The organism is Nocardia sp. NPDC050175, from assembly GCF_044459885.1.
Taxonomy (GTDB): Bacteria; Actinomycetota; Actinomycetes; order Mycobacteriales; family Mycobacteriaceae; genus Nocardia.
The window spans coordinates 1-115,343 of record NZ_JBITJI010000018.1 but is presented as its reverse complement, the minus strand read 5'-3'; the positions used below and the strand labels follow the sequence as shown (position 1 = coordinate 115,343).

Sequence of the window (115,343 nt, the reverse complement as noted above, 5' to 3'; positions counted from 1 at the left end):
GCCTGCCTAGTCGCGAGGCATCAGACGACAATGTCGCGTGCCGGCCGCCACACGGCAGCCTGTGCCTGGACCGGTCAGCACTCGGTGTCCATACCGAGTCGCCGGGGCAGCCGTCGCCGCGACGTCGCGGCTGTCGACATGCCAGCGCGCTCGCACGGGACGGATTTCGCGGATCCGTCCGATGCCTCAGCTCGGCCGATGCGCACCTTCCTGGCGATACCCCCGGCACCGCGAGTCGGTCGTCCGGCAGGATGGAATGGGTGACCCTCCTGCACCTACCCAAGCCGAAGATGGTGGCGACCGATGTCGACGGCACCCTCATCGATCATGACGAGCGGGTCACCGCGCGCACCAAGGCCGCGGTGGACGCGCTGATCGGCGACGGTGTGCCGTTCGTGCTCGCCACCGGACGACCGCCGCGCTGGATCGATCCGGTGGTCGACGGGCTCGGCTACGCGCCGCTGTGCGTGTGCGGCAACGGGGCGGTCATCTATGACAGCGCCACCGATCGGGTGCTGGCCAGCATGACGTTGGACGTGGCGACGCTGTCCTGGATCGCGGACCTGGCCGAGGCGGCACTGCCCGGGTGCGGGCTGGCGGCCGAGCGGGTCGGCGAGAGCGCGCACGACGCGGTCACCCCGCAGTTCGTGAGCTCACCGCTGTACGAGCACGCCTGGCTCAATCCGGACGACACCACGGTCGCCCGGCACGAGGTCATCGACGCCCCGGCGATCAAGATGCTGATCCGACTACCTGGCGCGCGCAGTTCCGACATGCGCGCCGTGCTCGCCCCACTGCTCGGCGAGCGCGCCGACATCACCTACTCCACCGAGCACGGACTGATCGAACTGTCCGCCCCCGGCGTCACCAAGGCCTCCGGCCTGTCGATCGTCGCGCAACGCCTCGGCGTCGAGCCCGCCAACATCGTCGCGTTCGGCGACATGCCCAACGACGTCCCCATGCTCACCATGGCGGGCCACGGCGTCGCGATGGCCAACGCCCACCCCGAAGCCATCGCCGCCGCCGACGAGGTCGCCGAATCCAACGCCGACGACGGCGTAGCCCGCATCCTCGAACGCTGGTGGCTCTGAACCAGCCGCCGCATCGGCCCCAGTTCCGTTCCACAAGATCAGGGGAAACTGGTGCAGGCATAGCCCGAGGAACTACATCAGTTCCCCCTGATCTTGCCGCCGACCTGAGGCAAGACCGTTCACCGTGACTCCGCACCGGCGCGGGTTGGCCTCGCGCGCGCGAATTCGCTTGCTGCGCACGAGTTTGCCAGCTGTTTTGCGCGCGGCCCGCTAGAAAGAGCGCGCCGTGCTGGTGTGAGCACGTAGCACCCTTCGCGTTTCGGCGCCCTCGCTCCGTAGCGGCGAACTGGCAGGGGGCTGGCCTTGCGCGCACGAATTCGCTTGGTGCGTGCGAATTTGCCAGCTGTTGTGTACGCGGCGGGCCATAGCGTGCGCGCCGTGCTGGTGGTGACGGATGCAGTCACCGCCCCTCAGCGGCCGTGCTCTGCGCGAATCCGTCGCGCCGTAGCGTCACCGGCTGGCCTCGCGCGCGCGAATTTGCTTGCCGCGCACGAACTTGCCAGCTGTTCTGCGCGCGGCGCGCTAGAAAGTGCGCGCCGCGTGGATGTGAGCACGAACGCAGACGCGCGCAAAAGGGCTGGCGTCGCGCACACGAATTCGCTTGCTGCGCAGGGGTTTGCCAGCTGATTTGAGCGCAGCGCGCGAGGAGGGGCGCGGCGGGGGGAACGCAATCGGAGCCCGCGGCCGTTGGCTGCGGGCTCCGAGTGGTGGCTGGGTCTGGGTCAGCCTGCTGGTTCGGGGGCGGGGGTCGGGAGGAAATCTTCGGGGGTCGGGAACTTGAGGGCGTCGGGGGCTGGGGAGGGGAGATCGGCAGGGGCCGGTGCCTGTGCCGGGGCCGGAGCCTCGGCGGGTGCGGGAGCCTCGGCGGGTGCGGGAACCTCAGCGGGAGCAGGGGATTGGGCCGGGGCGGGTGCTTGGCCGGGTGCGGGGCGGGCCGCGTCCTGCTGGTAGGTGTCGTTGTAGGTCTTCCACACCGTGGTGACGATGCCGGTCGCCTGGTTGAGGATCAGCGAGCCGTATTGGAAGTCCGAGCGTTGGCCGTTCGGCACGTTGTAGGCGTCGCTGGTCGGGAGGCCGAGGACGCCCGCGTCGCCGCCGAGTTGCAGGAAGCGGTCGAGGATCTTGCCGAGTACCTCGATGACCTTGCCGTCGGGTGCGGTGTAGACGTAGCCGTTGGCGAACTTGGCGTACTGCTGGCCCTGCGCGGCGGGCAGCGGCTCGGTCTGCGCGGCGCCGAGTGGGCCACGGGGACCGCCCTTGTCGGACCAGTGCTTGGCGATGGGGTTCTCGTTCACCATGCCGAGCAGCTTCTTGGTGAGTGCGGCGAGCGCGCTGAGATCGGGCTTGTTGCGCGGCGCCGGCTGCGGGGCCGGGCTATTCGCGGTGCCGTCGGTGCCGGTCCCGTTGTTCGCGTAGCTGTCGGTGCCGTCGCTGTTTCCGCTGTTCGCGGTGCCGGCACCACCCGCGACACTCGCGGCGATTTCGCGAATTCGATCCATTTCCGCATAGGCGGCATCGCCGGGACATGCGGTGTTGCCGACGTCGCGGTGGGCGAACACGATCGGCAGGTTCACCGCCTGGCCCATCGCATAGGAGGTGTACTCCGTGCCCTCCGAGTACATGATGGTTTTCCCTTGCGGGTTGAGATGCGCGATCTTGGCGCGCCAGCCGATGAAGTCGCCGATCGCCTGGATCGACTCTTCGGTAGGCGGTTCAGAGGAGTAGTTGCCCATCAGCGCGACACCCGCGGTGTTCTCGTTGAACCCGCCCGCGTGCGCGCCCTGCACCGCTCGGTCGAGACCGCCCGCGCGGCCCTCGAAGATCTGACCGTACTTGTCGACCAGTGCGTTGTAGCCGATGTCGCACCAGCCCAACGTTTGTGCGTGATAGGTGTAGATCGCGCGGACGATGCCCGCGGACTCTTCCGGGGTGTAGTCGTTGCGTCCGGCCGTGTGGTGCACGGTGATACCGCCGAGGCCGTCCTTGCCGGGGCCGTCGTCGTAGGTGGGTTCTTCGCAGCGGATGCTCTCGTCGGCGCCCCAGCCCTCGCGGGAGATCACCTTGGGTCCACCGCCGGGTGCGGGCGCGGCGACCTTGTGCAGCGCGCCGTCGATGGCGCCGCGGCCCGGATCGATCAGGACGGCGGTCAGGTCGACGCCCGACATTTGCGCGGGATCGTCCGAGCGCGGTGCGGGCTGGGCCGCCGGGTCCGGTGCCGTCGCCGCGGCGTTCTTGCGGGTCACCAGCATCTGCACGGCCTTGGTGGTGCCGACGTAGAGCGGCTCGGTGCCGGTCTTGCCGCCTGCCGCAGTGCGATCGGTGCGGCGAGTGTCCACCGGTTCGGTGTTGAACCACGGGCCCCAGCTGCCGTCGGGTTGGCGGGCGCGCAGCATCGCCTTGGTGTTCGTCAGATCGGCGGCGGTGAGGGCGACGACGCTGAAGGGCGTTTCGCGGGACAGTTCTTTGACCTGTGCGCCGACCTGGTCCGCCAGCTCGGGCGGGACCGCGCCCGGGGTCAGCGCGGGTGTGTCGGGTGTGGTGCCCGGTTCGAGTCGGCTGGGATCGGCGACGAAACGCGTGCCGCCCGGAACAGATTGGGCGGGTGCCGGTGCGGTCTGCCCGGAATTGGGGACCTGCCCCGGAATCGTGTTCTGGCTCGGTGCGGTGACCTGGCCGGGAATGGCGTTCTGGGCCGGTGCGGTGAGGCCGGGAATGTTGTTCTGGTTTGGTGCGCTGGCCTGGCCCGGAATGTTGTTCTGGTTTGGTGCGCTGGCCTGGCCCGGAATGTTGTTCTGGTTCGGCGCGCTGGCCTGGCCCGGAATGCGGCTTTGGCTTGGCGCACTGGCCTGGCCGGGAATGCTGTTTTGATTCGGCGCGCCTGCCTGCCCGGGAATCGTGTTCTGCGTCGGTGCGCCTGCCTGCCCGGGGAATGGTGTCTGCCCTGGTGTGAGGCCTTGCCCGGGAGTGGCGTTCGATCCAGGCGTGGTGAGCTGACCTGGCGCGCTCTGCTGGCCGGGAGTGGCCGGATGTGGACCATTCAACTTCGGTAGCGGAATTTCTTTGGGTAGTTGCACACCCGGCGGCAGCGGTAGTCCATCGGGAATGGGAATTGACGCCGGTAGCGGCAGCATCCGCAGATCCGACAGGTGCAGATCCGGCAGATCCAATCCGGTGAGTTCGCGCAGCGGCAGCACGATATCGGGCGCCGAGTTCAGCACCACCTCGGCCAGCTGCGCCGGTACGGCGGCGAGCTCGGAGCCGGTGGTGGTGCGGTAGTCGGGCGAGTCGCTCATCGTGAGCGCCGCGAGCGGGGCCGCTACCGCAAGCGTGGTGACAACCGGGAGGACGTAGGAACGTTTCGGTTTGCGGTAGGGCACGAGCGTCTCCATTCAGGTCGAACCAGTGATCGTGTGCAAAACCAGGGTTGCTTCCTGATGTATCAACGATCACAATAGTCACAACTGTCACATATCTAAACCTCTGGTTGAGGATTATGTGATTGCTCGAATGTAGCTCTCGGAATGCGGCCGGATGGAACGACATGCCGACAGGTATCCAATCCGCCCGGCCCCGGAATACCGTGGGAGTGAACGGATGCGACGCCACATAGCACCGGAACGAAAGAGCACGGGGGGAGCACAAATGCGGGTGAAATCTGCGCGCAGAGCGAAACGAGCGGCTCGCCGGGGGCAGCGGCGGCGCGGGCCGGGACAACCTGCGCTATCCGTGCGTTCGGTGCTGGTCACGGGCGGTGCGACGCTGACCGCCGGTGCCGTGCTGGTGCTGTGGGTGTGGCCGGGGGAAACGCCGTACCGGACGGTGGCGGGGCCGGGCCACGGGCGTGGGATGAGCCAGCTCGGCGCGTTCGCGAGCGCCCAGGAGGGGCAGACCGCGGAAAACATCCTGGCGCATTACTACCCCGGTGCCACGCTCGGCACAGTTCCGGCAAACACCGTCGGGATCCGGCTGACCGCGCAGGACGACTCCACCCTCGACACCTTCGCGGGCGCCGGTCTGCGCGTCGCCGGTCAGCTGGTCGAGGCCGGGCAGGCCGCGCATCTCACCCCGCTGCCCAATGGCGGCGCGAACGTGGTGGTGACGGTCGGCTGCGACGGCGACGTGCTGTGGCAAGCGGCGACCGACGATCCGTGGGTCTATCCAATCGACCCCGGACCGAACCGGCCCGCCGCGGAACACCTGACCCTCTGCGGTGGATCGGCGTATCGCGGCGCGCTCGGGGTGGCGACGGAAAACGGCGCGGCACGCACCGTCAACCGCGTCGACGTGGAGGACTACCTGCTCGGCGTGATCCCGGCCGAGGTGCAGGCCAACTGGGCGGACAAGGGCGGGGCCGAGGCACTGAAGGCCCAGGCGATCGCCGCGCGCTCGTATGTCCTTGCCGAGCACCGTTATTCGTACGCGCAGAGCTGCGACACCACCGACTGCCAGGCGTATCCCGGCACCGCGAAGGAAGATCCGCGCTCGGCTGCCGCCGTCGTCGGCACCGCGGGGACCGTGCTGCTGCGCGACGGGCGAATCCTGCGCTCGGAGTACTCCTCCGCGCCCGGCGGTGGCGAACCCGCCGACATCTACACCTTCGAGGTCGGACCCGCGCTGACCGATCTCGCGCCCAATGCGCCGACAGCTCCGGTGGATCCGCGTACGAAGGTCGCTGTCGGCGAATCGCCGATCGATGTCGAATACCGCCGAATCGGTGGCGCGGCAAGCAAAGTCGGTCAGCCGCTCGGCCCGGAGATGGCACTACCGGAACACGCCGGAACGTATCGCATGTTCACCAACGGCGTCATCATCTCGACGGCCACCCTCGGCGCACAGGTCGTCGACTTCACCACGCTGCTGCAATTGGTGCCCGATCCGCAGGCACCGAAGGGCGGCCCGTCGAAGGCGAGCGTGCCGTCCGCTTCGTCGGGTGCTGTTGTGCCCGAACAGGTTCCGCCAGCCGGAAGCGTTCCGCCGGTGCCCGCGCCATCCGGTGCCACCACACCGCCGGTGCCCGAATCAGTCCCGTCGGGTGCGAACGCTGCACCGGTCCCTGAATCAACGCCATCTGGTGTCAACGCAATGGCGGAGCCCGCGCCGCCAGCCGCGGACACGCCTCAGGTGCCCGCGCCGCCTGCCGACGTGGCGCCCATGCCGTCCGATGCCGGCAGAGCGCCTGTCTCCGCGCGGGTTCCGACTGGTGCGACCGCGGAGCCGGTTCCCTCCGATGCGGATGGGCCTTCGGGTTTCGAGTCTGAGCCGCCGAGTGCCGGCGTTGCGTCGGTGCCGGAGTCCGTGCCGTCCGGTGTCAGCACAGTGCCGGTGCCCGAGGCGGTTCCATCCGGTGTGCGGGTGCCGCCCGTGTTCGAGTCGGCACCTCCGGTCGGTTTCGTGCCGCCCGCGAATTCGGCGACACCCGGTAGCACGGTCGCACCGACGACGGCGGCTACTCCGACACCGCGGCCGACGCCGGGGATTCCGATCCCTTCGGCTGGTGCGACCAGTAGTCCGCTGTCACCGGGATCTTCGGGACCTGCGGCGCGGCGATGATGGATGGCTGAGGCGGTCTAGGCGGACATCTTTCGTTGCGCCGCAACGATTGAAGCCTTCCGGTCACCGAAAGTGTCCAGCCAGGACGGGCTTTCGGTATACGGAGGTCAGTCCGGCACACCGTCCCCGAGCGACTCCGCCAGCGTCCGCAACAGTCCCGCGAGCTGCTCGCGCGATTCCAGGTCCAACGCCGCGAGTATGCGCTGCTCGTTCGCCATATGCTTCGGCAGCACGTCGTCGATCATCTGGCGCCCCGCCGCGGTGAGCCGGACCCGGATCACCCGGCGGTCCGACGGGCACGGCATGCGTTCGACCAGGTCCTTGGCCACCAGCCGGTCGATCCGGTTGGTGATCGCGCCCGAGGTCACCATGGCCACCTTGATCAGCGCGCCCGCGGTGAGTCCCTCGTCGCCGCCGGAGCGGCGCAGCGTGGCGAGCACGTCGAACTCCCAGAACTCGATCCCGTACTCGTTGAAGAACTGCTTGAGCTCGTGCTCGAACAGGCGCGACAACCGTTGGATGCGGCCGATCACCGCCATCGGCGAGACGTCGACCTCCGGGCGTTCCCGATTCCAGTGCTGGGTGAACAGGTCCACCGCGTCTGCCATGGCCGCTCCTCTCTACTCTAAGAATCTTAACATTGATCTACTTGACGTTGAGGCACTCGAGCGAGTAGATATTTCAACGTTGAGATTATCAATGAGGAGCGAACGACATGACCACAAGCACCACCCCGCGCACCGGAAACTCGTACGCGGGCACCCTGGCGCTCACCGCCCTCACCCCCATCGTCTGGGGCTCCACCTACGCCGTCACCACCGAGTTCCTGCCGCCGGACCGCCCGCTGTTCACCGCGCTCATGCGCGCACTGCCCGCCGGTCTCGCGCTGCTCGCCATCACCAGGGTGCTGCCGCGCGGCATCTGGATCGGCCGCGCCGCCGCCCTCGGCCTGCTGAATATCGGCGCCTTCTTCCCACTGCTGTTCCTCGCCGCGTACCGGCTGCCCGGCGGTGTCGCAGGCGTGCTCGGCGCGGTCGCGCCGATGTTCGCGCTCGGCCTGGCCACCGTCGTCCTCGCCGAGAAGCCCAACGGGCGCAAGGTGATTGCCGGTCTGATCGGCGTCTTCGGCGTCGCGCTCGTGGTGCTGCGGGGCAATGCGCAACTCGATACCGTCGGCGTCATCGCCGGACTCGCCGGTGCCGCGTCCATGGCGGCGGGCACCGTGCTCACCCAGCGGTGGGGACGGCCGGAAGGGGTCGGCCCGCTCGCGCTGACCGGTTGGCAGCTCACCGCCGGCGGTCTGTTCATCCTGCCGCTCGCCCTGCTCATCGAGGGCGCGCCGCCCGCGCTGGACGGCGACGCGATCGGCGGCTACCTGTACCTCGGCGTCATCGGCACCGCGGCGGCCTACTGGCTCTGGTTCCGCGGGATCTCCAAGGTGCCCGCCACCTCGGTCGCCTTCCTCGGTCTGCTTAGCCCGGTGTCCGCGGCCGTGATCGGCTGGATCGCACTCGGTCAGGCGCTGAGCCCGCTGCAGATGATCGGCCTGGTCATCGCGCTGGCCGGCACGGTGTTCGGCCAGCTGGCGGGTAAGCCGAAGGCGGCCGAGGTTGCGGAACCGGCGGTGCCGGTCCCGGCGGCCGCGCGCTGAACCGCGGATAAACAGGGTTGACCTTGACGTAGCGTCAACTTGCATGCTGATTACACCGACGAGATGAGAAGGGAGAACAAGGTCGTGCGCACCGAATGGTCCATCCAGGATCTGGCCAAGGCGGCCGGTACCACCAGCCGCACGCTGCGCCACTACGGCCAGCTCGGGCTGCTGCCGCCGAGCCGGATCGGCACCAACGGTTATCGCTACTACGACCAGGACTCCCTGGTGCGGTTGCAACGCATCCTGCTGCTGCGAGAACTCGGCCTCGGCCTCCCGGTCATCGCCGAAGTGCTTGCCGGTGCACAGGACTCCGGTGCCGCACTGCGCACGCACCTGGAACTGCTTCGGCAGGAACAGGATCGGATCCGGCGCCAGATCGAGTCGGTGCAAACCACGCTGCAGAAGACGGAAAGAGGTGAACAACTCATGGCCGCAGAAGTTTTCGACGGCTTCGATCACACTCAATACAAGGATGAGGTGATCGAACGCTGGGGCAAGGACGCCTACGAAAGCGGCGACAAGTGGTGGCGCTCGATGAGCGAAGCGCAGCAGAAGGCGCACTTCCAGACTCATCTGGACATCGCCGCCGATTACGGCCGGGCGCATGCCGCCGGGCTGGCGCCCGATAACGACGAGGTGCAGGCCATCGTCGCCAGGCACCGCGCCTGGATCGGCGACGGCTGGCAGGGCAAGGCCGTGCTCGAGGAGGCCTTCATCGGCCTCGGCGAGATGTACGTCGCGGACCCGCGTTTCGCGGCCAACTACGACGTGCACGGCGCGGGGACCGCGGCGTTCGTCCGGGACGCCATGAAGGTCTACGCCGAGACACAGCTCTAGATCGCGCCCAACCCACGGCCGGTACGCATACTGAATGCGTGCCGGCCGTCGGCGGAGAGAGGGCATCCGAGCAATGACATACGCCAGTGAGAGTCCGCGAGCGACCCCGCCCGCGGAGCCGAGCGGAGTGATCGCGACCAGCGCGGCAGTGCTGGCCCTGCTCGCCGGGCTGTGCAACCTGTGGGGCGAGCGAACCGTGCTCAACGCCCTCGGCGCGCGCCCGCACCTCGACAAATCCTTCGCCGCCTTGTCGATCCTCGGCGCCTTGCTCGCCGCGATCGCCCTCATCTACGGCGCCATCCAACTGCTGCGCCGCGACGAAACCGCCCGCTACGTCCTCATCCTCACCTCGGGCCTGCTGACCGTCTTCGCCCTCATCGCCCTGGTCTGCTCGCTCACCGGCTACCAGCCCGACTACGGCATCGATTGGCTGCCGAAGAAGGGGCAATCGCTCGAAATCCGCAACGGCACTGTCGACGGCCTGATCGGCACCTTGACCGCCCTGCTCCATCGCGAGTGGATCGCCTCATTGACCGCCGCGGTCCTGCCGCTCGCCATCTTCCTCCTGGCGTCCTCGCGCTACACCGCCCGGTGGGTGGCATACACGCCGCCACGTTTCCGTGCCGGAATTCCGGACAGCCAAACGACTTTCGGATCTATCGACGCCTAACCGGCCTGCCACGCTGCCGACAACACCTCTCATCGGCTCGATCGACCGCGGATCGCGCGGTAAGGTTCGCCCCGAAACCTAGAGGGGGGTTCGATGAGTAATCCATATGGTGGACCAGGCAATCCGGTTCCGACGCCCGCGCAACGTGGGTTGTCCGGGGTGATCTCCATCGTGACGGCGTGGCTGGGTGCGTCGGGCGTCGGCTTCGGCTCGATCTCGGCCTTCGAGTTTTTCCGAACGGTCGACCCTATCCGTAAGCCGAGCCGCACGGACGACAAGTACGACGCCTGGAAACTCGCTTCAGAATTCCACAAAGGGCTGGAAGCCCTGCTGATCGTTTCGGTCCTGATGGCCCTCGTTCTCATCGTCGGCAGCTTCCTGTCCATGATCGGCAAGCCCGCCGGTCGCCCATTGGAAATCATCGGCGGCGCTTGGATTTTCATCGGCGGCCTGTTCAGCGTGACCTTCGGCGGCGAGCACGGCCTAGCCGCCGATTCGTTCGCCCATTGCTACATGATCGTCATCGGCGCAGCCCTGGGATTGATCTCACTCGTACTCACGGTGACCCGTCCAGCTACCCCGCAATCCCAGCCGCAATACCTCCAATACCCGCCCGCCGCAATGCTCTACCAAACTCCACGCCCTTAAGTTATGACCAGCCGTTTTCGGGGCGGTTGTGCGGGTTCATGGAGTCTGCTGCGGGTAGGTGTATGACCGGTGAGAATCAGCACCGTGACGGGTGGGGATCCGTGCGAGCCGACGACGCTGTCGGCATTCGCACTCGCGGAGGCGATTCGGGAACGGCGGCTCAGTGCGCACGATGTCGTCGAGGCGCACATCGAAGTACTCGAGCGAGCGCAGCCACGAACGAATGCGTTGGCGGCGAACCGATTCGAGCAGGCCAGGGCCGCGGCGGACGCGGCCGACAGGCTGGTCGCCGCCGGATCAGCTGTGCTTCCCGCTCTGCTCGGGGTTCCGTGCACGGTGAAGGAGATGATCGGTATCGCGGGGATGCCGCATACCGCCGGTTTCGTGGGACGTCGGGGAAAGACGGCCGCGAGAACGGCATCGGCCGCGCAGCGGCTCATAGACGCGGGCGCGATTGTGCTGGCGCAGACGAACGTTTCCGAACTCGGTATCTGGATCGAGAGCGTCAATCGGATATACGGGCGGACCAGCAATGCGCATGATCGTCGACGCACAGCCGGTGGTTCCTCGGGCGGTGAAGCGGTGACGGTGGCGGTCGGTGGTGCTTCGTTCGGACTCGGCTCGGACATGGGTGGTTCGATCCGAATTCCGGCGTATTTCAACGGCGTGTTCGGACATAAGCCGACGGCCGGGTTGGTACCCAACACCGGCATGTTCCCGGACACGGTCGGCGAGATCGGGCGGTTGCTGTCGATCGGTCCAATGGCTCGGTCTGCATCAGATCTGATGCCGCTACTGGAGATCATTTCCGGCCCCGACGGAATGGATCCGTTCACTCGCGCGGTAACTCTGGGCGACCCGGAAACGGTTGATCTGCGGGGCCTCTCGGTGATCATCAGCGAGCACGCCACCCTGATTCCGGCGCGGCGAGAAGTTCGCGATGCCCGCGAGCGGGCGGCTGCGGAGCTAGCGCGACATGGCGCTGATATTCGCCGGGTCTCGCTGCGCGGGATGCGGCGTGCGACCGAATTCTTCCTCACGGCCGCAGCGGAATTCGGTGGCAGCCTGGGCGCCATCATTGCCGCCGAGACCGGTTCGGAGTCGGTGAAAACTTTTGCGCGGCATACGATTAGCCACAATGGAATGACGATGTTGTCTCTGATCGGTGAACGGATTCCCCGACCCGAACGCGCTGTCCGTCGTTCACTCGCCGCCGCTCGTGCGCTGAGCGCGGAAGTCGACGCGATCATCGGATCAGGCGTCATGCTGCACGTTCCGTTCCGATCGACCGCCCCGCGACATCGCGCGACGTTCGCCCAACCTTGGCTGCAGACACCCTGTTCGGTCTTCAACGTGCTCGGCTTGCCTGTCACCCAGGTGCCGCTCGGGCTGAGCGGCACCTGCCTTCCACTCGGTGTCCAGGTCGCGGCAGGCCGGGATCGTGACCATGTCGCCATTGCCGTGGCGCTGGCACTCGAGCGTGCCTTCGGCGGCTGGAAACCGCCGGTCGCGCGGTGAGTCCGATCGATTCGGTTCAGTTATGACCGGCTGTCTTCGGGGTGACCTCGAAGTGATTGCATCAGTTGGTTTTCCGTGATCGGGGGGATCGGTAGTGGGTGGGCTGCGGAGGCGCGGAGGCCGTCCAGGGTGAGGGCTAGGTGGCGGCGCCAGGCTTCGGGGGCGATGGTGGCGGTGGCCTCGAGGATTCTGGTGTGGGACCAGGTGATGAAGGCGATGTCCTCGAGGACCCAGTCGGGGCGGAGGGCGCCGGATTGCTGGGCGCGGGTGATGATTCGGCGCATGATGCCGTGGCCGTGTTCCTGCGCGTTGGCGATGGCGCGGCTGGGGGCGGCGCGGACGGCGAGTTCGCTCAGCAGGCGGTCGGCAGCTTGGAGTTCGCAGACCTTTTCGACTAGGTAGACGAACGAGTCCCAGGGATCGTCGATGGCGAGTGCTTCTTCGGCGATGCGGCCGCCCGCTTCGATGCGGTCCTCGACGGCGGCGGCGATGAGGTCGTCGCGGGTGGGGAAGCGGTTGTAGAGGGTGCCGATCGCTACGCCCGCGCGGGCGGCGACCTCCTTGAGCGGGGCGTCGAGGCCGCGCTCCTCGAAGAGTTCGCGGGCGGCGGTCACCAGCGCGTCGCGGTTGCGGCGGGCATCGCTGCGTAACGGCTTGTCCACGGGCATTCGCCGATCCTACAAATCAGGGCCTCGAATTATGTTGAGCATGGGTTCAAGTTAGTGCTACCGTCGGAAATCTAACTTGAACCACTGCTCAACTTAGTGAGGTAGGCATGTCGAAGACCATCGCGATATTCGGGTTCGGACCCGGTCTCGGTGTGGGGACCGCGCGGCGCTTCGGGCGCGAGGGGTTCCGGGTGGCGGTGATCGCGCGGAAGCCGGACAAGGCGCAGCGGCACGTGGACGAACTCGTCGCCGAGGGCATCGAGGCCGCGGCTTTTCCCGCCGACGTCACCGATGCGGCGCAGGTCCATGCTGCGATCGAGAAGATCGGTGCGACCTTCGGTCAGATCGACGTCGCGATGCACGGTGCCGCGGGGGATCCCGTCGACCGCATCCCATCCACGCTCGCGGTGGACGTGCCCGCCCTGCACACCCCGCTCGCCCTGAAGCTCTATTCGCCGATCCTGATGACCCGCGCGCTGGCCCCCGCGATGATCGAACGCGGCGAGGGCACCCTGCTGTACTCCTCGGGCTCGTCCGACAGTCGCCCGATGCCCTTCCTGTCCAACTTCGGCGTCGCCCTCGCCGCCCAGCGCGGCTACCTCCGCCAGCTCGCCGTCGAACTGCACGGCACCGGCGTCTACGCGGGCCTGCTCGACATCGGCGCACTCATCGGCGGCAGCAAGGCCGAACAGCTCGTAGACGAACACCCGGAGCTGTTCCCGGCCGACCTCGAAATCACCCGCATGACCAACGACGAACTGGGCGGACACTATTGGCGGATGTACACCGACCGCGACCAGGTCGAGGTCGAGGTGGGTTTTCCGGCCTGACGGGTAGGACTCCCGCACGCCGAACCCCGACGTGCGGGAAACCGGCTACCCGGCAGCCCCTGCGCGTGTGGGGCCGAGTGCACGGCCAGGTCTCCCTCGAGGTCCACGGCCACCTGCGACCCGTGTACGCAGACCCTGCCGCGCTGTTCCACGTCGACATGCTCGACCTCGTCGCGTCCATGGCCGCCCGCAACCGGCACCCCCCGCTAGGCACTGCCGCGCATGCATTCGCCCGCTGCGCATAAAAATGCTGGCTAATTCGTCCGCGGCGCGCGAAAACAAGCGCGGCGACCGAGAACTATGTAGTCAATCGAGTCTCGATTGCCGTCAAGTCCACTAGCGGCAAACTTCGGGCGAAATCGGGATGGCTCGGACACGAAAAGGTGCGTGGAGCGGGTGCTGGGATGTGCCCCGCGCGACTCCACCCAGACCTCGCGCGGACTTCCGATACTCTGGGCTCCCGTGACCGTCGCATCGTCCCCGGGTAACTCCGCCAACTCCACCTCACAGTTCGATCTGATCGTCGTCGGCTCCGGATTCTTCGGGCTGACCGTCGCCGAACGCGCCGCTACCGAGCTCGGCAAACGCGTGCTGGTGATCGATCGTCGCTACCACCTCGGCGGCAACGCCTATTCGGAGCCGGACCCGGATACCGGGATCGAGATCCACAAGTACGGCGCGCACCTGTTCCACACCTCGAACAAGCGGGTCTGGGATTACGTCACCAAGTTCACCGAGTTCACCGGGTACCAGCACCGCGTCTTCGCGAAGCACAAGGGGCAGGCCTACCAGTTCCCGATGGGCCTCGGCCTGATCTCCCAGTTCTTCGGCCGCTATTTCACGCCGGACGAGGCGCGCACGCTCATCGCCGAGCAGTCCGCGGAGATCGATACCAAGGACGCGCAGAACCTCGAGGAGAAGGCGATCTCGCTGATCGGCCGCCCGCTGTACGAGGCGTTCATCCGCGACTACACCGCCAAGCAGTGGCAGACCGACCCGAAGGAACTGCCCGCGGGCAACATCACCCGCCTGCCGGTGCGCTACACCTTCGACAACCGCTACTTCAACGACACCTACGAGGGCCTTCCGAAGGAGGGCTACACGAAGTGGCTGGAGAACATGGCCGCCTCGGAGCTCATCGAGGTCAGGGTGAACACCGACTGGTTCGACGTGCGCGACGAACTGCGCGCCGCCAACCCGGACGCCCCGGTCGTCTATACCGGCCCGCTGGATCGCTACTTCGACTACCAAGAGGGCGAACTCGGCTGGCGCACCATCGATTTCGAGACCGAGGTGCTGGAGACCGGTGACTACCAGGGCACCTCGGTGATGAACTACAACGACGCGGACGTGCCCTTCACCCGCATCATCGAGCCGCGCCACTTCCACCCGGAGCGCGACTACCCGAACGACAAAACGGTCATCATGCGCGAGTTCTCTCGCTTCGCGCAGACCGGCGACGAGCCGTACTACCCGATCAACACGCCGGAGGATCGCGCCAAGCTGGCCGCGTACCGCGCGCTCGCCAAGAAGGAAACCGCAACGGACAAGGTCCTTTTCGGTGGCCGCCTCGGCACCTACCAGTACCTGGATATGCACATGGCCATCGGCAGTGCGCTCAGCATGTTCGACAATGTGCTGCGCCCGCACTTGGAGACCGGTGCGCCGCTCGCTGACGAAAGTGCAGAATGACCTCCCAGTCCATTTTGGAAGACATGACCACCGAGACCCGCGCGAAGTCGCTGCTCCAGCGGATCATCCTGCCCCGGCCGGGTGAGCCGCTCGACGTGCGCACCCTCTACGTCGAGGAATCCAAGACCAACGCCAAGCGCGCGCACGCGGCCACCCGCACCTCGCTGTCCATCGGCGCGGAGTCCGAGGTGTCGTTCTGCACCTACTTCAACGCGCTGCCCGCAAGTTACTGGCGGCGCTGGAGCATCCTGGGATCGGTGGTGCTTCGCCTGGAACTGGCCGGTCACGGCCGGGTGGACGTCTACCGCTCGAAGGCGGACGGTTCGCGAATCCACGTGCAGGGCAAGGAATTCGCGGTCGCGCCCGGCACCGAGTCGGTGCACGTCGAGTTCGAGGCCGATCTCGGCCCGTTCGAGGACGGCGGCTGGATCTGGTTCGACATCACCACCGATACGGCGGTCACGCTGCTGTCCGGCGGCTGGTACGCGCCGGTGGAGGCGCCCGACGAGGGCAAGGGGACGGCAGGCGGCGGAGCCGACGGGGTGGGTGGAGGCAGCATCGCGGTGGGCATGCCGACCTTCAACCGGCCCACCGATCTGGTGAAAACCCTTGCCGCGCTTGGCTCGGACCCGTTGGTGCTGGAGAAGATCGCCGCGGTGATCGTCGCGGATCAGGGCAACCGCAAGGTGGTCGACGAGCCCGGCTTCACCGAGGCCGCCGCGCCGTTCGGCGACCGGCTCGCCATCCACAACCAACCCAACCTCGGCGGCTCCGGCGGCTACAGCCGGGTGATGTACGAGGCGCTGAAGACCACCGCCGCCGAGTACATCGTCTACATGGACGACGACATCGAGATCGAGCCGGACTCGATCCTGCGCGCGCTGGCCTTCGCCCGGTTCGCCAAGTCGCCGATGCTGGTCGGCGGGCAGATGCTCAACCTGCAGGAACGCTCGCACCTGCACAGCATGGGCGAGGTCGTCGACCGCGGCATCTTCATGTGGACCTCCGCGCCGAACGTCGAGTACGACCACGACTTCTCGAAGTATCCGCTCAAGGACCGGGACAACTCCAAGCTGCTGCACCGGCGCATCGACGTCGACTTCAACGGCTGGTGGACCTGCGTGATCCCGCGCCGGGTCGCCGAGGAGATCGGTCAGCCGCTGCCGCTGTTCCTGAAGTGGGACGACGTCGAATACGGGCTGCGCGCAAGGGATCACGGATATTCCACGGTCACCCTGCCCGGTGCCGCGGTGTGGCACATGGCGTGGAGCGACAAGGACGATGCCATCGACTGGCAGGCGTACTTCCACCTGCGCAACCGGTTGGTCGTCGCCTCGCTGCACATGCCGGGCAACGGACGCGGCATGGTCGTCAACACGGTCAAGGCGACGCTGAAACACCTGCTGTGCCTGGAGTATTCGACGGTCGCCATCCAGAACTTGGCGATCAAGGACTTCCTCGCGGGCCCGGAGCGGCTGTTCCAACTGCTGCCGAGCGCGCTCGGCGCGGTGCACGCGCTGCGCAAGCAGTACCCCGACGCGGTGATCCTGCCGTCGTCCACCGAACTGCCGCTGGCCAGTCACCTCGAGGTCGGCGCGGTCGCGGAACCGGCCAACCCGATCGCCAAGGTGGTCCGGCTGGCCAAGGGCGTCGTGCACAATTTCCGCCCGGCGCACACTCAGCATCACGAGACCCCGCAGCTGAACGTCCCGACGCTGGACGCCCGGTGGTTCCTGCTGTCGCAGGTCGACGGGGTTACCGTCACCACCGCCGACGGACGCGGCGTCGTCTACCGCAAGCGCGACCCGCGCCAGGCCCTCGGCCTCTTCAAGGAAGCCCTGCGCCTGCGCAAGGAACTGGCCGCGCGCTTCCCAGAGATGCAGCAGCGCTACCGCGCCGCCCACCCGCAGCTGACCAGCACCGCGGCCTGGGAAAATGCCTTCGGCATCGGTGCCGACACGAAGGGTGATCAGCAGTGAGTCTCGCGGACAACACCGCGGTGAATAAGCCGCTGCAGAGTACGAACGGCCACGGTGGACCGGTATCCGCCGTGCCCTCGACCGAACCTACGCCGCCCGAGGTGAAGATCATCAACGCGGTGCAGGCCAGGATCGCCACCCCGGAGGTGATCAAGGCGGCCCGCGGCATGTCGCACTTCGGCGAGCACGCGCTCGGCTGGGTCGGCATCGCCGCGGCGGGCTGGCTCGTCGACAAGCCGCGGCGCAGACAGTGGGCCGGAGTCGCGGTCGGCGCGGTCGGCGCGCACGCCGCTTCGATCGTGATCAAGCGGGTGGTCCGGAGACCCCGCCCGAACGATCCGTCGGTGCAGGTCAACGTATCGACGCCGAGCAAGCTGAGCTTCCCGTCCTCGCACGCCACCTCGACGACCGCGGCGGCGGTGTTGCTCGGCAGATTGACCGGGCTACCCTTGCCTGCGGTGCTCGTCCCACCGATGTTGCTTTCCCGGGTCGTCCTCGGGGTGCACTATCCCTCCGATGTGCTCGCTGGTTCGGCGCTCGGTGCCGCGTCCGCCGCCGTTGTGCTTGCCGCCGAAAAGAGACTCGATGACCGCCACAGAAAGAGCCTTGGTTGACATGAGTGAAGAGCCGACTGGTGCCGACCTAGCTGAAGCGGTAGTCAAGGGCCCGCCGAAGACGTTGGCAGGCGGGCTGATCAAGGCCGTCCGGCCGCGGCAGTGGGTCAAGAACGTCCTGGTGCTGGCGGCCCCGCTGGCCGCGGGCACGGCCAACGAGATCGACGTGCTCGCGCACGTCGGCATCGCGTTCGTGGTGTTCTGTCTGGCGGCCTCCGGCATCTACCTGGTCAACGACGCGCTCGACGTCGAGGCCGACCGGGCGCACCCGACCAAGCGGTTCCGGCCGATCGCCGCGGGCGTCGTCCCGGTGAACCTGGCCTACATGTTGTCGATCGTGCTGCTGGTCGCCTCGATCGCAGGCTCGTTCCTCGCGTCCTGGCACCTGGCCGTGGTGATGGCGATCTACATCGGCATCCAGCTGGCCTACTGCTTCGGTCTCAAGCACCAGGCGGTGCTGGACATCTGCATCGTGTCCTCGGGCTTCCTGCTGCGCGCCGTAGCCGGTGGCGCGGCCGCGAACATCGTTCTCTCGCAGTGGTTCCTGCTGATCATGGCGTTCGGTTCGCTGTTCATGGCCGCGGGCAAGCGCTACGCCGAACTGCAGATCGCGGTGAGCACGGGCGCCAAGATCCGCAAGTCGCTGGAGTACTACACGCCGACCTACCTGCGGTTCATCTGGACCCTCGCGGCCACCGCCGTCGTGGTGTTCTACGGTCTGTGGGCGTTCCAGCAGGACAACCTAAAAGACACCAATTGGTTCGCAATCTCGATGATTCCGTTTACCATCGCAATCCTGCGTTACGCGGTCGACGTCGATGGCGGCGAGGCCGGTGAACCCGAAGAGATCGCACTGGGGGACCGAGTCCTTCAGTTCCTCGCAATCGCCTGGATCGGAGCGGTAGGTGTCGCTGTCTATCTCACCTGACGAGATGTTGGTAGCGGGAGTGGAGCAAGACGAATACGCGAACGAGGGGCCGGCTGTGCAGCCGGCCCGCTCGGCGTCGCGGTACGCCTTGCTATCCCGTGCCACGTTCGTCGGTGGGATCGCGCTCACCGTGGTCCTTTTCGCCGTCGGCGGCTGGCAGCGCCGCTGGATCGCCGACGACGGCCTGATCGTGCTGCGCACGGTGCGCAACCTGCTGGCAGGCAACGGGCCCGTCTTCAACGAGGGCGAGCGCGTCGAGACCAACACCAGCACCGCGTGGACCTACATCGTCTGGTTCTTCAGCTGGCTGACCCAGGCACGACTCGAGTACGTGGTGCTCGGCATCGCGTTCACGCTGTCGATGGTCGCGATCGTGTTCGCCATGCTCGGCGCGAGCAGGCTGTGGGGCGGCCCGAAGTCGGTGCTGCTGCTGCCCGCCGGAATGCTGGTCTACATCGCCATCCCGCCGGCCCGCGACTATGTCACCTCGGGGCTGGAGAGCTGCCTGGTGATCTGCTGGCTCGGCCTGCTGTGGTGGCAGCTGATCCGCTGGAGCCAGGCGGAGCGGGTCAAGTTGCCCGGTCTGTTCGGTCTGGTGTTTCTCGCGGGCCTGGCTCCGCTGATCCGTCCGGAGATGACGCTGGTCGGCGGGCTCGCGCTGCTGATGATCGTCATCGCGCCGATGCCGGAGTCCCGGCTGCGCCCGATCGTGTTGCGCGGCTTGATCATTGTCGCCGCGGGCCTGGTGCCGATGGGCTACCAGATCTGGCGGATGGGCTACTACGGCCTGCCCTATCCGAACACCGCGGTCGCCAAGGACGCGGGCGGCGCCAAGTGGCATCAGGGTTTCATCTACCTCTGGGATCTCGTCGGCCCGTACTACCTGTGGGTGCCGCTGCTGGTGCTGCTCGTCGCGGGAGTCGTTGCGGCGCGGAGCAAGTCCGCTGAGCTCGCGGACCCGGCCGGGCGGCATGCCGCACCGGAGGAGCAGTCCCGGTGGAACGCGCGCCGGATTCGTGAGTGGCTGCGCTCGCCCGCCGCGGTGGTCACCCTGGTGCTGCTCAGCGGATTCATCCTCACCGTCTACGCGCTGCGCGTCGGCGGCGACTTCATGCACGGCCGCATGCTGCTGGCGCAGCTGTTCCTGTTGCTGCTGCCGGTCGCCGTGGTGCCGATCCGGCTGCCGGTCGGCGGGTTCCGCGCCGCCACGGCCGCCGACTGGTCCTTCGCGGTGGTGCTGTTCGCCTTGCTCGGCACCGCGGGCTGGGCGCTGTTCGCGGCCAACACGACCGCGATCAAGTCCGGCACCAAGATCACCTCGACCGGCATCGTCGACGAGCGCGTCTACTACGTCCTCAACACGGGCCACGATCATCCGATCCTGGCCGAGGACTACCTGGACTACCCGCGCATCCGGCCGATGGTCGACAACATCACCGAGACCCCGAACGGCGGCCTGCTGCTGAACTCGCCGTCGTTCATGTTCTGGTACATCGCCCCACCGCCGCAGCCGATTCCGGCAGGCGGCGCCGGGCACACCGTCTACTTCCTCAACCTCGGCATGACCAGCATGAACGTCCCGCTGAACGTGCGCGTCATCGATCAGATGGGCCTGGCCTATCCGCTCGCCGCGCACACCGAGCGACTCACCGACGGCCGGATCGGGCACGACAAGGCGCTGTATCCGGACTGGGTCGTGGTGGACACCGGCATGGTGGACAAGAAGCCGTGGATGCCCTGGTACCTGGACGAGAAGTGGGTGGCCCAGGCGCGCACCGCGATGTCCTGCCCGGCCACCGAGGCGCTGGAGATCTCCTACCGCGACCCGCTCACCTTCGAGCGCTTCCGGCACAACCTGAAGCACGCACTGACCTTCGCCAAGTACCGGATCGATCGGGTGCCCAAATACGAGATCGAACGGTGCGGTTTGGTCGACCCGTTCCCCAAGCCCGCACCTGCACCGCGCTGAGTCGAGTTACGCAGATCGGCTGAGCCGAATTCCAATGATCAACACGCACACCGGGTTCCCTTCACAGGGTGCCCGGTGTTCGCTTTGGGCAGGTTTCACAAAATTCGAGTACCCCCCTCTGTCTCGGTTCGATAACGCCACTGTCACGATGACGCGCTAGGCTGCGAAAGTACGCCCGTCATGACGTCAACTAGTTGTGGGCATCGGCGGGTCATCGTGAGACAACGGCCGATGCTGTTGCATGAACGAGAGGTCGAAACTGATGCGAGGCGTGTTCGGGCGTCTGAATACTCGAAGAGCCGGATCGTGGCTGAAGCGTTCGGCGCTGGTGTCCATGGCGATTCTGCTGCCGCTCGGGGTGTCGGTGGCAGGCCCGGCCGGACCGGCGTCCGCGGCATTCAACCCGGACGGCTTCGATTTCTGGGTCGACTCGGAGATGGGCCCGATCAAGAACCGGGTCTTCCGCGCCGCCGACGGCAACACCAGTCGCGTGGTCTACGCGCTGGACGGCATGCGGGCCCGGCCGGACCTCAGTGGCTGGGAAGTCGACACCGAGGTCGTGCGCGAGCTGACCAAATGGAACATGAACGTCGTCATGCCGGTGGGCGGTCCGTCCAGCTTCTACGCCGACTGGACCGGGCCGAGTAACTTCTTCGGTCTCGGCAGCGCAGGTTCCTCCTCTACCGGCTCCGCCAACTCCGGCTCCGGACTGCTCTCGGGCTCCGCGGGCATGGGTAAGACGAATACCTACAAGTGGGAAACCTTCCTCACCCAGAACCTGCGCAACGCGCTGCGTGATCGGCTCGGCTTCAATCCGAACGGCAATGCGGTGTTCGGGCTGTCCATGGGCGGCAGCGCGGCGCTCACCCTGGCGGCCTACCACCCGGACCAGTTCCGTTATGCCGGTTCGTATTCCGGCTACTTGAACATCTCGGCGCCGGGTATGCGCGAGGCGCTGCGGGTGGCCATGCTCGACGCGGGCGGCTTCAATATCGACGCGATGGCGCCGCCGTGGGGTCCGCAGTGGTTGCGGATGGATCCGTTCGTCTTCGCGCCGCGGCTCAAGGCCAACAACACCAGGCTGTGGGTCTCGGCGGGCAGCGGTCTGCCCAGCGGTGCCGACGGGCTCAGCTTCAACACCGTCAACGCGATGGGACTCGAGGCGCTCGCACTGGCCAACACCCGCGCGTTCCAGGTCCGGATGGCCACGCTGGGCGCGGGCAACGCCACCTACGACTTCCCGGCCGTCGGTGTGCACAACTGGACCTACTGGGCCGATGAGGTCTACCGGATGATTCCGGACATGTCCGCCAATATCGGGTGATTTACGGGTAAGTCTGTTCGACAGACCGCCCGGTGCCGAGTGCATCGGGCGGTCTTTTCGTTTGCCAGGCGTCCAACCGGCGTTTGGTAACGAATGTGAAGGGGTAGCGGTAGGCGAGTTGTGGCATGAGTCACTTTCCAGCAACATATAAGCTTCCGATGCCGATTGATACATGAAGAACATGCACGGAGGTCGATTCGTCCGTTTTCGGTGGACGGCGGCACTCAGTGTCCGCAGCGGGGGCCGGTAGAGATCGCCAGCCGTTTGCCCCCCGGCCGCCCGAACGAAAGGTCGAGTTAGATGCGAATTGCCCGCTGGAAAGGTAGGTCCGGTACGTCCGGAGCGACTGGTTCGTGGGTGAAGCGATCCGCACTCGGGGTCGCCGTGGCACTGTTGCTGCCCTTCGGCGTCGCGGCAGCGGGAAGCGGTGCCATCGCATCGGCGGGCATGGACCCCGGGGCGTTCGACTTCTGGGTCGACTCCGGCATGGGGCCGATCAAGACCCGCGTGCTGCGCGCCAGGGACGGCAACACCAACCGGGTCGCCTACGTGCTCGACGGCATGCGGGCGCCGGAGACGCTGAACGGCTGGGAGATCGAGACCAACGTTCCCGCCGTGCTGGCCGACGCGAACATCAACGTCGTCATGCCGGTCGGCGGCATGTCCAGCTTCTACGCCGACTGGAACGCGCCGAGCGAACTGGCGGGCATCCCGGCGGGCACCGGCTCGTCCTCCGGTTCCGGTGCGCTGAACATCTTGGCCGCGGGGCCCGGCAAGAGCTACCGGTATCAGTGGGAGACCTTCCTGACCCGCGACCTGCGCAACGCGCTGCACGACCGGCTCGGCTTCAACACGACCCGCAATGGCGTGTTCGGCCTGTCCATGGGCGGTAGCGCGGCGCTCACCCTGGCCGCGTACCACCCGGACCAGTTCAGCTTCGCCGGCTCGTACTCCGGTTACCTGAACATCTCCGCGCCGGGCATGCGGGAGGCGATCCGCATCGCGATGCTGGACGCGGGCGGCTACAACGTCGACTCGATGGCACCGCCGTGGGGTCCGCAGTGGCTGCGGATGGATCCGTTCGTCTTCGCGCCCAACCTCGTCCGCAACGGCACCCGCCTGTGGATCGCGGCGGCCAGCGGCCTGCCCACGGCGAACGACGGCCCGAGCTTCAACACCCTCAACGGGATGGGCCTGGAGGCGCTGGCATTGGCGAACACCCGCGCGTTCAACGTGCGGATGGCGACGCTGGGCGGCGGCAACACGGTCTACTCCTACCCGGCCTACGGCATTCACGCGTGGAACAACTGGACCGACGAGGCGTACCGGATGATTCCGGACATGTCCGCCAATATCGGCTGACGAATTCGTAGTAGACAGACCGCCCGGCGCTATCAAGTGCCGGGCGGTCTGTTGTTTCTGCCCCGCCCGCAGATATAACGCGGCATGATTGGCTGGTAGATCGCTGGCAAACGAATTGCGATCTTGTCACCGCCGGTCATTGCGGAAAACCCGTTAGGTCGGCAAATCTTTGGTTTTCGTCACGATCCGGCAGCGCAGTGCGTTTTCCGACGGGCACCGTTCGAATAACTGCCTATAGAAGAGGGATAGGCCCGAGGACTTCGCGCGGGAAGCCATCGATGCCGAGTGTCGATCTACATGCGGTCAACGGCGAGCGCACGGGCGAAAGGTCGAATCGATGCGATCAGGCGGAGTACGCGGGACGGTTGCCAGTGCGCGTGGGCCGGCGGATCGCCGCTGGTTTCGGCGTTCGGTCGCGGGTCTGGCCGTCGCGCTCGCGCTGCCGTTCGGTGCCGCCCTCGGCGGATTCGGCGCGACCGCACAGGCCGGTTTCGACCCGCGCGGCTTCGACTTCTGGGTCGACTCCAGCATGGGCCCGATCAAGTCCAGGATCTTCCGCGCCGCCGACGGCAATACCCGGCGGGTGGTCTACGCGCTGGACGGCCTGCGCGCCCGCAACGATCTGAGCGGCTGGGAGGTCGAGACCGACATCTCCCGCGTGCTGCCGCAGTGGAACATCAATGTGGTGATGCCGGTCGGTGGCCAGTCCAGCTTCTATTCGGACTGGATTGCGCCGAGCAATACCAACGGCCAACAGCAGCCGTATGCCTGGGAGACCTTTCTCACGGACAAGCTGCGCTGGGCGTTGCGCGACCGACTCGGCTTCAATCCGCGCGGCAACGGCGTGTTCGGCCTGTCCATGGGCGGCAGTGCCGCGCTCGCGCTGGCCGCTTACCATCCCGACCAGTTCCGTTATGCCGGTTCGTATTCCGGCTACCTGAACATCTCCGCGCCCGCCATGAAGGAGGGGCTGCGGCTGGCCATGCTCGACGCGGGCGGCTTCAACATCGACGCGATGTGGGGTCCGCCATGGGATCCGCGCTGGTTACGCAACGATCCGTTCATGTTCGCGCCGCTGTTGCGTGCCAACGGAACTCGCCTGTGGATCGCGTCCGGCAACGGCCTGAACGGACCGCGCGACGTGATCAACGCGCCGATCGACGTCTATCACCTCGGCAACGCGATGGCGCTGGAAACGATCGCACTCGCTAACACCCGTGCCTTTGAAGCTCGGATTAACAGTCTCGGACCCAGCAACTCGGTGTTCGTCTACACCCCCGTGGGCGTGCACAGCTGGAACTACTGGCAGGACCAGGTGTTCCAGATGCTGCCCGACCTCAGCAGCAATTTGAGCTGAGCTGACACTTCCGGCCATCAGGGTGAAATTTTGGTGTTCCGGCACGACAATCACCAGGGGAACGCGATAGGGTCACCGCACCATCACAGATTGCGTACGGGCGGATTTCGGCCACCTGGTTGCCTCGGCCTTGCTAAGGCCACGGGTGTCGAATATCGTCCAGCGAGCGCAAGTGTGACCAGATCGTTGTTTCGCAGTCGCCTGCGCCGGAATGTCGGGGTCCGGTGTGGCGGTGTGCGTCTCGTTGGCAGCACTGGTGCGGTTGCGCCCCTCGCGGGTCGCGGACGGCACCACAACAGGCAGAAAAGCAGAAAGAGAGCAGGATTCATGCGTTTCGGCAGGGCGGCCGCGCCGATGAGAACGAAATCGGGACGGCGAGGCGCACCTCGTGGTTGGCGTAATCGAATTCTGGCTGTCGGTGCCGCTGCATTGGCGCTACCGATCGCCGTTGGTGTGGCGGCCCCGATCGCCACTGCGGCGCCGGTGCACGCACCGGTATTGCGCACCCCGGCAGGTGGATTCGAAGATCTGATGGTCCCGTCCAGCATGGGCCCGATCAAGGTCCAGGTGCAGTGGGCATCGCGCGGCGGCAACGCGGCGCTGTACCTGCTCGACGGACTCCGGGCCCGTGATGACCGCAACGCGTGGTCGTTCGAGACGAACGCACTGCAGCAGTTCGGCGGCGACAACATCACCCTGGTCATGCCGGTCGGCGGTCAGTCCAGCTTCTACACGGACTGGTACACGACCAGCAACACCAACGGTCAGAAGACCACCTACAAGTGGGAGACCTTCCTGACCAAGGAGCTCCCGGCCTTCCTGGAGGGCTACGGCGTTTCCCGCACCAACAACGCGGTCGCCGGCCTCTCCATGGGTGGCAGTGCCGCACTCGCGCTGGCCGCGTACCACCGCGACCAGTTCAAGTACGCCGCCTCCTACTCGGGCTACCTGAACATCTCCGCGCCGGGCATGCGTGAGGCGATCCGCGTCGCGATGCTGGATGCGGGCCGCTACAACGTCGACTCGATGGCTGCCCCGTGGAGCCCCGCGTGGCTGCGGATGGACCCGTTCGTGTTCGCGCCGCAGCTCAAGGGCCTGCCGATGTACATCTCGGCGGCCAGCGGCCTGCCGGGTCAGTACGACAGCCCGAACTCGGCGGTCGGCGTGTTCAACACCGGCAACGCGATGGCGCTCGAGGCGCTCTCGCTGGTCAACACCCGCGCGTTCCAGGCTCGCCTGTCCTCGCTCGGCATCCCGGCCACGTTCGACTTCCCGGCCCAGGGCACCCACTCCTGGAAGTACTGGGAGGGCGAGCTCTTCAAGTCCCGCAACGGCATCCTGGACGCCACCGGCTCCCGGTAAGCGTCGCTCGACCCACTCAGGCCGTACCCCGCGGGGTACGGCCTGAGTTGCGTTTCGGGGCAGGTGGTTTCAACGGGTACCGGGGGAGGTATCTATGTATTCACAAATCATTTGTCCCGGTAAGACCGCTCCGGCGCCGCAGCTTCCAGCACGGAAGCGGTGGCGCCGGATGCGTTGTGCGGGCCCGCAAAACGAAGATGGCGGTTTTCTTATCGTGCGTGTCCTCCCCGGAACGCGGCGCGCACCGGGGTAGAAAGCTCTTGTGGCAGGGATTCGGCGCGGCAGATGGGGGAGACGCGAGCGTCGTGGCGCTCGTCCGGCTCGCGGGCGGTTAGTGCTGCTCGCGACCGCGATGGTGATCCCGTTGGCGGCCGGCATCGCACCGGCATACGCGCAGCCCGCCCCGGCTCCGGCTCCCGGTCCCGCCCCGGAGGCGGTCGCCCCGGCGACCGTGCAGAAGGTGATCTGGCTGACCGACCGCAGGGTCGCGCTGTGGATCAACTCGCCGTCGATGGCCACGCCGATCCAGGTGCAACTGCTGCTGGCCAAGGACTGGAACACGCGCCCCGACGTGCGTTTCCCGGTGCTGTACCTGCTCGACGGCCTGCGCGCCGAAGACGACGAGAGCGGCTGGACCAAGGACGCGGGCGCCGTCGACTTCTTCGCCGACAAGAACGTCACCGTGGTGCTGCCGGTCGGCGGCCAGTCCAGCTTCTACTCCGACTGGATCCAGCCGAACAACGGCAAGACCTACAAGTGGGAAACCTTCCTGACCAAGGAGCTGCCGCCGCTGCTCGAAGCCGACTGGCGGGCCACCGATGTCCGTGGCATGGAAGGCCTTTCGATGGGCGGCACGGCGGCCATGTTCCTGGCCGCGCGCAATCCCGGCTTCGCCAAGTACGCCGCGTCCTACTCCGGCTTCCTCACCACCACCACGATCGGCATGCCGCAGGCCATCCAGTTCGCCATGCGCGACGCGGGCGGCTACGACGTCGGCGCCATGTGGGGCCCGCCGACCAGCCCGGAATGGGCCGCGCACGACCCGTACACGCAGGCGGAGAAGCTGAAGGGCGTCTCCCTCTACGTCTCCAGCGGCAGCGGCGCCACCGGCCCGTTCGATCAGGCCTCCGGCATCCCCGGCGTCAGCACCAACTACGCGGGCATGGGCCTGGAGATCCTGTCCCGGCTCACCTCGCAGAACTTCGTCACCAAGCTAGGCAGGCTGGCGATCCCCGCGCAGGTGAATTACCGCCCGTCCGGCACACATTCGTGGCCCTACTGGGACTTCGAGATGCGCCAGTCCTGGACCCAGGCCGCGACCGCGCTCGGCATCGATCCCGGCAAGACCGGCTGTACCGTCGGCGGCCAGATCGCCACGGTGGCCGCGGCGAACAACTGGCTCGGCGACTGCCTGTCCGCCGAGTACCCGGTGGCAGGCGGTGTGGCACAGGACTTCCGTTCCGGCCGCGTCTACTTCACACCGGCCAGCGGCGCGCACCCGGTCGGCGGCATGATCGGCGGCGGCTACCAAGCCGCGCAGGGCGCCGCCGGACCGCTCGGGTTGCCGACCGGTGACGAACGCGGGCTGCCGGATGGCAAGGGCCGCATGCAGACCTTCCAGAACGGCTCGCTCTATTGGACCCCGCAGACCGGCGCCCAGGTGGTGCGCGGCGCGATCCTCGACGAGTGGGGCAGGCAGGGCTACGAGGGCGGCCCGGCCGGCTACCCCGTCGCACCCGAGGTGAAGACGCCCAACCGCGACGGCGCCGTGCAGTCCTTCGAGAACGGCCCGTTCTACTACAGCGCCAAGACCGGCGTGCACCGCGTCCAGGGCATGATCCTCGGCAAGTACGCCCAAATGGGTTACGAGAACAGCTGGCTCGGTTTCCCCGCCACCGAAGAGCAGCCGACCAAGGACCTAGGCCGCTACAGCCGTTTCGAGGGCGGCAACATCTACTGGAGCCCACTATCGGGCACCTGGGCCGTGAAAAACGGCCCGATCATGGACGCCTGGCAGGTCCTCGGCTACGAGAACGGCAAGCTCGGCTACCCGATCAGCGACGAGTTCCCCGTCCCCGGCGGCACCCAGCAAAACTTCCAAACCGGCTTCATAGTCATCAAAGACGGAAAACCAGAAGTACACGGCCTGTAATAGTTTGGCCGCGCCTACTACTGGTTAACACCAACCGAGACTTGCCCACTCAACTCACGCACCACGGAGCGAGTCTTACGAGCGACCCCGTTCGCGGCCCGTCCCCCGTCCGAGCTGTCGAAGCGCATGCGCCGCAGGCGCGAGTCTCGACAGCTCGGACGCGAGACCAAGGGGGCCGCGAACACGCCGCGCCCGCGCGGCCAACAACTCCAGCTATGTTGGGGGGCGACCTCCCCCGTTTGCGAACAGATCGAGGACAGAATTCATGCAGAGGACCCGTGGCAAGGTATTCGGCGTTGTTGTGGCGATCGCCGCGACCGGCCTGCTCGCCGCCTGTGGCGGCAATGACTCGACCGCGTCGAGCACGCCGACGCTGACCCGTACCACGGCGGCGACGCAGCCGCCTGCCGCGTCCAGCACCAGCGTCGATCCCGGCCAGCAGGCCCCGGCGCCCGCGCCGGCCCCGGCTCCGGAGCAGCCGCCGGCCGAGACGGTGGCGCCCGAGCGGCCGCAGCCGATCGATACCCCGCCGCCCGCGGACACGTCGAAGCTCACCGACAAGGACAAGAAGTACCTCGACGCGCTCAAGCAGCAGGGTGTCACTCCGTCCACCCCTGATATCGCGCTGAGTGTGGCGAATTACGTCTGCCAGGGCACCGCGTCCGGCGCCTCCGATCAGGATCTGATGACCTTCGTGACCGCGATGGCCGGTTCCGATCCGTCCTTCGACCCGGCCAAGATGCCGGTGGAGAAGGCCGGGCAGGTTTACATCAGCGCCGCTAAGCAGACGTACTGCAAGCCGTGAGCGAGCGCAGCGAGTGAACCGAGAACAGAGCCGCCTCGCGGTCACAACGGAGCCGAGCGTCAGCGAGGCGCAGTTGTGAACGCCCGGAGCGGTTCGTCGTCCCGTCGGTCCAGGCCGGCGGGGTGTCTCCTGCTGATCGGGATTCCCGTCCTGATCATCATCGTGGTGCTGTTGCTGTGGTACCTGCTCGCCGGTGTGCTGCGGCAGCCGAAGCCGGGACCGAAGCCGCCGAAGGAGCCGACCTCGCAGTCGGCGGATTGTCCGGACGTGCAGATGATCTCGGTGCCGGGCACCTGGGAGTCCAACAGCAACGACGATCCGCACAATCCGTCCGCGAATCCCGTGTCGCTGATGCTCAACATCTCCAACCCGGTCGGCCAGCAGTTCCCGAAGGAGCGGCTGGACGTGTACACCGTCCCGTACGTCGCGCAGTTCTCCAATCCGATCGCGCTCCCGCCGGACGGCCAGGCGTCCTACAACGACAGCCGGACCGAGGGCACCCAGCGGATGGTCGACGCGATGGCCGCGCGCTACCGGGACTGTCCGCTGACCACCTATGTGATCGCCGGGTTCTCCCAGGGCGCGGTGATCGCAGGCGACGTGGCTTCGGACATCGGCCAGGGCAAGGGTCCGGTGCCGGCGAACAAGGTGCTCGGCGTGACGCTGATTTCCGATGGCAGGCGTACCGGTGACACCGGTCCCGGCCAGGCCGTCCAGGTCGGCGCGGTGCCTGCCGGAGTCGGCGCGGAGGTCGCGCTCAAGGGCCTCAACGTTCCCGGCATCACGATGACCGGACCGCGGCCGGGCGGCTTCGGCGAACTGGCCGAGCGCACCTTCACCATCTGCGCGCAGGGCGATCTGATCTGCGACGCACCGCGACAGGCGTTGAGCCCGTTCAACATCATGGGCAGTGTCGGCGCGCTGGTGCGGGCGGCGGGCAATCCGGTGCACTCGCTGTACAACGGTTTCGTCGTCGAGGACAGCGGGGCGACCTCCACCCAGTGGACCGTCAACTGGGCGAACGGCCTCGTCGAATCGGCGCCGCATCCGGCGCATTCGTGAAATGTCACAGCCAATGTTCCGGTCGGCACGCAGTACACCTAGAACTGCTCCGGCAAGCGCGACTCCTGTTGGGCAGGACGCTGTAAAGTGCCGCTGGTGATCGCGACGCAGGCAACACCGACTTCGTGTTCGGGGTGGGTCCGCCCTGCACCGTCGCGCCCGAATTTCCTTACAGCCAGGAGCATGAGTTCATGACAGAAGCCGCCGCACCAGCCGGTGAGTTGACCGCGCTCGGTACGCCGCTGCGCAGCTTCCGCTTCGGGGCAGCGGGCGAGGGAAACAAGCAAGAGGGTGGCGCCCGCAAGTTCGTCCAGACGGCGCAGCAGGCCGAGGAGTACGGGTTCGACACCTTCTTCGTGCCGGATCACCTCGGTGATCAGATCGGCCCGATCGCCGCGCTCGGCGCGCTGACCCAGGCGACCGAGAAGATCCGCCTCGGAACCTCGGTGCTGGCCAACGGTTTCCGGCATCCCGTGGTGCTGGCCAAGGACCTGGCCACCATCGACGTGCTGTCCAAGGGCCGCCTCGAGGTCGGCGTCGGCGCGGGCTGGAAGCAGGACGAGTTCCTCGCCGCGGGCCTGCCCTACGAGACGCCGGGCATCCGGCTGGAGAAGCTCGACGAGACGCTGACCATCCTGGACGTGCTGCTGCGCGGCCAGGAGTGCAACTTCGAGGGCAAGTACTACCAGGTGCGCGGGATCAAGGGCACGCCGCGACCGCGGCAGGGTCCGCGCCCGCCGATCTGCACCGGCGGCGGTGGCCCGAAGATGCTGCGGCTGGCCGCCAAGCACGCCGACATCATCTCGATCGTGCCGGTGACCACCAAGAACGGTAAAGGCCTCTTGTCGGGTATCACGCTCGAGAAGACGATCGAGAAGGTGAACCTGATCCGCGAAGCCGCGGGCGACCGGTTCGCCGATATCGAGCTCAACTGGGCGATCACCGCCATCGTCATCACCGACGATCGCGAGAAGACCGCTGAGATGGCGCTTTCCGCGATCGAGCGTGGTCTGCACCCGGATCTCGAAGTGGACGTGAAGCTTTCGGTCGAGGACATCCTCAACTCGCCCTATGTGGCGATCGGCAGCTTCGAGGAAATCGCCGAGCAGATCCGTCGTGTGCGCCAACTCACCTCGATGTCGTATGTCGGGGTGTTTCCCACCCAGATGGACGCATTCGCCCCCGTTATTCCCCTGCTGCGAGACGAGTGAGCCGGGCTTCTCTGTAACATGACTCTGGTTTGAGTACATCTAGCCGATAGCGGTCACCGCGCAGACCGCCCAATAACTGCAGGCTGACTCGGGCACTTGGAGCCACCCGCGGGCGAAAGCGAGTCGGGGCCTCACAGGTAACTACGGCGTTGTCGCCGTCTTGCTGCGTGTGCCTCGGAGGAGAAGAAGGAATGGAAGAGACTTTCGACGACTACCTGGACGAGACCGGGAACATCCGAATTCCCGAGGATCACACCCTGGTCGATCACGTCGAGAAGCACACCCGGAACGACGCGAACACCCTGGCGTACCGCTACATCGATTACTCGCGTGAGCGTGATGGCGAGGCGCAGGAACTGACGTGGCGTGAGTTCGGCATTCGGCTGCGCGCGGTGGCCGCTCGACTGCAGCAGGTGACCAACCCGGGCGACCGGGTCGCGATCCTCGCGCCGCAGGGCCTGGATTATGTGATCTCCTTCTTCGCCGCGATCTACGCGGGCACCATCTCGGTGCCGCTGTTCGACCCGGACGAGCCCGGTCACACCGATCGCCTGCACGCTGTGCTCGCCGACTGCGAACCCGCCGCCATCCTGACCGCCAGTTCGTCGGCGGCCGGAGTGCGTCAGTTCTTCCGGTCGCTGCCCGCCGCGCAGCGCCCGCGCATCATCGCGGTGGACGCGATCCCGGACAGCGTCGGCGAGGGCTGGGTGCGTCCCGATATCGCCATCGACGACATCGCCTACCTGCAGTACACCTCGGGCTCGACCCGTACCCCGGCCGGGGTGGAGATCACGCACCGCGCGGTCGGCACCAACCTGCTGCAGATGGTCGACGCGATCAACCTGGACTGGAACTCGCGCGGCGTCACCTGGCTGCCGCTGTTCCACGACATGGGCCTGCTGACGGTGATCCTGCCCGCGGTCGGCGGCAAGTACATCACCATCATGTCGCCGAGCGCGTTCGTGCGCCGCCCGTACCGCTGGATCAAGGAGCTCGCCGCGCAGTCCGACGGCGCCGGAACCTTCGCCGCCGCACCGAATTTCGCGTTCGAGCACGCCGCGGCGCGTGGCCTGCCGAAGAACGGCGAGGCGCTGGATCTGTCGAACGTGATCGGCCTGATCAACGGCAGCGAGCCGGTCACCACCTCCTCGATGAAGAAGTTCAACGAGGCGTTCGCGCCCTACGGCCTGCCCAAGACGGCGATCAAGCCGTGCTACGGCATGGCCGAGGCGACGCTGTTCGTATCGGCGACCAAGGCCGAGGACGAAGCCAAGGTCACCTACGTCGACCGCATCGAGCTCAACGCGGGCCGGATGGTCAAGGTCGAGCCGGGCACGGAGAACGCCATCGCGCAGGTCTCCTGCGGTTACGTCGCGCTGTCGCAGTGGGCCGTGATCGTCGATCCGGAGACCGTCGAGGTCGACGGCGGGCACGAGCAGCCCGACGGCCGGGTCGGCGAGATCTGGCTGCACGGCAACAACATGGGCATCGGGTACTGGGGCAGGCCGGACGAAACGTCGGCGACCTTCCAGAACAAGGTGCCGCACCGGTTGGCCGAGGGCAGCCACGCCGAAGGCACCGAGCGCGACGCCAACTGGATGCGCACCGGCGACTACGGCGTGTACCTGGACGGCGAGCTGTACATCACCGGGCGGGTGAAGGACCTGGTGATCGTCGACGGCCGCAACCACTACCCGCAGGATCTCGAGTTCTCCGCACAGGAGGCCTCGAAGGCCCTTCGCCCCGGCTTCATCGCCGCGTTCTCGGTGCCCGCGAACCAGCTGCCCGCGCTCGTCTTCGATCAGGGCAGCCATTCCGGCCTGAAGTTCGATGCCGACGACGCCTCCGAGCAGCTCGTGATCGTGGCCGAGCGCGGCCCGGGCGCGGGCAAGGCGGATCCACTACCCATCGCCGACGAGGTGCGGGCCGCGGTGGCGGCACGCCACGGTGTCACCGTTCGAGACGTACTGCTGGTGCCCGCGGGTTCAATCCCGCGTACCTCCAGCGGCAAGATCGCCCGGCGGGCCTGCAAGGCCGCCTACCTCGAGGGAACGCTACGGGGTGGTTACACCCAGCAGGCGTTCCCCGATGCACCGGAAGAGTAATTGCCCAGGGGTGGCCTCGGACAGCCGACATGTCGTCCAATGTCCCAAGCGCGGCACGCCCGGTTCGCAGACAGGTAGCTTGAGGAATTGATGGCTGACAACGAGGGCACGTCCACCACGACGACCGAATCCCTGCCCGCCGGCGCGGAGGCCGACCAGGCTTCCGCGCAGGTGGCCGCCGCCTCTACCCCCGGCGGCGCACAGACCGACATGACGGTCTCCGAACTGCGGGATTGGCTGCGCAACTGGGTCGCCGAGGCGATCAATCAACCGGTCGAGCAGATCACCGTCGACCGGCCGATGGAGGAGTTCGGACTCGCCTCGCGCGACGCCATCGCGCTGGTCGGTGACATCGAGGAGCTGACCGGCGTCGTGCTCACCGCGACCGCCTACTTCCAGCATCCGACGATCGCCTCGCTGGCCGAAATGGTCATCAACGGTGAGCCGGAGCCCGTCGAGGACGCGTCCGGCGACGCCTTTTACACCGAGGGCTACAAGCCGGGTGAGGCACACGACATCGCCATCGTCGGCCTGTCCACGCGGTTGCCCGGCGCGGGCGACACCCCGGAATCGACCTGGGAATTCCTCATCGGCCGTGGCGACGCGATCCGTGAACTGCCCGAGGGCCGCTGGGAAGAGTTCGCCAGCAACCCCGCGGCGGCCAAGGCGATCGCCGAGGGCAACACGCTCGGCGGCTACCTCGACCAGGACGTGGTCAAGGGCTTCGACGCGGAGTTCTTCGCGATGTCGCCCCTGGAGGTCGAGCGGGTCGATCCGCAGCAGCGCCTGATGATGGAGCTGACCTGGGAAGCGTTGGAGCACGCCCGAATTCCGGCGAGCGAGCTCAAGGGCCAGCCGGTCGGCATGTTCGTCGGCTCGTCCACCAGCGATTTCATGTTGATCTCCGCGCTCGGGCTCGGTACGGAGCAGGGCCCGAACGTACCCGCGTCCGCGCAGGCGTACGGAATCATGGGCAGTTCGAACGGCATCATCGCGAACCGGATCTCCTATTTCTTCGACTTCCGTGGCCCCTCGGTCACGGTCGACACCGCGTGCTCGTCGACCATCGTCGCGGTGCACCAGGCGGTGCGCGCGCTGCGTGAGGGCGACGCCGATGTGGCACTGGCCGGTGGCGTGAACATGATCCTGGCGCCGATGGCCACCCTCGGCTTCGACATGGGCGGCGGTGTCGCCAAGAACGGCCGGATCAAGGCGTTTTCCGCCGATGCCGACGGCATGGTCCGCTCGGAGGGCGCGGGGGTGTTCGTGCTCAAGCGCCTCGCCGACGCTGAACGTGACGGCGATCGAATCATGGCTGTGATCAAGGGTTCCGCGGTCAACAATGACGGCCGCTCCAACGGTCTGCTCGCGCCGAACCCCGAGGCTCAGGCCGACGTGCTGCGCCGGGCGTACCGGGACGCGGGCATCGTGCCGTCCACCGTCGACTACATCGAGGCGCACGGCACCGGCACCCCGCTGGGCGATCCGATCGAGGCCGACGCACTGGCCAAGGTGGTCGGCCGCGGTCGCGACGAGGACAAGCCCGCGCTGCTCGGTTCGGCGAAGACGAACTTCGGCCACCTGGAGTCCGGCGCTGGCGTGGCGAGCCTGGCCAAGGTGCTGATGGGCTTGCAGCACAACATCATTCCGCCGAACATCAACTACGCGGGCCCCAACCCGTACATCCCGTGGGATCAGTCGCACCTGAAGGTCGTCGTCGAGCCGACTGAATTCCCGCGCTACAGCGGCACCGCCACCGTCGGCATCTCCGGCTTCGGCTTCGGCGGCACCAACGCGCATGTCGTTGTGCAGGAATACGTTCCGGCCTCGGCCGAGATCGCGGGCGTTGAGCCGGTGGCAATTGACGCCGAGGCAGACTCCGCTGCCGCGGCTCTCGATGCCGATCTCGATGACGAGACCACCGACGTGATCGCGGAAGCGGACGCGGTTGTCGCGGAAGCGGACGAGGACGTCACCGAAACCGTCGCTCCCGCACTGGAGGTCGCCGCCCCTGTCGCGGAAACCGTTGCCCCCGTTGCGGAATGGACCGCAGAGCGCACCGAACCACTGCCGGTGATCCTGCCGGTCTCCGGCTACCTGCCCTCGCGTCGCCGCCGGGCCGCCGCGGAACTGGCCGACTGGCTGGAATCCGAAGCGGGCCGCGATGTTTCGCTCGAGGACGTGGCACGCTCGCTGGCCAAGCGCAGCCACTGGCGTTCGCGCGGCGTGGTGCTCGCCAGCACGCACGAGGAGGCCGTCACCGGTCTGCGCGCCATCGCGGCGAGCAAGCCGGGCGCCGGTGTGTTCACCGCCGACGCGCCCGCCGTCATGGGCCCGGTCTGGGTGCTCTCCGGTTTCGGCGCGCAGCACCGCAAGATGGCCAAGCGGCTCTACCTGGAGAATTCGATCTTCGCCAAGGCCGTCGACGAGGTCGACGTGCTGGTCGAGGACGAGGCCGGGTACTCGATCCGCGAGCTGTTCCTCGACGACAGCCAGGACTACAACGTCGGCACCTCGCAGGTCGGCATCTTCACCATCCAGATCGGCCTGGCCGCGGTGCTGCGGGCGCACGGCGCGCAGCCCGACGCGGTGGTCGGCCACTCGATGGGTGAGGTCGCCGAGGCCTACATCGCCGGTGGCCTGCCGCTCGAGGACGCGGTGCGGGTGATCTGCGCGCGCTCGCGGCTGATGTACGAGGGCGAGCAGATGATCACCGACGACGACGTGCGCAACATGGCACTCGTCGAGAAGAGCGCCGAGGACATCGAAGCGCTGCTCACCGACTACCCGGACGTCGAGGTCGGTGTGTACGCGGCGCCGACCAACACGGTGATCGGCGGCCCGCAGGCCCAGGTCGAGGCGATCGTGGCGCGGGTCGAAGCGGAGGGCAAGTTCGCGCGGATCCTGCAGACCCGCGGCGCGGGCCACACCTCGCAGATGGATCCGCTGCTCGGCGAGCTGGCCGCGGAGCTGGCCGGCATCGAGCCGACCAAGCTGAAGACCGGCCTCTACTCGACGGTGCACAAGGGCGAGTTCTACCGTCCTGGCAACGATCCGATTCATACCGAGGACTACTGGGTCAAGAACCTGCGCGGCAGCGTGTACTTCACCAACGCGGTGAAGCTCGCGGTGGACGCCGGGCACACCACCTTCCTGGAGCTCGCGCCGAATTCCGTTGCGCTGATGCAGGTGCTGGGCACCACCTTCGCGGCGGGCCTGCACGACGCGCAGCTCATCCCGACGCTGAAGCGCAAGGAAGACGAGGCGGCCGGCGTGATCGGCGCGCTGGCCCAGCTGTACGTGCACGGGCACAAGGTCGACCTGTCGTCGTTGCTGACCCCGGGCGACTACGCCGACATTCCGCGAACCAAGTTCGTGCGCAAGGAGTTCTGGCCGAAGGTCTCGCTGGCCGCGACCGGCAACACCGGGGCGCCCGGCGCACATGTGGCACTGCCGGACGGCAGGCACGCGTGGGAGGTGCAGGCCGAGTCGGCAGGCGATCTCGCCGCGCTCGTGAATGCCGCTGCGGCACAGGTACTCAGCGAGGTGACGCTCGGCGCGACGATCGCGCACGCCGCCGTTCCCGCCGTCGGCACCCTGACCACCACGCTCACCCCGCATCCGGGCGGCGCGTCGGTGCAGGTGCACGCCAAGGAGGGCGCGACCTTCCGGCTGCTGTTCGACGCGGTGGTCACCTCCGGTGCGCCGCTGCCCGAATCCGTTGCGGCCGAGATCGTTCCGGCCACCAGCCCGGCGATCGAACCGGCCGGTGGCGCCGACCTCGAGGTCGTGGAGACCTTCGGTGACCGGTGGGACCCCACCGGCAACCAGTCGCTCGACGATCGCCTCGCGCTGATCGTCGCCGAGTCCATGGGCTACGCGGTCGAGGACCTCCCGATGGAGATCCCGCTGATGGAGCTCGGCCTCGACTCGCTGATGGCCATGCGCATCAAGAACCGCGTCGAATACGAATTCGACATCCCGCAGCTGCAGATCCAGGCCGTGCGCGACGCCAACCTCAACGAGGTCGGCAAGGTGCTGCGCTACGCCGTCGAACACCGCGACGAGATGCAGGCGGTGGCCGCGCGGCAGGCAGCGGGCGAGGAGATCGTCGTCGACGCCGATTTCATCGCCGCGGCACGCGCTGCGGTGGAGGCCGGTGCTGATCCGGCCGCCGCGGTTGCGGAAGCGACTGCGGCCGAAGGTGTTTCGCTCGACGTCGAGAGCACGTCGGTGGCGGCCGAAGCCGCGGAGATCGTCGCGGAGGCCGAAACGGCAGCGGGCATCACCGGTGCCGCCGCCGGTACCGCGACACCCGCCCCGGTCTCGACCGAGCAGGCCGCTGCGGCGGAAGCGAAGGAAGCGGCCATCGAGCAGTCGCTCGACAACGTGGACACCACTGCCGTGGGTGCCGCGGAAGCGGTTATCGCGCAGGCGACTACGACGGAGTCGGTCTTCGGTGCGCCGTCCTCGGCCGACGAGGACGATGTCCCGCCGCGTGACGCCGCCGAGCGACTGACGTTCGCTACTTGGGCGATCGTCACCGGCAAGTCGGCAGGCGGCATCTTCAACACCCTGCCGATCCTCGAAGAAGAGGTCGCCGAGAAGCTGGCGGACCGACTCACCGAGCGGGTCAAGGCCGAGATCACCGTCGACGATGTGCTCGACTGCGAGACCATCGAGCAGCTCGCCGATGTCGTGCGCAAGCTGCAGGACAGCGGCGCCGACGTGGACGGCTTCATCCGGCCACTGCGGGCGCGCGAAGCGGGCTCGAATGCGGTACCGGTCTTCGTGTTCCACCCCTCGGGCGGCAACACGCTGGTCTACGAGCCGTTGCTGAAGCGGCTGCCGGCTGGCACGCCCATGTACGGCTTCGAACGCGTCGAAGGCGACATCCTGGAGCGCTCGCAGCAGTATCTGACCGAGCTGCGCAAGATGCAGGGTGACGGCCCGTACGTGCTGTACGGCTGGTCGCTCGGCGCGGTGTTCGCGTTGCAGGTCGCGCAGCTGCTACGCGCCGAGGGCGCCGATGTGCGCGTTGTCGGTCTGATCGACCTGGCGCTGCCGGTCGCGGACGAGGACAACAGCCCTGAGGAGCGGGTGCGCCGCATCGAGCGCTACCAGGTGTTCGCCAAGAAGACCTATGGCGTCGAGGGCGAGTTGGATCGCGAGCAGTTGGAAACACTGGCTGCGGCTTCCGATGAAGATCAGTTCAAGATGATCAGCGATCTGGTCAAGATGAGCGGCACCAAGATTCCCGGCGGCGTGCTCGAACATCAGCGCACCTCGTGGATCGAGAGCCGGCACCTGGCCAAGACCACGCCGACCCGTTACGACGGTGCTGCCGTGCTCTATCTCGCGGATCGCTACCAGGACGGCATGATCGAGCTGGAGCCGCGTTTCGCCGATCGGCGCCCCAATGGTGGTTGGGACGAATACATTCCAAACCTCGAGGTTGTCCACATCCCGGGTGACCACCTGCAGATCGTCGACGAACCGCGGATCGGAAAGATCGGAGCCGACCTCGCCGCGAAGCTTGCGGTGATTGCCCCTTAGGGGTGCATCTGACGAAAGGGGCCACGTGAGCACGACTGCCGAGAAGCTCGCTGACTTGCGCAAACGGATGGATCTCGCGCAGGAACCGGCGGGCGAAGCGGGAGTGGCGAAGCGGGCGAAGAAGGGTATTCCGAGCGCCCGCGAACGGATCAACATGCTGCTCGATCCGGGCACCTTCGTGGAAATCGGTGCGCTGGTGCGCAAGCCGGGTGACCCGACCGCGCTGTACGGCGACGGTGTGGTCACCGGGCACGGCCTCGTCGAGGGCCGCCCGGTGGCGGTGTTCTCGCACGACCAGACCGTCTACGGCGGTTCGGTCGGCGAGATGTTCGGCCGCAAGGTCGCCGGGATCATGGAGTACGCGGCCAAGGTCGGCTGCCCGGTGGTCGGCATCAACGATTCCGGCGGCGCGCGCGTGCAGGAGGCGGTGACCTCGCTCGCCTGGTACGCCGAGCTGGGTCGGCGCCAGGAACCGTTATCCGGTCTGGTGCCGCAGATTTCGATGATCCTCGGCAAGTGCGCGGGCGGCGCGGTGTATGCCCCGATCAACACCGACGTGGTGGTGGCGACCGAAGAGGCGTACATGTTCGTCACCGGGCCCAAGGTGATCCGCGAGGTCACCGGCGAGGATGTCAGCCTCGAGGAGCTCGGCGGCGCGCAGAGTCAGGCCGAGTACGGCAACATCCATCACGTCGCATCGGACGAGAAGTCGGCGTTCGAGTGGGTGCGCGACTACCTGAGCTTCCTGCCGACCAGCTGTCAGGAGCTGCCGCCGATCGTGAATCCCGGCCTGGAGCCGGAGCTCACCGACAGCGACCGGGAACTGAATTCCCTTGTCCCGGACTCGGATAACGCCGCCTACGACATGCACGACATCCTGCTGCGCATCTTCGACGACGGCGGCTTCCACGAGATCGGCGCCACCGCGGGACGCAACATCATCACCGGCTTCGCCCGCGTCGACGGTCGTCCCGTCGGCGTCGTGGCCAATCAGCCGATGGTCTACGCGGGCGCGCTGGACGCGCGGGCCTCGGACAAGGCGGCGCATTTCGTGCGCCTGAGCGACGCGTTCGAGATCCCGCTGGTGTTCGTCGTCGACACCCCTGGCTTCCTGCCGGGCGTGGAGCAGGAGAAGATCGGCGTGATCAAGCGCGGCGGCCGGTTCCTGTTCTCCTACGTGGAGGCGACCGTGCCGAAAGTGACTGTGGTGATTCGCAAGTCGTACGGCGGCGGCTACGCGGTGATGGGCTCCAAGCAGCTCGGCGCCGACGTGAACCTGGCCTGGCCGACCGCGCGGATCGCGGTGATGGGCGCGGAGAGCGCGGTGAGCCTGATCGGCGGCAAGCAGATCGAGGCCGCGCCGGAGGAACAGCGGGCGGCCATGCGCCAGCAGATGATCGACTTCTACAACGCCACCATGGCGACGCCGTGGGTTGCCGCCGAGCGCGGCTACATCGACGCGGTCATCGAGCCCGCCAACACCCGGTTGGAACTGCGCAAAGCCTTGCAGCTGCTGCGCGACAAGTCGCTGGCGCGCAATCCGCGCAAGCACCACCTGCTGCCGCTGTAAAACCGGAATCGGGCCGCATCCCGTTGGGGCGCGGCCCGATTCACCCGAGTCGGGCTACCTCAGCCGAGGCTGGCGGATTCGATGATGACGTCGTCGGTCGGCACGTCCTGGTGCCCGCCCGCGGAGCCGGTGGACACGGCGGCGATCTTGTCGACCACCTCGGTGCCCTCGATCACCTTGCCGAACACCGTGTAACCCCAGCCGGACGGGGTCGGCGCGGAGTGGTTCAGGAACGCGTTGTCGGAGACGTTGACGAAGAACTGCGCGGTCGCCGAGTGCGGGTCGTTGGTGCGCGCCATGGCCACCGTGTACTTGTCGTTCTTCAGGCCGTTGTTGGCCTCGTTCTGGATCGGCGCCTGCACGCCCTTCTGCCGCAGGCCGCGCTCGAAGCCGCCGCCCTGAATCATGAAGCCCGGAATGACGCGGTGGAAGATGGTGCCGTTGTAGTGACCCGCGTTCACGTAATCCACGAAGTTCTGCACCGTGTTCGGCGCCTTCTGGTCGTCAAGTTCCAGGACGATCGGTCCGTAATTCGTCGAGAGATTCACCTTGGTCATACCCACACCTTGCCAGCCCGCCATCGCGCGCCTTTTGCCGGTCTCGAGATGCGGCTCGACTATCGCTTGCGGCGCGCGTCCGGGAACAGTGACCCATGCTGGGCGTGTCCGGCGAGTCAGCTGCCTTCCCGCATGATCAACTGTGATGTTTGTCCAGGTCGGAAGGCCCAAAGTTCATTTCGCATTTCAATTGATCTAGAAACGGACAACTGATCTCGCGAGAACGCGGGCACCCCCACAACACGATTCGGCACTTATGCGCCGGACGCCCTCGAAACTTACGGTGCACCTAAGTCGGCCTAAAGACTCGGAGCCGTGGACCAGCCTGGCCTGAAGACGTGGGAGTGCGGGGGAGCTAGCATTGCCAATCGTGCCCGACGCCGCTACTGCTGTCCTGACGAAACCGCCCGCCGTGCCAGCGGCCTCTTCGGCCGATTTCCGGACGGCGCGAATAATCGCGCTGGTCGCCGGATTGCTGGGCGCGCTGTTCGCCTTGGCCACCCCGTTCCTGCCGGTCACACAGACCACCGCGCAGTTGGACTGGCCGCAGGGCGGGACGCTCGGCAATGTGCAGGCCCCCTTGATGTCTCAGGTCCCGATCGACCTGCGCGCCACCATCCCGTGCAGCGCGGTCGCGCAGCTGCCGGAGCGCGGCGGCATGCTGCTGGCCACCGCGCCGCCGCAGGGCGACCGGGCCGCGCTGGAGGCGTTGTTCATTCGGGTGTCGGACACCTCGGTGGACGTGGTCGACCGCAACGCGGTGGTGGTGTCGGCCCAGCGTTCGGACATGGACCGATGCTCGGCGCTGGAGCTCACCTCCGACAACAAGAGCACGCACGCGGAGTTCAAGGGCCTCACCCGGATGGTCGACGATCCGAAGGCGCCGGGGCAGCAAATCGAGGTGCCGGTCGAGGGCACGATGAACAGCGACTTGCGCCCGCAGGTGGTCGGCGTCTTCTCCGAGCTCAAGGGCGCGGTGCCGGCGGGGCTGTCGTTCAACATGACGATCGATACCCGCTTCTCCAGCAGCCCGACCGCGATCAAGCTGATCGCGATGATCGCGGCGGTGCTGTGCACCCTGGTCGCGCTCGCGGCGCTGGCTCGGCTCGACGGTAGTGACGGGCGCGGGCACCGCCGGTTCCTGCCGTCGAACTGGCTGAAGCCGACCTGGGCCGACGGCGCGATCATCGGCACGCTGCTGGTGTGGCATTTCGTCGGCGCCAACACTTCCGACGACGGCTACATCCTGAGCATGGTGCGGGTCGCGCCGCACGCGGGCTACATGGCCAACTACTTCCGCTGGTACGGCGTGCCGGAGGCGCCGTTCGGCTGGTACTACTACGTCATCCAGCTCTTCGCGGAGTTCTCCACCGCGAGCGCGTGGGTCCGAGTCCCCGCGCTGCTCTGCGCCATCCTCTGCTGGATGGTGATCAGCCGCGAGGTGGTGCCGCGTCTCGGCCGCGGTGTGCGCAACAGCAAGGTCGCGCTGTGGACCGGCGGTCTGGTGTTCCTCGCGTTCTGGCTGCCCTTCGACAACGGCCTGCGGTCCGAGCCGATCGTCGCGCTCGGCGCGCTGCTCACCTGGGTGTCGATCGAGCGGGCCATCGCGACCGGCAGGCTGCTGCCCGCTGGTGTCGCGGTCCTGGTCGCGGCGTTCACCCTGGCCGCCGCGCCGACCGGATTGATGTGTGTCGCCGCGTTGCTCGCCGGTGTTCGTCCGCTGGTGCGGATCGTGGTGCGCAGGCGACGGCAGTTCGGCTCCGCGGGGGCGAAGTGGTGGTCGACGCTGCCGCTGCTCGCGCCGATCGCCGCGGCCGGGCTGCTGGTGCTGATCGTCGTCTACACCGATCAGACCTTCGCGGGCATCCAGGAGGCCAACCGGGTGCGTCAGGTGACCGGGCCGAATCTCGCCTGGTACGAGGACTACCTGCGCTACTACTACCTGTTCGTGGAGACCGTCGACGGCTCGCTGGCCCGCCGGTTCGCCTTCCTGGTGATGCTGCTCTGCCTGTTCACCACCATGCTGGTGTTGTTGCGGCGCAGGCAGGTTCCCGGCATCGCGAGCGGGCCGACCTGGCGGTTGATGGGTGTCGTCTTCGGCACCATCTTCTTCATGATGTTCAACCCGACCAAGTGGACGCACCACTTCGGCGCGTACGCGGGCATCGCCGGTTCGCTGGCCGCGGTGACCGCGGTCGCGGTCTCGGCGTCGGCGCTGCGAGCGCGGAAGAATCGCGCGATCTTCCTGGCCGGGTTGTTGTTCGTGCTCGCGTTGTCGTTCTCCGGCATCAACGGCTACTGGTACGTGTCGAGCTTCGGCGTGCCGTGGTTCGACAAGCGGATCTCGTTGCACGGCTACCAGTCCAACACCCTGATGCTCGGCTTGTTCGGTCTCGCACTGGCTTTGGTCGCCTGGCACTCGTTGCGTGAGGGCTACGCGAAACCGGAGGCCTCGCCGAAGTCGGCGCGCGGCAAGCGGATTCGCAAGTTCGCCGCGATCCCGCTGACCGTCGTCGCGGCGCTGATGGTGTTGCTCGAGGTGCTCTCGCTGGTCAAGGGCGCGGTCGCGCAGTACCCGGCGTACTCCATCGCCCGGTCGAACCTCGACGCGATCGGCGGCAGCAGTTGCGGCCTCGCCAATGACGTGCTGGTGGAACCGAATCCGAACGGCGGGGCGTTGCAGCCGGTCGCCGATCCGGCCCATCCGCTCACCGATCCGAACGACCCGCTGGCGGGCACCGACCCGGTCGGCTTCGATCCGAACGGTGTACCGAACGACCTGTCCGCCGACAGCGTCGAGGTGAAGCCGGGCACCGGCAACACCTCCACCCAGTCGGTCGGCGCCGCGTTCGCCGAGGGGCAGAGCGCGGGCACCGGCGGCGGTCAGGGCGCGCGCGGCGTCAACGGCAGCACCGTGGCCCTGCCCTTCGGGCTCGACCCGGCGACCACGCCGATCCTCGGCAGCTACCAGAGCGGGGTGCAGCAGCCCGCGCACCTCACGTCCAGCTGGTACGGGCTCGCGCCGCGGTCCGAGGACAAGCCGCTCGTGGTGATCTCCGCGGCCGGCCGCATCCTGTCGGTCGACGACACCGGCGACACCAAGTACGGCCAGTCGCTCACCGTCGACTACGGCAAGCGGCTGCCGGACGGCAACATCGAGAAGCTCGGCACCTACCTGCCGCGCGACATCGGCCCGTTCCCGTCCTGGCGCAACCTGCGCGTCCCGCTCGCCGAGATCGCGCCGGACGCCGACGTGGTGCGCGTCGTCGCCAACGACCCGATCCTGATCGGCGACCAGTGGCTCGCGTTCACCCCGCCGCGAATGCCGAAGCTGGAGTCGCTCAACAGCTTCATCGGCCCCGACCAGCCGGTCCTGGAGGACTGGGCAGTCGGCCTGCAGTTCCCCTGCCAGCGCCCGCTCTACCACAAGAACGGCGTGGCCCAGGTCCCCAACTACCGCATCCTCCCGGACCGCCCGCTCGCCATCAGCTCCACCAACACCTGGCAGGCCGAGGAGTTCGGCGGCCTCCTCGGCTTCGCCCAAATGCTGGCGAAGTCCGAAACCGTCCCGACCTACCTCAAGGACAACTGGGCCCGCGACTGGGGCTCCCTCGAGCGCTACGACCAGTACGACCGCAACGCCACCCCCGCCCAACTCGAAACCGGCACAACCACCCGCTCCGGCTTCTGGTCCCCAGGCCAACTCCGGGTCTTCTAGATCCATTCCGACCGAAGGCGCCCCTCACCCCGTAAGACGGCCTGATGGTCGCCTTCGGTCACTACAGCCCGCCGGGCTCGATCCGACCGAGGGCGCCCTTCACCCTGTAGGACGGGGTGAAGGGCGCCTTCGGTCGGATCTGGGGGGCTGTGGATAGATGCCTGGGGTGTGGATAACTTGGGGTTTGGGAGGGGGGCTGGTGGGGGTGGGGTGGGAGTATTCGGGGATGAGAAGAAGGGGGAAGTGGGGCGATGAGCTGGAGGCGTTGAGCCTCGCGAGTGTGGACAGCGTGATTCGTACTCAGCATCTGAAGGAGGTGGGGGTTTCGGCGGACGCTATTGTGCGTCGATGCTCGAAAGGTGGCCCCTGGCAACGGATTTTGCCGGGGGTGGTGCTTCTCCACAATGGCGTGCCTACTACGTCGCAACGTCATCGCGCGGCGCTTGTCTACGCTGGCCGTGAAGCGTTGTTGACCAGCCATGCTGGGCTGGCGTGCCACGGCTTGGCCGCAGCGACGGTGCGTGATGTCCAGGTATTGATTCCACATCGGCGGAAGCGATCGTCAACCGGGTTTGTCGTCGTCGAGCGAACGACTCGGATGCCGGAAATGATCACGAAGTCTGGGCTCGGTCTGGCGCCGCCGACGCGGTGCGCGATGGATGCAGCCCGCAGAATGCCCGGCCGGCAAGAGTGTCGATCGTTGCTGACCTCGGTGATCCAGCGAAGGTTGACGACCCCGGCCGCGCTCGCCACCGAGCTCAGAGAAGGCACGACACGTGGTACCGCGGTAGTACGCGCAGTCGTCGAAGAGCTGATGTCCGGCGCACACTCAGTTGCCGAGGTGGACGCGCAGCGACTTTATCGACAGTCGGGACTGCCGCTGATGCAGCACAACATCGATGTACTCGATGAGTCGGGAGTATTCATCGCCAGGCCCGATGGTTGGATCGACGACATCGCGCTCGCATGGGAAATAGACTCCCTCACCCATCATTTGGCAATCGCCGACCACGAACGAACTCTGAAACGCCGAGCCCGCATGGAACGCCTCGGCATCGTTGTCGTCAGCCATCTACCCAACCAACTGAAACTCGACCCCGAAACTGTCATCGCGGACCTACGCGCCGGATTCTACCGAGCATCAACCCGCCCGCGGCCACCCGTTCTCACCTACCAACGGTCGGACTGAAGGGCACCCTGGTCCCGTTGGATCGGTTGAAGGGCGCCTTCGGTCGGGTTGCGCGGTCAGACAGGGGTGGCGGTCGCTGGACGGTTGCTCAGACCTTTGTCATACGCAGACCGAGTTCGCGGCGGAGGACCTCCTGGGAGGGGAGGCGGTCGAGTACGCGGAGCACGGCGGGGCGCAGTTCGCGTTGCTCATCTGCGGTGAGCAGACCGACGAGGTCGCGCAGATCCATGTGGTCGAAAGCCGACGTCATAGTGCACAGGTTACGGATTTCTGTGGGTTTCGTCCTGCGATCGTGCGGTGTTTTTGCCGTCCAACCGGTCTGTTTACAACATCTTTGCGGCACCGCAACACCGAACCGGCTGGTCCGGTGTCGCGGAACGGCAACGGCGGCTAGCGAACCCGGATCGGATCGTCCTTGGCCAGGCCGGTCCGGGTTTCGACCGTGACGCCGATCTCAGCCGGCTTCGCGTCCTTGTCATAGGGGGTGAACTTCTCCAGGGATCCCCAGTCGCGCGACCAGTCGTGGTCGAGGTAGCTGGGGATGGTTTCCGACTTCAGCAGCAGCCCGGTCCAGCCGAGCGGCCCGCCGCCGATGTCGTCCTGCCAGGCGTTGGACGCGTCGGAACCGACCCGGTCGGGCAGGATGCGCCAGTTCGGCACCTCGGCGACGCCGTCGTGGTGGTCGAACGGGCGCTGGCACGGGAAGGCGAGCCCGACGTGCCAGTCGAGCAGCACCGGATTCTTCGAGCCGACAACGGAATTCAGTGTGGCCAGCTTGGGCAGCCGGGGCGGGGTGACCGCGAGCCACTGCTTCTGGGTGATGTCGTTGTCCACCGCGACCAGCCGCACCGCGTCCGCCTCGACCGGCAGCCGATCCAGCGGCACCCGCAGATTGCGCCACGACGGCGCGGGCCCGATATCGATCGGGTCGACCGAGCCGAGCTTGCGCACCGAGCCGTCCGCCTCGTGCACGCCGTATTCCAGGTGCAGTTCCTGGCCGTAGGTGACGACGCCGTCGGCGTCCACGTGCCGGATCCGGCCCGCCGCGGTGATGGTGAGCACCTGGTAGGCGGGGTCGTGGCGCATGCTGTCGGCCAGGTCCAGGTGGTACCACTGGGAGGTCAGCGAGGCCTGCTGCTGCTCGTCCTCCTGGTAGCTGCCCATGATCGGCGTGGTCGCCGGGTCGAGGCCGAACGGCAGCGCGACGGTGCTGCCGTTGATGCCGGTCTGCGTCGTGGTGCCGCCGCCGGTCCCTGCCCCGGTGGTCTTGGTGGTCTTGTTCTTCGAGTCGGAGTTGACCGAGTTGGCCCCGCCGGACACGGTTTCATCCGCGTCGGCGGTGAGGTCGCTCGCGACGCCGTTGGGCGTGAATCCCTTTGATTCCGCGGCCAATCCGTCAGCGGGCGAGCCGGAGTAGGGGAGCAGCAGCGAGTTACGCGTGTCCGTCTCGACCAGCACCTCGTTCGCCAGCGCGCACGAATCGCCCTTCAGCGACTGGAGATTCGACTTGGCGACCGAGTACGCGGGGTACTGCGCGACCGCCGCCTTGGCCAGCGATGCCACCTCGAACAGCACGAGCAGCGCCGCCGCGATGGTCAGCGGCGCACTCGCGAACCGATCGAACCGCCGCGGCGTCGTGCGCGGCCGGCGGTACGGCTCCCGATAGTGCAGCCACACCGCGACCACCAGCGCGACCCCGCTGAGCCCGAGGAACAGCGTGGAGAAACCCTTGCCCGCGAACAGCGGCGCCTTGTCCCACCACGGCACGCCGTAGCTGGACACATACCACCAGCCGTTCGACCCGGTGAACGTCACCGCGAGCAGGAAGAGCACCGCCGCCGCGAACAGCGCCCGGTTGCGTGGCGAGCGAATTCCCTCGCTGCCCACCGCAACCGCCGCGAGTGCGGCCAGCGACCCGGCCAAGCCGGCGTACACGCCGAAGTGGTGCGTCCACTTGGTCGGCGTGAACATCATCAGCACCAGCGACGCGAACACGATGCCGAGAATCCGCACCGACGGCCCGCGCGAGGTGCCGGGGATACGTCCCTTGCGCAGCACCTGCAGCACGCAGACCAGCAGGCACAGCAGCATGACCAGCACGCCGAACCGGCGGGCCAGCGACCCGTCCGGCGAGAGCATCAGCAGCGAATCCCACCGCGTGCGTTCATCGAACCAGGCCACATTCGGCCCGACGATGGTGCGCACCCGGGTGGCTTCCAGCACGGTCGACAGCGTCTGATCGGCGAAAACCACCACCAGCACCAGGGTTCCGGCGGACAGGCCGGGCGCGAGCAGTGCCAAGTAGCGGAAGAGTGTTGTCGCCAAGGAGGGTCGGGTGTCGTGCGCACCGGACTTCGTTGCCGGAACGCTCTTTTCGTCCGCGTCCTCATCGAGTCCCATTGCACCCGAGGGACTTTCGGCAACCCCGCCACCGACCGCGGGAACCACCCCGCGCGCCCGCTTGATGATGATCTGCAGCACCGGCCGCGATCCCGCGATCAGCGCGCCGATGCAGATGAGCCCGGTCGGCCCGGCGGCCAGCGAGAACCCGGCGATCAACACCGCGACGGCCGCGGGCAACAACCGCCCGGTGGCAATGGCACGTTCGATCGAGCACCAGGTGAGCAGCGCACCCGCCGCGATCAGCGGCTCAGGTCGCAGCCCGTTGTCGTAAGGCAACCAGAACGCGAGGAACACCAGCCCGGCCGTCCACAGCGCCACCTTGTTCCGCCGCACCCGAGCACCCAAGCGCGGCAACACTTCCCGGCTGATCACCAACCAGCAGGTCACGCCCGCGAGCAGTGCGGGCAGCCGCATCCACGGGCTGGCGTCGGAGATCCTGGTCATCCACGCGAGCACCTCGTACGACCAGCCGAACGGCGCCTCAGGCACCCCGAACCAGCGGTAATAGTTGGCCATGTAGCCCGCGTGCCCGGAGGCGCGCGCCATGTTCAGGATGTAGCCGTCGTCAGAAGTGTTGGCGCCGATGAAGTGCCACAGCCCGAGCGTGCCGAGCACCACCGCGTCCGTCACCGTGAACCGCCACCAGTGCGCGGGCAGGAACCGCCGGGCCCGTCGCCGGTCGCTGGTATCCAGCATGTGCAATGCGAGCAGCGCGATGATCGTGAAGACGACGGCCGCGACGATCGCGATGAGCTTCAGCACCGACGGCGACGAGGAGAAGCGCGAGTCGATGTCCGCGTGCAACCGAGCACCGTCCAACCGCCCGGCTGCCAGATCGGTGAACACCCCGACCATTTGCGGCCGGATGTCCCGAGTCACGGTGTTGCGGAACGGCGTCCCGTCCTGCCGTGTCGCACCGGTGATCTCGGTGGATGTCGCGGCGGCCGTCGAATCGACGGTGAGCGCGGTACATCCGGCCGCGGTGATCTCGGCGACGGGCGCGGACAGCAGCGGCACGTCGCGCAGCACCACCGACAGCGTGCCGTCGGCGACCGACACCACCAGCCCGGTGGCGGCCGCCTGTCCCGACGAGACCGGCACGGTGGACACCACCGTGTCCGAACCCACCGCCTGGATCAGCGAGCACGGCAGCGTCGCGCTCAGCCGCAACGGCTGATACGACACCAGCGGCGCCTCGACACTGCTGAGCCCGGCCTGCGGCCAGTCCAGCGTGGCCTGGTCCTGCCGCACCGGCAACAGCGGTGTCAGCAGCGCCAGCACGAATCCGAGGAGCCCGGAGACGAGGGCGATCAGGCGGTAACGGGTGAACGCTCGAGTTGATCGGTCCGGTCGCACGGGGGTTGATGCTAGCCACCCGAGGCGCCGGAGCCGGTGATCACCACCTATCGCATCGCGCGAACATCCCAAACCCACACGTCAGCCGCTCGGGTCGGCCCGAAGCCGAGCAGCTGCGTCATGGTGGTGCGCAGCGTGTCCACATTCCTGGTCGCGGGCAGCACGAACACGTCGGCCCGCCAGAAGTTCAGGTCGGCGCGGATCTGTTCGCGGGCCTCGTCGGTCAGCGCCGGCACGGTGCCGGTGTCCTGCGCCTGCACCAGCAGCGCGGTGGTCGGCCGGAACTCGGGGCCGTAGATGCCCTTCTTCTGGGTGCTCGTCGGGCCGACGAAATAGCCACCGGCGAGCGGGAAGTCGAAGTCCGTGTCGGCCTGCCAGCGCAGCGCGCCCGCGTCCATCGGCCGCGACGGCGGCACCATCACCACCGACCCGGTGTTGACGTAAGCGCGCACCAGCCCGTCCGCGAAGAACGCGGGCGTCGGCGGGCGCTGCACCACCGGGAGCACGGTCGGGATCAGCGGCAGCAATGCGAAAAGCAGTGCGCCGAACCAGGCCAGCGGCCGCCAGTCGACCGGCGACGCCCGCCACCAGCCGATCGCCCGCTGGGTGGCCAGGGCGAGCACCGCCGCGACGGCCGGGATCGCCGCCATGGTGAGCCGGGTTTCCAGCACCGTGCTCAGCAGCGGGATGTGTTCGGCCCAGCGCCACGGTAAGGCGAACCCGGTGTCCCGCTTGCCGAACATGGCGACCGCGCCGAGCGACAGCACGCCGAACACCGCGATCACCACGGCGGCGGCCCGGACCACCCGCTCGCGCCAGAGCAGCACGAGGGTGCCGGCCAGCACCAGCAGCAGCGGCCAGCCGAAGTAGGCGTTCTGCTCGGTGTCGTTGATCGCCACGTACTGTCCCGGCGAGAAGAGCCCGCCGAGCGACTCGGACGGGAACTGCGTGATCGCCTTCAGGTCGTTGCCCATCGGGCCGTGATCGATCGAGCGGTAACTCTGCGGCCCGAAGAACTGGTACCACAGCGGTATCACGGTGCACAGCAAGGCGATTGCCCCGGCCAGCAGGATCGCCGGGGTGATCCCGCGCAGCACACGCAGCCCTTGTCGCGGCGTGTGCAAGTAGTACACAACCGTGAACAACCCGAACGACAGCGCGAAGATCAGCAGCGGTTCCTCACCGAGCGCGATCTGCAGCGCCACCAGGAATCCCAGGAGAACGGCATCACGGACGCGCCAGCGCCGGTGGTCCGAATCATGGACCCCGGCCCGTCGCGCCATCCGGATCAACAGCCCGGCCATGATCGGAAGTAGCAGCAGCACAACAAAATTCGGATGTGCGTTGGCATGCGAGATCATCGCGGGCGCGAAACCACAGAACAGCCCGCCGATACCGGCCGCGATCCTGGAGTGGACCAGCTCACGGGAGAACAGCCAGTACCAGGCCAGCGCCGTAGTGGCCAGGCCGAGGGTCAGCACCAGCACGAACGTCACGGTCGGCCCGAACAGCAGGGTGATCGGGGTCAGCGGCACCCCGACCCCGAACATGGCCGTGTTGGCCATCATGTTCACTCCGGCCGGGAAGTTCTGCAGCGTGGTGCCGAGCGGGTTCTCCAGATGCGCTACCGAATGCGCGGTGACCGCGAAGAACCATTCCCACATGGTCTGGTCCTGACCGCTCTTGATCAGGTAACCACTCTGCGTATTGCGCCACTGCCCGGACAGGACGACGATCGCCAACGCCAGGTATCCGAACGCGGCGACCAGATCGAACGGGCTGACTCGAATACGAGGAAGCCTGCGCTTGCGAACCGAAGTTGACGTCCCGGTGGTGCGCACGCCGGTCGCGGTAGATCCCCGTTCCGCGACTCCTACCGCCGACCCGTCCTGCGTGCCCAGATCGACCTGTCGTGCCCGTACCACCTGCAAACCGCTCCTGTAACTAGCTGCAACTCAGCCGCCCACGCTAACCGAACACGCTGTGTCGCGCCTGGCAACGAGAGCTGCGGGCAGCCCGAAAACAGGGCAGAGGCGCAGGTCGAGACGCGCTTCTGCCCTGTTTTATTCGAGCTGGCTATCGGCGGACGGTGACCAGAGTGAAGGGGCCGATGTTAGTGGTGGTGAAATGCGGGTCGTTGAACAGGTCCTTGGGGAACGCGACGGTGTAGCGCTGCACGTTGGGATCGTTCGGGTACACGTCCCTGGCGAGGCGAAGCGTGTAGGTATCGCCGCTGTTGCGGAAGAGGAAGGCGTCCGGCGCACGCCATGGGCTGGCCGCCAATGCGTCGAGCAGCGCGCCGGAGGACTTCAGCTTGCTCCAGCTCTCGATGGTCGCGGCGCGAGCGGGGAAGTCGGCGAGCATGTTCGCGTAGTGCGAGGTGAGCGCCTGGAAGCCGTAGTACGGATAGAAGGACAGGAAGCTGGTGTCCGCGGTGAGCAGCACCGTGTCCGAGCGCGGCCGTCCAGTCTGCACGAGCAACGCCTCGTCGATGGCCCGGTAGTGCGCCACGGCCGATGGCGGACGCTTGTCGGCGCGCACTCCGTTGCCGTCGGTGTCGGTGTAAGCGGTGGTGATCTCCGGCGCGAGGATGTGCGGGATGTTCTGGGTGAACGCGAGCGTGCCGACGATCGCGACCGCCACCGCGGCGAGCCGGAAGCCGCCCGGCTCGTTCAACGCCTGATAGACCGCCCTCGCGCCCTCGACGAAACCGAACGCGCCCGCCGCGGCGAGCAGCGCGAGCAGCACCGATTCCAGCCGGAACGACAGCAGTGTGGTCCCCGCCGCGGTCGCCGCCATGGACAGCAGCGACCACAGGTAGACGGCGAGCACGCCGATGCCGAGCGCCTGCGCGCGCCGCGACGAGGCGGCCCGCAGCACCAGCCAGATGAGTCCGACCAGGCACAGCGCGCCGCGCAGCGAGAATTCGGCCATCGGCAACGGCAGTTCGGAACCGGACTCGGGCAAGTAGTGGAACGCCGAGCCCGAGGTCGCGACCTTTCCGCTCAGCGTCTTCAACAGGTACGGCAGCCACACGATCAACGCGACCAGCGCCGCGATCGCCGCGATCACCACCAGCCGCACCAGCGGCGGGACAGCCGCCCGCCACGGCCGGACGGTGTCGTCGTTGCCCCTGGCACGTCGAGGCTGCGCGGCGGCGTACTGTTCGCGCACCGCGAGCCCGGCCGCGATGACGCCCATCAGCCCGACGGCGAAGGCCGCGAAGCCCGCGTACAGGGTGTAGAACGTGGCGGCCATCCCCAGGAACAAGCCGGTGCCGAACACCGCACCCCAACCGCCGAGGGTGTTCCCGCGTCCGGCAGGCCGATGCAGCGCACCCCAGGCGAGCACCAGCGCCGGTGGCAGCAGGATCACGATCACCGCGCTGTAGGCCTCCGGCGAGGCGTACGCGACCGCGAGCGCGGTCACCGCCGCCGTGACCGCAATGGCCCAGTCCGCGCGAATCAGCTTGGACCACAGCACGAGTGAGATGACTGCCGCCACCGCGATCGATCCGATCGCGTACGGCTTGAACACCTCCCACCCGTCCATGCCGAGCACGTTGGCGACTCGGCCGCCGATCCAGAACCACCCGGCCGGATAGAACGGCGGCAGATCCGCATAGGTCATGTCGTGCAGCGCCGCGGAATCGGTGAGCCGGGTCAGGTATTCGGTCCGGAACTCCTGATCCACCGAGACGCCGAGCAGATACAGCTTGGTCGCGCCGAGCGGCATGCCGAGCGTGAACGTGACGAACGTCGAAATGCCAACCCAGGACAGCAGTTTCGCCACCCACGGCCGGGCGAACCACTTACCCGGCCGCAGCCGCGTCAGCGCGATCGCCGCCACCACGAAGACCGCGGCGACCACCTGCCCGACCGTCGTCAACGCGCGAGTCACGTTGGAGGAGTTGAACGCAGGCCACTGCACCATCGAGAACGCGTAGAGCCCGACGGCGGTCACCACGATGGCGACGAGCGCCGCCAGCACAGCCTCACCGACACCCGACCCGATCTGCTTGGCGAGCAGCGATCCTCGTCCGCGCACCGGAGCAGGCGCTTCGCCTTGCTCCTCGAGCACCGCGGTCATCGACCGGCTCCGGCGACGTGCGAGCGGCACGCCGTGCTGCGGCATTCTCGGATTACTCGCATGGCATCTCCGGGTTCACTCGGGTGTGCGTTCGCATCGGCGCCGCGCGGTCTCGGTGCGAGAGCGTGCGGGGGATCGGCGATCATGCTGCCAGGTCCGGGTTCGGATGTGGCAACACGTGCCGGTCGTGGCGAAACGAAAACCGCACCCCGCCGACCTGCGCATCGAATGCGGGGCGGACCGAGGTGCGGCTCGGGGTGAATTAGATGGGGAGCTTGCGGAAGATCGGGCGCGGGATGTGGCGCAGGATCATCATCACGTAGCGGAAGGTGCCCGGCGCCCAGATGAGCTCCTTGCCCTTCTGCGCGGCCGAAACCGCAAGCACCGCAATGTCTTCCTTGTCGACCGTGAGCGGCGCCTCTTTGACGTGCGCGGAGAACCGGGTCCGCACCATGCCGGGCCGGATCACCAGCACCCGAGGGCCGTGCGGGCGCAGCGCCTCGCCGAGTCCGAGGAAGAACCCGTCCAGGCCCGCCTTGGTGGATCCGTAGACGAAGTTCGAGCGGCGGACCCGCTCGCCGGCGACCGAGGACATGGCGATGATCCGCCCGAAGCCCTGCGCCTTCATCTTCTCGCCGACCAGCACGCCGACCGAAACCGATGCGGTGTAGTTGATTCCGGCGACCTGCACGGCCTTGCGCTGGTTCTGCCACAGCTCTTCGGGATCGCCGTCCAGCGCGAACGCGACGATGGCGATATCGATGTCGCCGCCGTCCCAGGCCGCGTCGATCACCTTCGGGTGGCTGTCGGTGTCGAGCGCGTCGAAGTCGATGACGTCGACCTGGCTCGCGCCGGCCGCCTTCATCTGGGCGACCGCGTCTTCGCGGAGCGGATCGTTCGGCAGTGCGGCCAGCACGACGCGCGCGGGACCCTTCTTCAGGTATTCCGTGCAGATCGCGAGGCCGATCTCGGAGGTCCCGCCAAGCAGCAGGATGGCCTGCGGGTTACCTACGGCATTGATCACTGCAGCTCCAGCCTTCTCGCCATGTCGGACATGAAAACGCCTGTGGGATCGACACTTCGGCGGATCTTGATCCACTCGTCGATCCGCGGGTACATCTGGTGGAACGTCTCGGCGGTGGTCCGCGAGTCCTTCGCGGTGTAGAGCCGCCCGCCGAACTCGAGCACCCGCCGGTCCAGCTCGCTGACCAGCTCGTTGAGCCCCGGCTTGATCGGGAAGTCGACGCAGATGTTCCAGCCAGGCATCGGGAAGCTCAGCGGCGCCGGGTTGCTCGCGCCGAACAGCTTGAACACGTTGAGCGCCGAGTAGTGCCCCGAGCCCTGGATGTCGATGATGATCCGCTTGAACTCCTCGACCGCCTCGGTCGGCACCACGAACTGGTACTGCAGGAATCCGTTGGAACCGTAGCCACGGTTCCACTCCGCGATCATGTCCAGCGGGTGATAGAACTGCGTCAGGTTCTGCACCTTGCCGGTGTAGTTGCCGCCCATCGCGTAGTACGCCTCGCCGATGGACCGCAGCGTCAGCTTGTTCATCGTCCAGTTCGGGAAGATGTCCGGCACCGTCATCAGTTGCGGCGCATCGAATTTCAGCGGCTTGGCGCGCAGCCGCTTGGGCAGCTCGTCGACCTTGGCCAGCCTGCCGCGGGTGATGGTGGCCCGGCCGAGCTTCGGCGCGGGGCTGATCACGTCGAACCACGCGCTCGAGTAGGTGTAGTTCGCCTCGCTGCCGTCGCTGTGCGCCGCGATCGTCTCGTCCAGCGTCGTGGTCTTCACGCCGTCGTTGAGGAAGTAGGCCGACTCGGTCGGCGTCATCTCGATGGTCGCGCGCAGGATGATGCCGGTGAGCCCGTTGCCGCCGACGGTCGCCCAGAACAGCTTGGCGTTGCGCTTCGGCGTGAGGTGCTGCACCTGCCCATCTGCGGTCAGCAGATCGATCGAGCGCACGTGGTTGCCGAAGCTGCCCTCGCTGTGATGATTCTTACCGTGGATATCGGAGGCGATAGCGCCGCCGATCGTCACCTGACGGGTGCCGGGCAGCACCGGGACCCACAGCCCGAACGGCAGCGCCGCCTTCATGAGCTGGTCCAGGCTGACGCCGCCGTCCACGTCGACGATCCGCGTATCGCGGTCGATCCGATGGATGTTGTTCAGCGCGGTCATGTCGACGACCAGGCCGCCCGCGTTCTGCGCGTGGTCGCCGTAGGAGCGGCCGAGCCCGCGCGCGATCACGCCGCGGCGCAGATGCGGGGGCTTCGAGTCATTGTCCTCGGCGACCATGGCGACAGCCTTGGCGATCAGTTCCGGATCGCTGGTCGAGAGCACTTCGGACGAGGTTGGTGCGGTGCGACCCCACCCGGTCAACGTGCGGGTCTGCGTCGGCAATGCGAACGCGTTCCCGGCGTCGGCCCCATCGTTTGTGACGGTGGTGCCGTTCTCGTTACCGGTTGTCGTGGTGGCGGTCGGAGCTTTCGTGGACATCGGCATAGAGGCTACAGGTATGACCCGACATCGGCGTCGATGTCTCTTACTCCGGAGTAGTGATCTACATATCGGTTTAGCGACCGCTACGCTCGTCGCGTGCATGCCGAACCCCACCTGCCGCTGCCGGCCGAGCTGCCGCTGGTCGACGAGCCGGGCGGTACCGACGTCGACCTGAAGACGCAGATCGTCCGGTTCACCCTGACCGGCGGGCTGTCGGCGATCGTCGACTTCGGGCTGTACAGCCTGCTGTTCAACCTGCTCGGGCTGCCGCGTGAGGCGGCCAAGTCGCTCAGCTTCATCGTCGGCACCACGACGGCGTATCTGATCAATCGCCGCTGGACCTTCCAGGCGCCGCCGAGCCGGGCCCGGTTCGTCGCGGTGGTGATCCTCTACGCGGTCACCTTCGCCGTCCAGGTCGGTATCAACGCGGTGCTCTACGACGCGCTGCCCGACGCCGTCTGGCGTCAGCTGCTGGCGTTCGTCATCGCGCAGGGCACTGCCACGGTCATCAACTTCGTCGTGCAACGCCTGGTGATCTTCAAGATCCGCTGAAGCGTCAGCGGGTGACCAGTGCCCCGGCCCGGTCGCCGCTCTCGGCCTTGGCGCCGAAGTAGTCGCCGCCTTTGGCACGGACGTTGTCGGTGCCCCAATCGCGCCGCTCGCGGTCGGCGGGCACCAGGTGCGGAATGTGCTTGCGGCAGTGGATGTAGGCCTCTTCGATATCGACGACCACCCAGCGTTCGGCGGTGCGGCCCTTGAGGTTCTCCGGTAGTCCGGGGGTGGCGTTGCGCAGCGTGGCGTCGGGGATGATCCTGGCCGAGCCGTTGATGTGCAGGCCGATCAGATCGCGGACGAAATCGATGAGCAGGATGCCGACGTGCGGGTTCTCCAGGATGTTGCCCAGGCTGGCCAGCACGCCGTTGCCCCGGTATTCCGGGTACGCAATCGTGCGTTCGTCGATGACGTGCAGAAAGCCGGGTTCGCCCGCGCGGAAGCTGGAATCGCATTCGCCGTGCTTGTCCGAGGTGGCGATGAAGGCCATCTCCATCCGGCCGATGAATTCGATCATCGTGGGATTCAGCTCTTCGAGCACCTGGTCGTTGTAGAAGCGGGCGGCTCTGTCCTGGGTGCCGTACCGATCCTGTAGCTCGTGCTCGCCGTCGCTGCCGCACTGTGTACCGGGCATCTTCGCCACCCTCTGGTCGCCGGAGTCCGGATCCTTCGAGGGTCGTCGTTGAGCCCGCGACTAAACCGAAATCCTGTCCATTTTAGTCAGTTCGGCCTCGCAAAAACTGGGAAATCAACGTTGAGAATGCACTGAATGCGTAGTTAGCGCAAGGGATTCCGTGGTTCGGCAACAAGCCGACCGGCCGGGATGGTTGTCCCGGTCCGGATCGGCGCGAAGAGCTGTCATGCGGGGTTCAGCGTCACCGGGACGCCGTTGAAGATCGCGTTGCCCGACGGCACATCGACCACCGAATCATCGGTCAGCGCATTGGCGTTGACACCGGCGTGCGCTCTGGCGACCGTCTGCGTACTGTCGGCGTGCCCCCATCCGTGCGGCAGGCTCACCACCCCCGGCATGATCGCCTCGGTCGGCTCCAGCGGCACCGTCAGCGTGCCCGCGGCCGACTTCACCACCGCGTGCTCGCCGAGCCCGAGCCGGGCCACGTCGGCCGGATTGATGTGCAGCGTGCAGCGATTCGACCCGCTCACCAGCTGGCCGATGTTGTGCATCCAGCTGTTGTTGGACCGCAGCTGGCGCCGTCCGATCAACACCACATCCGGCGCGATATCGGCCAGCCGCGCCCGCATCCTGGCCACGTCGTCGAGCAGCGGCGGCGGGGCCAGCTCCACCTGCTTCGACGCGGTCCGCAGCACGCCGGGCAGCCTCGGCCGCAACGGGCCCAGGTCGATGCCGTGCGGATTGTCGAGCAGCACTTGCAGATTCAGCGTGCCGCCGTTCCACTCGCCGAACGGGCCGAGTCGAAGCATCAGGTCGAGTCGTTGCTCGGTGGTGTCCGCACCGACCAATTCGTCGCGCCGGTCGGCCATTCCGGCCTTCTGCAGGGTGCCCGCCATGATCAATTCGTCCACGCCGGTGATCGGGTCCACCCCGTCCACCCCCTCGTGCGGCATGCCGGAGACCGCCGCGGCGAGGCGGGCGAGTACCGCCGATTCCGAGGGCCGATCATCCAGCGGCACCAGGGGGCGGGAGTAGCGCGCGTAGTTGTGCACCGCGAACTGCAGCAGCGCGAAGTCGTAGTGTGGCGACTGCACCGGCCGTGGCGGCGGCAGGATCACGTCGGCGTGCCTGGTGGTTTCGTTCAGGTAGCGGTCGACGCTGACCATGAAGTCGAGTTGGGCGAAGGCGGCGTCCAAGCGGGGGCCGCTCGGCGCGGACAGCACCGGGTTGCCTGCGACCGTGACCAGCGCGCGGATCTGCCCGTCGCCGGGGGTGAGGATCTCGTCGGCCAGGGTCGCGACCGGCAGTTCGCCCATCGCCTCGGGCATTTCGCGGACCCGGCTGGTCCAGCGGCCGAGCCGGAACGGCCTGCTGCGGGTTATGCCGCCCGCCGCCGCGGTGGCGAACATCGCGCCGCCGGGTGCGTCCAGGTTGCCGGTGAGGGTGTTGATGGCGTCCACCAGCCACTGGGTGATGGTGCCGAATTCCGCTGTGCAGGTACCGATCCTGGCGTACACCGCCGCCGTCGGCGCTGCGGCGAGTTCGCGCGCGAGCCGAATCACCGTCTCCGCGGGCACTCCGGTGCGTACCGCCACCGAGTCCGGGCTGAATGCCGCTGCGGCCGTGCGCAGTTCATCGAGTCCGGCGACCTCGACCCGGACGTCGGTGAGGTTCTCCGCGAACAGCGTGTGCACGATTCCGAACAGCAGATACGCGTCGCTGCCCGGCCGGATGAACAGATGCTCGTCGGCCAGCTTCGCGGTACGGGTGACCCGCGGGTCGACCACCACGAACCGGCCGCCCCTGTGCTGCAAGGCCTTCAACCGACCGGGGAAGTCCGGTGCGGTGCACAGCGATCCGTTCGATTCGAGCGGATTCGCGCCGAGCATCAGCAGATAGTCGGTGCGGTCGAGGTCCGGCACCGGCACGGTCAGCGGATCGCCGAACATCAGCCCGCTGGCCACCTGCTTGGGCATCTGGTCGGCGGTGCTGGCCGAGAAGATGTTCTTGGTGCTCAGCGCGCGCAGCAGCACCGGTACATACAGCGCGCCCGCCACGGTGTGTGCGTTCGGGTTGCCCAAATATGCTGCCGCCGATTGTTTTCCATATTCGGCTATAACCGCAGGAAAACGCTCGGCGATCAGATCGAATGCCTCATTCCATGAGCTGGCCCGCCAGGTATCGGTCGCCCGATCCCGAATCATCGGCTCGGTCACCCGATCCGGATCTTCGTCCAATCGGCCAAAGCTCGCCCCCTTCGGACAGATGAAGCCCTTACTGAAGGGATCCAATTTGTCACCACGGACCGAGGTCACGTGATCGTCCGGGTCGAGGGTGATTTCGAGTCCACACACGGCCTCGCAAAGCGGGCAGGTGCGCAACAGATTGCGAGATGCTTGTCCGCCTCTCCGCGTATTCGGGCCAGACTTTTCTGCCGCGACTGTGACGTCGGCGACCGGCGGTGATGTGTCCTGCGGGGCTTGGCCCGTACCCGATGAGTTACCCATGTGCTCGCGAAATCAGTCCTCGCCTTGGGAGTGCCTTATTTCACAGCGTAATCGAGACGGGCGCCGACTCTGCGGTATCGATCGGATCTACAACGACAAACGACCGATACCGCGGCGCGCTGGCCGGATATCGGTCGGGGGGCCGGGCGATCAGCCCGGCCGTCGTGCTCTAGTTCAGCAAGCGACGCTGGTCAGGGCCGAGCCCTTGCGGGCGGTCGCAGCGCGGACGGCGGCGCTGATCGCGACGACCGGCGGTACCCAGCGGGCCTCGCCGGGTGCGACGCTCCAGCAGGCCGAACCGGCCGAGAGCTGGGTGGGCGGCAGCGGGACGCCCGCGCCGTCGGTGTAGACGACGGCACCCGCGGCGGTCAGCGCCTCGAGCGCCATGGCGGCCTTGCGGACGCCGGTGACCAAGTGGATCTCGCGACGCTCGGCGCCGGGCAGCTCGATGACCGGGCCGGACAGGTTGTTCGCCCGCAGGAAGCGGCGAACCTCGCCGGCCAGCTCGCCGCTGACCTCGATGGCGGAAAGGTCGTCATCGGTGATCAGGCAGAGACCGTTGGCCGTTTCTGCGACCGTCCATCCGCGCTGGGTGTAGTCCTGCGCAGCGGCGGTCATTGCGGCCGCCGAGACGGAAGTCGGAAACGTGGTGCGCACTGTTCTCTCCATTCCCCGGTAGATCTGGGTCCTGCATCTTCATGGGGCGTATCGGTGCCTGTGGTGCGCAGCGTTACGCGATCTTCAAAACTTCTTCAGGACTGTTGGCTACGTCTCTTTCAGCCCTACTTGAAAGCTAATTGCTATGACGTTGCTCGAACTCGTCAAGAGTTGTTGTCCCGCCGCTACTTTCGGCCGCTGACCTGTTCTTTCGCTGTGCCGTTCCTGCGAGGCCGCTGTGGATGGTGGGACTCGTGTGGTCTGTACGAGGCTACGGCTGGCCCGGATGTGGGATTACGGGGAGGATTTCGATCATGAGTGATGAGTCCAACGGCACCGGCAGGGGAAGTGAGCTGCCGGACCCGGAGGAGTACGAAGCCGAATCGCGGTGGATCACTTGGAAGGAGTCGGCGGCGCGCCGGTTCTCCCGCGGCACCCCGGTCGCGGACGAGCAGCCGCCGGAGCCGTTCGAGAGCCCGCGCGCCTTCCGGCAGTGGAGTGTCGAGGCGGCGCGCGGTCTGCTCGATGTGCAGTTCCGCCGCACGGCGACGCGCACGTTGCTGCCGCTGGTCTACATGCTCGGGTTGGTGTTCGCCTTCGCGGTGCCGATCGCGCTCACGGTGTCCATGTGGCGGGTCTCTGCGGTGCTCGGGGTGCTCGCGGCGCTGATCGGGGTTCCGCTCGGGCTGACCATCGCGGCCGCGGTGCGGCTCATCCTGGAATTCCTGGCGAACGCCTCGCGCCTGGCGACCAGGATGGAGCACATCAGCGAGCTGGCCGACGATCTGTTCCAGGCGCTGTCCGATGTCGCCGAGCCGGTCAACCAGCTCTCCGAAGACGTTCGCGCGGTGCAGTTCTGGCGCTTCCGCAAGGGCGGCTCGCGCAGGTAGTTGGCGGCAAACCGCGCTGGCCAAACATGTTTGGCGTCGTGAGGCCACCGGCCTAGCTGAGCCACCGATCGTGACCTGTGTCCGATTTGCTGTGAAACAATGCTGTTTGGATGCTCAGATACCGAAACGGGCATCAGCTAGGGATGGTCGCGAGGGCGAACCCGGATGGGTTCGGGAGTGCGACCGGCGCACGGCAACGAGGGGGGAACACCTATGGCTTTACCGCAGGGGACGACTGGATCGACCATGCCAAGGCGCCAGCTCGGGCGCCATCTGCGCGACCTGCGCAACCGGGCGCGGATGACCACCAGGACCGCCGCCCAGCAGCTGGAATGGTCGGAGGCCAAGATCTGGCGGATCGAGACCGGCCAGACCTCACTGCGCAGCCTCGACGTCGAGGCGATGTGCAAGGTCTACGGCGCGCCGTCCGACCTCATCGGGCCGCTCACCGCCTTGGCACGGGAGACCAAGGCGCGGGGGTGGTGGACCGCGTACGGCGACGTGATCGCCGAGGGGTTCGAGGTCTACATCGGCTTGGAGGAGGCGGCCGCCCGGCTGTCGACCTATGAGAACGAGTTGGTCCCCGGTCTGTTGCAGACCGAGGCTTACACGCGGGCCATGCTGCGCACCGCGCGCCCCGAGATGTCGGCGAGCGAGATCGATCGCCGGGTGCAGCTGCGCCGGGCTCGGCAGGCGTTGGTCACCCGCGCCGATTCGCCGCTGCACCTCGACGCGGTGATCAGCGAGGCGGTGCTGTGGCGGCGCATCGGCGGCGCCGAGGTGGCGGCCGGGCAGCTGGAACACCTGCGGCGCATGTGCGACTTACCCAACGTCCGAATCCGGGTGGTGCCACCGGATTCCGGCTACCACGAGGGCATGGAATCGGGCCGATTCGTCATGCTCGAGTTCCCCGAGCTGCGGGTCGGCGAGCAGCCCGAGCCGCCGGTGGTCTACGTCGAGGCGTTCACCGGGCCGGTCTACCTGGACAAGGACATCGAAATCGACCGGTACCGAAAGGCTTTCACGAGCCTGGGCGCGGCCGCGGTGGACGCGCGCGCCGGCATCGAGGAAGCGCGCGACAGCAGCCGCGTGTAGTGCTGAACCGGGCGCCGTTGCGCCTCAGCACTTTTGGCCGGGCGAGCCCCAGGTATCGGTCAGCACGGCGCGATGCGTGGGCAGCGCCCGTTCGTAGACCTCGCGGCCCTTTTCGGTGAGGCAGACGAACACCGCGCGGCGGTCGTCGGTGCACATGGTGCGCGACACCAGACCGTCGCGCTCCAGCCGCGCCACCGCACGCGAGAGCGCGCTCTGACTCAGGTAGATGTCGTTGGCCAGATCGCTCATTCGATAGTCGCCACAGTTGGCGTCGATCAGCCGGTCCAGGGTCTCGAACTCGCTGAGCCCGATCTGATGCTGTCCCTGTAGCGCTTTTTCCAGTGCGCAACTCACCGTCGCGTGCCGGTCGAGCAGCTCGCGCCACTCGCCAATCAGCCCGGTCTGCGCGACGGTGCGGCGGGCTGTCTCGATTGTCGACGGGTTCGACATGGCCCCATCCTAGTGGTCAGGGCCAGTCCATGCAACTGCATTAAATGTGTTGGCATTTAATGCGTGCGCATGTAACGTACCCGGCATGACTTCACCAGCAACCCTGGCGGCCGCTTCCGCGACCGATCCGACCAGATGGACAACCCGCCTTTGGGGCATGCTGATCACGCTGTGCATCGTGCTGTTCCTCGACGGCCTCGACGTTTCGATGATCGGTGTGGCGCTGCCGTCCATCGGCAACGAACTCGATCTCTCGACCTCGACACTGCAGTGGCTGGTGAGCGGCTACATCCTCGGTTACGGCGGCCTGCTGCTGCTCGGTGGCCGCACCGCCGACCTGTTCGGCCGCCGCAAGGTCTTCCTCATCGCACTGGCGATCTTCGCGGTCGCCTCGCTCGCCGGCGGTCTGGTGAGCTCGGGCCCGCTGCTGATCCTCACCCGTTTCGTCAAGGGCCTGGCCGCCGCGTTCACCGCGCCGACCGGTCTGTCGATCATCACCACCAACTTCGCCGAGGGCCCGGCCCGCAACAAGGCGCTGTCCATCTACACCGTGTTCGGCGCCGGTGGCTACTCGTCCGGCCTGCTGTTCGGCGGCCTGATGACCGGGGTCGGCTGGCGCTGGACCTTCCTGCTGCCCGTCCCGATCGCGCTGGCCGCGCTGGCCGCCGCGTGGGTGCTCGTGCCCAAGGACAAGCCCGCCGAGGGCGGCGGCCACGACCTGTTCGGCGCGCTGCTGTCCACCTCCGCCATGCTGCTGCTGGTCTACACCGTCGTCACCGCGCCGGAGGCCGGTTGGGTGTCGGCCCGCACGCTCGGTTCGTTCGCCGCGGTGCTCGTCCTGTTCGCCGGATTTATCGCGGTGGAGAAGCGAGTCAAGCACCCGCTGGTCCGGCTCGGCATCCTGCGCAAGGTGTCGCTGGTCCGGGCGAGCCTGGCGATCGTCGCGGTGGCCGGTTCGTACTTCAGCTGGCAGTTCATCGTGACCCTGTACATGCAGGACGCCCTCGGCTGGTCGCCGCTGAAGCTGTCGATGGCGCTGCTGCCGGTCGGTCTGATGGTCGCGTTGTCGGCGGTGTTCTCGGACAAGCTGGTCGACCGGTTCGGCACCGGCCCGATCATCGGCGTCACCATGGCCGTGATGGCCGTCGGCTACCTGCTGTTCCTGCGGCTGGACACCGCGCCGTCGTACTGGACCATGCTGCTGCCCGCGATCCTGCTGATCGGCATCGGCTGGGTCGGCTTCCCCGCCATCAACATTCAGGCGACCAACGGGATCGACGACGACGAGCAGGGTCTCGCGGCCGGCGTGCTGCAGACCTCCATGCAGGTCGGTGCGGCCATCGTGCTCGCGGTGACCACCGCGATCATCGCGTCGGGTACGCACGGTGACACCTCGCCCACCGCGATGCTCGACACCTACCGTCCGGCTCTGATGTTCGCCGCGGCCGTCTCGATTGTCGGTGCGCTGGTTGCCCTTTCGGCCTTCTTCGGGAAGAAGCGCGACAAGCGGGCCGAGGCGGCTCCGGAACCGGAGCTCGAACTCGTCGGCTGAACCTCGCGGCCGACTCGAAAAAAGCCGACCGGCGCCACTGTGGGGTGGTGCCGGTCGGCTTTCGCGTTGCTCAGGAAAAAGGCGGCGCCGCAGTGTCTTTGGCCGAGCGGATAAAGGTCAGCGGGCTGCCGTCCCGGCCGACGGTCGGCCACTCGATACCCAGCCGTGAATCGAAAGCGTCGATGTCTCTGTCGAATTCGGGCGTGTACTCCAGCGAGCACAGGTAGGTGACGGTGGAGTTGTCCTCCAGCGAGAGGATCGCATGTCCGAGGCCCTCGGACAGGAACATCGAGCGCCGGTCGACATCGTCGAGCAGCACGCTGTCCCAGCGCCCGTAGGTCGGCGAGCCGGGCCGCAGGTCGACGACCACGTCGAGGAACGCGCCGCGCACACAGGTCACGTACTTCGCCTGCCCCGGCGGATCCTCGGTGTAGTGGATGCCGCGCAAAACGCCCGCCGCCGAGACCGACAGGTTCACCTGCCGCAGATCGAACGGCCGGCCCGTCACCTTCTCGAACTCCGAGGCCTTGAAGCCCTCGAGAAACATGCCGCGGCCGTCACCGAGCTGGCGCGGGGTGATCACCCAGGCGCCGGGCACCGCGAGTTCCGTGAATTCCATGTTCACCAATCCCGGCCGCGTTCGAGGATATCGAGCAGGTAGCTCCCGTAGCCGGAACGGGCCAGCGGTTCGGCGAGCTTGCACAGCTGCTCGTCGTCGATGAAGCCCATCCGCCAGGCCACCTCCTCGGGCACGCCGATCTTGAGGCCCTGCCGTTCTTCGATGGTGCGTACGTAGTTGGCGGCGTCGAGCAGCGAGTCGAAGGTGCCGGTGTCGAGCCACGCGGTGCCGCGGGCGAGCACGTCGACGCGCAGTCGATCCTGTTGCAGGTAGGCCCGATTGATGTCGGTGATCTCGTATTCGCCCCGCGCGGACGGCCGCAGCGTGCGGGCGATCTCGATGACGTCGTTGTCGTAGAAATACAACCCGGGGATGGCGTAGTTCGACCGCGGTGTCTTCGGCTTCTCCTCGATGGACACCGCGCGGCCCTCGGTGAACTCGACCACGCCGTACGCGGTCGGATCCGACACCCAGTAGGCGAACACCGCACCGCCATCGATCCCGGCGAAGCGGTTCAGGCTGGTACCGAGCCCGGGACCGTGAAAGATGTTGTCGCCGAGCACCAGCGCCGCCTTGTCGGTCCCGATGTGATCGGCGCCGAGCACGAAGGCCCGGGCCAGGCCGTCCGGCTCGGGCTGCACCACGTAGCTGATCGAGAGGCCGAACTGCGCGCCGTCGCCGAGCAGCCTGCCGAACGCGTCCGCGTCCTCGGGCGTGGTGATCACCAGGATGTCGCGAATGCCCGCGAGCATCAGGGTGGACAGCGGGTAGTAGACCATGGGCTTGTCGTAGACCGGGACCAGCTGCTTGCTGACCCCGCGCGTGATCGGATGTAACCGGGAGCCGGTGCCACCAGCCAAGATGATTCCCCGCATGACCAGGAGTCTGCCAGCTCGGCCCGCGTTGAGCGTCGGCGAGGTTCCGGGTGCTCGTCGAATTGATTACGGAATGGGCTTTCCCGGTTTCATGAGCCGCCGATTCGGTGATTCTGTTGCTTAGGTCACACAACGCATGGTGTTCTGAAACATCATTGTGTGAGATGTCAGCGCCGACAGCTCGCCTGGGACCGCTCGGTCGTGGCTCGGCGCACCAGTTGGTGAGGTAGGTGCGCGATGGCAGCGACCAGCGTCGGCGAGCCCGGCAATGTGATGAATCCGGAAAATCTGAGTGCCCCCGCGCGCCTGGTGCTGGCGGCCTGCCTCGGCGTCGTCCGGCCCGCCCTGCGCGCCGCGCCGATCACCCGCGCGACCATCCCGATCGGCGCGCTGGCCATCGACACCCTGGCGCGGCTGCGGCCGGAGCCGTCGGGGATCGATCGGGAGCAGGTGTCGCTCAACGGTTTCCGGATGGAGATCCTGCGCCCGGCGGGCGCGGCCCGGGCACTGCGCCACGGTGCCCTGCTGTACATGCATGGCGGCGGATTCGCGGTCTGTGGGCTCCGTACCCATCGGCCGGTCGCGGCGAGCCTGGCGCGGCGTACGGGTCTTCCGGTGGTCAACGTCGACTATCGCCAGCTGCCGAGCAAGCGCATCACCAATTCGGTCGACGACTGCCTCACCGCGTATCGCTGGTTGCTCCGGCACGGCGCGGACCCGAGCCGGATCGTGTTCGCCGGTGATTCGGCGGGCGGCTACCTGACTTTCGCCACCGCGTTACGGGCGATCGAGGTCGGCCTGCCCGCGCCCGCCGGGCTGGTCGGGCTGAGCCCGCTGCTCGATCTGGACTACGCGGCCAAGCGAACGCACGTCAATGTCCGGCGCGACCCGTACATTCCGCTGCTCGCGCTGGAGGCGGTGGTCCGCATCGGCGCGGAGATCGACGGCAAGCTCGACCCGCTGCTCTCGCCGGTCAACGGGATCCTGGCCGGGCTGCCGCCGGTGTTGCTGATCGCGGCGGAGGACGAGGTGCTCCGCTACGACTGCGAGCTGATGGCACAGCGGCTCACCGCGGCGGGGGTGCCGAACGCGGTGGAGCTCTGGCGCGGTCAGGTGCACGCGTTCATGAGCATCGCGCCGAACCTGCCGGAGAGCAGGGCGGCGCTGGCTCGGGTGTCGCGCTTCGTCCGTGCTCGGATCGAGGAGGGCCAACAGGCGCGGACCGCGTAAGCCGTCCGGCCTGTCCAGGCGAGCCCCGTTCCGCTTGTGGCCGGGACGGGGCTCGCGCCTGCCGGGAACAGGCGAAACCCCGCCCGGCGCAAGGCCGAGCGGGGTTTCGACGGTGTATTCGGTTGTGCGCGTTGCTTACTTGGCGGGCGCGGGCGCCGGGATGGACGGCTGCGCCAGGGTGGCGAAGTACTGGATCGCCGCACCGATCGCGACCGGGGCGGTCACGAAGATCTGGCCTGCCACGGTGCCGAGGGCGCCGACGGCGATGATGCCGCCGAGGCAGCCGATGGCGGCGGCCGGGATGAAGGGGCCGAACAGGCCGATGATGGTGGCCGAGGCAGCGGTGGCGCCGAGGATGCCGCCGAGGACACAACCGACGGCCGCGCCGCCGAGGCCACCGACCAGGGTGCCGATGGTGGCACCCATGGAGATGGTGCTGGTCATCCGGCTCCAGGCCGCCTGCTCACGGTCGTAGTCGCTCTTCCACGGCGCCTTGTCCTCGAAGGGCAGGGCGACGGGCTTGTAGGTCGCCTTGTCCATTTCGAACTGCGGGGTCAGCGTCGCGGTGTGATCGGCGATGTCCGCGGCGATCGGGAACTCGAACTCGTCGACCCGGAACTTCAGCGGGGTGCCCGCGACCGTGCTGCCGTTGGCGGCCTTGATCTTGAAGACACCGTCCTCGACGACCATGGAGCCGGCATCGGTCTTGATGATGGACGTCGAGTCGACGGCCTGGGCGGTGAAGTTGATGGCGTCGCCGGCCTCGGGGGCCGGAGCCGCGTTAACGGTGCCGGCGGTGACACCGAGCGCGGCGATAACTAGGGCCGAGGTGGCGGCAAACTTCTTGATGATCATGCGTTTTGGTCCTCATCCAGGTGCTTTTGGCAGGGGGGTGGGGGCCGGAAACTGAGGTCGCAAACTTTCAGTAACACGGCCGGGCTTGGGGAAACCCGCTCGACGGACAGTCGAGCGGGTTCCTGGCTCGTTTTCTTCAGTTGTGCGAATTCAGTTGTGTTAGAGGGATTTTCGACTTACTTCGGCGCGTTGAACGGGCCGGAGGTGGTCGCGAAGTACTGGATGGCAGCACCGATCGCGACCGGGGCGGTGATCAGGATCTGGCCCGCGACGGTGCCGAGCGCGCCGACGGCGATGATGCCGCCGAGGCAGCCGACAGCCGCGGCCGGGATGAACGGGCCGAACATGCCGATGATGGTGGCAGCGGCAGCGGTGGCACCGAGGATGCCGCCGAGCACGCAACCGACGGCCGCGCCGCCGAGGCCACCGACGAGGGTGCCGATGGTGGCGCCCATCGCGATGGTGTCCTTCATGCGGTTGAAGGCGGCCTGCTCACGGTCGAACTCGCTCTTCCAGGGAGCCTTGTCTTCGAAGGGCAGGGCGACGGGCTTGTAGACCGCCTTGTCCATCTCGAACTGCGGGGTCAGCGTCGCGGTGTGATCCGCGATGTCGGCCGCGATCGGGAACTCGAACTCGTCCACGCGGAACTTCAGTTCGGTGCCCGTAAGGGTGGTGCCGTTGGCAGCCTTGATCTTGAAGGCGCCGTCTTCGACGACCATGGAGCCTGCGTCGGTCGAGACGATGGTCTGGGTGGGGGTGGAGCTCGCCGTGAAGTTGACGGCTCCGTTATCGGCCTCGGGGGCCGGAGCCGCGTTGACGGTGCCTGCGGTGACGCCAAGAGCGGCGATCAGCAGCGCCGAAGTCGCGGCGAATTTCCTCATCAGCATTTTTTTGAAAACCTCGATGTGAAGCGTTCGGAGGGGACTAGACGATCGAAATCTAGACCAGCTAACGCGTGGTGAACCGGTTGTGACCTTTTATTCAAATTTTGTTCACCAAAGAGACTCATGGCATGGTGGGGTTGCGGAAATATGCACGCCTGCCGGTGTTTTGGCCCGCAAAGCAGACTGGGCGTCCTATATCTACCGAAGAGTATGAGACCAAGGTCACAGAGTGCAACTCTGGCGGATCGGCCGAGATCGCCTGGCGTTGCGTCGATCCCGCTCTCGCGCACCCGTCGACGTAGAGTCATGGCGTGCGATTGCTTGTCACCGGCGGAGCCGGATTCATCGGAGCCAACTTCGTCAAGCAGACCGTTGCCGACCGTCCCGACACCACCGTAACGGTTCTGGACGCGTTGACCTACGCCGGAAATCGCGCCTCGCTCGACCCGGTGGCCGACCGCATCGATTTCGTGCACGGTGATATCGCCGATCTTGATCTGGTCGACGAGCTCGTCAGCGGCGTCGACGCGGTGGTGCATTTCGCCGCCGAATCGCACAACGACAACTCCCTCGCCGAGCCGTGGCCGTTCGTGCAGACCAATATCGTCGGCACCTATTCGCTGCTGCAGGCCGTGCGCCGCTACGACGTGCGCTACCACCACGTCTCCACCGACGAGGTCTACGGCGACCTGCTGCCGGACGAGCCGGCGTTCACCGAACGCACCCCGTACAACCCGTCCAGCCCGTACTCGGCCACCAAGGCCTCGAGCGACCTGCTGGTGCGCGCCTGGACCCGCTCGTTCGGCGTCCGCGCCACGTTGTCCAACTGCAGCAACAACTATGGGCCGTATCAGCACGTGGAGAAGTTCATCCCGCGCCAGATCACCAACCTGATCGACGGCGTCCGGCCGCGGCTCTACGGCGCGGGTCATCAGATACGCGACTGGATCCACGTCGACGACCACAACCGCGCGGTGTGGGATGTGCTGGAGCGCGGGCGGATCGGGCAGACCTACCTGATCGGCGCCCAGGGCGAGCAGGACAACAAGTCCGTGGTGCGGATGATCCTCGAGGCCTTCGATCGCGACCCGGACGACTTCGACCACGTCACCGACCGCCCTGGCCACGACCAGCGCTACGCGATCGACGCCACCCTGCTGCGCACCGAACTCGGCTGGACCCCGCGCTACGCCGACTTCCGGGCCGGCCTGGCCGCGACCGTCCAGTGGTACCGCGACAACGAATCCTGGTGGCGCCCCTACAAAGCCATCACCGAGCGCGCCTACGTCGCCGCGGGCGAGCAGACCCTCGACTAGCCCCAGACGATGTCGTAGTACTTCCAGACCGCGCCGATCAGCGCGATCACCGTCGCGACAATAACGGTCACGGCCGGACCGAGCGTTGGGGTCCGTCCGGCGATGTTGGTGAGCCGCAACGGCATCCAGCGCAGCAGCACGGCGAAGGCGACGATCGCCAGCGGCACGAAGTAGCGGCCCTGCACGCCGTCGATGATGTAGTAGCCGACCGGCGTGAACGACATGTACAGCGTCACATAGATCATCGCCACACTCGCCGCCACGGTGAGCGCGACGAGCAGCGTGCGCCGGAAGGTGGCTGCGGTCATCCGATCCGCCACACCGATGCTCACCGCGAACGCGAACAGGCAGGCCAGCATCGTCAGGGCGGGCACGTCGATGTAGGAGAAGCCGAGCTCACCGAAGAACTGGCTGAACCACCGCTCGTCGCGCAGCGCGATGCTCTCGCCGAACACGTTGATGAAATGGCCGGGGTCGGTGAGGATCCCGCGCAACTGCTCGCCGGGCTTCACCGAATGCCATTGGTGCTCAGGCCGCATCAGGCCCATGCCGTCGCCGGTCGGTGCCGCGATCTTCATCCAGACGGCGAAGACGAGGCCACCCAATGCCGCGAAACCCCACGGGATTCCACGCTTCCAACCGGTGAAGCCGAGCCGATCCGCGGGCACCAGCACGACGAGCATCGCGAGCAGCACGTAGGTCGGCTTGCTCACCGGCAGCAGGATCGTCGCGGCAAGCAGCGCACCGGTTTCCAGCCTGCCGAGCCGGTCGCCGAGGAACAGCGCCTTCACCAGCAGCGCCGACACCATGATGGCGAGCGCGTTGGTCATCGTGTCCGCGGTGACGGTGCCCGCCTGGAACACCGCGATCGGCAGCACCGCGACGGTGAACGCCAGCCACTGCACCCGATGCTTGCGCAGCGCGTACAGGCCGAAGCCGACCACGACGAGGTAGGCGACCAGCCCGGCCAACCTGGTCAGCGCGATCGTCCCGCCGACATCGAGGCCGAACAGCTCCGCCGCTCGAATGCCAACGGCGGCAGGGATATACGGCACCGGCGAGTAGGCGGCGGTGTTGGTGAACCAGACGGGCTCTTTGGCGTCGGACACGGCCGCGCCGCCGAGCCGGTCGTAGGCGCCCGGATCTTCGACCATCGAGCCGGGCTCTTCGGGGTTGTTCTGGTAGTCGTGCAGCGCGTAGCCCATCAGGGCGGTGATGCTCTTCGGCACGTCGCCGCCGTAGGCGACGCCACGATCGTCGTGAATCTTCTGCGGCAGCAGTCCACCGTGTGCGACCTGATAGGCGCGGCCGAACTGGGTGATCTCGTCATGGCCCCAGAAGGCGGGCGTGAGGAACGTGAACAGGCCGCCGAAGATGGCGACCAGCACCGTGAACGCGATCGTCGCGCCGCCGAAGCGGGTCACCACGCGACCGCCGAACGAGCTGTCAGAAGTCTTGACCGACAAGGGCTTCGCCGCACCGTTGCCGTTGGCCGACGCGGGGGCCGTCTCGTCCAACGTGCCTGTCGGTGTCGATTCGCTGTCTTCCGCTGTGGCTCGGTCCGCCGCGGCGGTCACTGCCGGTCTCCGCCGGTGCGGGCGTCACCGCCGTTGCCGTTCGGATGAAAGTCGTCCGCGCTCACCGCGGAGTAGCGCAGATACACCAGCCGCGCGGCCTCGTGCCGCGAACGCCGGATGCCGTCCAGGATCAGGCCCGCGGTCCACGCGAGGCTGCCGAGCAGCAGCAACGTGAACGCGAGGAACAGCGTCGGGAACCGGGGCACCGTGCCGGTGTTGTAGAACTCGACGACGATCGGGATGCTCAGGACGATCGACACCAGCCAGCTCAGCGTGCCGAACAGGCCGTAGAACATGACCGGCCGCTCGTGCCTGGCCAGGCCGATGATCAGCGCCAGGATCTTCAGGCCGTCGTGATAGGTGCGCAGCTTGCTCTCGCTGCCCGCCGGGCGGTCCCGGAAATCGACCGGCACCGCGGTCCGCGGCACCCGCAGGTGCAGCGAGTGCACCGTCAGCTCGGTCTCGATCTCGAACTCGCGCGACACCGCGGGGAAGCTCTTCACGAAGCGGCGGGAGAACACCCGGAAGCCGCTCAGCATGTCTTCGACGTTCTCGCCGAACACCTTGCCGACCACGCCGTTGAGCACCTTGTTACCGGTCTCGTGCCCGGCGCGGTACGCCGAGCCGCTCTCGTCCTGCCTGCGCACGCCGAGCACGTGGTCGTACGGGCCGTCCAGCAGCGTCTTGATCATCAGCGGCGCGGCCGACGCCTCGTAGGTGTCGTCGCCGTCGATCATCAGATAGACATCGGCCTCGATGTCGGCGAAGGCGCGGCGGACCACATTGCCCTTGCCCTTGGTGTACTCGTGGCGGACGATCGCACCGGCGGCGCGGGCGCGCTCGGCGGTCTGGTCGGTGCTCAGGTTGTCGTAGACGTAAACGACGATCCCCGGCACGGCGGCCTGCAGGTCGGCGACGACCTTGGCGACGGACGCTTCTTCGTTGTGGCACGGCACCACGGCGGCAATACGAAGCTCGGTGGAGTCCACCCGGGTCAATCCTCGCGATCGGTGGTGAATGTGGGAACACCGGGAGGGTACAGGGAACTCACAGTCGACGCGTGGCCGACCTCACCGCGTCGGGGGCGGAATTTTCGGTCGGGGCACGACGCACGCGGGCTGCGGTACCGTCGGGCCGTGCCAACCAGTGAGTCGACCGCGCAGGCGGGCGAGACCGTGCCGCCCGCCGAGGCCTCGATCGTGCGCAAGGTGCGCACCGCGCTGCGGCAGGGCAGCGCCTTCCTGGTGGTCGGGGCGATCGGTTTCCTGGTCGACGCGGGCACCTACAACCTCCTGGTGTTCTGGGGTGGCGAGGGGGTGCTCTATCACTACCCATTGCCCGCCAAGATCATCGCGATCCTGGTGGCGACGGTGGTCACCTACTTCGGGAACAAGTGGTGGACCTTCGCGCACAAGAAGACCGACAACCCCGGGCGCGAATACCTTCTGTACGCGGTCTTCAACGTCGTCGCGATCGGCCTGCAACTGGGTTGCCTCGGCTTCTCCCGGTACGTGCTCGACCTGTCCTCACCGCTGTCGGACAACATCTCCGGCACCCTCATCGGCCAGATCGTGGCGGTGATCTTCCGCTACTGGGCCTACGACAAGTTCGTCTTCACCGGCGCGCGCGAACCGGTCGACGCGGCCGAGGCCGATACTTCAGCGAACGTTCAGCAACAGTAAAAGACACGTCGGCACCACCACTGAGCAGGCAGCTAGCTACGCTGGTTGATATCCTCACCCCCGCCGCGAACGGCATCCAGGGGCAGTCTGTCCCGTCCGGCACGATAACGATTTCGAGGACTTCATGGATCAGTCGGCTACCCAGGCCGTGACCGAAACGAACGATCGAGCGCCGGCCGTTGCCGCCCCGGCCTCCCTGCGCTCCGAGCACCTGGCCCCGGATCGGCTGGTGTTGCAGCGCGGCATCTTCACCGGTCCGTCGGCGAAGGTGAGCGACGAGCTCTACGCCGTCGTCAAGGGTCGCGCGCACCGGGAACGCCAGGTGCTGCGGCTGGAAAAGGGAACCGCCGCACACACCAACACCTACTTCGGCCGCTTCGCCGCGAGTTACTGGCAGCGCTGGACCACCGTCACCGAGGTGCGGGTGACCATGGTGCTCGACGTGACGAAGAAGGCCAGGGTCCGCCTGGTCGCCTCCGATATCGCGGGGCATCGCCGGATCATCGACACCGCGCAGGTCACCGAGAGCGGCCCGCTGACGCTCAACGCGCCGCTGGATCAGTACGTCGACGGCGGCGCGATCTGGCTCGAATTCGACGCGATCGGTGGCGACCTCGGCATCACCGAGGTCAGCTGGACCACCGCCGCGCCGGACCACATTCGGCCCGTCGCGATCGCCATCTGCACCTTCAACCGGGCCGAGGACTGCGCGCACACGGTCGCGGCGCTGGCCTCCGATCAGGTCGTGCTCGACGCGATCGACGCGGTGTACGTGGTGGACCAGGGCACCGATCTGGTGCAGAACCGGCCGCGCTACCAAGAGGTGGTGCCGGTCTTCGGCGACAAGCTGCGCTATATCCGCCAGCCCAATCTCGGTGGGGCGGGCGGTTTTACCCGCGGGCTCTACGAGGTGTCCGCGGCCAACGAGCACGCCGACGTCATCCTGATGGACGACGACATCCTGTGCGAGCCGGAAACGGTGTTGCGGCTCAACGCCTTCGCCAACATGACGGTGGAGCCGACCCTGGTCGGCGCGCAGATGCTGTTCCTGCTCAACCCCGACTACCTCAATGTCGGCGCCGAAGAGGTGCACCTGCAGCAGCTGCGGCACGGGCAGAAGGTGCCGAAGGCGTTGCGCAACACCAGCATGCTCAAGAAGAACCAGGAGCGCCGGGTCGACGCGGGCTACAACGCGTGGTGGACCTGCCTGATCCCGGCCGAGGTGGTCGCCAAGATCGGGCTGCCGGTGCCGATCTTCTTCCAGTGGGACGACGTCGAATACGGCATCCGGGCCCGCGAGAACGGCTTCGTCACGGTCACCCTGCCGAACGCGGCGGTCTGGCACGCGGACTTCTACTGGAAGGACTACGACGACTGGGCGCGCTACTTCAGCACGCGCAACTCGTTGATCGTCGGCTCGCTGCACACCGATCTGGACGCGAAGGCGATCACCCGCAAGCTGTTCCGTGAGCTGTCCGAGCAGCTGGTCGCCATGCAGTACGGCCTGGTGCACACCACGCTGCAAGGCATCGAGGACTTCCTGAAGGGTCCGAAGGTGTTGCGGGACGGCGGCATCGACGCGCTGGCCGCCGCCCGCGGCACCAGGTCCGACTACCCCGAGACGATCAAACATCCGGCGTCAACGCCGCCGGTGCGGTCCGGCGACATCCAATTGCGCCGCGCCACCGGCGAACCGAGCCGCCCGGTGCTGGTGCTGATCAAGCGGGCCATCAACCAGTGGTTCGGCCGCACCCAGCACGGCGTCATCGGCGTCACCCGCGAAGACGCGTACTGGTGGCATGTTTCGCTGTTCGACCACGTGGTGGTCACCGACGCCTCGCAGTCCGGCGTCCGAGTCCGGCAGCGGGACAAGGCGCGGGCCCGTCAGCTGCTCCGCCGCACCATCCAGGTGCTGCGCCGGCTGCGCGACGAACTGCCCGCCCTGCAGCAGGAGTACCGCGCCGCGGTGCCGGAGCTGACCAGCCGGGCCAACTGGGAACGCCTCTACGGCATCGAGAATGCCAAGCGCGACAACTGATCTCGCACATAACCGAGGGGACGGGCAAGATTTTGCCCGTCCCCTCAGCTGTCGCTGCTACCTGCCGAGTGGCGAGTCGTCCAGGAAGAGGTCGGTGGTGAGTTTGCCGTCGCCGGGCACCACGCGGTACTTCTCCAGATCCGTGATGCCATGCGCGGCAAGGACATCGTCATCGATGAAGAAGTTGCCCGAGGTCGACTTGGCCGGCGAGGTCAGCACCAGGTAGGCGGCGTCGGCGTAGATGTCGGGGGTGCGCGAGGTGGCGATCATCTCCTCGCCGCCGAGCAGGTTCTTCACTGCGGCGGTGGCGATGGTGGTGCGTGGCCACAGCGAGTTCACGCCGATGCCGTCGCCCTTCAGCTCCTCCGCCAAACCCAATGTGGTGAGCGACATTCCGTACTTGGCGATGGTGTAGCCGAGCGCCATGCCTGCCCACCTCGGATTGAGGTTGAGCGGCGGGGACAGGGTGAGGATGTGCGGGTTGCGGTCGGCCGCGGCCGATTCGCGCAGGTGCGGGATGCTCGTCTTGGCCAGTAGGAAGCTGCCACGGGTGTTGATGTCCTGCATCAGGTCGTACTTCTTCATCGTCAGCGCGTCGGTGGGCGACAGATCGATGGCCGAGGCGTTGTTCACCACGATATCGATGCCGCCGAACCGCTCGACCGTCTGCCGTACGGCCTCCTCCACCGATTCATCGATCCGCACATCGCCGACGAACGGCAGTACCTGCGCACCGGCCGCCTCGAGCTCGGCCGCCGCGGTATGGATGGTGCCGGGCAGCTTGGGATGCGGCAGATCGGTCTTGGCGATCAGGGTGATGTTCGCGCCGTCGGCCGCTGCCCGCTTGGCGATCTCCAGACCGATACCCCGGCTACCACCGGACATGATCAGCGTCCGGCCCGCGAGCGGCTTGGATCCCGATTCCGTCATTGACCTGCTCCTGTCGTCGGCGCCGCAGGTAAGGCCCCGCAGCCTTCCACCGTTTGCACAATAAGCGTAAACCCTCGTCATATGCAACGGGTTGCATAGGGGCGGTGCCGTTGCGCCGGGCGGGCGGTCGCCGATCGCCAACCGCGTACCGCCCGCCCCGCGCGTTCAGCGGCGGGAGCCGCGTTCCCGATAGCCCTGCCGCTGCTGTTTGGCGATGACGCGCCAGTCGCGTTTGCGCTCGGCTTCCAGGCGTTTGTCGGTGCGGGCCGCCATCCAGGCGTTCTCCTTGGCCAGCTTGCGATAGCTGTCGAAGCGCCGCTGGGGGAGTTCACCGTTATCGATGGCGGCCAGCACGGCACAGCCCGGCTCGCCGTTGTGCCCGCAGTCGGCGAAACGGCATCGGGCGGCGAGGGATTCGATGTCGCTGAAGGTCTTCTCGATGCCTTCGGCGGCGTCCCACAGCCCGATCCCGCGCAGGCCCGGTGTGTCGATGAGCGTGCCGCCGTTCGGCAGCGGCCGCAGCTCACGATGCACCGTGGTGTGCCGCCCCTTCTTGTCCGCCGCGCGAACGGCGTTGGTGGCGAACACTTCCTGTCCGAGCAGGGCATTGGCGAGGGTGGACTTCCCGGCACCGGACGGGCCGATCAGCGCGACCGTCCCGTCGAGCATGGCGGCGAGCACGTCCAGCCCGGCGCCGCTGTTCGCGCTCACCACGAGCGCGCTCGCGCCGGGCGCGACGGCCCGCACGTCCTCGATCGGAATATCCACTGCCGCATCGGCTTTGGTCAGCACCACGATCGGTTGCGCGTTGCTCTCCCAGGCCAGCGCGAGCATCCGCTCGATCCGGCCGAGGTCGACGTCCGCGTTCGCCGCCGTGCAGAGCAACACCGTGTCGACATTGGCGGCCAGCACCTGCGCCTGCGAGCGCCCCGACACCGACGACCGCATGATCGCCGACCGCCGCGGAAGCAATTGCCGCACAGTCGATTCGGCATCGATCGTCACCCAGTCCCCGGTGCACAACCCACTGACCTCGGCATCACCCCGAGGACACCGGGCCCGGGCGAGCCCAGCCGAGGTGGCGACATCACATTCGCTGCGATCCATCCGGATGACCCGGGCGGGCACGCAGTTCTCCTCGATCAGCGAGGCGTATTCATCGGCTACGGCTTCAGTCCAGCCGTAAGGAACAAGAAGGTCGTTCTCGACCATGATGGAAGGAGTCTTTCGTTGGGCGCAGAGCCCAACCCGGACTCAGCGACTGACGTATGAGGTGGTGTTCCGTGCGACGGCGTGCGTAAGCACAGCTCGTCCGGGCACGACAATCCGAATGTTCCTAGCCACGGTCAACACCTCCTCGCCTCTCTCGCAGTTGCCCAACTTTGACATGGCTCCGCCACCCGCACAACCGATTTATGACGGCTACGGACGCTGGTCGGGTTTGCCGAATTGCTCGTGCCGGCCGAGGGAGCGCAGGTGGAACCATTCGCGCAGGCCGGCCGGGTCGCGGCGGGTGACCAGGAAGAACCAGGAGAAGCGGATCCATTCCTGGGGGAGCAGCTTGCGCATACCGGGCTGGGACATGAGGTAGCCGCGGTTGCGGTAGGTGAAATAGCGCTTGATCGGGTCGTCCGGGTACTGGGTGTGCATGCGGCCGCCGAGGATCGGCTTGAATTCGTCGGCGCCGTTGGGGTGCAGGTACGCGGTCTGCAGACAGGTGCCGAAGGGCAGGCCGGAACGGACCAGCCTGCGATGCACCTCGACCTCGTCGCCGCGCACGAACAGCCTGAGGTCGGGCACGCCGATCACGTCGACGACCTTGGCGGAGATCAGGGCGCCGTTGAAGAGCGAGGCGATGCCGGGCAGGAAGTCCTCGTCGCCGAGTTCGGACCGCCGCCGCCGCCACACCACGCCGCGGCGCAGCGGGAAGGCGAGCTGATCGGGTTCGTTGATATCGCAGACCACCGGCGACACCTCGACCAGCCCGTGCCGTTTCGCGCAATCCAGCAGGGTGGCAAGCACTTCCGGGCCCTCGGGCCGGCCGTCGTCGTCGGCCAGCCAGACCCAGTCCGCGCCCAGGCTCAGCGCGTGCAGCATGCCGAGCGCGAAACCGCCCGCGCCGCCGAGGTTGTGCGCCGAGCCGAGGTAGGTGGCCTCGATCGGCTGATCACGTACCAGGTCGGCGACCTCGGACTCGTTGGCGTTGTCGACCACGATCAGGTGATCCACCGGACGAGCCTGGGACGCAATGACTTTCAAGGACTCCGCGAGCAGCTCGCGCCGCTTGTGCGTCACCACGACGGCCACGATGCGTGCCCCGGGGCCGGTCTCCGTCGGTCCGTAGCTCTGCGCCCCGGGGCCGACGGAGGCCGGTGCGGCCACCTCGTCCGCTTGCGGCACTACGGTTTTCGAGGCGGAATCGCTGACGGCCCCGGTCGGGCCATCCTGCTCCGGCGCGGAGTCGACCTGGGCATCCGTCCCGGTCTCGATCGGGGTGTCCTGCCCGGTCGGCTCACTCATGCCTGGTTCCGCTCCAGTTCTCGTTCGGTGTCCATGGTCTTTTCGGCTGCCAAGGCCTTTTCGTCCGCCAACTCGCGCAGCACGGTCGCGACGTGGTTGCCCGCGTCCGGACCCTCGTAGGCTCGCACCACTTCTTCGATACCGCCGCGCTGGCGTATGTGTCCGTGATCGATCCACAGCGCGGAATCGCAGAGCTGCGCGAGAAATTCGTTGGAATGACTGGCGAATACCAGGATGCCCGATCGGGCCACCAATTTCTGCAGGCGCAGCCGGGCCTTCTTCATGAATTCGGCGTCCACCGCGCCGATGCCCTCGTCGAGCAGCAGGATCTCCGGGTCGATCGAGGTCACCACGCCCATCGCCAGGCGTACCCGCATACCCGTCGAGTAGGTGCGCAGCGGCATGTACAGGTATTCCTCGAGATCGGTGAAATCGGCGATCTCGTCCATCTTGGCCAGCATCGACTTGCGCGTCTGCCCGAGGAAAAGGCCGCGGATGATGATGTTCTCGTAGCCGGAGATCTCCGGGTCCATGCCGACCCCGAGATCGAATACCGGCGCGACCCGGCCGCGGATGCGCGCGCTACCCCGGCTCGGCTCGTAAATGCCTGCGAGCAGCCGCAGCAGCGTCGATTTGCCCGCGCCGTTGTGCCCGACCAGGCCGACCCGGTCGCCTTCCTGCAGCGACAGCGTGATGTCGTTCAACGCCTCGACGACGACGACATCGGACTGGTTGCGGCCGATCGCGCCGCCCGCCTTGCCGAGGAACGCCTTCTTCAGCGACCGCGATTTGGCGTCGAAGATCGGGAATTCGACCCAGGCATGGCGGGTTTCGATACTCACATGGTCGGTCATCGATGCCCTCCTAAACCCAGTACGGCACGCGCGAGCGGAACTGCTTCATCGCGAAGATGGCGACGAGCCAGCCGACCACGGTGATCGAGCCGACGATCACCCAGTGGTACAGATGCTGGTCCTCGCCGAGTAATGGCGCGCGAACGATCTCCAGATAGTGGAATGTCGGGACGATCTCGGCCAGCTTCGCCCGGTCCCCGACCGCGCCACCCTGCGAGGTCAGGCTTTTCGTGCTCCACATCACCGGGGTCAGCACGAACAGCATCAGCGTGAGGCTGCCGAGGATCGGCGCGATATCGCGGTAACGGGTGCTGAAGATGCCGAACACGATCGACACCCACATGGCGTTGAGGAAGAGCAGTCCGAGCGCCGGAATAGCGAAAATCGCAGTCCAGTGCAGTTTCTCCCAGACGCCGAACGCCACCAGCACCACGAAATAGATCACCAGGTTGTGCGCGAAGAACAGCAGCTGCCGCCAGACCAGGCGATAGACGTGCACGCTCAGCGCGGAGGGCAACTGTTTGATCAGCCCCTCGTTGGCGATGAAAACATCGGCGCCCTCGAGAATGCTCGCGTTGATCACATTCCAGACGATGATGCCGATCGCCACATAGGGCAGGTAGTCCTTGATCGGCTGGTCCAGTAGCGCGGAGTACAGCAGGCCGATCGCCGCCGCCTGTACACCGGTAGCGATGGTGATCCAGAACGGCCCGAGCACCGAGCGCCGGTACCGCTGTTTGATGTCCTGCCAACCGAGCGACAACCATAGTTCCCGCTGCCCGAAACCGACGCGGAAGTCCTTGAACGCGCGCCGATAGGTTTGCGAATCCGAGGGGAACGGTTCGGTGTCCACCGGTTCGGCAAGCGCCGTCGAGGTCTCGCTGGGACTCACCGGACCCTCTTCCGCCGCGCCGTTGTCGTCGGAGCGCACCGCGCTGTCGTCGGAGGGATCGTCCTCCGAGCGCACGGATTCATCTGAGCTGTCATCTGAACGCACTGAGCTCTCTTCGGGACGCCCCGAACCCATGTCCGAGTCGGGGCGGGCGGCAGCGGCGGGCACGGTGCTCGACACTACCCTCGGATATTCCTACCAACCCGCCTGGACGCGGGTCGGGCACCTCACAAATACTGCCCGGACCCGCCGGTCACATGGTTGGCCGGACCGCCGCGTGGGTCGACCGCGTGGATGCCGGGCGGCAGCGCGCCCTGGCGCATCTGCTCCAGTTGCGCTCGCGCGGCCATCTGCTGCGCGAACAGCGCGGTCTGGATGCCGTGGAACAGCCCCTCCAGCCAGCCGACCAGCTGTGCCTGCGCGATCCGCAGCTCGGCGTCGGACGGAATGGCGTCGTCGGTGAACGGCAGCGTGAGCCGCTCGAGCTCGGCGCGCAGTTCCGGGGCCAGGCCCTGTTCCAGTTCGCGCACCGACGACTTGTGGATCTCCTTGAGCCTGCTGCGGCTCGCGTCGTCGAGCGGTGCCGCGCGCACCTCTTCGAGCAGCTGCTTGATCATGGTGCCGATGCGCATGACCTTCGCGGGCTGCTCGACCATGTCGGCGAGCGATTCGCCGGTATCGTCCCGATCGTCCGACTCGTCCTTCTTGTCCTCGTCGGTCACCACCTGCGCGGTGAAGGGCGCGTCCGCCGCGGCCTCCGCTGGGATGACCAACGGGCGGCCGTCCGGTCCGACAACGACGATGTGGTCCGGGGCCTCATCCGATTGCGTCATGGTCCCTATCATGTCGCGTCGTTCCCGAACGCGCTAAGTCGGTGTTCATCGGCCCGCGGATAACAGGCTGCGACCAGGTTGCCCGGTACTCGGCAGCGGGACCCGGTGGCGTTCTATTCTGTTCGGGTCGTGTGGTTCGGATTTGCTGAAAGTCGGTTGCCATGCTGAGTCCCAGGTCGCTGTGCCCCCGCTATGAAGCGGAGGGGAACGCGGTTACACAGGCTCGCCCGCTGCCCTTAGAGTGGCCAACATGACTTACGACGTCGCGAGGGTTCGGGGCCTGATACCGTCCCTCGGCGACGGCTGGATCCATCTCGACCCGCAAGCGGGCATGCTGGTGCCCGATGCGGTATCTCGCGCCGTCTCAACAGGATTCCGAACTTCCTCTTTTTCGCATATCGGTCGTAATGGTGCGGCGGTGCGCAGTGCCGCCATTCTGGACGCGGCCCGCGAGGCGGTGGCGGATCTGGTCGGCGGCGATCCGGCGGGCGTTGTGCTCGGCCCGGATCGGGCCGTGCTGCTCGCCTGGCTGGCCGAATCGCTGAGCTCGCGGCTCGGGCTCGGCACCGGCATCGTGTTGTCCCGGCTGGACGACGAGGCGAATGTCGCGCCGTGGTTGCGGATCGCCAATCGATACGGCGCGCACGTGCGCTGGGCCGAGGTGGAGATCGAGACCTGTGAGATGCCGTCCTGGCAGTTCGAGGAGTTGATCGGGCCCACCGCGCGGCTGGTCGCGCTCACCGCCGCCTCACCGATCGTCGGCTCCGCGCCGGCGGTCCGGGTGGCCGCCGACCGGGTGCACGAGGTGGGCGGCCTGCTCGTCGCGGACGCGTTCGGTGCGGCGCCCTACGCGCTCATCGACATCGATGAACTCAATGCCGACGTGGTCGCGCTCAGCGCGCCCGCCTGGGGCGGCCCGCAGATCGGCGCGCTGGTGTTCCGCGATCCGGCCTTTCTCGACCGGATTCCCTCGATGTCGTTGAACCCCTACGCCAAGGGTGCCGAGCGGCTCGAGGTCGGCGGTCACCAATACGCTCTGCTCGCCGGGCTGACCACCTCGATCGACTTCCTCGCCGGGCTCGACGAGCGGGCGCGCGGCAGCAGGCGCCAGCGGCTGGAAATGTCGATCACCTCGCTGCAGGACTACCACGATCAGCTGTTCGAGCACCTGATGGACGTGCTGGACAAGATCCCGAACCTGACCGTGATCGGCCGCGCCTCCACCCGAATCCCCACTGTCAGTTTCACTCTCGCGGGCATGCAGGCCGAGAAGGTCGCCGCCAAGCTCGCCGACAACCGCATCGGCACCCTCAGCGGCGTGCACGGCGGCAGCCGCCTGCTGGACGCCCTCGGCGTCAACGACGAAGGCGGCGCGGTAACCATCGGCCTCGCCCCCTACACCACCAGGTTCGAAATCGACCAACTCGGCCGCGCCCTCGCCACCCTGGAATAGCGCACTCGCGCTCGGATTCGCCTCCCGCGCAACAACTCTCGCGCTGCGACCGCAGGGCATTTCCGCCGCGCATCGATTCTCGCGCTGCGCTCGAAACGGTCGGCAATTTCCTGCGCGCCAAGCAAATTCGTGCGCCGCGCTGGAGATCGGCAGTGCTGTCGTGCTTACCGCGGGGTTGTTTGCCGCGCCGATTCTTGTGCTGCGCTCGAAGTAGCTGGCGATGTGGTGTGCGTCAGGCCAATTCGTGTGCGGTGTCAGAGATCCTGTACTCGCAGCACAACTTTGCCGAAGGCCTCGCTGGATTCCAGCAGTCGGTGCGCCTCGCTCGCGTCGGCGATCGGGACTTCCGCGTGGATGATCGGGGCGATGGTGCCGTCAGCGACCAGCGGCCACAGGTTCCTGCGCACCTCGGCGATGATCTCGGCCTTGCTGCCGTGGCCGGTGGCCGGGCGGTTGCGCACGTTGGTGGCGTGCACGGTGCCCCACTTGCGCAGCAGCGCAGCGACATTCAGCTCACCGTTGACCCCGCCCTGCATGCCGATGATCGTCAGGTGCCCGAAATTCGCCAGCGCGTCGACGTTGCGGGACAGGTAGGCCGCGCCCATGTTGTCCAGGATGACGTCGGCGCCACCTTCGGCTCGCACCGCGGCGACGAAATCGTCCTCCCGGTAGTTGATCAGCACGCTCGCGCCGAGTTCCGCGCACCGCGCCAACTTCTCGGCCGAGCCCGCGGTGACCGCGACCCGCGCGCCGAGGCTGCGCGCCACCTGGATGGCGTGCGTGCCGATCCCGCTGCCGCCACCGTGAATCAGCAGCAGCTGGCCCGACCGCAGCCCAGCGGTCATGACCAGGTTCGACCACACCGTCGCCGCCACCTCGGGCAGCCCGGCGGCCGCACCGAGATCCAGGCCCTCGGGCACCGGCAGCAGCTGAGTGGCAGGCGCGACCACCTTTTCGGCGTACCCACCGCCGGACAGCAGCGCGCAGACCCGATCGCCGACCTGCCAGTCGTGCACGCCGTCGCCGAGCCCGGCGATCACACCGGAAACCTCCAGGCCGATCACCTCGCTGGCCCCGGGCGGCGGCGGGTAAAGCCCCTGACGCTGCATCAGGTCGGCCCGATTCACTCCCGCGGCCGCGACCTCGATCAACACCTCGCCATGCCCCGGCACCGGATCCGGCGCGTCCGCCCACGCCATCGCGTCGGGCCCGGCGGAACCATTCACCTTGATCGCACGCACGAACTCCATACTGCCCCCGTCCGCCCCGCCGCGAACCGCGGGCCCCTCGCGAGCGCCGGGTTCGATCAGGGCAGATGCTGTCCGCTGACTGATACGTCTTTCCCCACAGCGGGTTTCCGCAGTTGGGGCCGACATAGAATGAGCGGCGTGCATTCCGAACCGAGCGGTCCCGTGGCAGCCGAGCCGAGGTGGCTCTCTCCGGCGCAGCAACGGGCCTGGCGGGCCTATATGGACGGGCACCAGCGTCTGATGGCCACATTGAACCGGCAGCTGCAGCGCGACAGCGAGCTGAGCGTCGCCGAGTACCGCATCCTGGTGCTGCTGTCCGAGGCCCCCGGCCGCGCGCTGCGGATGAGCGAGCTGGCCGACGGCGTGCTCTCCTCCCGGAGCCGCCTCACCCACCAGATCCGCCGCCTGGAGGCCGAGCGCATGGTGCGCCGCAACACCTGCCTCGAGGACGGCCGCGGCGTGCTCGCCGAGCTCACCGACGAGGGCATGCGCCGCCTCGAAGCCGCCGCCCCCGGCCACGTCGAAGCCGTCCGCCGCGACTTCGTCGACCTGCTCACCCCGCACCAGCTAGAGGTCATCGCCGAAGTCTTCGCCCGCATCGATCAGGAAATCGGAACGCGCCCCGCCTGAGCCGTCCGCTACCATCGTGATCCGAGGAGACGTGGCAGAGCGGCCGAATGCACTCGCCTTGAAAGCGAGCGTCGAGAGATCGACCGGGGGTTCAAATCCCTCCGTCTCCGCTGGGTAGGTCGCAGGTCGGGGCTGGTTTTTCCGAACCATCCCCGGTCCTGCGGTTGCTGGTCGAATGGCTTTGGTGCGACGGAACCCGTTGTGCTCGAAGCCGTTTGCGGGCAGGATCCGGTCGTGTGATGAACAGACGACTCCATGGATCCATCCTGCTCGCCGCGTCCGTCGCGGCCGTGACATTCGCACCCTTTACCGCCGCCCCCGCGATCGCGGCGTCACCGTTCAAGGCCCCTGAGGTCACCTTCGAGGTCACCGCGCCGGGAACGGTCACGGCGACCCTGCACAACACGAACGATCGCGGCCAGTGCTGGGCGGAAGCCGGCGTCGGTCCCGACAAGAACCACGTCTTCTTCGGCGAGGGCAAGCTGGAGTCGCTGGCCCAGCCCGGCCAGACCATCAAGACCTCGCTCACCGGCCTCGAGCCCGGCTCCACCATCACCGCACGGGGCGGGTGCGCCGACACCAGCCCCGCAGGCGGATACGAGTTGGGCGCCCCGGTCGACATCGTCGTCACCCCCGCCGCCCCCAAGCCGTCGACCGGCAGCTTCGGCAGCTAGCCTCCTCGGCCGACCGCCACGACGAGCGGCGCAGGTTCCGCAGTCCCCACCGCCGACCCTCGCGCCGCTTGTCGGCGCTCGCCCGTCGCTCCGAAAACGGCAGCGCGTGTTTGCCTCCCGCGCCGCCGGGTAACCGGCCGTCGACTGGGCGGTGGCGTGCTCGCCTTGCGTCGAACGCGACATCGAAGCCATCAAGGACGGGAGACGCCGATGAGCGACGAGGAACGCCGCGCCGACGACGCGACCGAAGCCGACAAGCCGCACGACACCGCGCGGGAAAAGGCCACGGAGACAACCGAAGCCGCTGCCGAGAAGATCGGGCAGGCGCAGGCAGCCGTGAGCCGGAAGACGGCCGAGGCCAAGGCGGCAGCGAGCGAGAAAGCCACCGAAACCAAGGCGGCCGCGAGCAAGAAGGCCACCGCGACCAAACAGGCGGCGAGCAAGCCGGTCGCGCGGACCAAGGAATCCACACGTCAGCCCGCCGCGCCAAGCAAGGAATCCACAGGCCAGCTTGCCGCCGAGGCGAAGGAATTCGTGGGCCAGATTGCCGCGCAGGCAAATGAATCCACGGGCGACCTCGCCGCCGAGGCCAAGGAATCCGCGAACCGCAAGGCAGCCGAAGCACGGGAAGCCGCCAGCCGCGACGTCGTCCAGGCTGCGACGGCCGCACGCGAGCATGCCGAGCAGGCAACGGAATCCGCGAGCCGATCGGCCGCACACGCCGAGCAGGTGCTCGAGGAGACGACTCAGCGGGCCAAGGCGCAGACCCGGGAACTCGCCGACCAGGCCGCAGCCGCAGCACCCGAGCCGGTCGTCGAACGCGGTAGGCAGGCCGCCGACGTGGTCCGCACCCAGCCCGCTGCGGTCGCCGGTGCCGCGGTGCTCGCAGCCCTCACCGTCTGGTGGATCCTGCGCCGACGGCAATCGTGAGGTGACAGCCCCGGGCGGGGCTGACCGGATTCACTCGTCTGCGTCCCCGCTGAAATCCCGGCGGACGAAGTTGGGCCGGATATCGGGATCCGGCGGGTCGTAGTACCGATGGAAGGTCGGCGTCAGCCCCGAGGAGATCGGCGGGTTGATCCAACTCCAATCGGTGGGGCAGGTCCGCCCCGCGGCTTCTTCCCGTTGCACGTGATCGCAGAACTGCTTGGCCACCGTGTGGTGATCGACGATGTACACCCCCGCCTTGCGAAAGCTGTGCAGCACCGCGCGATTGAGTTCGACCAGGGCGGAGTCGCGCCACAGGTTGCGCTCGGATCGGGTGTCCAGGCACATCATTTCGGCGATCAGCGGCAGCATGTTGTAGCGATTGGTGTCGCTGAGATTCCGTGCGCCGATCTCGGCGCCCATGTACCAGCCGTTGAACGGCGCGAACGGGTACGTGACGCCGCCGACTTCGAGGTTCATGTTGGAGACCGCGGGCAGCGCGTGCCAGCGCAGGCCGAGCCCGGCGAACCATTCGAATTCCGGATGCTCGAGTTCCACCTCGCGGGCCAGCTCCGGCGGAATGTCGAACCAGCGGATCGGCTCGTCCGGCGTGCTGATCAGTAGCGGCAGAATGTCGAATGGTGTTCTGGCACCGCGCCATCCGAGCTTCATCGCGAATTCGGTGAGCGTCACATTCGCCGCGTCACCGGTCACCGTGCCGTCGCCGTTGCGGTAGCCCGCGTACCGGATGAGCTGCGGGCTGACGATGCGGAACTCCCGCCCGTCGGGCTGGCGCGGCGGGCCGACCGTGATCATCGATTGAATGGCGCCGCCATTGGTGGCCATCTGCAGGTGCTGCCAGCACACCTCGGCCAGATCGCGCGCGGACCGCACGCGCCGCGCGTCGAGCAATTTGAGTGAGCGCCAATGTTTTCGGCCGACACAGCGGGCGTGGTTGCGCCAGGCGAGCTTGGCGCCGATCAGGATTTCCTCGGCGGTCTGCAGGTAGCCACCGGTTTGTTCGAGCTGCTCCAGCGCGATGCGGCGGCGCTGGGAGGACAGGTGGGCCAATTCCGGCATGCGGAAGAATTCGTCGCACTCGCGTAGCCGGCGTTTCAGGTCGGTGCTGAAAGGCTTTGTGTCCGGCGAGTTTTCGAGCGGTGGTACAGGTAACACAGGATTCACGGTTTTCTCCGGTCGGGCATAGGTACTGCGGTCAAACAGACGAGTTCGAGCGGGAGAATTCGCGTAGGCGCGCAGCCGACACCGTCGCTCGTCGGTGGCCCGCGAGGGCGGTTCGGCGCGGTGATGCCGCGAAATAGCTTCGGCTCGAAGCGAAGTGCGGTGTTCGCGGGACTGTCGCGACTCCGTACCGAGCGGCCGGTCCGCTTGCTGTGCATAAGCGCAGCGAGGTGACCTCGGTGCCGATGGTGCGGATCCACGATCATGCTCGTCCTTGTTCATGCCCGGAAGAGGCCCGGAGAGTAGCGTACGGCGAGTGTGCTGGCAGTGTGCCCAGATTTGCTGGATTTGCTGGGTCGGCCCAAGTCGCGGCCTGAAATCGGGTGTCGTCGAGTCCCATTGACGACGCGCGGCGCTCTGATAGCCAGGGTTTGCTGCGGTCGGAACCGGGTGCCTGATGCGCACGGAACGGGTGACATCGGCTACATCAATGCCGGGCCGACTGTGCTCACCAGATGGGATCGCCGTCGCGGGACGCCGACTCATCGGCGGGCAACGGCGCAGGCAGCGACGCATTCCGGCACCGCCGAAGCTCAAACGTGGCCCTGGTCACATCTGCTGGCGACCCGCTATGGCCGACCGTTTGATCAGGGCATTTCTGGCAGGATGGGTCGCATGCTGTCTCAGCGCAGGGTGCGGCGCTGGGTCTCCAGCGTCTTGGTCAGCGCGGCACTGGTTTCCGGTGCTGTGGCGTTCGGCGCTCCCCAGTTGTCCGCAGCCCCCTCTGAACCATCCAAACCAAGTAGCGGCTCCGCGGACGGCCCGGGCCCGGCCGAGCCGACCACGGACCGACCGGCCAAACCGGCGATCGACCGCATCGAACCGATCAACGATCGGTGGCTGCGGGTCTTCGTCGACTCACCCGCCATGAGCCGCACCGTCGAGGTGCAGGTGCTGCTGCCGCGGGACGCCTCGAAACCGCGGCCGACCGTCTACATGCTCGACGGTCGCAGCGCGAACCCGACCAGCAACAACTGGACCGACATGGGCCACGCCGACCGCTTCTTCGAGGACAAAGACGTCAACGTCGTGCTGACCGTCGGCGGCCCGGCCAGCTTCTACACCGACTGGAAGAAGCCGGATCCGGTGCTCGGCACGAACATGTGGGACACCTTCCTGGCCCGCGAGCTGCCGCCGCTGATCGACGCGAAGTTCAAGGGCAACGGACGCAACGCCGTGATGGGTGTGTCCATGGGCGCCGAGGCCGCGATGATGCTGTCCATCCGGCACCCGCAGCTCTACACCGCGATCGCGGCGCACAGCGGCTGCTTCTCCATGGGCACCGACCTGGGCCAGGCACAGGCCAGGGCCGTGATCGCCACCTATCAGGGCGAGCCGGACAACATGTTCGGCGCGCAGGACGATCCCGCCTGGCTGGACCACGACGTGACACTGCACGCGGAAGCGTTGCGCGGCAAGACGATCTACATGTCCGTCGGCAGCGGCGTGCCCGGCATCCACGACGTGCCCGGCGAACCGGACGTCGACGTGGCCACCGCCATCAGCTTCGGCGGGCCGCTGGAGGCCGCCACCAATGCCTGCACCCGCAGGCTCACCGATCGGCTGCACGCCCTCGGCATCCCGGTGACCGCCGATTTCCGGGCGACCGGAACCCACTCGTGGCCGTATTGGGCCGACGAGCTGGTCCAGTCGTGGCCGGTCGTGGCGGGCGCCCTCGGCGTCTGAGGGCCTAACCCAGGAAGCGTGCGAGCACCGCCGGATCGGTGGCGAAGCTCAGGAACAGGTCGTTCTCGTGCGGATCGCCGGTGGTGATGCGCACCCCGTCGGCGCCGTAGGGCCGAACCAGCACGCCCGCCTCGGCGCTCGCCTCACCGAACTCGGCGCTGCGCTCGCCCAGCGGCAGCCAGACGAAGTTGGTCTCGCTCTGCGGCACCTGGTAGCCCGCCGCCAGCAGGGCGTCGCGCACGCGGTCCCGTTCGAGCACCAGCGTGTGCGTGCGATCCAGCAATTCGTGCCGCGCGTCCAGCGAGGCGATCGCCGCGGCCTGCGCGACCCGGTTCACGCTGAACGGGATATGCACCTTCATCAGTGCCGTGATCACCGCCGGATCGCCCACCGCGTACCCGGCGCGCAGCCCGGCCAGCCCGTACGCCTTCGAGAAGGTGCGCAGCACAATGACATTGGGCCGGGTGCGGCCGAGCTCGATGCCGTTCGGGAAGTCCTCTTCGGCCAGCCGCATGTACTCGAAGTACGCCTCGTCCAGCACGACGAGCACCCGCTCGGGCACCGCGTCCAGGAAGCGGGTCAGCTCGGCCGTGCCGACCGCGGTGCCGGTCGGGTTGTTCGGGTTGCAGACGAAGATCAGCTTGGTCCGCTCGGTGACCGCCGCGGCCATCGCGTCCAGGTCGTGCCGGTAGTCCGGGGCCAGCGGCACCTGAACGGCGGTCGCGTTGCCCACCTTGGTGACGATCGGATAGGCCTCGAACGAGCGCCAGGCGAACAGCACCTCGTCGGTCGGTGCGTCGCAGGTGATCTGCACCAGTTCCTGGCACAGTGCGACGCTGCCGCAGCCGACCGCGACGTTCGCCGGCGTGACGCCGAGAAAATCGGCCAGCGCGGCGCGCAGCTCGACGGCCTGGTTGTCCGGATACCGATTGGCCAACTCGGCCGCCTCGGCGATGGCCTTGGCGGCGGCGGGCAGCGGACCGAAGGTGGTCTCGTTGCTGGCGAGCTTGACCGCGCCGGGATGGTTGCGGCCTGGGACGTACGCCGGAATCGAGTCGAGGTCCGGCCGGGTTGACGCTGTCACACACCAACCATAGGTGGCCTGGTGCAAAGCCTGACTCGCGTACCGAAAAATCTGTGGCCGATGGGCCCTCAACAGCAATTTCTACCGAAGATCAGGAAGTCGCCCTACGCTGGTTTCATGTCGGGCACCTACAACGACCTAGCCCCCCTGCGCTGCGACGACCGGTCGCCGGGACCTGCGACAGACTCGATAGATCGGGCCGCCGATACCCAGGTGCCCATCATCGTGGTCGAACCCGAGGGCAATGCCCGCGGCGGCATCGTGATGCTGCACGAAGCCCGCGAGTTCACCGGCTCGCTGCTGGCTCTGATGAGCGCGCTGGCCCTGGAGGGCTGGACGGTGGTCGCGCCCAACCTGTTCCATCGGTCGAGTCGCGAGTCGGCCGTCGAGGTGTTCGGCGACGAGCTCTTCGACGACTTCGACGCCTGCTTCGACTGGCTGACCCGGCACGGTGTGTTCCCCGACACCATCGGCGTGCTCGGCTTCGATTCCGCGGGCACCGCCGCGTTCCTGGTCGCCACCAACCGTCCGGTCGGCGCGGCCGTCAGCGTCGCGGCACCCGGCATCATCGAGCCGCTCACCGACCAGGCCGACGCCCTGGTCCGGGTCGCCCCGCACCTGCAGGCGCCCTGGCTCGGCCTGTTCGGCACCGACGACCCGGCCACCCCGCCGGTCGAGGTCGAGCGACTGCGCGATGCGACCGGCCGTGCCGCCGTGGCAAGCCTGGTCGTCAGCTACCCCGGCCTCCGCCATCGCGCCGACCATCCGGCCACCGAAGACGACTACGGTCTGGTCGACTCACAGACCCGCATTTTCGACTGGTTCGACAGCAACTTACGCTGATAACCAGCCGTTTTGCGATCTGGACAAGGGCTACTGTAATCTTCATGCTCGGCGGTTCGAAAGGACCGGTGCCCTCGAAGAGAAGGCTCCAGGAGGCGTGCCAGAGCGGCCGAATGGGACTCACTGCTAATGAGTTGTCCCTTCACGGGGACCGGAGGTTCAAATCCTCTCGCCTCCGCCACAACCCGGGAAACCGGTACAACTGAATACCCACGCGGCTGTAGCTCAACGGATAGAGCATCTGACTACGGATCAGAAGGTTGGGGGTTCGAATCCCTTCAGCCGCACATAGATAGAAGACCCCTCCCGGAATCTCGGGAGGGGCCTTCTCGTATGTATGAACGCCTACTCGAACGGGCTGTTTACGTCTCGTCGCACGGATCGCTGTTGATGAGATGAACCGAGCCGTCGACGAGGACGCCCTCCGGGCCGGCGACCGGGAGGCCCACCACGCTGTCGTCGGAATACTGTGCTGCACCGGTGCATATGTCGAAGAGAGACCGGGAGCCTTCCTTCGGTCTCTTCGATGCGTCGTCCGCACACTTCTGGAACTGGATGTAGGTCTTCGACTTGTGCGCACACATCGCTAAGTCTGAAGAATCGACGGCGGTTGCCGGGCCGGCCAGCACGATGCCGAGGGTGCCTGCGGAGGCGACCACAGCAACCAGGACGGGGATCTTGCGCACGCATGTCTCCAATCGTCGAACCGGACCTATCAGGACGCGGGTGCATAAACCCCGCTCGAACGCTGGTGATTCGACACGGGCGCCGCACCGGATGGGTTCGAATCCTGTCAGCCGCACACAGGAAGTACGTATGACGAAATCCTCAGTGCCCTAATGGATTCCATGCGATCGATGCTCGTGTGCGAGGTTGCGGCTTACCTACGTGTGGTCTGTTCGGAATGCTCTGCGGTAGGCGCCGGGTGTGGTGCCGAGGGCGCGTAGGAAGCGTCGGCGGAGGTTGGTGGGGGAGGAGAGGCCGACGCGGCGGGCGATGGCGTCGAGGGGGAGGTCTGAGGTTTCCAGTAGTTCTCGGGCGACGGCGATTCGCTGGGCGAGTAGCCACTGGCCGGGGCCGATGCCTAGTTGGTCGGTGAATCGGCGGGCGAGAGTGCGGGGGGAGACGGCGGCCTGGGTGGCCAGGTCCTCGACGGTGAGTGGGTCGCCGAGTCGGGCGGTGATCCATTCCAGTAGTGGTGCTAGTGAGCCATCGATCTGGGTGGGGTGTGGCGGTGCCGCGTATTGCAACTGTCCGCCCTCGCGGTGCGGCGGCATGACCATGCTGCGGGCGACCTGTGCGGCGTAGCCGGCTCCGTGGTCTGTGCGGACCAGGTGCAGGCACAGGTCGATGCCCGCTCCGGCGCCGGCGCTGGTGGCCATGTCGCCGTGATCGACGTAGAGCACGTCGCGGTCGACGGATATGGCGGGGAAGCGTTCGGTCAACTCGTCTGCTCGGGCCCAGTGGGTGGTCGCCCGGCGTCCGTCCAGCAGGCCGGTGTGTGCCAGCGCGAAGACGCCGGAGCAGATGCTGACCAGCCGCGCGCCGCGGGCGTGCGCACGTTGGAGGGACCGGATTACGGCCGGGGAGGGTGCCTCCTCAGTAGGTAACCATCCGGGGACGATCACGGTGTCTGCCTGGTCGAGCGTGTCGAGTCCGTCGGTTACGAACATGGCGTATCCGGCGTACGTCGCGACGGGGCCGGGGTGCTCGGTGCACACGCTGAATGTGTATCGGGTCGGCAGCCCGCCGCGTTCGATCCCGAACACCTCTGCCGCGCAACCGAGTTCGAAGGTCGACTGCGGCGGGTGGACTAGCGCGACGACACGGTGCATGGCAGAAAAGTACCCTGAGATGTCATTTCTGACACTCGGCAGCGGCACTCGGTGCGGCAAGGCTGGCTGCATGACAACAGACCTGAACATGGCCGGCTACGAATGGTCGGCCGCGCAGGACGCTCCGGTTCGCGAGCTCTTCCCCGGGATTCGCTCGCGTTCGCTGTGGCTCGGCGGTAATGGAGCGAAGGCGTATCTGCTCGAGATGGACCCGAACTCCTGCTGGCAGGGAATCGACGTACATGAACCGGGGCCCGAGGAGGTCTTCGTGGTGTCCGGAGTGTTCAACGACGGGGTCAGGGACTATCCCGCAGGCTCCTTCATCCATGCCCCGGCGGGTTCCTCGCACATTCCGCAGACGACGACAGGTTGCACGCTGTTCGTCTTTTATCCCGAGGGCTAGCGCTACTGCCAATGGAATTGGGGTCAGCGAAGCTGAAACTTCCGGATGGAATCGGCCGATACATTGCTGCGATGGTCCAACGAACGGAGATCGGAATGACAGCAATCTGGCGCCGCATCATCAGTAGTTCGGCCCTCCTCGGCCTAGCGGCGGCCGCCGTCGTCGCCACCGCCGGTTCGGCCGCGGCCGAACCGAGGGACTGCGTCCTTGATCGGTCGTTGACCGGCGCGACCGGCTTCTGCCCCGGCGGCGACGGGTATTTCACGGTGGAAGCCGACTGCATCGGCGTCTTCGTCACCCCGGGCGGTGTGGGTGTCGGCCCGTACCGGCAATCGAGCCAGCGCAACGCTTACGCGGGCCCGCACCCCGAAATGGATGCGACGCAGACCCACCCGAGGGCCGAGTGCAACGAGTTCATCACCGGACACTTCGGCATCGCCACGGACGCTCGCCTGTACGAAACCTTCCGCTGACCAGTCGGCTCAACACATGCCGCTTACCGATGGAGAGACCATGCGACACCGCAACTGGCTCGTTCGGGTACCGATCGCCGGGGCGCTGCTTGTCGGCGCGCTCCTCGCAACCAACGCGACAGCCACGGCAGACGACGCCCTCGGCACCCAGCTGGGCTACACCAACACCCTCTGCTACGACCCACTCACCTTCGCGACCATCACCGGTAATGCGGGGAACCGTCCCGACGTCGGCGGCCCGGGTGGCGCCAGCGTTTGGTACGGCATCCAGCATTACCTGTTCGTCTACCCACCGTGCACCGTGACCGTCTTCGCGAACTGGCGCAATCTCGACACCGGCGATTCCGGCTCCGTGCCCGTCCTGGTAAGCGGCGGTTGGGGATTCGCACTTCCGGCGAATCCCGGCGCAGTCGGCCGCGCTGACCTCCCCACCGGGCGCGGTCGAATCAGCATCACCACCACGACCGACCGGGCCCATCAGGCCGGACCCGCCTACGAGTTCACCGTTCGCTGACGCGAGCCACCACAAGGCCCCGCCCCTCGAATCTCGGTGAGGGGCGGGGCTTTTCGCTCGCGATGAGCTACTTCCAGGCGGGCAGGACGGGCAAGTCGCCGGTCAGATCGGCACCGTCCGACCGGCCGAGCAGCCAGGCGGCGAGCGACGCGGCCGGGCCGACGACGGTGTTGTCGGGGGAGTCGGCACCGACGATGCCGGTGAAGTCGGTGTCGGTGGCGCGGAGCGCGAATGCCGGAACCGGTTCCGTTGCGGCAGCGGTTATTCGGTTCATATCGACGGTCGCCTGACCGAGCACCCGCGCGACGAACGCAGCGGGCCAATCCGCCGGGGTGTATCCGGTGTTGAGATCGACGTGGTGAATCTCCACCTCCTGCAACCGCATCCACCGCACTTCGCTGGCCGGAATCGGCCGCCCTTGCCGGGTACGGACTTCCGCGTGCCAGGTGTCCTCGGTCAGCGAATTCGCCAGCGCCAACCACCGTTTCGTCGATGCCTCGTTATCAGCGAGCTGCGCCGAGGCAGGGCGAGGCGCACCGGCTTCGATATCGAAGTCCCGCAGATACATACTCGCGTACTGCGGAATCTCCACACCCGTATGCGCCCACAACAGCAGATTGAGCAGACTGTCGGCATTCCGAGCAACATGCGCGAGCACATGCCCGCGACTCCACCCCGGCAACAGCGACGCCTCGGCCGCCTCGTTGTCGCCCAGCTTGCGCATGGTGTCGAGGAGACGGTCGGTCGCCTCGGCCAGGGTGCCGAGTGAGACGGGATCTTCCGCAGCAGCACTAGTCACAGCTGCGACCCTAGCGATCCGAACCTCGGCCCGCCGGTGGAACGTGGCAAGCCGAGCTCGGTATCAGGTGCCGACGATCGCGCCGCTGTTCGGGGTCGGGCAGCTCATTTCGGTCAGAGTGAGAAGGTCGAGTCGAGCCAGATCGACATGGCATCCCGGAATGCCCCGACCCGGCGCTTCGAGATGTAGTCGATCGTTTTCTGCCTGTTCTTGTCGTTCTTGGCGTCACGGACTTCGGGGACCGGAGTCAGCACCTCGACTTCGTTGATCAGTTCGGTCAGGAGCGCGTAGTACTCCTGCCTTTTCTCGGGTTTGCAGAGCTCCAACCGTGACGCGTTGGTCAATTCCTTGGTGTTGAGGACATGATCGCGGGCCTCGCTGATGGGATCCTCCGGCTCAGCGGCCGTCCCGAACGTGACAGGCAGTGCGTCTCGGTAGTTGGAGTCGAGCATGTCCAGCGTTATGTCATCCATTTCTTCGGTGGTGCAGAACGCCTCCTCGAGCTTGAAGATCTTCTGGACATTGGTGGGCGTGTCCATGAAGGTGTCGCGGTAAATGCCCGGCAGTGGCACGATAAGGAGCTTGCCTGCCGCTCTGTCGGCGATCTCGGTCCCGCTGGGCGAGGGATCAGCGGAACCCGTGGGTGCCAGGACCGTCAGCATCGCGGTCGCAGCCACAGCCAGCACGGCCCTGGTCGACTTATGTTGTTTCGACATGGCCGGAAACCATACGTGGTGTGGTTCACAGTCGTTAAGGCGTGGGTCGCCTAGGAAGGTGCTCGGAATGCGTGCTACCGCAGCAGATTCGGGTCGTCAACGCGCTGGCCAGCGGCAACCGCCGCGCGATGGGTCGGGCCTACTCGCTGACGATGGCGTCGGCTTCGATCTCCACCAACAGGGCCGGGGTGATCAGGGCGCTGATCTCGTACATGGAGGTGGCTGGGCGGATGTCACCGAAGACCTCGGCGTGCGCCTTGGCGACCTCGGGCCAGCGGGCGATGTCGGTGACGAAGATGCGGGTGCGGACGACGTCGGCGAGGCTCGCGCCGGCGTCGGTGAGGGCGGTGGCGATGCGGCGCAGGGTTTCCCGGGTCTGTTCGCCGATGTCGTCGCCGCCGACCGCGCTGCCGCCGGTGAGCGAGGCGGTGGTGCCGCTGACCGCGATGGTGTTGCCGACCCGGACGGCGCGGCTGTAGCCGACGATGTCTTCGAACTCGGAGCCGGAGGAGATGTTCACGCGTGTGGTCACGGCGTCAGCATCACACGCGCATCATCGTGGAGCCAATTGCCCAGGATTCGACCGGGATCGGCACCGAGTTGTCACCTGCGCGTCGGCCAGATTTCGGATCGGCGCGGTAGGCAGTCCCAGTGAAAGCTCTCTCTCGTCCTCGCGTCACCGCCGTCGCCGTCCTCTGTGTCGGCGTACTGGCCGCAGGCTGCTCATCGTCGGACTCGGCCGCGGACTTCACCGCGACCATGGACCAGCCGCTGGTGATCTCCCTGGATGACCTGCTCGCCAAGACGGGCGGCAGCGCTGCCGTCCGCATCGCCGATCCGGAACACGGCAAGCTGAGCCGTCGCACCGACGGCGCGATCGTCTACACCCCCAACGCCGGCTACATGGGATCCGACAGCTTCAAGGTGACCACCACCGACGCGGTGCGCCTCTACACCACCGACATCCCGCCGCTGGGTGAGTTCGGCGGAACAACGGTGCAGGGCAGCGGTTTCGGCTCGGCCTGGACCCCGGTGCCCGGCAGCAAGGACGAGTTCTACGGACTGACCGACCGCGGCCCGAACGTGGACGGCCCCGGCAAGAACGAGAAGCTCTCCCCGACACCGAGTTTCGTGCCGAAGATCGGCCGATTCAAGCTGGTGGGCACCCGCGCGGTGCTGCAGTCCAGCCTCGACCTGCACACCGCGGCGGGCGTCCCGTTCAACGGTCAGGTCGACGTCTCCGCGAGTACCGGCGAAACCATCAAGGACCTCGCCGGAAATGTCTTGCCGCCCACCGATCACGGCCTCGATCCGGAAGGCCTGGTCGCACTGCCGGACGGCACCTTCTGGGTGTCCGACGAATACGGCCCGTTCCTGGTGCATTTCGACGCCAAGGGCGGTGAGCTCGAGCGCCTGGCCCCGGGATCGGGCCTGCCCAAGGAACTTTCGCTGCGCACGCCGAACCAGGGCATGGAGGGCCTGACCATCACGCCGGACGGCAGCACCCTCGTCGGCCTGGTGCAGAGCGCGTTGAACACACCGGGCCTCAACGGATCCGCCAAGGAGGTGCCGCTGACCCGCATCGTCACCGTCGATCTGAAGACGAAGGCGCAGAAGGAATTCGTGGTCCCGCTGGAGAACCCGAAGAGCAGCAAGGTCGCCGACTCGGAGATCACCGCGCTGAGCGCGACCACCTTCCTCGTCGACGAACGCGACGGCAACCTGGCGCCCAAGGCGGACAAGAAGCTGTGGACCGTCGACATCGCCAACGCCACCGACGTCGGTCCCGACTCGAAGGTGCCTGGCGCGCACTACGATCCGGAACACGGCGGCCTCCAGATCGACGGCAAGGCGCTCGAGACCTTGGTCGGCACGGTCTCGACCACCGACGGCGTCGCCGCGCTGACCAAGGCGGGCATCACCCCGGCCGCCAAGCCCAAGAACCTCGATCTGAACGGTCTGGTCAAGGAGCTCGACGCCGACGGAAAGTTCTTCGGCCACGACAAGATCGAGGGCGTCGCCACCCTGGACGGCGGCAAGACGCTCTACATCTCCAACGACAGTGACTTCGGCTTGCTCGGTAGCAAAGGCGACCAGCCGCCGTTCGGGCTCAAGCCGAAGACGCTGCCCAACGGCGTGCAGGACAGCGGCGAGATCCTCTTCGTCGACACCACCAAGCTGCCCGCGAAGACCGACAACCACACCGTCAAACTGAATGTGAAGTAGCTAGTCGCCCGGGTCGATCCACTCCCGGCCTTCCAGGATCACCGCCGCGGCCAACGTGATCAGCCACAGCGACATCGAACCGACCTGGATCCGCTGAGCGATCCCGAGCGCGTAGTTGCCGGGCAGGTTGTCGGCGACCAGCATCCACACGGTCGCCGCCGACCCGACCACCAGCACGACCAGCCCGGCCTCGCGCAGGATCCGCCAGCGGTGATAGCGGAACGCGGCCAGGCTGAACGCGAAGGTGGCGACGGCGATCGAGGTGACCGCGATGGTGCTCGACAGTGCGTGCGGCTGGTGCAGTTGCGGGAAAAGCTCGCTGCCGCCGCCGCACGCATTGTCGCTCGCGGTGCAGTCCTTCAGGGGCAGCAACACATCGGCGATCGTCGCGGCGCCGAAGCAGAACAGCGCGACCCAGCCGATCGTGGTGAACCGGCGGCGCGGGAAGAGCAGCAGTCCGCCGATCGCGGCGGGGATCAGCATCACCCCGACGATCTTGTCGGCGGTCGCGAACACCGCACGATACGGCTTGCCCTCGGCATCCAGCTCGCTGAGGAACGAGTTGACCGGGTCGACGTCGATCTTCAGCACGAACTCGAGCACCCAGGACGAGTAGCAGACTCCCGCGATCAGGATTGCCGCCGCGATCACCAAGGACGCCACCCGCACGCGCCGTTCGGCGATCTTTTGGCTATCTGTCACGGATCCATTCTCCTACCTCCCACTGGACCGATGATCAACCGTAGGTCAGCGGGCGCGTGGAGTCATGGGATCACCGACCGGATGGGATCAAACACACGTCATTGCCAACCGGCGCACAGGCTCCTGTCAGGTTCGACGGACAGGCTGTCAGGGAAGCGTTCCCAAGGAGGTCCCCATGATCGGCTATGCCACAGCCGCCGCCGGAGTAGCCGTGATGACGGTGATGGTGGTGTCGAGCTATCTCGCCGCCCACGCACCGCGCACGTTGGTCCGGGTCAAGTCGAAGTCCCGCTAGCTCGAAATACTTAGCGCGACCTGCACCCGATCGGCCGCGGCCACGGCGTCTTCGTGCTCCCACACGCGAATCACCCGCCAGCCCGCGTCGATCAGCGCCGCATCGGTCGCGCGGTCGCGCGCCACGTTTCCGGCGAGCTTGGCGGCCCACCATTCCGCGTTGTTGCGCGGGTCGGTCGCGTGCTGCGGGCAGCGATGCCAGAAGCAGCCGTCGACGTAGACCGCGACGCGTAGCCGTGGAAACACCAGATCGGCGCGTCGCCGCTGCCCGCGGATCGGCGCGCGATCGACGAAATACCGCAGCCCGCGTCGATGCAGTTCCTTGCGCAGCGCCAATTCCGGCTTGGTCCCAGTCCGCCGCTGTCGCGACATGCGTGCGCTCGTCGCCGCATCGGTGGGGGGCCGTCGAACATCGCGCGAAAATTGTTGCGCGTCGTCGGGCGCGTCGCCGGATGTTCCCGGCTCCGCACCCGTCTCCGGGGTCATGCCGCCCAGCCACCCATCCGATGGAGATGACTCTCCACATCGTCGAGAAATCCCGGTGGAAACCGCAGGCTCCCCATGCCGGTCCGTCGCAAGAATCCCGCGGTGGCCCGCGCCGACAGCAGCCGCGAATCGGTCAGGAAATTCTGTAGATCCTCGTACGGCTCGTGCACCGGCCAGGTCGACACCGGAACCCGAAAGGCCTCCCCCTTGTGCCCCCAAGCCGCCACCGGCCATGGCGTTCCCGGTGGTAGCGGCAGGTCGCCGGGGACCAGGCCCCGCGGCGCGGACAGTCGGGACCCGACCCAATCGGCCATCCGCACACTCACCGCATTGCCGACCAGCTTCCAGCGATGCCCCTGCCGGATGCCGGGCACCTCACCGGCGGGCGCGGTCCAATCCGCATCGAAGCCCTGCAGCCGTTCCACGTCGACGAGCCCCGGCGTGACGATCTCCCCGGATGGCAGCCGCACCGCGGGCGGACTGGCGATACCCAGCGCGGATCCGCCCTTCACCGTCGGCACCGCGTTCACCGCCCAGCCGAGCCCGCGCACGCCCTCGGTCCAGTAGAACCCGCACGGATCGCGCTCGGCATCGCCGACGATCCGCGGGCCCGCGTCGTCACCGAACAGCACTCCGCGTGGGTCCTCGGTCCTGGAGGCCAGCATCAGCACCCGCTGACGGCGCTGTGGCAGCCCGAACGCGCGCGCGTCCACCACCCGATAGGCCCAGGTGTAGCCGAGCTCCTCCAGGGCCGTGGTGATGTGCCGCATCGCGGCGCCGCGGCCGAGCTGCAGCATGAACGGCACGTTCTCGATCAGCAGCCAGCGCGGCCCGCGCTGGCGTCGCACCAGCCGGAACACCTCGTCGACCAGGCCGGACCGTTTTCCGGTGATGCCCGCGGTGCGGCCGGCCTGGGACAGGTCCTGGCAGGGAAATCCGGCCGCGACCAATTCGGTGCCCGCCGGTAGCGCGCGCAGGCTGGTGATGTCGGAATGCAGTGGTACATCGGGAAAACGGGCGCCGAGCACCCCCTGTGCGCCCGCATCGATTTCGCACAGCAACTCGGTCTGCCAGCCGTTGCGGCCGAGACCGAGTTCGAGCCCGCCGATCCCGGCGAACAGCCCGACCATCCGCGCGCCCGTCACCGACTGTCCCTTCCTCGCGTCCTCGGTCGAGACGCCGCCGACGTCGCCCCGTGCCCGGGGAGAGGTTACTCGAGTTGCCGGGCGTCGTCCGCGAACAACGCCATGACGGCGCGACGCAGCGATCGCAACAGTGGCCTGGTACCGTCCGCGTGTCAGCAACATGATCGGTCTGCTGCTGCTCGATAATGCTCATCGGCCGATCAATTTCGCGGCCCTGATGACAGGCTCGGCAGGCTGATCTGCCTGCGCTCCAGCGCTATACGCGCGGATGCCGCCCCACGTGTCAGTCGGCGCGTCCGCATGCGAAATGCAAATGCTCCACAAAGGTTTTGAGCTCGACAAATTTCTTAGTCGTCACGCTAGGGAAAGTGAGCGAACATGCAGATACCTTCGAAAAACAGGAGCTTTCCCAACGTTGTCGTGACCAGCCTGGCGGCGACGACCTCGATCGCGGGCGACATCGACTCGACCTGGAAGGGCCTGCTCAACGGCGAGAGCGGCATCGACGTCCTGGAGGACAGCTTCATCGAGCAGTTCGAGCTGCCGGTCCGCATCGGCGGGCACCTGAAGGTCTCGCCCGCCGAGAGCCTGACCCGGGTCGAGGCGCGCACCCTGTCCTACGTGGAGCAGATGGCCACCGTGCTGTGCCGTGAGGTGTGGCGCAACGCGGGCAGCCCCGAGGTCGACAAGACCCGGCTCGGCGTCGCCATCGGCACCGGTCTAGGCGGCGGCGAGTACATCATCGACGCGCGGGACCGCATCAAAAACGGTGGCTACCGCAAGATTTCGCCGCTTACCGTGCAGCGGATCATGCCGAACGGCTCGGCCGCCTGCGTCGGCATCGAGCTCGGCGCGGGAGCGGGCGTGGTCACGCCGGTGTCGGCCTGTTCCTCGGGCTCGGAGGCGATCGCGAACGCCTGGCAGATGATCGTGATGGGTGACGCCGACATGGTCGTCACCGGCGGCGTCGAGGGCTCCATCCAGGCGGTGCCGATCGCGGCGTTCACCATGATGCGCGCGATGAGCACCCGCAATCACGATCCGAAGAGCGCGTCGCGCCCGTTCGACAAGGACCGGGACGGCTTCGTGTTCGGCGAGGCGGGCGCGATGATGATCATCGAGACCGAGGAGCACGCCAAGGCGCGCGGCGCGACGATCCACGCGCGAATCATGGGGGCAGGCATCACTTCCGACGCCTTCCACCTGGTCGCGCCCGACCTGGATGGCAAGGGGGCGGCGCGCGCGATGACCAGGGCGATCGAGAAGGCCGGGTTGACGAAGAAGGATGTCACCCACGTGAACGCGCATGCCACCGCCACGCCGATCGGGGATACCGCTGAGGCGCAGGCTATTTCGTCGGCGATCGGCAGCCACACCTCGGTCTACGCGCCGAAGTCGGCACTCGGTCATTCGATCGGCGCGGTCGGCGCGCTGGAGTCGGTGATCACCGTGCTCTCCATTCGCGACGGCATCGTGCCGCCGACCCTGAATTTGGACAATCAGGACCCGCAAATCGACCTCGACGTCGTCAAGGGCCAGAGCAGGCCGGGTCGGATCGATTACGCCGTGAACAACTCGTTCGGTTTCGGCGGGCACAACGTAGCGATCGCCTTCGGGCGGTACTGAGCGTCGGAAGGCTGCGCACCTGCTAGCCTTCCCGACGCTTCGTTATCGACCTGTGTTCGGTGTAACTGCACGGCCTGTGTGCGTGCTTTGGCAAAAGGATAAGGCGATGATCGACGAGACCTTCGACGACTATTTGGACGACCAGGGCAATATCAAAATCCGCGGTGACAAGACCCTGATCGACTTCGTCGACAAGCACAGCGCGGAGAACGGCGACGACCTCGCCTACCGCTATATCGACTATTCGCGGGAACGCGACGGCGAGTACCACGAGCTGACCTGGCGGCAGTTCGGCGTCCGGCTACGGGCCGTTGCGGCACGGCTGCAGCAGGTGACCAAGCCCGGTGACCGGGTCGCGATTCTGGCACCGCAGGGGCTCGACTATGTCGTCTCCATTTTCGCGGCCGTCTACGCGGGCAATATCGCGGTCCCGCTGTTCGACCCGGAGGAGCAGGGGCACACCGACCGGCTCACCGCGGTGCTCAGCGACTGCACGCCCGCGGCGATCCTCACGGTCGGCTCCGCGGCGGGCGGTGTGCGGAACTTTTTCCGGCATCTGCCTGCGGCGCAACGGCCGCGGATTATTGCGGTGGAAGCGATTCCGGACAGCGTCGGCGCGATGTGGGTGCGGCCCGATATCAATATCGACAGCGTCGCCTACCTGCAATACACCTCCGGCTCCACCAGAACGCCTGCGGGCGTGGAGATCACGCACCGGGCCGTCGGCACGAATCTGCTGCAGATGATCGATGCCATTGGTGTCAAGGAGAATTCGCGCGGCGTCACCTGGCTGCCGCTGTTCCACGACATGGGCCTGCTCTGCGTGATTCTGCCGACCGTCGGCGGCGGATTCATCACCATTATGTCGCCGAGCGCGTTCGTTCGCCGCCCATATCGCTGGATCAAAGAACTGGCCGCCGCCTCCGACGGTGCCGGAACTTATGCCGCGGCACCGAATTTCGCCTTCGAGCACGCGGCGGCACGCGGCAAGCCGAAGCCGGGCGAGGAACTCGACCTGTCGAATGTGATCGGCCTGATCAATGGCAGCGAGCCGGTGTCGGTGTCGTCGATGAAGAAGTTCAACGACGCGTTCGCGCCGTACGGGCTGCCGAAGACGACGATCAAGCCCTGCTACGGCATGGCGGAGGCGACGCTGTTCGTTTCGGCGACCAAGGCCGAGGACGAGGCCAGGGTCGTGTATGTCGATCGCGCCCAACTGAATTCGGGCCGGATGATCGAGGTCGAGCAGGGTGCCGACAATTCGATCGCGCAGGTGTCCTGTGGGTATGTGGCGTTGTCGCAGTGGGCGACCATCGTCGATCCAGACACCGGTGTCGAGCGCGCGGACGGCGAGGTGGGCGAGATCTGGTTGCACGGCGAGAATATGGGCATCGGTTACTGGGGCAAGCCCGACGAGACCGTGGCCACGTTCCGGGCCAAATTGGCCGCCCGTCAGCCGGAGGGCAGTCACGCGCAGGGCACGTCCGAGGACGCCAACTGGATGCGTACCGGTGATTACGGCGCCTACCTCGACGGCGAGCTCTACATCACCGGCCGGGTGAAGGACCTGGTGATCGTCGACGGGCGCAATCACTACCCGCAGGACCTGGAGTTCTCGGCGCAGGAATCGAGCACGGCGCTGCGCCCCGGCTTCGTCGCGGCATTCTCGGTGCCCGCCAACGAACTTCCGGCGCTGGTGTTCGCGAAGGACAGTCACTCCGGACTGCGGTTCGACGCCGACGACAGTTCCGAGCAGCTGGTGATCGTCGCCGAGCGCAACACCGGTGCGGGCAAGCTGGAAACCGAGCCGATCGCGGACACGGTGCGGGCGGCGGTTTCGCAGCGGCACGGTGTCACCGTGCGCGATGTGCTGCTCGTGCCCGCGGGTTCGATTCCGCGGACCTCCAGCGGCAAGATCGCCCGCCGGGCCTGCCGCACCGCGTATCTCGACGGCACGCTGCGCGGCGGATACCAGCAGCAGGCCTTCCCGGACGCACCCGTCGAGCGGGAGTCCGAGAGCGCGGGGATCCGTTAGCGGCGAACCTCGTTCGAATACTCGAATTCACTGACCTCGGCGCCCAGGATCTGGGCGCCGAGGTCGTTTGCTGTCCCGGCACCCTTGACCTCGAGGTTACTTCAGGTTGTCTGCTTGGTGGATGAAGGTTGGTGCTACCTGCGCGGACGCCGTGATTTCCAGCACGAACACGGGTCACGGGGAATCGTCAAGCCCGGAAAACCGGTTGGCTGATTCGGGTAATACTGCCACCCTGAAGTGTCGGACCTCGATGCGAACATCATCGAGTGTCCCGGTTCTCGACACCGCCAACCACACACCTGTAGGGGGAGCTATGTCAGTTGCACTGGACATCGCAACGGCCGATCCGGAGGCCGACAGACCGGAGCGGCCCGCCGTGTCCGCGCCGGGCCGCCTGCACTCGCTACGCCGTTTCTGGCCGTACGTGCGCCCGCACCGGCGCGCGCTGCTCGCCGCGACCACGCTCGCGGTCCTCTCGTCGCTGACCGCGATCGTCATACCGCTGATCATCGCCAAGATCATCGACGGGCCGATCGCGCGCCGCGATTTCGCGGGAGTGTTCGCGCCGGTCGCGCTGGTGCTCGTGCTCGGCCTGCTGGAAGCCGCCGGCGTGTGGGGACGCCGCTGGCTGGTGTCCAAGCCCGCGACGCTGGTCGAGATCACCATGCGCGCCAAGATCTTCCGCAAGTTGCAGTCGCTGGCGATCGGGCGGCACGACTCCTGGGAGTCGGGTCAGCTGCTGTCCCGCGCGGTCGACGACATGGCCACCCTGCGCCGCTTCGTCGCGTTCGCCGGGCCGTTCCTGATCATCCACCTCGTGCTGATCCCGGTCGGCCTGCTGGTGCTGCTCGCCTTGAACTGGCAGATCGGGCTGATCTTCGTGATCATCGCGATTCCGTTGACCTACATCTGCATTCGGTTCGAGCGCGCGTACTCGCTCGCCTCGCGCCGGTCCCAGGACCAGTCCGGCGACCTGGCCACCACCGCCGAGGAGTCGGCGCAGGGCGTGCGCGTGCTGAAGGCATTCGGCCGCGGGGTGTTCTTCGGCGGCCGGTTCCTCGCGCAGTCGCGCGAACTGCAGAAGACCGAACTGCTGAAGGTGCGCCTGGACGCGCGGCTGTGGTCGGCCATGACCGGCATGCCGCAGCTGGCCATCGCGTTCGCGCTCGGTTACGGCGGCTACGCCGTGGCGCAGGGCTCGATGACGCTCGGCACCCTGGTCGCGGCGATCACCCTCGCCAACTTCCTGCAGTGGCCGATCATCTGGACCGGCTTCCTGCTCGCCGAGCTGAACGACGCGCGCACGGCGGGCGATCGGTACTGGGAGATCATCGATACCCCGGTCGACATCGCCGATCCGGCCGATCCGGTAGAGCTCCCGGAGACGGTGGTCGGCGAATTGCGTTTGGAAGGCGTGAAGTTCGCCTTCCCCGACGCGAAAGGGGAGGTGCTGCACGATGTTTCGCTCAAGATTCGACCCGGCGAGACGGTGGCCCTGGTCGGCGCGACCGGTAGCGGAAAGACCGCGCTGCTCAACCTGATTCCGCGGCTCTACGACCTGTCCGGCGGCGTGATCACCATCGACAGTATCGACATCGCGACCATGCGGCTGGCCGATCTGCGCTCGCTGGTGTCGGTCGCGTTCGAGGAGCCGGTGCTGTTCTCGGCGAGCGTGCGGGAGAACGTCGCGCTCGGCGACCCGTCCGCCACCGACGCCGATGTGCGGCGCGCGCTGGACGTCGCGCAGGCCACCGAGTTCGTGGACAACCTGCCGTGGGGCCTGGACACCAGGATCGGCGAGCAGGGCCTGAGCCTGTCCGGCGGCCAGCGCCAGCGACTCGCGCTGGCCCGTGCCGTGTTGAGTGGCGCGGGCGAGGGGACCCGCAGCCGGATCATGGTGCTCGACGACCCGTTGTCCGCGCTCGACGTGGAAACCGAAGAGCGAGTGCAGGAACGGCTGCGCACCGTGCTGGCCAGCGCGACAACGCTGCTGGTCGCGCACCGACCCTCGACGGCGGCGCTGGCCGACCGGGTTGCGGTGCTGGCCGATGGCCGCATCGTCGCCGAGGGCACGCACGATCAACTGCTGCGCAGCAGCAGCCGATATCGCGAACTGATGGGAGGTGAACAGCAGTGAGTACGGAGACGGTCGCGTCGAAAGACGTTGTGATCAAAAAGGATTCGTCCGAAACTCGCGACGAGGCCGCCGACTGGCGTGGCATCGCCAGCGAGGACAAGGAGGTCACCCAGGCCGGAAACCTGGTGCTGGCCGGGCGATCCCGGCGACTGCTGCTCGACCTGGTCCGCCCGTACCGCAAGCTAGCCGCGCTCGCGCTGGTGCTCATCGTGGTGGACAACGCCGCGATGGTGTCCGCGCCGCTGTTCATCGCGCACGGGCTCGACAACGGCATCGGCGAAGGGCGCAAAGGGAATTGGACGCCGCTCACCTGGGCCGTCGGCGGGTACTTCACCGCGGTGCTGCTCGGCGGGCTGACCACGTTCCTGTTCCTGCGGGTTTCCGGCAAGCTCAGCCAGAGCGTGCTGTTCGACCTGCGGGTGCGCTCATTCACGCACATGCAGCGGCTCAGCGTCGCCTTCCACGAGAAGTACACCTCGGGCAAGGTCGTCGCGCGCCTCACCGGCGACATCGAGACGCTGCAGGAACTGCTGGAGGGCGCGCTGAATCAGGCGCTCAGCGCGATCCTCTCGGTGTTGACCATCGCGGTGCTGCTGATCTACCTGGATCTGACGCTGGCCGCGATCGTGCTGATCGGCTTCGTGCCGCTGGTGTTCGTCACCCGCTGGGCGCAGCGCAGGCAGCGCGCGAGTTACCGGCACACCCGCGGCGCGATCGCGAAGGTGGTCGTGCAGTTCGTCGAATCGATGGGCGGCATGCGCGCGGTGCAGACCTTCCGCCGCGAGCAGCGCAACGAGTCGGTGCTCGCGCACGAGGACAGCGACTACCAGCAGGCGACCACCAAGGCCATGCGCGGCATGGGCGACTACGCGGGACTGAGCAGGCTGCTCGGCAACCTGACCACGGTGGTCATCATCGTGGTCGGCGCGTGGCAGGTGATCGAGGGGCACATCGCGGTCGGTGTGCTCGCGGCATACCTGTTGTACCTCAACGAGTTCTACGGTCCGCTCGACGAACTCGCGCAGGTGTTCAACTCGTATCAGTCCGCGGCCGCGGCGCTGGAGAAGATCTCCGGCGTGCTCGAGGAAGAGCCCTCGGTGGCCGAGCCGGCCGACCCGACGCCAGTGGCGAAGGCGAGCGGCGCGGTGCTGATGGATCGGGTGTCGTTCGGGTACGGCGCCGAGCGTCAGGTGCTGCCGGAGTTCACGCTGGACATCCCGGCGGGACAGGTCGTCGCGCTGGTGGGTGCCACCGGTGCGGGCAAGTCGACGCTGGCCAAGCTGCTGACCCGGTTCTACGACCCGTCCGAGGGCGCGGTCTCGCTGGACGGTGTCGATCTGCGCCGGATCTCCGACGCCGACCTGCGCCGCAATGTCGTGATGGTCACCCAGGAGTCCTACCTGTTCTCCGGTTCGGTGGCCGACAACATCCGGCTCGGCAGGCCGGACGCGAGCGACGAGGAGGTGTTCGCGGCGGCCCGCGCGGTCGGACTGTACGACTTCGTGCAGGCGCTGCCCGAGGGCTTCGGCACCGACGTGCGCAAGCGCGGCGGCCGGTTGTCCGCCGGTCAGCGGCAGCTGGTCGCGTTCGCCCGGGTGTTCCTGGCCGATCCGGCGGTGATCGTGCTGGACGAGGCCACGTCCAGCCTGGACATCCCGGGTGAGCGGCTGGTGCAGCAGGCACTAGAGACGGTGCTGCGCGATCGGACCGCGGTGATCATCGCCCATCGGCTGTCCACCGTGGCCATCGCCGACCGGGTGCTCGTCCTGGAATCCGGCCGCATTGTCGAGGACGGCAGCCCGGCCGAGCTCATCGGGGGAACTGGCCGGTTCGCCAGCCTGCACGCGGCCTGGCGGGAATCCCTGGTGTGATGCGGGCTGGTGTGGTGCGGGGTACGGCTCGGTGTCGCTTACGGTAGATACGTGACGACTCCAGCCCCCGAGAGCCAAGCCTCTGGCCCCGAGACGCCGCCGGCCTCCCGGTGGCCGGCGATTCTCACCTGGCGCGCGCACAACGCGTCCCGGATGGAGTCGGTCCGCGTGACGCTGAACGGCAATCGCATCCGCGCCGCCGGTCGCATGATCGGCGGCGCGTGCGACGACCACCCGGCGTTCAGCGCGTCCTATGACCTGGTCACCGACGAGAGCGGCGCGACGAAGCGGCTCTCGCTGCGCACCACCACGGCGGCGGGCGAACGGCACGCGTCCATCGCCAGGGACGAGGAGAACTACTGGCTGGTCGACGCGGGCGGCAGCCACGTGCGCTCCACCTTCGCCGGCGCGCTCGATGTCGACGTGGTGCTCAGCCCGTTCTTCAACACGCTGCCGATCCGCCGCTTCGACCTGCAGCACGCGGTGCACGACGTCCAGGTCCCGGTCGTCTACGTGCGCCTGCCCGACCTGTTGGTCCAGGAAGCCAGCCTCACCTACAGCGCGGCCGCCGACGGCATCAGCGTGCTGTCCCCGGTCTCCAGCGCGACCGTCACCGTCGATGCCGACGGCTTCCTGCTCGACTACCCGGGTCTGGCCGAACGCATCTGACAATTCGGTTTACCGCGTTCAGTTCAACCGGGTGATAACCCCGCCGCGCTGTCCGGCCTCGCGCAGGTTCGCCAGCCAATTGTGATCACCGGGGTGGATATCCGTGATTTCCCATCGTTGTGCCGTTTCGTAGCGTTCGCGGGCATCGTGTCCGGCCTCGATGAGGTCGGCCAGGGAATTGTCCGCGCGCAGGCTGTCGCGGGCGGCGCCGAGCACCGTGAGCGTTTCCTCCAGCACCGCCAACAGTGCCGCGGAATTGGGTTCACAAATGGCGCGCACGAGATCGGGGGCGGTCGCCGCGACGCGGGTGCCGTCGCGGAAGGAACCCGCCGCCAACCCGAGCGCGAGCTCGCCCCCCGCCGCCCCGGCCGACGCCAGCGCCTCGGCCAGCACGTGCGGCAGATGCGAGATCCGGGCCACCGCGCGGTCGTGCTCGTCCGCGACCACCGGCACGACCACCGAGCCGCAATCCAGGGCCAGTCGCACCACCCTGGTCCACGCCTGGACATGGGTGCCCTCGTCCACGCCGACCGCCCACACGGCATCGCGGAACAGCTCGGAATCAGTGGCAGCCCACCCGGATTCGGCGGTACCGGCCATCGGATGCCCGCCGACATAGCGGGCCGACAGACCTTCCTTGCGTACCGCCTCGGCGACCGGCGCCTTCACGCTGACCACATCGGTCAGCACGCAGCGCGGCGCGAACGTGGCGATCGCGGAGACCATGTGCGCGACCGCGGGCATCGGCACCGCGATGACGATCAGCGCGTCCGCCTCGGCGGCCCGGGTCAGCGCGGCGGACAGCTCTTCGGTGACGTCGAAGCCGTCGGCCCGGGCGGCCTGCGCACCCGCCGCGGAACGGTTGAATCCCCAGGCGTCATAGCCCGCGCCGACGGCGGCTCGCAGCAGGGAACCGCCGATCAAGCCGGTTCCGAGGACACAGACGGATGCTTTCCCAGCAGAAGTCACCTGAACAGATTGGCATACGACTTCAACATTTCGGCTCGGGCAGACTACCGTTGCGGCCATGGCAGCACAGCGCTCGGGCACGAATAGGGCGGCGTCGGATGATTACGACGACGTAGAAGGGTTCGCAGTGGCGGTTGTCCGCGAAGAAGGCAAATGGCGGTGCAGCCCGCTGAGCCAGGAAGCCCTTACGGATTTGTCCGCGGCGGAAAACGAACTGAAGGCGTTGCGCAGCTCGGGTGCCGTGTTCGGCCTGCTCGACATCGACGACGAGTTCTTCATCGTGGTCCGGCCCGCGCCCAGCGGCACCCGGATGCTGGTCTCGGACGCGACCGCCGCCATTGATTACGACATCGCCGCGGACGTACTCGACGCCCTGAACGTGGAAATCCCGGACATCGACCCCGACGAGCTCGACGACATCGAGCCGTGGGAAGAGGGCGACCTCGGTGTCCTCGCCGATCTCGGTCTGCCCGAGCCGGTGCTCAGCGTCATCCTCGCCGACACCGACCTCTACCCCGACGAGCAACTCGGCATGATCGCCCAACGCCTCGGCTTCGCCGACGAACTATCGGCGGTCCTGGACAAGCTCCCTCGCTGACGTGCCCCTCCCTTCGGACACCGACATGGTGCGCGCCGCGATCGCCGCGGCCGCCGAAGCGGACCCCCGCGACGTTCCCGTCGGTGCCGTCGTATTCGACGCCACCGGAAGGGAACTCGCGCGCGCGGCAAACGCCCGCGAAGCCCTCGGCGACCCCACCGCACACGCCGAAGTCCTGGCTCTGCGTCGCGCCGCCGAGGTACACGGCGACGGCTGGCGCCTAGAAGGCGCCACCCTCGCCGTCACCCTGGAACCCTGCACCATGTGCGCAGGCGCCCTGGTCCTAGCCCGCGTCTCCCGCCTGGTCTTCGGCGCCTGGGAACCCAAAACCGGCGCCGTAGGCTCCCTCTGGGACGTAGTCCGCGACCGCCGCCTAAACCACCGCCCCCAAGTCCGCGGCGGCATCCTAGAACCCGACTGCGCCACCCTCCTCGACACCTTCTTCCGCACCCACCGCGACCCCACTTAACGCACGATCCACCCTCCTGACGCAAGCTGCAGCAAGCGTCAAGTGCACCTTCCGTACGTCAAGTCACCCCCCTCCCCGCCCTACCCAGCCGATTTAACGATCAGCCCCCACTCCGGTATGGTTGTCGGCGGTGGCGTGTCCGAGCGGCCTAAGGAGCACGCCTCGAAAGCGTGTGAGGGGTAACCCCCCTCCGAGGGTTCAAATCCCTCCGCCACCGCCAAAGCCCCTCACCTGCTCACCCAGGTGAGGGGCTTTTTCTTGCTCAGGCGACGGTCTGCTCCGGTCAGATTTCCTTTGCCGGGTCCTCGAACAACAGAGTCGGCTCAGTGAGGATGTCCCGCCCTGTTTCGCTCTTGTAGACCTCGTCCACGCTGCCGAACCTGGCTTCGGTGTAGTCCAGATCCAAGCGTGCGGCTGCGAGACGCACGGCAGACTCGCTGGGACCCTCGATCTCCAAGAAGGTCGGTAGCCCGGGCCAGGTGTCCAGGTCGAACACCACGTCGCCGAATTGCCACTCCTCGCGGAAGTTCTCCTGGTATCGGACCTGGCGCAGGCCGAGTTTGACCAGGATTTCGGCCATGGCGTGCAGGTCTCCCACCGTGGTTTCGATTTCGGTGGTGCCGTCGATGGTGGTGGCGTCGGTGACCTGCTTGAGTGTCAGCGTGGAGCGTGCCCCCTCGTCACGTAGGCGGACCCATGCACCACGAGTCAGTGAATCGTTCTCGAATATCTTGCGGGTCAACAGTGTTCGCGAGAATGACTGCACCGCGCCGAGCGCCGTGAGCTTGGCGCGCAGACCTTCGACGTCTACCGCCAGAAATTTCGCCTCGTACTCATGTTTCATTGCTGCTGTATCCGCCTTCGAGTTGGTCCTTCGGGACTCGTCTTGCGATGAGCAATCCCATGCGGTGGGTGTGGTCGTCCAACTGGCCGACATGGGCACGCTCGGTGAACGTGTCGGTGCGCAACGTCAATTGCACCTCCCAATCGTTCGTGAAGTAGCGGGACAGTCGATCGGGTGCGGTGTAGTGCTCGATCGAGTGGTGACGCGGTTCGACCGGCATCATGAACTCCGCACCGAACAGTCCTCCCCGTCGAACGAGCCGCTGCATCCGGCCGACGAACTCACTCAGAGGTCTTCGGTGATTCACGCTGTAGTGCCACGAGCAGCTTGTCCAGACCGCGTCGACGGTGGTCTCCGCGGATTCGACTTCGAGGAAGTCCGCACACACGATACGAACTCGATGATGGAGATTGGCCTCTTTCAGTCGCTCCACCAAACCAGGGACGTAGGTAATGCCCGACACAGGCAGTAGGGCTTCGCCGCCGTTCAGCGCCAGCGGGTCCTTCTCGATCGCGACAATGCGGTACCCGGCTGCGGCTAGCGGTAGTACGAACTTGCCGTCGCTGGCACCGACCACAGCCACGGTCGCGCCCGGCCGGCACTCTTCGTTGAGGGTGCGCACGAACTGAGGGAAGAACGTCAACGTTCGTTCCCACAGGCTATCGGTAGGCATGGTCGACCCCAATCGCGTTCAGGTCCAGGATCGCTCTGACGACCTGTTCGGGTCGTCGCCCGCTGGTCTCGATCTGGTGGACAGGAAACTGGAGGTAGGCGTCGGCAAGGCGGTCGGCGTTCTGTTCGCCGATGGTGTCCCATCTCGTAGATGGTTTGGCGCGCGCGGCCATACGCTTCCGCCGTTCGTGTGGCTCGCACACCAACTGGTACATGACTGGCTGGGGCAGGTTGCGAGGGAGGATCACGTCGACGTCAGCTCCGTAGACCCGGTGGGTGGTCAGGCAGCGGGCGAAATAGCTTTCGACCACGACGGGGATTCCGGCGTCGAGATACCGGCGGATCTGGTCGACTGCGGTGAAGAGCGCGGATAGGAAGAGGCACATCCGGGCGTTCACGTTCTCGTACATGTCGAGTTCCCGGCGAAGTGGTTGATAGAACGCTGGAACTGTAGGTACCAGGACAGCCTCGCGAGCTTCGGCAAGCAATGGCGCGACAGTCGATTTCCCGGTGCCGGGTAAGCCCTCGATACTCTCGAAGAGGTATCTACGCATGGCTGTACACCACATCCGGGATACCCAGTTTCACTTCGTCTTTCGCCGATGGCCGGTGGACGATGCGATCTGTGTCCTTGTCGTACCAGAAGGCATGGGAATCCTTGCCTACGGCCTTGCACGACATCGTGAGAGCGCCCCGTGGGTCCGATTCGATTCGGTCGATTTCATCGCGCGGGCCTGGCGTGGCGCACGGTAAAGCGCCGTCTTCGGACAGGTCTTCATCCAAGACCACTTCCATTCGTAGCGGTGCGCTCCGCAGCTGGTCGCGCAGCACCGAGTAGTCGGCGGGATCGGTGACCAGCAGTTCAGGATGGAGCGCAGCGTTTCCGACGGGGCGCAGTTGATGCAGTTTGAGCTGCGAGACTCCTAGCGCTTGCAGCGTGTAGGCGAGGTCGACCACTTCGCTGATGTTGTGTCGGTTCACAGTCAGTGTCGCCCCCGTTCGCACGCCCAGGCCCCGCGCGAGGGCGATCGATTCGAGTGCAGCCGCGTAGCTTCCATCGCGGCGAATGGCGTCGTTGGTGTTGCCGATGCCTTCCAGCGAGATTCGAAGTAGGTCGATACACGGCGCGATTTCGCGCAGGCGTGGACCGATTCGGTAGCCGTTGGTGCATATCTCTACTACCTGACCGAGGGTGTGCTTCGCGTAGCGAACAACGGGCGCCAGATCCTTGTAGACGAAAGGCTCGCCGCCGAGCAGCGTCACTGCCTCCGTGTCGTGTTGCTGCTGCATGAGTCGCATCAGATTGCATGCCTGCTCTGCGGTGTAGGCGTCTGCGTACTTCAGCCGCTCACCGTGGAAGCAATGACCACAGGCGAAATTGCAGCGGTACAGCAGCTGGAGATACAGCATCCGAATCTTGCGAACACCGGTGACTTCTTCAATCACGTTGTCCCCCTGAGGTTTCGTGGGTGGAAAGTCATCGTGTCCGAGAACGGCAGGACCGCGTAACCGCGTATGAGGCTGGGCGATAGACGTCCTGGGACGTTTTCGGCGTCCCGCCGCGATGTCCTTGCTGATGCTCGGCTCGTCGGCTTCCATAGAGACTGTGAACGTCCGACTACAGAGCGTGCTGCTCCAGCGTGGCGTCAGGCCCGAGTCGCTGGCCGAAGCGTGCCAGGTCGACCCGAAGACTGTCGGACGATGGCTTGGCGGCAGGGTGCCACACCCGAAACATCGTCACCGCGTGGCGCATCACCTTCGTGTTGAAGAAGAGTTTCTGTGGCCGCCTGCTCCGGAGACTCCGCCGGTTCCGAAGAACCTCGAGTTGGTTGCCACCTATCCGAACCGCGCCGAGGTACCACGAGAAGTCTGGTTATCGCTGCTACGCGACGCCACCGAGCAGATAGACGTACTGGTCTTCTCCGGGACGTTCTTCGTACAGACGAACCCCCAAGTCGTGAAGATGCTTGCCGAACGGGCTATCCAGGGAGCGAAGGTCCGGCTGTGTTTCGGAAATCCCACTGGCGAAGCCGTTGCCGCTCGCGGTGTAGAGGAAGGCATCGGCGATACCTTGTCGGCGAAAGTCCGTGCGTCACTGACCTATTACCGAACATTGCTGTCCGAGGATGGGTGCGAGGTCCGCTTACACGACACGACGCTGTACAACTCTCTCTTCCGTTATGACGAAAACCTACTGGTGAACCTGAGCGGTCCCCGATGACGAGACCACCTGGGAGTAGAGCCAGGTGATTTCGTTCCGTGTTCAGTTGGTCCCGCAGGCCACCGGGTGGTGGGTGT

General features: G+C 67.0%; 95 protein-coding genes and 4 tRNA genes (1 of these 99 running past the window's edge). 57 read left to right on the top strand and 42 right to left on the bottom strand.

All coding sequences use genetic code 11. The features are described 5' to 3' along the window. On the top strand, positions 1-10 hold the end of the coding sequence (locus tag ACIBK2_RS41190) for a hypothetical protein (RefSeq protein WP_396975870.1). It extends 1,151 nt beyond the left edge of the window; the window shows 10 of its 1,161 coding nt (coding positions 1,152-1,161); its start codon lies off the left edge, out of view; it ends in the stop codon at positions 8-10. 241 nt (positions 11-251) lie between these two features. Further along, entirely contained in the window at positions 252-1,091 is an 840-nt protein-coding gene (locus ACIBK2_RS41185) for an HAD family hydrolase (RefSeq protein ID WP_396975868.1), read from the top strand. 722 nt (positions 1,092-1,813) lie between these two features. Here ACIBK2_RS41185 and ACIBK2_RS41180 read toward each other — a convergent pair. Beyond that, positions 1,814-4,480, bottom strand: coding sequence for an N-acetylmuramoyl-L-alanine amidase (locus tag ACIBK2_RS41180; RefSeq protein WP_396975866.1), 2,667 nt, complete (start codon positions 4,478-4,480; stop codon positions 1,814-1,816). A 337-nt stretch (positions 4,481-4,817) separates the two neighbouring features. Between ACIBK2_RS41180 and ACIBK2_RS41175 the strand changes: the two genes are divergently transcribed. Beyond that, the gene (locus tag ACIBK2_RS41175; protein ID WP_396975864.1) at positions 4,818-6,641 is read left to right on the top strand and encodes a SpoIID/LytB domain-containing protein; all 1,824 of its coding nucleotides are present in this window, start codon (positions 4,818-4,820) and stop codon (positions 6,639-6,641) included. Between the two features lie 107 nt (positions 6,642-6,748). Here the strand turns inward: ACIBK2_RS41175 and ACIBK2_RS41170 are convergent, their stop codons facing one another. Continuing rightward, the gene (locus ACIBK2_RS41170; protein WP_396975862.1) at positions 6,749-7,249 is read right to left on the bottom strand and encodes a MarR family winged helix-turn-helix transcriptional regulator; all 501 of its coding nucleotides are present in this window, start codon (positions 7,247-7,249) and stop codon (positions 6,749-6,751) included. 107 nt (positions 7,250-7,356) lie between these two features. Between ACIBK2_RS41170 and ACIBK2_RS41165 the strand changes: the two genes are divergently transcribed. From ACIBK2_RS41165 to ACIBK2_RS41145, 5 genes are all read left to right on the top strand, one after another. Beyond that, on the top strand, positions 7,357-8,292 hold the full coding sequence (locus tag ACIBK2_RS41165; protein ID WP_396975860.1) for an EamA family transporter: 936 nt from the start codon (positions 7,357-7,359) through the stop codon (positions 8,290-8,292). A gap of 63 nt (positions 8,293-8,355) precedes the next feature. Beyond that, the gene (locus tag ACIBK2_RS41160; protein WP_396975858.1) at positions 8,356-9,132 is read left to right on the top strand and encodes a MerR family transcriptional regulator; all 777 of its coding nucleotides are present in this window, start codon (positions 8,356-8,358) and stop codon (positions 9,130-9,132) included. A gap of 73 nt (positions 9,133-9,205) precedes the next feature. Further along, positions 9,206-9,802, top strand: coding sequence for a hypothetical protein (locus ACIBK2_RS41155; protein WP_396975856.1), 597 nt, complete (start codon positions 9,206-9,208; stop codon positions 9,800-9,802). Between the two features lie 159 nt (positions 9,803-9,961). Next, on the top strand, positions 9,962-10,450 hold the full coding sequence (locus ACIBK2_RS41150) for a hypothetical protein (protein WP_396975854.1): 489 nt from the start codon (positions 9,962-9,964) through the stop codon (positions 10,448-10,450). Between the two features lie 69 nt (positions 10,451-10,519). Continuing rightward, positions 10,520-11,968, top strand: a complete 1,449-nt coding sequence (locus ACIBK2_RS41145) for an amidase (RefSeq protein ID WP_396975852.1) — start codon at positions 10,520-10,522, stop codon at positions 11,966-11,968. A 20-nt stretch (positions 11,969-11,988) separates the two neighbouring features. Here ACIBK2_RS41145 and ACIBK2_RS41140 read toward each other — a convergent pair whose 3' ends face one another. Then, positions 11,989-12,636: a TetR/AcrR family transcriptional regulator gene (locus tag ACIBK2_RS41140; protein ID WP_396975850.1), complete on the bottom strand. Its 648-nt coding sequence runs from the start codon at positions 12,634-12,636 to the stop codon at positions 11,989-11,991. 107 nt (positions 12,637-12,743) lie between these two features. Here ACIBK2_RS41140 and ACIBK2_RS41135 point away from each other — a divergent pair, with 107 nt between their 5' ends. The 17 genes from ACIBK2_RS41135 (at position 12,744) to ACIBK2_RS41055 (ending at position 40,514) form a co-directional block, all read left to right on the top strand. After that, entirely contained in the window at positions 12,744-13,466 is a 723-nt protein-coding gene (locus ACIBK2_RS41135; RefSeq protein ID WP_396975848.1) for an SDR family NAD(P)-dependent oxidoreductase, read from the top strand. A 462-nt stretch (positions 13,467-13,928) separates the two neighbouring features. Continuing rightward, on the top strand, positions 13,929-15,158 hold the full coding sequence (gene glf / locus ACIBK2_RS41130) for a UDP-galactopyranose mutase (RefSeq protein WP_396975846.1): 1,230 nt from the start codon (positions 13,929-13,931) through the stop codon (positions 15,156-15,158). Next, a complete protein-coding gene (locus ACIBK2_RS41125) occupies positions 15,155-17,137 on the top strand; it encodes a glycosyltransferase (RefSeq protein ID WP_396975844.1) in 1,983 nt (660 codons plus the stop codon). Before glf ends, ACIBK2_RS41125 begins: the two co-directional genes overlap by 4 nt. A 101-nt stretch (positions 17,138-17,238) precedes the next feature. Further along, positions 17,239-17,751, top strand: a complete 513-nt coding sequence (locus ACIBK2_RS41120) for a phosphatase PAP2 family protein (RefSeq protein ID WP_396975994.1) — start codon at positions 17,239-17,241, stop codon at positions 17,749-17,751. A gap of 1 nt (position 17,752) precedes the next feature. Further along, positions 17,753-18,679: a decaprenyl-phosphate phosphoribosyltransferase gene (locus tag ACIBK2_RS41115; RefSeq protein ID WP_396975842.1), complete on the top strand. Its 927-nt coding sequence runs from the start codon at positions 17,753-17,755 to the stop codon at positions 18,677-18,679. 4 nt (positions 18,680-18,683) lie between these two features. Then, on the top strand, positions 18,684-20,648 hold the full coding sequence (zomB, locus tag ACIBK2_RS41110; RefSeq protein ID WP_396975840.1) for a flagellar motor control protein ZomB: 1,965 nt from the start codon (positions 18,684-18,686) through the stop codon (positions 20,646-20,648). 262 nt (positions 20,649-20,910) lie between these two features. Continuing rightward, entirely contained in the window at positions 20,911-21,972 is a 1,062-nt protein-coding gene (locus ACIBK2_RS41105; protein WP_396975838.1) for an alpha/beta hydrolase, read from the top strand. 300 nt (positions 21,973-22,272) lie between these two features. Further along, positions 22,273-23,334, top strand: a complete 1,062-nt coding sequence (locus ACIBK2_RS41100) for an alpha/beta hydrolase (protein ID WP_379283004.1) — start codon at positions 22,273-22,275, stop codon at positions 23,332-23,334. 337 nt (positions 23,335-23,671) lie between these two features. Continuing rightward, on the top strand, positions 23,672-24,691 hold the full coding sequence (locus tag ACIBK2_RS41095) for an alpha/beta hydrolase (RefSeq protein WP_396975835.1): 1,020 nt from the start codon (positions 23,672-23,674) through the stop codon (positions 24,689-24,691). A gap of 327 nt (positions 24,692-25,018) precedes the next feature. Further along, positions 25,019-26,053 (top strand): alpha/beta hydrolase, encoded by a 1,035-nt coding sequence (locus ACIBK2_RS41090; protein ID WP_396975833.1) that lies wholly within the window; start codon positions 25,019-25,021, stop codon positions 26,051-26,053. A gap of 352 nt (positions 26,054-26,405) precedes the next feature. Then, on the top strand, positions 26,406-28,205 hold the full coding sequence (locus tag ACIBK2_RS41085) for an alpha/beta hydrolase-fold protein (protein WP_396975992.1): 1,800 nt from the start codon (positions 26,406-26,408) through the stop codon (positions 28,203-28,205). Positions 28,206-28,470: 265 nt separating this feature from the next. Next, on the top strand, positions 28,471-29,010 hold the full coding sequence (locus ACIBK2_RS41080; RefSeq protein WP_396975831.1) for a DUF732 domain-containing protein: 540 nt from the start codon (positions 28,471-28,473) through the stop codon (positions 29,008-29,010). Positions 29,011-29,085: 75 nt separating this feature from the next. Further along, positions 29,086-30,072: a cutinase family protein gene (locus ACIBK2_RS41075; protein WP_396975829.1), complete on the top strand. Its 987-nt coding sequence runs from the start codon at positions 29,086-29,088 to the stop codon at positions 30,070-30,072. A 191-nt stretch (positions 30,073-30,263) separates the two neighbouring features. Beyond that, positions 30,264-31,283 (top strand): LLM class F420-dependent oxidoreductase, encoded by a 1,020-nt coding sequence (locus ACIBK2_RS41070; protein WP_396975827.1) that lies wholly within the window; start codon positions 30,264-30,266, stop codon positions 31,281-31,283. Between the two features lie 191 nt (positions 31,284-31,474). After that, the gene (gene fadD32 / locus ACIBK2_RS41065) at positions 31,475-33,388 is read left to right on the top strand and encodes a long-chain-fatty-acid--AMP ligase FadD32 (protein WP_396975825.1); all 1,914 of its coding nucleotides are present in this window, start codon (positions 31,475-31,477) and stop codon (positions 33,386-33,388) included. Between the two features lie 90 nt (positions 33,389-33,478). Further along, positions 33,479-38,944 (top strand): polyketide synthase Pks13, encoded by a 5,466-nt coding sequence (pks13, locus tag ACIBK2_RS41060; RefSeq protein WP_396975823.1) that lies wholly within the window; start codon positions 33,479-33,481, stop codon positions 38,942-38,944. A gap of 67 nt (positions 38,945-39,011) precedes the next feature. Next, positions 39,012-40,514, top strand: coding sequence for an acyl-CoA carboxylase subunit beta (locus tag ACIBK2_RS41055; protein WP_396975990.1), 1,503 nt, complete (start codon positions 39,012-39,014; stop codon positions 40,512-40,514). Positions 40,515-40,573: 59 nt separating this feature from the next. Here ACIBK2_RS41055 and ACIBK2_RS41050 read toward each other — a convergent pair whose 3' ends face one another. Further along, positions 40,574-41,071 (bottom strand): peptidylprolyl isomerase, encoded by a 498-nt coding sequence (locus ACIBK2_RS41050; RefSeq protein ID WP_379282995.1) that lies wholly within the window; start codon positions 41,069-41,071, stop codon positions 40,574-40,576. Positions 41,072-41,441: 370 nt separating this feature from the next. On the opposite strand from ACIBK2_RS41050, the gene ACIBK2_RS41045 reads away from it, so the two are divergent. Both ACIBK2_RS41045 and ACIBK2_RS41040 read left to right on the top strand, forming a co-directional pair. Beyond that, positions 41,442-44,789 carry an arabinosyltransferase domain-containing protein gene (locus tag ACIBK2_RS41045; RefSeq protein ID WP_396975820.1) on the top strand — a complete coding sequence of 1,116 codons (3,348 nt, stop codon included), beginning with the start codon at positions 41,442-41,444 and terminating at the stop codon, positions 44,787-44,789. A gap of 280 nt (positions 44,790-45,069) precedes the next feature. After that, positions 45,070-45,978, top strand: a complete 909-nt coding sequence (locus ACIBK2_RS41040) for a hypothetical protein (protein ID WP_396975818.1) — start codon at positions 45,070-45,072, stop codon at positions 45,976-45,978. An 88-nt stretch (positions 45,979-46,066) separates the two neighbouring features. On the opposite strand, the gene ACIBK2_RS41035 is transcribed toward ACIBK2_RS41040, so the two are convergent. The 6 genes from ACIBK2_RS41035 to ACIBK2_RS41010 form a co-directional block, all read right to left on the bottom strand. Continuing rightward, the gene (locus tag ACIBK2_RS41035) at positions 46,067-46,228 is read right to left on the bottom strand and encodes a hypothetical protein (protein WP_191093775.1); all 162 of its coding nucleotides are present in this window, start codon (positions 46,226-46,228) and stop codon (positions 46,067-46,069) included. A 140-nt stretch (positions 46,229-46,368) separates the two neighbouring features. Further along, positions 46,369-49,737 (bottom strand): arabinosyltransferase domain-containing protein, encoded by a 3,369-nt coding sequence (locus ACIBK2_RS41030; RefSeq protein ID WP_396975815.1) that lies wholly within the window; start codon positions 49,735-49,737, stop codon positions 46,369-46,371. Between the two features lie 47 nt (positions 49,738-49,784). Further along, on the bottom strand, positions 49,785-51,662 hold the full coding sequence (locus ACIBK2_RS41025; RefSeq protein WP_396975813.1) for a glycosyl transferase: 1,878 nt from the start codon (positions 51,660-51,662) through the stop codon (positions 49,785-49,787). A gap of 151 nt (positions 51,663-51,813) precedes the next feature. Beyond that, entirely contained in the window at positions 51,814-53,826 is a 2,013-nt protein-coding gene (locus ACIBK2_RS41020; RefSeq protein WP_396975811.1) for a galactan 5-O-arabinofuranosyltransferase, read from the bottom strand. 262 nt (positions 53,827-54,088) lie between these two features. Beyond that, positions 54,089-54,850, bottom strand: coding sequence for a decaprenylphospho-beta-D-erythro-pentofuranosid-2-ulose 2-reductase (locus ACIBK2_RS41015; RefSeq protein WP_396975809.1), 762 nt, complete (start codon positions 54,848-54,850; stop codon positions 54,089-54,091). Further along, the gene (locus tag ACIBK2_RS41010; RefSeq protein WP_396975807.1) at positions 54,847-56,334 is read right to left on the bottom strand and encodes an FAD-binding protein; all 1,488 of its coding nucleotides are present in this window, start codon (positions 56,332-56,334) and stop codon (positions 54,847-54,849) included. The genes ACIBK2_RS41015 and ACIBK2_RS41010 overlap by 4 nt, the downstream gene beginning before the upstream one ends. A 93-nt stretch (positions 56,335-56,427) precedes the next feature. Between ACIBK2_RS41010 and ACIBK2_RS41005 the strand changes: the two genes are divergently transcribed. Next, positions 56,428-56,883 carry a GtrA family protein gene (locus ACIBK2_RS41005; protein ID WP_396975805.1) on the top strand — a complete coding sequence of 152 codons (456 nt, stop codon included), beginning with the start codon at positions 56,428-56,430 and terminating at the stop codon, positions 56,881-56,883. A gap of 4 nt (positions 56,884-56,887) precedes the next feature. Here ACIBK2_RS41005 and ACIBK2_RS41000 read toward each other — a convergent pair whose 3' ends face one another. The 3 genes from ACIBK2_RS41000 to ACIBK2_RS40990 all read right to left on the bottom strand — a co-directional run bounded on the left by ACIBK2_RS41000 (position 56,888) and on the right by ACIBK2_RS40990 (position 60,681). Continuing rightward, on the bottom strand, positions 56,888-57,517 hold the full coding sequence (locus tag ACIBK2_RS41000) for a pyridoxamine 5'-phosphate oxidase family protein (protein WP_396975803.1): 630 nt from the start codon (positions 57,515-57,517) through the stop codon (positions 56,888-56,890). A 224-nt stretch (positions 57,518-57,741) separates the two neighbouring features. Continuing rightward, positions 57,742-59,901: a molybdopterin-dependent oxidoreductase gene (locus tag ACIBK2_RS40995; RefSeq protein WP_396975988.1), complete on the bottom strand. Its 2,160-nt coding sequence runs from the start codon at positions 59,899-59,901 to the stop codon at positions 57,742-57,744. Between the two features lie 297 nt (positions 59,902-60,198). Next, positions 60,199-60,681 carry a hypothetical protein gene (locus ACIBK2_RS40990; protein WP_396975801.1) on the bottom strand — a complete coding sequence of 161 codons (483 nt, stop codon included), beginning with the start codon at positions 60,679-60,681 and terminating at the stop codon, positions 60,199-60,201. Between the two features lie 314 nt (positions 60,682-60,995). On the opposite strand from ACIBK2_RS40990, the gene ACIBK2_RS40985 reads away from it, so the two are divergent. Together ACIBK2_RS40985 and ACIBK2_RS40980 are read left to right on the top strand one after the other, a co-directional pair. Continuing rightward, the gene (locus ACIBK2_RS40985) at positions 60,996-61,571 is read left to right on the top strand and encodes a DUF4282 domain-containing protein (RefSeq protein WP_396975799.1); all 576 of its coding nucleotides are present in this window, start codon (positions 60,996-60,998) and stop codon (positions 61,569-61,571) included. Between the two features lie 246 nt (positions 61,572-61,817). Beyond that, a complete protein-coding gene (locus ACIBK2_RS40980) occupies positions 61,818-62,666 on the top strand; it encodes a helix-turn-helix domain-containing protein (RefSeq protein ID WP_396975796.1) in 849 nt (282 codons plus the stop codon). Between the two features lie 24 nt (positions 62,667-62,690). On the opposite strand, the gene ACIBK2_RS40975 is transcribed toward ACIBK2_RS40980, so the two are convergent. Further along, positions 62,691-63,116, bottom strand: coding sequence for a MarR family winged helix-turn-helix transcriptional regulator (locus ACIBK2_RS40975; protein ID WP_396975793.1), 426 nt, complete (start codon positions 63,114-63,116; stop codon positions 62,691-62,693). Between the two features lie 85 nt (positions 63,117-63,201). Here ACIBK2_RS40975 and ACIBK2_RS40970 point away from each other — a divergent pair, with 85 nt between their 5' ends. Then, positions 63,202-64,668 (top strand): MFS transporter, encoded by a 1,467-nt coding sequence (locus ACIBK2_RS40970; protein WP_396975791.1) that lies wholly within the window; start codon positions 63,202-63,204, stop codon positions 64,666-64,668. Between the two features lie 70 nt (positions 64,669-64,738). On the opposite strand, the gene ACIBK2_RS40965 is transcribed toward ACIBK2_RS40970, so the two are convergent. After that, the gene (locus ACIBK2_RS40965) at positions 64,739-65,287 is read right to left on the bottom strand and encodes a dTDP-4-dehydrorhamnose 3,5-epimerase family protein (protein ID WP_396975789.1); all 549 of its coding nucleotides are present in this window, start codon (positions 65,285-65,287) and stop codon (positions 64,739-64,741) included. A 2-nt stretch (positions 65,288-65,289) separates the two neighbouring features. Next, positions 65,290-66,162, bottom strand: a complete 873-nt coding sequence (gene rfbA / locus ACIBK2_RS40960) for a glucose-1-phosphate thymidylyltransferase RfbA (protein ID WP_396975787.1) — start codon at positions 66,160-66,162, stop codon at positions 65,290-65,292. Between the two features lie 237 nt (positions 66,163-66,399). On the opposite strand from rfbA, the gene ACIBK2_RS40955 reads away from it, so the two are divergent. Continuing rightward, positions 66,400-67,392, top strand: coding sequence for an alpha/beta hydrolase (locus tag ACIBK2_RS40955; protein WP_357379978.1), 993 nt, complete (start codon positions 66,400-66,402; stop codon positions 67,390-67,392). A gap of 135 nt (positions 67,393-67,527) precedes the next feature. Here ACIBK2_RS40955 and ACIBK2_RS40950 read toward each other — a convergent pair whose 3' ends face one another. Together ACIBK2_RS40950 and ACIBK2_RS40945 are read right to left on the bottom strand one after the other, a co-directional pair. Next, positions 67,528-68,247, bottom strand: coding sequence for a hypothetical protein (locus tag ACIBK2_RS40950; protein WP_396975785.1), 720 nt, complete (start codon positions 68,245-68,247; stop codon positions 67,528-67,530). 176 nt (positions 68,248-68,423) lie between these two features. Beyond that, positions 68,424-69,134 (bottom strand): hypothetical protein, encoded by a 711-nt coding sequence (locus ACIBK2_RS40945; RefSeq protein ID WP_396975783.1) that lies wholly within the window; start codon positions 69,132-69,134, stop codon positions 68,424-68,426. Positions 69,135-69,442: 308 nt separating this feature from the next. On the opposite strand from ACIBK2_RS40945, the gene rfbB reads away from it, so the two are divergent. Beyond that, complete coding sequence (rfbB, locus tag ACIBK2_RS40940) at positions 69,443-70,447, top strand: dTDP-glucose 4,6-dehydratase (protein ID WP_396975780.1); 1,005 nt, start codon at positions 69,443-69,445, stop codon at positions 70,445-70,447. On the opposite strand, the gene ACIBK2_RS40935 is transcribed toward rfbB, so the two are convergent. Both ACIBK2_RS40935 and ACIBK2_RS40930 read right to left on the bottom strand, forming a co-directional pair. Then, positions 70,444-72,024 carry a DUF2142 domain-containing protein gene (locus ACIBK2_RS40935; protein ID WP_396975778.1) on the bottom strand — a complete coding sequence of 527 codons (1,581 nt, stop codon included), beginning with the start codon at positions 72,022-72,024 and terminating at the stop codon, positions 70,444-70,446. The two genes, rfbB and ACIBK2_RS40935, sit on opposite strands and share 4 nt — an antisense overlap. Continuing rightward, positions 72,021-73,013 carry a glycosyltransferase gene (locus tag ACIBK2_RS40930; protein ID WP_396975776.1) on the bottom strand — a complete coding sequence of 331 codons (993 nt, stop codon included), beginning with the start codon at positions 73,011-73,013 and terminating at the stop codon, positions 72,021-72,023. Before ACIBK2_RS40930 ends, ACIBK2_RS40935 begins: the two co-directional genes overlap by 4 nt. A gap of 147 nt (positions 73,014-73,160) precedes the next feature. Between ACIBK2_RS40930 and ACIBK2_RS40925 the strand changes: the two genes are divergently transcribed. Together ACIBK2_RS40925 and ACIBK2_RS40920 are read left to right on the top strand one after the other, a co-directional pair. Then, the gene (locus ACIBK2_RS40925) at positions 73,161-73,706 is read left to right on the top strand and encodes a GtrA family protein (protein ID WP_396975774.1); all 546 of its coding nucleotides are present in this window, start codon (positions 73,161-73,163) and stop codon (positions 73,704-73,706) included. 124 nt (positions 73,707-73,830) lie between these two features. Next, positions 73,831-75,744, top strand: coding sequence for a glycosyltransferase (locus ACIBK2_RS40920; RefSeq protein ID WP_396975772.1), 1,914 nt, complete (start codon positions 73,831-73,833; stop codon positions 75,742-75,744). A gap of 57 nt (positions 75,745-75,801) precedes the next feature. On the opposite strand, the gene ACIBK2_RS40915 is transcribed toward ACIBK2_RS40920, so the two are convergent. The 6 genes from ACIBK2_RS40915 to ACIBK2_RS40890 all read right to left on the bottom strand — a co-directional run bounded on the left by ACIBK2_RS40915 (position 75,802) and on the right by ACIBK2_RS40890 (position 81,773). Continuing rightward, complete coding sequence (locus tag ACIBK2_RS40915) at positions 75,802-76,674, bottom strand: SDR family oxidoreductase (RefSeq protein WP_396975770.1); 873 nt, start codon at positions 76,672-76,674, stop codon at positions 75,802-75,804. Positions 76,675-76,839: 165 nt separating this feature from the next. Continuing rightward, positions 76,840-77,886, bottom strand: a complete 1,047-nt coding sequence (rsgA, locus tag ACIBK2_RS40910; RefSeq protein ID WP_396975768.1) for a ribosome small subunit-dependent GTPase A — start codon at positions 77,884-77,886, stop codon at positions 76,840-76,842. A 210-nt stretch (positions 77,887-78,096) separates the two neighbouring features. Beyond that, complete coding sequence (locus ACIBK2_RS40905; RefSeq protein WP_396975766.1) at positions 78,097-79,194, bottom strand: glycosyltransferase; 1,098 nt, start codon at positions 79,192-79,194, stop codon at positions 78,097-78,099. Then, positions 79,191-80,048 (bottom strand): ABC transporter ATP-binding protein, encoded by an 858-nt coding sequence (locus tag ACIBK2_RS40900; RefSeq protein WP_379282962.1) that lies wholly within the window; start codon positions 80,046-80,048, stop codon positions 79,191-79,193. The genes ACIBK2_RS40905 and ACIBK2_RS40900 overlap by 4 nt, the downstream gene beginning before the upstream one ends. A 10-nt stretch (positions 80,049-80,058) precedes the next feature. After that, complete coding sequence (locus ACIBK2_RS40895) at positions 80,059-81,015, bottom strand: ABC transporter permease (RefSeq protein WP_396975763.1); 957 nt, start codon at positions 81,013-81,015, stop codon at positions 80,059-80,061. 152 nt (positions 81,016-81,167) lie between these two features. Next, the gene (locus ACIBK2_RS40890; RefSeq protein ID WP_396975761.1) at positions 81,168-81,773 is read right to left on the bottom strand and encodes a bacterial proteasome activator family protein; all 606 of its coding nucleotides are present in this window, start codon (positions 81,771-81,773) and stop codon (positions 81,168-81,170) included. A gap of 250 nt (positions 81,774-82,023) precedes the next feature. Between ACIBK2_RS40890 and ACIBK2_RS40885 the strand changes: the two genes are divergently transcribed. Further along, complete coding sequence (locus ACIBK2_RS40885) at positions 82,024-83,226, top strand: cysteine desulfurase-like protein (RefSeq protein WP_357379964.1); 1,203 nt, start codon at positions 82,024-82,026, stop codon at positions 83,224-83,226. 254 nt (positions 83,227-83,480) lie between these two features. On the opposite strand, the gene ACIBK2_RS40880 is transcribed toward ACIBK2_RS40885, so the two are convergent. Continuing rightward, positions 83,481-84,476 carry an NAD(P)H-quinone oxidoreductase gene (locus ACIBK2_RS40880; protein WP_396975759.1) on the bottom strand — a complete coding sequence of 332 codons (996 nt, stop codon included), beginning with the start codon at positions 84,474-84,476 and terminating at the stop codon, positions 83,481-83,483. A 129-nt stretch (positions 84,477-84,605) separates the two neighbouring features. On the opposite strand from ACIBK2_RS40880, the gene ACIBK2_RS40875 reads away from it, so the two are divergent. From ACIBK2_RS40875 to ACIBK2_RS40860, 4 genes are all read left to right on the top strand, one after another. Then, the gene (locus ACIBK2_RS40875; RefSeq protein ID WP_379282958.1) at positions 84,606-85,106 is read left to right on the top strand and encodes a MarR family winged helix-turn-helix transcriptional regulator; all 501 of its coding nucleotides are present in this window, start codon (positions 84,606-84,608) and stop codon (positions 85,104-85,106) included. A 25-nt stretch (positions 85,107-85,131) separates the two neighbouring features. After that, a tRNA-Ser gene (locus ACIBK2_RS40870) sits at positions 85,132-85,216 on the top strand. A gap of 129 nt (positions 85,217-85,345) precedes the next feature. Further along, positions 85,346-85,780, top strand: a complete 435-nt coding sequence (locus ACIBK2_RS40865; protein WP_396975756.1) for a hypothetical protein — start codon at positions 85,346-85,348, stop codon at positions 85,778-85,780. A gap of 210 nt (positions 85,781-85,990) precedes the next feature. Continuing rightward, positions 85,991-86,710, top strand: coding sequence for a hypothetical protein (locus ACIBK2_RS40860; protein ID WP_396975754.1), 720 nt, complete (start codon positions 85,991-85,993; stop codon positions 86,708-86,710). Positions 86,711-86,740: 30 nt separating this feature from the next. Here ACIBK2_RS40860 and ACIBK2_RS40855 read toward each other — a convergent pair whose 3' ends face one another. Beyond that, a complete protein-coding gene (locus ACIBK2_RS40855; RefSeq protein ID WP_396975986.1) occupies positions 86,741-87,826 on the bottom strand; it encodes a nitric oxide synthase oxygenase in 1,086 nt (361 codons plus the stop codon). 738 nt (positions 87,827-88,564) lie between these two features. Here ACIBK2_RS40855 and ACIBK2_RS40850 point away from each other — a divergent pair. Next, positions 88,565-89,635: an alpha/beta hydrolase gene (locus ACIBK2_RS40850; RefSeq protein WP_396975752.1), complete on the top strand. Its 1,071-nt coding sequence runs from the start codon at positions 88,565-88,567 to the stop codon at positions 89,633-89,635. 4 nt (positions 89,636-89,639) lie between these two features. On the opposite strand, the gene hisC is transcribed toward ACIBK2_RS40850, so the two are convergent. Next, positions 89,640-90,719, bottom strand: coding sequence for a histidinol-phosphate transaminase (gene hisC / locus ACIBK2_RS40845; RefSeq protein ID WP_396975750.1), 1,080 nt, complete (start codon positions 90,717-90,719; stop codon positions 89,640-89,642). Between the two features lie 117 nt (positions 90,720-90,836). Between hisC and ACIBK2_RS40840 the strand changes: the two genes are divergently transcribed. The 3 genes from ACIBK2_RS40840 to ACIBK2_RS40830 all read left to right on the top strand — a co-directional run bounded on the left by ACIBK2_RS40840 (position 90,837) and on the right by ACIBK2_RS40830 (position 91,849). After that, entirely contained in the window at positions 90,837-91,562 is a 726-nt protein-coding gene (locus ACIBK2_RS40840; RefSeq protein ID WP_396975748.1) for a dienelactone hydrolase family protein, read from the top strand. A gap of 91 nt (positions 91,563-91,653) precedes the next feature. Continuing rightward, positions 91,654-91,743: transfer RNA gene (locus tag ACIBK2_RS40835), tRNA-Ser, on the top strand. 33 nt (positions 91,744-91,776) lie between these two features. After that, a tRNA-Arg gene (locus ACIBK2_RS40830) sits at positions 91,777-91,849 on the top strand. Positions 91,850-91,924: 75 nt separating this feature from the next. On the opposite strand, the gene ACIBK2_RS40825 is transcribed toward ACIBK2_RS40830, so the two are convergent. Both ACIBK2_RS40825 and ACIBK2_RS40820 read right to left on the bottom strand, forming a co-directional pair. Continuing rightward, the gene (locus ACIBK2_RS40825; RefSeq protein WP_396975746.1) at positions 91,925-92,248 is read right to left on the bottom strand and encodes a hypothetical protein; all 324 of its coding nucleotides are present in this window, start codon (positions 92,246-92,248) and stop codon (positions 91,925-91,927) included. Between the two features lie 198 nt (positions 92,249-92,446). Then, positions 92,447-93,397, bottom strand: a complete 951-nt coding sequence (locus ACIBK2_RS40820) for a helix-turn-helix domain-containing protein (protein WP_396975744.1) — start codon at positions 93,395-93,397, stop codon at positions 92,447-92,449. 70 nt (positions 93,398-93,467) lie between these two features. On the opposite strand from ACIBK2_RS40820, the gene ACIBK2_RS40815 reads away from it, so the two are divergent. The 3 genes from ACIBK2_RS40815 to ACIBK2_RS40805 all read left to right on the top strand — a co-directional run bounded on the left by ACIBK2_RS40815 (position 93,468) and on the right by ACIBK2_RS40805 (position 94,787). Next, a complete protein-coding gene (locus ACIBK2_RS40815) occupies positions 93,468-93,800 on the top strand; it encodes a cupin domain-containing protein (RefSeq protein ID WP_396975742.1) in 333 nt (110 codons plus the stop codon). 95 nt (positions 93,801-93,895) lie between these two features. Continuing rightward, a complete protein-coding gene (locus ACIBK2_RS40810) occupies positions 93,896-94,273 on the top strand; it encodes a hypothetical protein (RefSeq protein ID WP_396975740.1) in 378 nt (125 codons plus the stop codon). A gap of 40 nt (positions 94,274-94,313) precedes the next feature. Then, a complete protein-coding gene (locus ACIBK2_RS40805) occupies positions 94,314-94,787 on the top strand; it encodes a hypothetical protein (RefSeq protein ID WP_396975738.1) in 474 nt (157 codons plus the stop codon). 67 nt (positions 94,788-94,854) lie between these two features. Here ACIBK2_RS40805 and ACIBK2_RS40800 read toward each other — a convergent pair whose 3' ends face one another. From ACIBK2_RS40800 to ACIBK2_RS40790, 3 genes are all read right to left on the bottom strand, one after another. Beyond that, positions 94,855-95,586, bottom strand: coding sequence for a maleylpyruvate isomerase family mycothiol-dependent enzyme (locus tag ACIBK2_RS40800; RefSeq protein WP_396975736.1), 732 nt, complete (start codon positions 95,584-95,586; stop codon positions 94,855-94,857). A gap of 113 nt (positions 95,587-95,699) precedes the next feature. After that, the gene (locus tag ACIBK2_RS40795) at positions 95,700-96,302 is read right to left on the bottom strand and encodes a hypothetical protein (RefSeq protein ID WP_396975734.1); all 603 of its coding nucleotides are present in this window, start codon (positions 96,300-96,302) and stop codon (positions 95,700-95,702) included. A 139-nt stretch (positions 96,303-96,441) separates the two neighbouring features. Further along, positions 96,442-96,834: a RidA family protein gene (locus ACIBK2_RS40790; RefSeq protein WP_396975732.1), complete on the bottom strand. Its 393-nt coding sequence runs from the start codon at positions 96,832-96,834 to the stop codon at positions 96,442-96,444. A gap of 119 nt (positions 96,835-96,953) precedes the next feature. Here ACIBK2_RS40790 and ACIBK2_RS40785 point away from each other — a divergent pair, with 119 nt between their 5' ends. Beyond that, complete coding sequence (locus ACIBK2_RS40785; RefSeq protein WP_396975730.1) at positions 96,954-98,528, top strand: esterase-like activity of phytase family protein; 1,575 nt, start codon at positions 96,954-96,956, stop codon at positions 98,526-98,528. On the opposite strand, the gene ACIBK2_RS40780 is transcribed toward ACIBK2_RS40785, so the two are convergent. The 3 genes from ACIBK2_RS40780 to ACIBK2_RS40770 all read right to left on the bottom strand — a co-directional run bounded on the left by ACIBK2_RS40780 (position 98,529) and on the right by ACIBK2_RS40770 (position 101,140). Continuing rightward, a complete protein-coding gene (locus ACIBK2_RS40780) occupies positions 98,529-99,230 on the bottom strand; it encodes a DUF998 domain-containing protein (RefSeq protein ID WP_396975728.1) in 702 nt (233 codons plus the stop codon). Positions 99,231-99,521: 291 nt separating this feature from the next. Beyond that, entirely contained in the window at positions 99,522-99,896 is a 375-nt protein-coding gene (locus ACIBK2_RS40775) for a very short patch repair endonuclease (RefSeq protein ID WP_396975726.1), read from the bottom strand. 110 nt (positions 99,897-100,006) lie between these two features. Beyond that, the gene (locus tag ACIBK2_RS40770; RefSeq protein WP_396975984.1) at positions 100,007-101,140 is read right to left on the bottom strand and encodes a DNA cytosine methyltransferase; all 1,134 of its coding nucleotides are present in this window, start codon (positions 101,138-101,140) and stop codon (positions 100,007-100,009) included. 393 nt (positions 101,141-101,533) lie between these two features. Here ACIBK2_RS40770 and ACIBK2_RS40765 point away from each other — a divergent pair, with 393 nt between their 5' ends. The 5 genes from ACIBK2_RS40765 (at position 101,534) to ACIBK2_RS40745 (ending at position 109,493) form a co-directional block, all read left to right on the top strand. Next, complete coding sequence (locus tag ACIBK2_RS40765) at positions 101,534-102,781, top strand: KasA/KasB family beta-ketoacyl-ACP synthase (RefSeq protein WP_396975724.1); 1,248 nt, start codon at positions 101,534-101,536, stop codon at positions 102,779-102,781. Between the two features lie 106 nt (positions 102,782-102,887). Next, positions 102,888-104,816 (top strand): long-chain-fatty-acid--AMP ligase FadD32, encoded by a 1,929-nt coding sequence (gene fadD32 / locus ACIBK2_RS40760; protein WP_396975722.1) that lies wholly within the window; start codon positions 102,888-102,890, stop codon positions 104,814-104,816. A 313-nt stretch (positions 104,817-105,129) separates the two neighbouring features. Then, positions 105,130-106,953 carry an ABC transporter ATP-binding protein gene (locus tag ACIBK2_RS40755; protein WP_396975720.1) on the top strand — a complete coding sequence of 608 codons (1,824 nt, stop codon included), beginning with the start codon at positions 105,130-105,132 and terminating at the stop codon, positions 106,951-106,953. After that, positions 106,950-108,824: an ABC transporter ATP-binding protein gene (locus tag ACIBK2_RS40750; RefSeq protein WP_396975718.1), complete on the top strand. Its 1,875-nt coding sequence runs from the start codon at positions 106,950-106,952 to the stop codon at positions 108,822-108,824. The genes ACIBK2_RS40755 and ACIBK2_RS40750 overlap by 4 nt, the downstream gene beginning before the upstream one ends. Before the next feature lie 51 nt (positions 108,825-108,875). Then, positions 108,876-109,493: a putative glycolipid-binding domain-containing protein gene (locus ACIBK2_RS40745; protein ID WP_357379947.1), complete on the top strand. Its 618-nt coding sequence runs from the start codon at positions 108,876-108,878 to the stop codon at positions 109,491-109,493. A gap of 18 nt (positions 109,494-109,511) precedes the next feature. On the opposite strand, the gene ACIBK2_RS40740 is transcribed toward ACIBK2_RS40745, so the two are convergent. Next, positions 109,512-110,462, bottom strand: coding sequence for a prephenate dehydrogenase (locus ACIBK2_RS40740; protein WP_396975716.1), 951 nt, complete (start codon positions 110,460-110,462; stop codon positions 109,512-109,514). A 58-nt stretch (positions 110,463-110,520) separates the two neighbouring features. Here ACIBK2_RS40740 and ACIBK2_RS40735 point away from each other — a divergent pair, with 58 nt between their 5' ends. From ACIBK2_RS40735 to ACIBK2_RS40725, 3 genes are all read left to right on the top strand, one after another. Beyond that, the gene (locus ACIBK2_RS40735; RefSeq protein ID WP_357379945.1) at positions 110,521-111,060 is read left to right on the top strand and encodes a tRNA adenosine deaminase-associated protein; all 540 of its coding nucleotides are present in this window, start codon (positions 110,521-110,523) and stop codon (positions 111,058-111,060) included. 25 nt (positions 111,061-111,085) lie between these two features. After that, on the top strand, positions 111,086-111,529 hold the full coding sequence (locus tag ACIBK2_RS40730; protein ID WP_396975982.1) for a nucleoside deaminase: 444 nt from the start codon (positions 111,086-111,088) through the stop codon (positions 111,527-111,529). A gap of 129 nt (positions 111,530-111,658) precedes the next feature. Beyond that, positions 111,659-111,749, top strand: a tRNA-Ser gene (locus ACIBK2_RS40725). A 63-nt stretch (positions 111,750-111,812) separates the two neighbouring features. Here the strand turns inward: ACIBK2_RS40725 and ACIBK2_RS40720 are convergent. The 4 genes from ACIBK2_RS40720 to ACIBK2_RS40705 form a co-directional block, all read right to left on the bottom strand. Next, entirely contained in the window at positions 111,813-112,373 is a 561-nt protein-coding gene (locus tag ACIBK2_RS40720; RefSeq protein ID WP_396975713.1) for a class IV adenylate cyclase, read from the bottom strand. Beyond that, positions 112,363-113,046: a class I SAM-dependent methyltransferase gene (locus ACIBK2_RS40715; protein WP_396975711.1), complete on the bottom strand. Its 684-nt coding sequence runs from the start codon at positions 113,044-113,046 to the stop codon at positions 112,363-112,365. The genes ACIBK2_RS40720 and ACIBK2_RS40715 overlap by 11 nt, the downstream gene beginning before the upstream one ends. Then, a complete protein-coding gene (locus ACIBK2_RS40710) occupies positions 113,033-113,455 on the bottom strand; it encodes a hypothetical protein (protein ID WP_396975709.1) in 423 nt (140 codons plus the stop codon). The genes ACIBK2_RS40715 and ACIBK2_RS40710 overlap by 14 nt, the downstream gene beginning before the upstream one ends. A gap of 136 nt (positions 113,456-113,591) precedes the next feature. After that, positions 113,592-114,491, bottom strand: coding sequence for a radical SAM protein (locus ACIBK2_RS40705; protein ID WP_396975707.1), 900 nt, complete (start codon positions 114,489-114,491; stop codon positions 113,592-113,594). Positions 114,492-114,609: 118 nt separating this feature from the next. Between ACIBK2_RS40705 and ACIBK2_RS40700 the strand changes: the two genes are divergently transcribed. Further along, positions 114,610-115,266: an XRE family transcriptional regulator gene (locus ACIBK2_RS40700; RefSeq protein WP_396975705.1), complete on the top strand. Its 657-nt coding sequence runs from the start codon at positions 114,610-114,612 to the stop codon at positions 115,264-115,266. The last annotated feature ends 77 nt before the right edge of the window (positions 115,267-115,343 follow it).

Coding starts and splice junctions, on each gene's coding strand:
- ACIBK2_RS41185 (WP_396975868.1), top strand. CDS start 252: ATGGAATGGGTGACCCTCCTGCACCTACCCAAGCCGAAGATGGTGGCG.
- ACIBK2_RS41180 (WP_396975866.1), bottom strand. CDS start 4,480: ATGGAGACGCTCGTGCCCTACCGCAAACCGAAACGTTCCTACGTCCTC.
- ACIBK2_RS41170 (WP_396975862.1), bottom strand. CDS start 7,249: ATGGCAGACGCGGTGGACCTGTTCACCCAGCACTGGAATCGGGAACGC.
- ACIBK2_RS41165 (WP_396975860.1), top strand. CDS start 7,357: ATGACCACAAGCACCACCCCGCGCACCGGAAACTCGTACGCGGGCACC.
- ACIBK2_RS41160 (WP_396975858.1), top strand. CDS start 8,356: ATGAGAAGGGAGAACAAGGTCGTGCGCACCGAATGGTCCATCCAGGAT.
- ACIBK2_RS41155 (WP_396975856.1), top strand. CDS start 9,206: ATGACATACGCCAGTGAGAGTCCGCGAGCGACCCCGCCCGCGGAGCCG.
- ACIBK2_RS41140 (WP_396975850.1), bottom strand. CDS start 12,636: ATGCCCGTGGACAAGCCGTTACGCAGCGATGCCCGCCGCAACCGCGAC.
- ACIBK2_RS41135 (WP_396975848.1), top strand. CDS start 12,744: ATGTCGAAGACCATCGCGATATTCGGGTTCGGACCCGGTCTCGGTGTG.
- ACIBK2_RS41125 (WP_396975844.1), top strand. CDS start 15,155: ATGACCTCCCAGTCCATTTTGGAAGACATGACCACCGAGACCCGCGCG.
- ACIBK2_RS41115 (WP_396975842.1), top strand. CDS start 17,753: ATGAGTGAAGAGCCGACTGGTGCCGACCTAGCTGAAGCGGTAGTCAAG.
- zomB (WP_396975840.1), top strand. CDS start 18,684: ATGTTGGTAGCGGGAGTGGAGCAAGACGAATACGCGAACGAGGGGCCG.
- ACIBK2_RS41105 (WP_396975838.1), top strand. CDS start 20,911: ATGCGAGGCGTGTTCGGGCGTCTGAATACTCGAAGAGCCGGATCGTGG.
- ACIBK2_RS41100 (WP_379283004.1), top strand. CDS start 22,273: ATGCGAATTGCCCGCTGGAAAGGTAGGTCCGGTACGTCCGGAGCGACT.
- ACIBK2_RS41095 (WP_396975835.1), top strand. CDS start 23,672: ATGCGATCAGGCGGAGTACGCGGGACGGTTGCCAGTGCGCGTGGGCCG.
- ACIBK2_RS41090 (WP_396975833.1), top strand. CDS start 25,019: ATGCGTTTCGGCAGGGCGGCCGCGCCGATGAGAACGAAATCGGGACGG.
- ACIBK2_RS41085 (WP_396975992.1), top strand. CDS start 26,406: ATGGTGATCCCGTTGGCGGCCGGCATCGCACCGGCATACGCGCAGCCC.
- ACIBK2_RS41080 (WP_396975831.1), top strand. CDS start 28,471: ATGCAGAGGACCCGTGGCAAGGTATTCGGCGTTGTTGTGGCGATCGCC.
- ACIBK2_RS41070 (WP_396975827.1), top strand. CDS start 30,264: ATGACAGAAGCCGCCGCACCAGCCGGTGAGTTGACCGCGCTCGGTACG.
- fadD32 (WP_396975825.1), top strand. CDS start 31,475: ATGGAAGAGACTTTCGACGACTACCTGGACGAGACCGGGAACATCCGA.
- pks13 (WP_396975823.1), top strand. CDS start 33,479: ATGGCTGACAACGAGGGCACGTCCACCACGACGACCGAATCCCTGCCC.
- ACIBK2_RS41055 (WP_396975990.1), top strand. CDS start 39,012: ATGGATCTCGCGCAGGAACCGGCGGGCGAAGCGGGAGTGGCGAAGCGG.
- ACIBK2_RS41050 (WP_379282995.1), bottom strand. CDS start 41,071: ATGACCAAGGTGAATCTCTCGACGAATTACGGACCGATCGTCCTGGAA.
- ACIBK2_RS41035 (WP_191093775.1), bottom strand. CDS start 46,228: ATGACGTCGGCTTTCGACCACATGGATCTGCGCGACCTCGTCGGTCTG.
- ACIBK2_RS41020 (WP_396975811.1), bottom strand. CDS start 53,826: ATGACCGCGGTGCTCGAGGAGCAAGGCGAAGCGCCTGCTCCGGTGCGC.
- ACIBK2_RS41010 (WP_396975807.1), bottom strand. CDS start 56,334: ATGCCGATGTCCACGAAAGCTCCGACCGCCACCACGACAACCGGTAAC.
- ACIBK2_RS41000 (WP_396975803.1), bottom strand. CDS start 57,517: ATGCCCGGTACACAGTGCGGCAGCGACGGCGAGCACGAGCTACAGGAT.
- ACIBK2_RS40985 (WP_396975799.1), top strand. CDS start 60,996: ATGAGTGATGAGTCCAACGGCACCGGCAGGGGAAGTGAGCTGCCGGAC.
- ACIBK2_RS40980 (WP_396975796.1), top strand. CDS start 61,818: ATGCCAAGGCGCCAGCTCGGGCGCCATCTGCGCGACCTGCGCAACCGG.
- ACIBK2_RS40975 (WP_396975793.1), bottom strand. CDS start 63,116: ATGTCGAACCCGTCGACAATCGAGACAGCCCGCCGCACCGTCGCGCAG.
- ACIBK2_RS40970 (WP_396975791.1), top strand. CDS start 63,202: ATGACTTCACCAGCAACCCTGGCGGCCGCTTCCGCGACCGATCCGACC.
- ACIBK2_RS40965 (WP_396975789.1), bottom strand. CDS start 65,287: ATGGAATTCACGGAACTCGCGGTGCCCGGCGCCTGGGTGATCACCCCG.
- rfbA (WP_396975787.1), bottom strand. CDS start 66,162: ATGCGGGGAATCATCTTGGCTGGTGGCACCGGCTCCCGGTTACATCCG.
- ACIBK2_RS40955 (WP_357379978.1), top strand. CDS start 66,400: ATGGCAGCGACCAGCGTCGGCGAGCCCGGCAATGTGATGAATCCGGAA.
- ACIBK2_RS40950 (WP_396975785.1), bottom strand. CDS start 68,247: ATGATCATCAAGAAGTTTGCCGCCACCTCGGCCCTAGTTATCGCCGCG.
- ACIBK2_RS40945 (WP_396975783.1), bottom strand. CDS start 69,134: ATGCTGATGAGGAAATTCGCCGCGACTTCGGCGCTGCTGATCGCCGCT.
- ACIBK2_RS40920 (WP_396975772.1), top strand. CDS start 73,831: ATGGATCAGTCGGCTACCCAGGCCGTGACCGAAACGAACGATCGAGCG.
- ACIBK2_RS40915 (WP_396975770.1), bottom strand. CDS start 76,674: ATGACGGAATCGGGATCCAAGCCGCTCGCGGGCCGGACGCTGATCATG.
- rsgA (WP_396975768.1), bottom strand. CDS start 77,886: ATGGTCGAGAACGACCTTCTTGTTCCTTACGGCTGGACTGAAGCCGTA.
- ACIBK2_RS40905 (WP_396975766.1), bottom strand. CDS start 79,194: ATGAGTGAGCCGACCGGGCAGGACACCCCGATCGAGACCGGGACGGAT.
- ACIBK2_RS40900 (WP_379282962.1), bottom strand. CDS start 80,048: ATGACCGACCATGTGAGTATCGAAACCCGCCATGCCTGGGTCGAATTC.
- ACIBK2_RS40890 (WP_396975761.1), bottom strand. CDS start 81,773: ATGACGCAATCGGATGAGGCCCCGGACCACATCGTCGTTGTCGGACCG.
- ACIBK2_RS40885 (WP_357379964.1), top strand. CDS start 82,024: ATGACTTACGACGTCGCGAGGGTTCGGGGCCTGATACCGTCCCTCGGC.
- ACIBK2_RS40880 (WP_396975759.1), bottom strand. CDS start 84,476: ATGGAGTTCGTGCGTGCGATCAAGGTGAATGGTTCCGCCGGGCCCGAC.
- ACIBK2_RS40875 (WP_379282958.1), top strand. CDS start 84,606: ATGAGCGGCGTGCATTCCGAACCGAGCGGTCCCGTGGCAGCCGAGCCG.
- ACIBK2_RS40865 (WP_396975756.1), top strand. CDS start 85,346: ATGAACAGACGACTCCATGGATCCATCCTGCTCGCCGCGTCCGTCGCG.
- ACIBK2_RS40860 (WP_396975754.1), top strand. CDS start 85,991: ATGAGCGACGAGGAACGCCGCGCCGACGACGCGACCGAAGCCGACAAG.
- ACIBK2_RS40850 (WP_396975752.1), top strand. CDS start 88,565: ATGCTGTCTCAGCGCAGGGTGCGGCGCTGGGTCTCCAGCGTCTTGGTC.
- ACIBK2_RS40840 (WP_396975748.1), top strand. CDS start 90,837: ATGTCGGGCACCTACAACGACCTAGCCCCCCTGCGCTGCGACGACCGG.
- ACIBK2_RS40820 (WP_396975744.1), bottom strand. CDS start 93,397: ATGCACCGTGTCGTCGCGCTAGTCCACCCGCCGCAGTCGACCTTCGAA.
- ACIBK2_RS40815 (WP_396975742.1), top strand. CDS start 93,468: ATGACAACAGACCTGAACATGGCCGGCTACGAATGGTCGGCCGCGCAG.
- ACIBK2_RS40810 (WP_396975740.1), top strand. CDS start 93,896: ATGACAGCAATCTGGCGCCGCATCATCAGTAGTTCGGCCCTCCTCGGC.
- ACIBK2_RS40805 (WP_396975738.1), top strand. CDS start 94,314: ATGCGACACCGCAACTGGCTCGTTCGGGTACCGATCGCCGGGGCGCTG.
- ACIBK2_RS40795 (WP_396975734.1), bottom strand. CDS start 96,302: ATGTCGAAACAACATAAGTCGACCAGGGCCGTGCTGGCTGTGGCTGCG.
- ACIBK2_RS40775 (WP_396975726.1), bottom strand. CDS start 99,896: ATGTCGCGACAGCGGCGGACTGGGACCAAGCCGGAATTGGCGCTGCGC.
- ACIBK2_RS40770 (WP_396975984.1), bottom strand. CDS start 101,140: ATGGTCGGGCTGTTCGCCGGGATCGGCGGGCTCGAACTCGGTCTCGGC.
- ACIBK2_RS40765 (WP_396975724.1), top strand. CDS start 101,534: ATGCAGATACCTTCGAAAAACAGGAGCTTTCCCAACGTTGTCGTGACC.
- fadD32 (WP_396975722.1), top strand. CDS start 102,888: ATGATCGACGAGACCTTCGACGACTATTTGGACGACCAGGGCAATATC.
- ACIBK2_RS40755 (WP_396975720.1), top strand. CDS start 105,130: ATGTCAGTTGCACTGGACATCGCAACGGCCGATCCGGAGGCCGACAGA.
- ACIBK2_RS40735 (WP_357379945.1), top strand. CDS start 110,521: ATGGCAGCACAGCGCTCGGGCACGAATAGGGCGGCGTCGGATGATTAC.
- ACIBK2_RS40730 (WP_396975982.1), top strand. CDS start 111,086: ATGGTGCGCGCCGCGATCGCCGCGGCCGCCGAAGCGGACCCCCGCGAC.
- ACIBK2_RS40720 (WP_396975713.1), bottom strand. CDS start 112,373: ATGAAACATGAGTACGAGGCGAAATTTCTGGCGGTAGACGTCGAAGGT.
- ACIBK2_RS40715 (WP_396975711.1), bottom strand. CDS start 113,046: ATGCCTACCGATAGCCTGTGGGAACGAACGTTGACGTTCTTCCCTCAG.
- ACIBK2_RS40710 (WP_396975709.1), bottom strand. CDS start 113,455: ATGTACGAGAACGTGAACGCCCGGATGTGCCTCTTCCTATCCGCGCTC.
- ACIBK2_RS40700 (WP_396975705.1), top strand. CDS start 114,610: ATGTCCTTGCTGATGCTCGGCTCGTCGGCTTCCATAGAGACTGTGAAC.